104 protein-coding genes, 2 tRNA genes and 3 rRNA genes (2 of these 109 only partly in view) are annotated in these 115343 nt (G+C 51.9%); 37 read left to right on the top strand and 72 right to left on the bottom strand.

Annotated features, from left to right (window positions below):
• On the top strand, positions 1–453 hold the end of the coding sequence (locus tag PCI15_RS04170; protein WP_271273105.1) for a tRNA nucleotidyltransferase/poly(A) polymerase-related protein. 648 nt of this gene lie to the left of the window's left edge; only the last 453 of its 1101 coding nucleotides appear in the window; the start codon falls outside the window, past its left edge; its stop codon occupies positions 451–453.
• On the opposite strand, the gene PCI15_RS04165 is transcribed toward PCI15_RS04170, so the two are convergent.
• The 4 genes from PCI15_RS04165 to folB are packed head-to-tail and all read right to left on the bottom strand — an operon-like array spanning position 416 to position 3819.
• Positions 416–2311 (bottom strand): M48 family metallopeptidase, encoded by a 1896-nt coding sequence (locus PCI15_RS04165; RefSeq protein ID WP_271273104.1) that lies wholly within the window; start codon positions 2309–2311, stop codon positions 416–418. The two genes, PCI15_RS04170 and PCI15_RS04165, sit on opposite strands and share 38 nt — an antisense overlap.
• 12 nt (positions 2312–2323) lie before the next feature.
• The gene (locus PCI15_RS04160; RefSeq protein WP_271273103.1) at positions 2324–2920 is read right to left on the bottom strand and encodes a LemA family protein; all 597 of its coding nucleotides are present in this window, start codon (positions 2918–2920) and stop codon (positions 2324–2326) included.
• Positions 2921–2953: 33 nt separating this feature from the next.
• Positions 2954–3463, bottom strand: coding sequence for a 2-amino-4-hydroxy-6-hydroxymethyldihydropteridine diphosphokinase (gene folK / locus PCI15_RS04155; RefSeq protein WP_271273102.1), 510 nt, complete (start codon positions 3461–3463; stop codon positions 2954–2956).
• Positions 3463–3819 carry a dihydroneopterin aldolase gene (folB, locus tag PCI15_RS04150; protein WP_271273101.1) on the bottom strand — a complete coding sequence of 119 codons (357 nt, stop codon included), beginning with the start codon at positions 3817–3819 and terminating at the stop codon, positions 3463–3465. The genes folK (PCI15_RS04155) and folB overlap by 1 nt, the downstream gene beginning before the upstream one ends.
• A 292-nt stretch (positions 3820–4111) precedes the next feature.
• Here folB and plsY point away from each other — a divergent pair, with 292 nt between their 5' ends.
• Positions 4112–4702 carry a glycerol-3-phosphate 1-O-acyltransferase PlsY gene (gene plsY, locus PCI15_RS04145; RefSeq protein WP_271273100.1) on the top strand — a complete coding sequence of 197 codons (591 nt, stop codon included), beginning with the start codon at positions 4112–4114 and terminating at the stop codon, positions 4700–4702.
• A 4-nt stretch (positions 4703–4706) separates the two neighbouring features.
• On the opposite strand, the gene tsaD is transcribed toward plsY, so the two are convergent.
• Positions 4707–5732, bottom strand: coding sequence for a tRNA (adenosine(37)-N6)-threonylcarbamoyltransferase complex transferase subunit TsaD (gene tsaD, locus PCI15_RS04140; RefSeq protein WP_271273099.1), 1026 nt, complete (start codon positions 5730–5732; stop codon positions 4707–4709).
• Positions 5733–6010: 278 nt separating this feature from the next.
• Here tsaD and rpsU point away from each other — a divergent pair, with 278 nt between their 5' ends.
• The 6 genes from rpsU (at position 6011) to PCI15_RS04110 (ending at position 11965) form a co-directional block, all read left to right on the top strand.
• Positions 6011–6226, top strand: a complete 216-nt coding sequence (gene rpsU / locus PCI15_RS04135) for a 30S ribosomal protein S21 (RefSeq protein ID WP_124926012.1) — start codon at positions 6011–6013, stop codon at positions 6224–6226.
• Between the two features lie 111 nt (positions 6227–6337).
• On the top strand, positions 6338–6787 hold the full coding sequence (locus PCI15_RS04130; protein WP_271273098.1) for a GatB/YqeY domain-containing protein: 450 nt from the start codon (positions 6338–6340) through the stop codon (positions 6785–6787).
• 97 nt (positions 6788–6884) lie between these two features.
• Positions 6885–8873 (top strand): DNA primase, encoded by a 1989-nt coding sequence (gene dnaG / locus PCI15_RS04125; RefSeq protein WP_271273097.1) that lies wholly within the window; start codon positions 6885–6887, stop codon positions 8871–8873.
• Between the two features lie 214 nt (positions 8874–9087).
• Positions 9088–10911 (top strand): RNA polymerase sigma factor RpoD, encoded by a 1824-nt coding sequence (gene rpoD / locus PCI15_RS04120; protein WP_271273096.1) that lies wholly within the window; start codon positions 9088–9090, stop codon positions 10909–10911.
• A 63-nt stretch (positions 10912–10974) separates the two neighbouring features.
• Positions 10975–11051 (top strand) — tRNA-Ile (locus PCI15_RS04115).
• Positions 11052–11824: 773 nt separating this feature from the next.
• Positions 11825–11965: a hypothetical protein gene (locus PCI15_RS04110; protein ID WP_271273095.1), complete on the top strand. Its 141-nt coding sequence runs from the start codon at positions 11825–11827 to the stop codon at positions 11963–11965.
• 153 nt (positions 11966–12118) lie between these two features.
• On the opposite strand, the gene PCI15_RS04105 is transcribed toward PCI15_RS04110, so the two are convergent.
• The 4 genes from PCI15_RS04105 to PCI15_RS04090 all read right to left on the bottom strand — a co-directional run bounded on the left by PCI15_RS04105 (position 12119) and on the right by PCI15_RS04090 (position 15118).
• Positions 12119–13219 carry a 5-(carboxyamino)imidazole ribonucleotide synthase gene (locus tag PCI15_RS04105; protein WP_271273094.1) on the bottom strand — a complete coding sequence of 367 codons (1101 nt, stop codon included), beginning with the start codon at positions 13217–13219 and terminating at the stop codon, positions 12119–12121.
• Positions 13219–13701 (bottom strand): 5-(carboxyamino)imidazole ribonucleotide mutase, encoded by a 483-nt coding sequence (gene purE / locus PCI15_RS04100; protein WP_271273093.1) that lies wholly within the window; start codon positions 13699–13701, stop codon positions 13219–13221. The genes PCI15_RS04105 and purE overlap by 1 nt, the downstream gene beginning before the upstream one ends.
• A 347-nt stretch (positions 13702–14048) precedes the next feature.
• Positions 14049–14687, bottom strand: a complete 639-nt coding sequence (locus PCI15_RS04095) for a DsbA family protein (RefSeq protein ID WP_271273092.1) — start codon at positions 14685–14687, stop codon at positions 14049–14051.
• On the bottom strand, positions 14687–15118 hold the full coding sequence (locus PCI15_RS04090) for a disulfide bond formation protein B (RefSeq protein ID WP_271273091.1): 432 nt from the start codon (positions 15116–15118) through the stop codon (positions 14687–14689). Before PCI15_RS04090 ends, PCI15_RS04095 begins: the two co-directional genes overlap by 1 nt.
• Positions 15119–15352: 234 nt before the next feature.
• Here PCI15_RS04090 and PCI15_RS04085 point away from each other — a divergent pair, with 234 nt between their 5' ends.
• Positions 15353–16141 (top strand): substrate-binding periplasmic protein, encoded by a 789-nt coding sequence (locus PCI15_RS04085; RefSeq protein WP_271273090.1) that lies wholly within the window; start codon positions 15353–15355, stop codon positions 16139–16141.
• 2 nt (positions 16142–16143) lie between these two features.
• On the opposite strand, the gene PCI15_RS04080 is transcribed toward PCI15_RS04085, so the two are convergent.
• A complete protein-coding gene (locus tag PCI15_RS04080) occupies positions 16144–16686 on the bottom strand; it encodes a GNAT family N-acetyltransferase (RefSeq protein WP_271273089.1) in 543 nt (180 codons plus the stop codon).
• Positions 16687–16739: 53 nt separating this feature from the next.
• On the opposite strand from PCI15_RS04080, the gene PCI15_RS04075 reads away from it, so the two are divergent.
• Positions 16740–17015 carry a peptidylprolyl isomerase gene (locus PCI15_RS04075; protein WP_271273088.1) on the top strand — a complete coding sequence of 92 codons (276 nt, stop codon included), beginning with the start codon at positions 16740–16742 and terminating at the stop codon, positions 17013–17015.
• Positions 17016–17520: 505 nt separating this feature from the next.
• On the opposite strand, the gene rrf is transcribed toward PCI15_RS04075, so the two are convergent.
• The 5 genes from rrf to tyrS form a co-directional block, all read right to left on the bottom strand.
• A 5S ribosomal RNA gene (gene rrf, locus PCI15_RS04070) occupies positions 17521–17636 on the bottom strand.
• Between the two features lie 174 nt (positions 17637–17810).
• Positions 17811–20700: ribosomal RNA gene (locus PCI15_RS04065) — 23S ribosomal RNA — on the bottom strand.
• A gap of 267 nt (positions 20701–20967) precedes the next feature.
• Positions 20968–21043 (bottom strand) — tRNA-Ala (locus PCI15_RS04060).
• Between the two features lie 63 nt (positions 21044–21106).
• Positions 21107–22648 (bottom strand): 16S ribosomal RNA (locus PCI15_RS04055).
• The 16S, 23S and 5S rRNA genes sit together here with 1 tRNA gene alongside, the layout of an rRNA operon.
• 632 nt (positions 22649–23280) lie before the next feature.
• Positions 23281–24591, bottom strand: coding sequence for a tyrosine--tRNA ligase (gene tyrS, locus PCI15_RS04050; RefSeq protein ID WP_271273087.1), 1311 nt, complete (start codon positions 24589–24591; stop codon positions 23281–23283).
• Between the two features lie 218 nt (positions 24592–24809).
• Here tyrS and PCI15_RS04045 point away from each other — a divergent pair, with 218 nt between their 5' ends.
• Positions 24810–26249, top strand: a complete 1440-nt coding sequence (locus tag PCI15_RS04045; RefSeq protein WP_271273086.1) for an OapA family protein — start codon at positions 24810–24812, stop codon at positions 26247–26249.
• Positions 26250–26278: 29 nt separating this feature from the next.
• A complete protein-coding gene (locus tag PCI15_RS04040; RefSeq protein WP_271273085.1) occupies positions 26279–27385 on the top strand; it encodes an anhydro-N-acetylmuramic acid kinase in 1107 nt (368 codons plus the stop codon).
• 68 nt (positions 27386–27453) lie between these two features.
• Here PCI15_RS04040 and erpA read toward each other — a convergent pair whose 3' ends face one another.
• Entirely contained in the window at positions 27454–27804 is a 351-nt protein-coding gene (gene erpA, locus PCI15_RS04035) for an iron-sulfur cluster insertion protein ErpA (protein WP_205659439.1), read from the bottom strand.
• Positions 27805–27937: 133 nt separating this feature from the next.
• Positions 27938–28969, bottom strand: coding sequence for an N-acetyl-gamma-glutamyl-phosphate reductase (argC, locus tag PCI15_RS04030; RefSeq protein WP_271273084.1), 1032 nt, complete (start codon positions 28967–28969; stop codon positions 27938–27940).
• Positions 28970–29010: 41 nt separating this feature from the next.
• On the opposite strand from argC, the gene PCI15_RS04025 reads away from it, so the two are divergent.
• The 4 genes from PCI15_RS04025 (at position 29011) to PCI15_RS04010 (ending at position 33538) form a co-directional block, all read left to right on the top strand.
• Positions 29011–30771: a chloride channel protein gene (locus PCI15_RS04025; RefSeq protein WP_271273083.1), complete on the top strand. Its 1761-nt coding sequence runs from the start codon at positions 29011–29013 to the stop codon at positions 30769–30771.
• Positions 30772–30900: 129 nt separating this feature from the next.
• Positions 30901–31545 carry a thiamine phosphate synthase gene (gene thiE / locus PCI15_RS04020; protein WP_271273082.1) on the top strand — a complete coding sequence of 215 codons (645 nt, stop codon included), beginning with the start codon at positions 30901–30903 and terminating at the stop codon, positions 31543–31545.
• 122 nt (positions 31546–31667) lie between these two features.
• Positions 31668–32948 carry a glutamate-1-semialdehyde 2,1-aminomutase gene (hemL, locus tag PCI15_RS04015; protein ID WP_271273081.1) on the top strand — a complete coding sequence of 427 codons (1281 nt, stop codon included), beginning with the start codon at positions 31668–31670 and terminating at the stop codon, positions 32946–32948.
• Positions 32949–32950: 2 nt separating this feature from the next.
• On the top strand, positions 32951–33538 hold the full coding sequence (locus PCI15_RS04010; RefSeq protein WP_271273080.1) for a hypothetical protein: 588 nt from the start codon (positions 32951–32953) through the stop codon (positions 33536–33538).
• A gap of 53 nt (positions 33539–33591) precedes the next feature.
• Here PCI15_RS04010 and PCI15_RS04005 read toward each other — a convergent pair whose 3' ends face one another.
• From PCI15_RS04005 to bufB, 3 genes are read right to left on the bottom strand one after another with little or no spacing between them, the layout of a single operon-like run.
• A complete protein-coding gene (locus PCI15_RS04005; RefSeq protein WP_271273079.1) occupies positions 33592–33912 on the bottom strand; it encodes a BufA1 family periplasmic bufferin-type metallophore in 321 nt (106 codons plus the stop codon).
• Between the two features lie 42 nt (positions 33913–33954).
• Complete coding sequence (locus PCI15_RS04000) at positions 33955–34719, bottom strand: HvfC/BufC family peptide modification chaperone (RefSeq protein ID WP_271273078.1); 765 nt, start codon at positions 34717–34719, stop codon at positions 33955–33957.
• Positions 34709–35551, bottom strand: a complete 843-nt coding sequence (gene bufB / locus PCI15_RS03995) for an MNIO family bufferin maturase (RefSeq protein WP_271273077.1) — start codon at positions 35549–35551, stop codon at positions 34709–34711. The genes PCI15_RS04000 and bufB overlap by 11 nt, the downstream gene beginning before the upstream one ends.
• Before the next feature lie 267 nt (positions 35552–35818).
• Here bufB and PCI15_RS03990 point away from each other — a divergent pair, with 267 nt between their 5' ends.
• Positions 35819–37060 (top strand): alkaline phosphatase family protein, encoded by a 1242-nt coding sequence (locus tag PCI15_RS03990; protein WP_271273076.1) that lies wholly within the window; start codon positions 35819–35821, stop codon positions 37058–37060.
• A 74-nt stretch (positions 37061–37134) separates the two neighbouring features.
• Here the strand turns inward: PCI15_RS03990 and PCI15_RS03985 are convergent, their stop codons facing one another.
• Positions 37135–38067 (bottom strand): LysR substrate-binding domain-containing protein, encoded by a 933-nt coding sequence (locus tag PCI15_RS03985; RefSeq protein ID WP_271273075.1) that lies wholly within the window; start codon positions 38065–38067, stop codon positions 37135–37137.
• A gap of 599 nt (positions 38068–38666) precedes the next feature.
• On the opposite strand from PCI15_RS03985, the gene PCI15_RS03980 reads away from it, so the two are divergent.
• From PCI15_RS03980 to PCI15_RS03950, 7 genes are all read left to right on the top strand, one after another.
• Positions 38667–40256 carry an ABC transporter substrate-binding protein gene (locus tag PCI15_RS03980; RefSeq protein ID WP_271273074.1) on the top strand — a complete coding sequence of 530 codons (1590 nt, stop codon included), beginning with the start codon at positions 38667–38669 and terminating at the stop codon, positions 40254–40256.
• A gap of 3 nt (positions 40257–40259) precedes the next feature.
• Positions 40260–41228, top strand: coding sequence for an ABC transporter permease (locus tag PCI15_RS03975; RefSeq protein WP_271273073.1), 969 nt, complete (start codon positions 40260–40262; stop codon positions 41226–41228).
• Between the two features lie 19 nt (positions 41229–41247).
• The gene (locus PCI15_RS03970; RefSeq protein WP_271273072.1) at positions 41248–42144 is read left to right on the top strand and encodes an ABC transporter permease; all 897 of its coding nucleotides are present in this window, start codon (positions 41248–41250) and stop codon (positions 42142–42144) included.
• Positions 42141–43775, top strand: a complete 1635-nt coding sequence (locus PCI15_RS03965) for an ABC transporter ATP-binding protein (RefSeq protein WP_271273071.1) — start codon at positions 42141–42143, stop codon at positions 43773–43775. The genes PCI15_RS03970 and PCI15_RS03965 overlap by 4 nt, the downstream gene beginning before the upstream one ends.
• 123 nt (positions 43776–43898) lie before the next feature.
• The gene (locus tag PCI15_RS03960; RefSeq protein WP_271273070.1) at positions 43899–45635 is read left to right on the top strand and encodes a Na/Pi cotransporter family protein; all 1737 of its coding nucleotides are present in this window, start codon (positions 43899–43901) and stop codon (positions 45633–45635) included.
• A gap of 36 nt (positions 45636–45671) precedes the next feature.
• Positions 45672–46382 carry an HAD family hydrolase gene (locus PCI15_RS03955; protein ID WP_271273069.1) on the top strand — a complete coding sequence of 237 codons (711 nt, stop codon included), beginning with the start codon at positions 45672–45674 and terminating at the stop codon, positions 46380–46382.
• A gap of 48 nt (positions 46383–46430) precedes the next feature.
• Positions 46431–47363 (top strand): MBL fold metallo-hydrolase, encoded by a 933-nt coding sequence (locus tag PCI15_RS03950; protein ID WP_271273068.1) that lies wholly within the window; start codon positions 46431–46433, stop codon positions 47361–47363.
• Positions 47364–47438: 75 nt separating this feature from the next.
• Here PCI15_RS03950 and PCI15_RS03945 read toward each other — a convergent pair whose 3' ends face one another.
• The 20 genes from PCI15_RS03945 to PCI15_RS03850 all read right to left on the bottom strand — a co-directional run bounded on the left by PCI15_RS03945 (position 47439) and on the right by PCI15_RS03850 (position 68195).
• Complete coding sequence (locus PCI15_RS03945) at positions 47439–48074, bottom strand: tetratricopeptide repeat protein (RefSeq protein ID WP_271273067.1); 636 nt, start codon at positions 48072–48074, stop codon at positions 47439–47441.
• An 84-nt stretch (positions 48075–48158) separates the two neighbouring features.
• Positions 48159–48839, bottom strand: coding sequence for a Crp/Fnr family transcriptional regulator (locus PCI15_RS03940; RefSeq protein ID WP_271273066.1), 681 nt, complete (start codon positions 48837–48839; stop codon positions 48159–48161).
• Between the two features lie 215 nt (positions 48840–49054).
• A complete protein-coding gene (locus PCI15_RS03935; RefSeq protein ID WP_271273065.1) occupies positions 49055–50833 on the bottom strand; it encodes a NapC/NirT family cytochrome c in 1779 nt (592 codons plus the stop codon).
• 74 nt (positions 50834–50907) lie between these two features.
• Positions 50908–52536, bottom strand: coding sequence for a cytochrome D1 domain-containing protein (locus PCI15_RS03930; RefSeq protein WP_271273064.1), 1629 nt, complete (start codon positions 52534–52536; stop codon positions 50908–50910).
• 406 nt (positions 52537–52942) lie between these two features.
• Entirely contained in the window at positions 52943–54442 is a 1500-nt protein-coding gene (locus tag PCI15_RS03925; RefSeq protein ID WP_271273063.1) for a nitrite reductase, read from the bottom strand.
• Complete coding sequence (gene nirJ / locus PCI15_RS03920; RefSeq protein ID WP_271273062.1) at positions 54432–55643, bottom strand: heme d1 biosynthesis radical SAM protein NirJ; 1212 nt, start codon at positions 55641–55643, stop codon at positions 54432–54434. The genes PCI15_RS03925 and nirJ overlap by 11 nt, the downstream gene beginning before the upstream one ends.
• Before the next feature lie 3 nt (positions 55644–55646).
• Positions 55647–56138, bottom strand: a complete 492-nt coding sequence (gene ahbB, locus PCI15_RS03915) for a siroheme decarboxylase subunit beta (protein ID WP_271273061.1) — start codon at positions 56136–56138, stop codon at positions 55647–55649.
• On the bottom strand, positions 56128–56607 hold the full coding sequence (locus tag PCI15_RS03910) for an Lrp/AsnC family transcriptional regulator (protein WP_271273060.1): 480 nt from the start codon (positions 56605–56607) through the stop codon (positions 56128–56130). The genes ahbB (PCI15_RS03915) and PCI15_RS03910 overlap by 11 nt, the downstream gene beginning before the upstream one ends.
• Positions 56604–57611, bottom strand: coding sequence for a siroheme decarboxylase subunit beta (gene ahbB / locus PCI15_RS03905; protein WP_271273059.1), 1008 nt, complete (start codon positions 57609–57611; stop codon positions 56604–56606). Before ahbB (PCI15_RS03905) ends, PCI15_RS03910 begins: the two co-directional genes overlap by 4 nt.
• A 2-nt stretch (positions 57612–57613) precedes the next feature.
• The gene (locus tag PCI15_RS03900; protein ID WP_271273058.1) at positions 57614–58810 is read right to left on the bottom strand and encodes a cytochrome D1 domain-containing protein; all 1197 of its coding nucleotides are present in this window, start codon (positions 58808–58810) and stop codon (positions 57614–57616) included.
• The gene (locus PCI15_RS03895; protein ID WP_271273057.1) at positions 58807–59151 is read right to left on the bottom strand and encodes a c-type cytochrome; all 345 of its coding nucleotides are present in this window, start codon (positions 59149–59151) and stop codon (positions 58807–58809) included. The genes PCI15_RS03900 and PCI15_RS03895 overlap by 4 nt, the downstream gene beginning before the upstream one ends.
• Positions 59152–59183: 32 nt before the next feature.
• The gene (cobA, locus tag PCI15_RS03890) at positions 59184–60029 is read right to left on the bottom strand and encodes a uroporphyrinogen-III C-methyltransferase (protein ID WP_271273056.1); all 846 of its coding nucleotides are present in this window, start codon (positions 60027–60029) and stop codon (positions 59184–59186) included.
• 187 nt (positions 60030–60216) lie between these two features.
• Entirely contained in the window at positions 60217–61602 is a 1386-nt protein-coding gene (gene cysG, locus PCI15_RS03885) for a siroheme synthase CysG (RefSeq protein ID WP_271273055.1), read from the bottom strand.
• Positions 61603–61765: 163 nt separating this feature from the next.
• Complete coding sequence (locus tag PCI15_RS03880) at positions 61766–63637, bottom strand: nitric oxide reductase activation protein NorD (protein WP_271273054.1); 1872 nt, start codon at positions 63635–63637, stop codon at positions 61766–61768.
• A gap of 33 nt (positions 63638–63670) precedes the next feature.
• On the bottom strand, positions 63671–64489 hold the full coding sequence (locus PCI15_RS03875; RefSeq protein WP_271273053.1) for a CbbQ/NirQ/NorQ/GpvN family protein: 819 nt from the start codon (positions 64487–64489) through the stop codon (positions 63671–63673).
• Positions 64490–64548: 59 nt separating this feature from the next.
• Positions 64549–64803 carry a cytochrome C oxidase subunit IV family protein gene (locus PCI15_RS03870; RefSeq protein WP_271273052.1) on the bottom strand — a complete coding sequence of 85 codons (255 nt, stop codon included), beginning with the start codon at positions 64801–64803 and terminating at the stop codon, positions 64549–64551.
• Complete coding sequence (locus PCI15_RS03865) at positions 64800–65372, bottom strand: cytochrome c oxidase subunit 3 (RefSeq protein WP_271273051.1); 573 nt, start codon at positions 65370–65372, stop codon at positions 64800–64802. The genes PCI15_RS03870 and PCI15_RS03865 overlap by 4 nt, the downstream gene beginning before the upstream one ends.
• Positions 65369–66271 carry a 4Fe-4S binding protein gene (locus PCI15_RS03860; RefSeq protein WP_271273050.1) on the bottom strand — a complete coding sequence of 301 codons (903 nt, stop codon included), beginning with the start codon at positions 66269–66271 and terminating at the stop codon, positions 65369–65371. The genes PCI15_RS03865 and PCI15_RS03860 overlap by 4 nt, the downstream gene beginning before the upstream one ends.
• A 76-nt stretch (positions 66272–66347) precedes the next feature.
• Positions 66348–67751: a cbb3-type cytochrome c oxidase subunit I gene (locus PCI15_RS03855; RefSeq protein WP_271273049.1), complete on the bottom strand. Its 1404-nt coding sequence runs from the start codon at positions 67749–67751 to the stop codon at positions 66348–66350.
• 9 nt (positions 67752–67760) lie between these two features.
• Positions 67761–68195 carry a c-type cytochrome gene (locus PCI15_RS03850; RefSeq protein WP_271273048.1) on the bottom strand — a complete coding sequence of 145 codons (435 nt, stop codon included), beginning with the start codon at positions 68193–68195 and terminating at the stop codon, positions 67761–67763.
• Between the two features lie 194 nt (positions 68196–68389).
• Between PCI15_RS03850 and PCI15_RS03845 the strand changes: the two genes are divergently transcribed.
• Positions 68390–68752, top strand: coding sequence for a hypothetical protein (locus tag PCI15_RS03845; protein WP_271273047.1), 363 nt, complete (start codon positions 68390–68392; stop codon positions 68750–68752).
• 55 nt (positions 68753–68807) lie between these two features.
• On the opposite strand, the gene mrcB is transcribed toward PCI15_RS03845, so the two are convergent.
• Positions 68808–71150: a penicillin-binding protein 1B gene (gene mrcB, locus PCI15_RS03840; protein ID WP_271273046.1), complete on the bottom strand. Its 2343-nt coding sequence runs from the start codon at positions 71148–71150 to the stop codon at positions 68808–68810.
• A 205-nt stretch (positions 71151–71355) separates the two neighbouring features.
• On the opposite strand from mrcB, the gene PCI15_RS03835 reads away from it, so the two are divergent.
• Entirely contained in the window at positions 71356–71676 is a 321-nt protein-coding gene (locus PCI15_RS03835) for a Rieske (2Fe-2S) protein (RefSeq protein WP_271273045.1), read from the top strand.
• On the opposite strand, the gene PCI15_RS03830 is transcribed toward PCI15_RS03835, so the two are convergent.
• The 4 genes from PCI15_RS03830 to PCI15_RS03815 form a co-directional block, all read right to left on the bottom strand.
• Positions 71642–72112 (bottom strand): YeeE/YedE family protein, encoded by a 471-nt coding sequence (locus PCI15_RS03830; RefSeq protein WP_271273044.1) that lies wholly within the window; start codon positions 72110–72112, stop codon positions 71642–71644. The two genes, PCI15_RS03835 and PCI15_RS03830, sit on opposite strands and share 35 nt — an antisense overlap.
• Before the next feature lies 1 nt (position 72113).
• Positions 72114–72536, bottom strand: a complete 423-nt coding sequence (locus PCI15_RS03825) for a YeeE/YedE family protein (RefSeq protein ID WP_271273043.1) — start codon at positions 72534–72536, stop codon at positions 72114–72116.
• A 79-nt stretch (positions 72537–72615) separates the two neighbouring features.
• On the bottom strand, positions 72616–73320 hold the full coding sequence (gene sfsA / locus PCI15_RS03820; protein ID WP_271273042.1) for a DNA/RNA nuclease SfsA: 705 nt from the start codon (positions 73318–73320) through the stop codon (positions 72616–72618).
• Positions 73317–74477, bottom strand: coding sequence for a pyridoxal phosphate-dependent aminotransferase (locus tag PCI15_RS03815; protein ID WP_271273041.1), 1161 nt, complete (start codon positions 74475–74477; stop codon positions 73317–73319). Before PCI15_RS03815 ends, sfsA begins: the two co-directional genes overlap by 4 nt.
• A gap of 359 nt (positions 74478–74836) precedes the next feature.
• Between PCI15_RS03815 and dksA the strand changes: the two genes are divergently transcribed.
• The 10 genes from dksA (at position 74837) to PCI15_RS03765 (ending at position 86671) form a co-directional block, all read left to right on the top strand.
• Entirely contained in the window at positions 74837–75265 is a 429-nt protein-coding gene (gene dksA / locus PCI15_RS03810; protein WP_205659396.1) for an RNA polymerase-binding protein DksA, read from the top strand.
• Positions 75266–75303: 38 nt separating this feature from the next.
• Positions 75304–76191 (top strand): tRNA glutamyl-Q(34) synthetase GluQRS, encoded by an 888-nt coding sequence (gene gluQRS / locus PCI15_RS03805; RefSeq protein ID WP_271273040.1) that lies wholly within the window; start codon positions 75304–75306, stop codon positions 76189–76191.
• 41 nt (positions 76192–76232) lie between these two features.
• Entirely contained in the window at positions 76233–76409 is a 177-nt protein-coding gene (locus tag PCI15_RS03800; protein WP_271273039.1) for a hypothetical protein, read from the top strand.
• Positions 76399–79314 (top strand): sensor histidine kinase, encoded by a 2916-nt coding sequence (locus PCI15_RS03795; protein WP_271273038.1) that lies wholly within the window; start codon positions 76399–76401, stop codon positions 79312–79314. Before PCI15_RS03800 ends, PCI15_RS03795 begins: the two co-directional genes overlap by 11 nt.
• A 42-nt stretch (positions 79315–79356) precedes the next feature.
• Positions 79357–80769 carry a sigma-54-dependent transcriptional regulator gene (locus PCI15_RS03790; protein ID WP_271273037.1) on the top strand — a complete coding sequence of 471 codons (1413 nt, stop codon included), beginning with the start codon at positions 79357–79359 and terminating at the stop codon, positions 80767–80769.
• 623 nt (positions 80770–81392) lie between these two features.
• The gene (gene pcnB, locus PCI15_RS03785; RefSeq protein WP_271273036.1) at positions 81393–82889 is read left to right on the top strand and encodes a polynucleotide adenylyltransferase PcnB; all 1497 of its coding nucleotides are present in this window, start codon (positions 81393–81395) and stop codon (positions 82887–82889) included.
• On the top strand, positions 82882–83382 hold the full coding sequence (gene folK / locus PCI15_RS03780) for a 2-amino-4-hydroxy-6-hydroxymethyldihydropteridine diphosphokinase (RefSeq protein WP_271273035.1): 501 nt from the start codon (positions 82882–82884) through the stop codon (positions 83380–83382). The genes pcnB and folK (PCI15_RS03780) overlap by 8 nt, the downstream gene beginning before the upstream one ends.
• A gap of 120 nt (positions 83383–83502) precedes the next feature.
• Positions 83503–84297: a 3-methyl-2-oxobutanoate hydroxymethyltransferase gene (gene panB / locus PCI15_RS03775; protein ID WP_271273034.1), complete on the top strand. Its 795-nt coding sequence runs from the start codon at positions 83503–83505 to the stop codon at positions 84295–84297.
• Between the two features lie 54 nt (positions 84298–84351).
• A complete protein-coding gene (gene panC, locus PCI15_RS03770; RefSeq protein WP_271273033.1) occupies positions 84352–85200 on the top strand; it encodes a pantoate--beta-alanine ligase in 849 nt (282 codons plus the stop codon).
• 289 nt (positions 85201–85489) lie between these two features.
• Positions 85490–86671 (top strand): acetyl-CoA C-acetyltransferase, encoded by a 1182-nt coding sequence (locus PCI15_RS03765; RefSeq protein ID WP_271273032.1) that lies wholly within the window; start codon positions 85490–85492, stop codon positions 86669–86671.
• 129 nt (positions 86672–86800) lie between these two features.
• Here PCI15_RS03765 and rpoS read toward each other — a convergent pair whose 3' ends face one another.
• The 26 genes from rpoS to rpsB all read right to left on the bottom strand — a co-directional run bounded on the left by rpoS (position 86801) and on the right by rpsB (position 114687).
• Positions 86801–87766 carry an RNA polymerase sigma factor RpoS gene (rpoS, locus tag PCI15_RS03760; protein ID WP_271273031.1) on the bottom strand — a complete coding sequence of 322 codons (966 nt, stop codon included), beginning with the start codon at positions 87764–87766 and terminating at the stop codon, positions 86801–86803.
• A gap of 39 nt (positions 87767–87805) precedes the next feature.
• The gene (locus PCI15_RS03755; RefSeq protein ID WP_271273030.1) at positions 87806–88549 is read right to left on the bottom strand and encodes a peptidoglycan DD-metalloendopeptidase family protein; all 744 of its coding nucleotides are present in this window, start codon (positions 88547–88549) and stop codon (positions 87806–87808) included.
• Between the two features lie 159 nt (positions 88550–88708).
• Entirely contained in the window at positions 88709–89632 is a 924-nt protein-coding gene (locus tag PCI15_RS03750; protein ID WP_512699171.1) for a polyprenyl-phosphate transporter, read from the bottom strand.
• A gap of 48 nt (positions 89633–89680) precedes the next feature.
• Positions 89681–90316 (bottom strand): protein-L-isoaspartate(D-aspartate) O-methyltransferase, encoded by a 636-nt coding sequence (locus tag PCI15_RS03745; RefSeq protein WP_271274576.1) that lies wholly within the window; start codon positions 90314–90316, stop codon positions 89681–89683.
• Between the two features lie 65 nt (positions 90317–90381).
• Positions 90382–91134: a 5'/3'-nucleotidase SurE gene (gene surE, locus PCI15_RS03740; RefSeq protein WP_271273028.1), complete on the bottom strand. Its 753-nt coding sequence runs from the start codon at positions 91132–91134 to the stop codon at positions 90382–90384.
• On the bottom strand, positions 91134–92174 hold the full coding sequence (gene truD / locus PCI15_RS03735) for a tRNA pseudouridine(13) synthase TruD (protein WP_271273027.1): 1041 nt from the start codon (positions 92172–92174) through the stop codon (positions 91134–91136). The genes surE and truD overlap by 1 nt, the downstream gene beginning before the upstream one ends.
• A gap of 24 nt (positions 92175–92198) precedes the next feature.
• Positions 92199–92501: a cell division protein FtsB gene (gene ftsB / locus PCI15_RS03730; protein WP_271273026.1), complete on the bottom strand. Its 303-nt coding sequence runs from the start codon at positions 92499–92501 to the stop codon at positions 92199–92201.
• A 71-nt stretch (positions 92502–92572) separates the two neighbouring features.
• Positions 92573–93868: a phosphopyruvate hydratase gene (gene eno / locus PCI15_RS03725; RefSeq protein ID WP_271273025.1), complete on the bottom strand. Its 1296-nt coding sequence runs from the start codon at positions 93866–93868 to the stop codon at positions 92573–92575.
• Positions 93869–93895: 27 nt separating this feature from the next.
• Positions 93896–95527: a CTP synthase gene (gene pyrG / locus PCI15_RS03720; RefSeq protein WP_271273024.1), complete on the bottom strand. Its 1632-nt coding sequence runs from the start codon at positions 95525–95527 to the stop codon at positions 93896–93898.
• A gap of 151 nt (positions 95528–95678) precedes the next feature.
• Positions 95679–97055 carry a tRNA lysidine(34) synthetase TilS gene (gene tilS, locus PCI15_RS03715; RefSeq protein ID WP_271273023.1) on the bottom strand — a complete coding sequence of 459 codons (1377 nt, stop codon included), beginning with the start codon at positions 97053–97055 and terminating at the stop codon, positions 95679–95681.
• A gap of 45 nt (positions 97056–97100) precedes the next feature.
• Entirely contained in the window at positions 97101–98054 is a 954-nt protein-coding gene (gene accA / locus PCI15_RS03710; protein ID WP_271273022.1) for an acetyl-CoA carboxylase carboxyl transferase subunit alpha, read from the bottom strand.
• A gap of 123 nt (positions 98055–98177) precedes the next feature.
• A complete protein-coding gene (gene dnaE, locus PCI15_RS03705; RefSeq protein WP_271273021.1) occupies positions 98178–101666 on the bottom strand; it encodes a DNA polymerase III subunit alpha in 3489 nt (1162 codons plus the stop codon).
• 16 nt (positions 101667–101682) lie between these two features.
• Positions 101683–102291: a ribonuclease HII gene (gene rnhB / locus PCI15_RS03700; protein WP_271273020.1), complete on the bottom strand. Its 609-nt coding sequence runs from the start codon at positions 102289–102291 to the stop codon at positions 101683–101685.
• Entirely contained in the window at positions 102292–103440 is a 1149-nt protein-coding gene (gene lpxB, locus PCI15_RS03695) for a lipid-A-disaccharide synthase (RefSeq protein ID WP_271273019.1), read from the bottom strand.
• 20 nt (positions 103441–103460) lie between these two features.
• Positions 103461–104231: an acyl-ACP--UDP-N-acetylglucosamine O-acyltransferase gene (gene lpxA, locus PCI15_RS03690; protein ID WP_271273018.1), complete on the bottom strand. Its 771-nt coding sequence runs from the start codon at positions 104229–104231 to the stop codon at positions 103461–103463.
• 2 nt (positions 104232–104233) lie between these two features.
• Positions 104234–104671 (bottom strand): 3-hydroxyacyl-ACP dehydratase FabZ, encoded by a 438-nt coding sequence (fabZ, locus tag PCI15_RS03685; protein WP_271273017.1) that lies wholly within the window; start codon positions 104669–104671, stop codon positions 104234–104236.
• Positions 104658–105713 (bottom strand): UDP-3-O-(3-hydroxymyristoyl)glucosamine N-acyltransferase, encoded by a 1056-nt coding sequence (gene lpxD, locus PCI15_RS03680; RefSeq protein WP_271273016.1) that lies wholly within the window; start codon positions 105711–105713, stop codon positions 104658–104660. The genes fabZ and lpxD overlap by 14 nt, the downstream gene beginning before the upstream one ends.
• A gap of 16 nt (positions 105714–105729) precedes the next feature.
• On the bottom strand, positions 105730–106230 hold the full coding sequence (locus PCI15_RS03675) for an OmpH/Skp family outer membrane protein (protein WP_271273015.1): 501 nt from the start codon (positions 106228–106230) through the stop codon (positions 105730–105732).
• 10 nt (positions 106231–106240) lie between these two features.
• Entirely contained in the window at positions 106241–108550 is a 2310-nt protein-coding gene (bamA, locus tag PCI15_RS03670) for an outer membrane protein assembly factor BamA (RefSeq protein ID WP_271273014.1), read from the bottom strand.
• A gap of 31 nt (positions 108551–108581) precedes the next feature.
• Entirely contained in the window at positions 108582–109937 is a 1356-nt protein-coding gene (gene rseP, locus PCI15_RS03665) for a sigma E protease regulator RseP (RefSeq protein ID WP_271273013.1), read from the bottom strand.
• Between the two features lie 17 nt (positions 109938–109954).
• Positions 109955–110767, bottom strand: a complete 813-nt coding sequence (locus tag PCI15_RS03660; RefSeq protein ID WP_271273012.1) for a phosphatidate cytidylyltransferase — start codon at positions 110765–110767, stop codon at positions 109955–109957.
• Positions 110760–111521 carry an undecaprenyl pyrophosphate synthase gene (gene uppS, locus PCI15_RS03655; RefSeq protein ID WP_271273011.1) on the bottom strand — a complete coding sequence of 254 codons (762 nt, stop codon included), beginning with the start codon at positions 111519–111521 and terminating at the stop codon, positions 110760–110762. Before uppS ends, PCI15_RS03660 begins: the two co-directional genes overlap by 8 nt.
• A gap of 48 nt (positions 111522–111569) precedes the next feature.
• A complete protein-coding gene (gene frr / locus PCI15_RS03650) occupies positions 111570–112127 on the bottom strand; it encodes a ribosome recycling factor (protein ID WP_205659366.1) in 558 nt (185 codons plus the stop codon).
• On the bottom strand, positions 112117–112878 hold the full coding sequence (pyrH, locus tag PCI15_RS03645) for a UMP kinase (protein ID WP_205659365.1): 762 nt from the start codon (positions 112876–112878) through the stop codon (positions 112117–112119). Before pyrH ends, frr begins: the two co-directional genes overlap by 11 nt.
• Before the next feature lie 98 nt (positions 112879–112976).
• Positions 112977–113837 (bottom strand): translation elongation factor Ts, encoded by an 861-nt coding sequence (gene tsf, locus PCI15_RS03640; RefSeq protein ID WP_271273010.1) that lies wholly within the window; start codon positions 113835–113837, stop codon positions 112977–112979.
• 109 nt (positions 113838–113946) lie between these two features.
• Positions 113947–114687, bottom strand: a complete 741-nt coding sequence (gene rpsB, locus PCI15_RS03635; protein ID WP_271273009.1) for a 30S ribosomal protein S2 — start codon at positions 114685–114687, stop codon at positions 113947–113949.
• Between the two features lie 315 nt (positions 114688–115002).
• Here rpsB and map point away from each other — a divergent pair, with 315 nt between their 5' ends.
• Positions 115003–115343, top strand: partial view of a type I methionyl aminopeptidase gene (map, locus tag PCI15_RS03630; protein WP_271273008.1) — the 5' portion only. The gene runs 430 nt beyond the window's last position; the window shows 341 of its 771 coding nt (coding positions 1–341); it begins with the start codon at positions 115003–115005; the stop codon falls past the right edge of the window.

Here is a 115343-nt window from a genome sequence, read left to right as displayed (position 1 = left end):
CTGCTACTTCTGAATACATCGGCATCAGCTGAAGTCCGCTGCGCCCTGCTGTTACTTAAAACAGCTACTGACGCCTCAGTCATTAAGACCTTCAGTGAACGGCAGCGGTTACCGAACCTGTTTCGTGACCTGGCCCTGCAGCTGTTCCGCGGTGCCGACGATCTGCTTAACTTTCCCCACCTGACATCCGATGCCCGCCTGCAGTTAATTCTGGATTTAGATTTACTCCGCCGTCCGGAACGGTTACACAATCTGTTCACGGCCTGCAGAATACTCAATGATCAGCAAGCCCTGGCTGCTGAAGTTCAGCTTCCGGACCTCCTGACCCAACTGGGCAGCATAACGCCCCGGGAAATCATGGCAGAGGGTTTTAAAGGCAAGGCACTGGGAGAGGAAATCAGGCGGCGTCAGCTCACTATCTGCGAACAGGCCAGTCATCCTCAAGGCCAATAAGCGGACATTCCATTACGGCAGCCACGGCTGTCAGTAACTCACGTTCGACCACAGAGACTTTACCGTCCTGACGGGCACAGCGCACCAGCCCCTTAAGATAGCGGGATTTCAGTAACGGCCCCGCCGCCGCAAGAATGAATACCGCCTCACTGAATGCCTTAAGCTCAGTTTCAGCGCTGGGCTGCTGAGGTAACAACTCAATATTGTAAAAGCCGGCGGTATTGGCCGCCAGATTAAAGTGCCGTTCAAGATCAGCCCCACTGCTGTCTGACTGCCTTCCGTGCCAGACAAGCATGGATGCGACCCGTTCAAATGCCCCGGCCTGATCATCTTCAGACTGTTCCAGCATCCGCGCCCGGCGGCGTATACCGTAGTGACCATCACAGTAGTGGCCGGTTAACTGATACAGGCACCACTCAAACAGATCAATCTGTTTATCGGCCCTGATCAGCTTCATCAGCACACGCTTATAACCACGATACTGCTCTGCTGACTGCAGCTTGAGGGCTGGCATTGCCATCAGCACCCAGGGTAAATAAGCGCCGCGGGACACGTCTTTCAGCATTTCTGTGAGTGTTTCTGCCTGTTCAGCCAGCGCCGGATCAAACTCAGATAACAGATACATCTGCTGTTCACGCAAAGATATATCCGGCGCCAGCAGCAACACCGGGAGGATGGCCCGGGCAGCAAAAGCGTCGTGGGCAATGTCTGCCAGCGTATCCGGCAATTCGGTTTCAGACACCAGATCCAAATCCGAAACCCCGGCCACATCCAGCACCGCACTGCTGAGTATCATGGTGGTCACCGCCCCCAGCACCTGCTGTTTGCGGTCACCATCATGCTCTTTAACCTGCTCTCTGGCCTGCTGCCAGCGATCTTCAGAAAAACAGCCATCCCAGTTCGGTTCAATTGCCTGAATACGTTGCCGCAACGGCGGATGCGTCGCCAGCAAACTCATCGCCGCACCATTAATATTGGCAAAAAACAGATGACTGGCTTCATGACAGCGGTGATTCTCGACCCGGCTGCTGCTCTTTATACTGCCAATCGCCTTCAGGGCACCGGCAATACCCGCCGGGTTACGGGTTAACCGTACCGCTGCTGCATCCGCCAGAAACTCCCGTTGTCGCCCCACAGCGGCTTTAATGACTCTGGCGCCGGCAATGCCTGTCCAGCCGATGGCAAACAAGCCCAAACCAAAGGGTTTCGCCCGGACAGATGTCCGGCTGTAAAGCAGCTCACGGCCAATCTCACCGATCCACATCAACCCGTGCAGCAACACCAGCAAACGCATATTCAGGCGCATATCACCGTTAAAGATATGGCTGATTTCATGCGCCACCACCCCCTGCAACTCATCTCTGCTGAGGTGATCCAATGCTCCCTGGCTGACACACACGACAGCATCAGAAGGCCGCAGACCGGCAGCAAATGCATTGATCCCGGCTTCCTGGGTCAACAGATACACCGGAGGTACCGGAATACCCGCCGCAATAGACATTTCTTCGGTAACATTCAGCAAGCGCCGTTGCTCGGCATAGCGGGTGACGGGTAATACCTGGGTGGCCCCCATCGATTCGGCAATGGCTGCGCCCCCACGACAGACTTCGTGCCACTTCAGCCAGGCGGTAATGATCAGGCCACTGCAAACCGCAACCGCAACCCAGGCAAACCGCTGCACGGTAAAATACTCAAGCAGTTCTGCCTGCTGATTGTAATAACCGCCGTCATCAAACCACAGCCAGGTCACCACAAATAAAGTGGTCAGCCCGATAATCAGGAAGGTAATGCCGAGGAACAGTGCGACCAGCCAGTAACTTCGCTTACCGGCCAGCGCCTGTGCTTCATAGAAGTTCATCCGGCTTTAGCGTCAGAAGCTGACTTCAGGTGCTTTCTGGATCTGTTCCCGGTCGGCCATTTCCAGCAAACTGGCATCGGCTTTATGACCAAACAGGCCTGCCAGAATCACCGGTGGAAAACTCTGTTTATATTCGTTGTAATCGGTCACCGCATCGTTAAATCCCTGACGGGCAAACGCAACGCGGTTCTCGGTCGACGTAAGCTCTTCGCTTAACTGCTGCATCTGACCGTCGGCTTTCAGCTCTGGGTAATCTTCAACCACCAGATTAAAGCGTCCCAGCGCAGCCTGTAAACCGGACTCAGCCATGCCCAGCTGTTGCAGTGAGCCGGCGCTCTGAGCACTGGCCATAGCACTGTCCAGCCCTGCCCGGGCCTGATTCCGGGCACTGATAACCGCTTCCAGCGTTTCACGCTCGTGCTTGAGATACCCCTTAGCCGTTTCCACCAGATTTGGTATCAGGTCATAGCGGCGCTTTAACTGCACATCTATTTGCGAAAACGCATTCTGATGCCGGTTACGCAGGCTGACCAGACTGTTAAACACTGCAATCAGATAGCCAATAACAATCACTGCAACAACAATGCTGATAATGGTTGTCAGATCCATAACGCCACTCCCTAAGCCGAATTAACTGATTTTTTAAACCGCTGAAAGCTGTTTTTCCTGCCAGATAAAGTCCACCGCCGCTAACGGCTGCCTGTCCTTATCAGCGTCCCGCCATAAGTCCTGATAGGTTTCACCGGACTCAGGATGACGTGATTTTGGCGACAGTTCTGCCAAAGGCCGCAATACAAAGCTGTTCACCAGCACTTCGGCACGGGGCAACTGAACACCGTTAAAATCACCGATGAGATTATCATAAGTAAGGATATCAATATCCAGCGTCCTGCCCAGGCTGTCACTCTTGCGGCAACGGCCATGCTGATCTTCAATGTCTTTCAGCGTCGCATTCAGCGCCGCCAGTTCAAGGTCAGTCGTGAACTCAGCCACCAGATTATAAAAGGGTGCACCGTCAAAACCGACAGCATCACTTTCATAGACCGGCGACAAGCGCAACTCACTGAATGTTGCCTGCAAAGCATCCAGACCGCCGCTAATATTGTGCTCACGATCCTGATTGCTGCCGATACTGACGAATACTTTTGCCATTAAAAACGTTCTCCCCGCTCAATAATGATACCCACATCCTGAGCCGCCGGTACTGCCCCCGGTTTACCCAGCTGCAAACGCACCCAGCGCACGCCAAACTCGTTGGCAAGAATCCTGGTCACTTCCTCAGCCATGGTTTCGATCAACTGAAACTCACTGTTGGCAATAAAATCGATTAACCGTTCAGAGATAGTTTTGTAGTTAAGCGTGTTATCCACATCTTCGCTGGAAGCCGCTGACAGGATATCGGTCCCCATCTCAATATCCAGTACCACACGCTGGCGGATCTCCCGTTCCCAGTCGTAAATACCGATAATGGTTTCAATCTCCAGACCTTTAATATAAACAATATCCATTACAATTTTGTAACCTGTTGATAAATCAAATTAAAAAAATATGTGTCAATGCAGTGCATATCCGGATGACCTGATAGTCAACACAGGGCATCAGGATGTCAATACTGTTATACGGGCAGTGTATTACGTCTGGCGGTCAGAAGCTTGCTTATTTCCGCCCCGCATCATTGATACTAAACCGGAAAATACCAAACCGTCCGCATCCGGAATAATGCGCTAAATCCCGGCAAGCTGTTTGTATCTTTCCACAATTCACGGTATATAGGACAACATATGAATACCGGTTCTGACCATGAACAGCCCTGATATCGCTACCAATATTGCAATCTTGCTGGCCGCTTATCTGCTGGGTTCTGTCCCCACTGCAGTTATCGTCTGTCATTGCATGCAAATCAGCGATCCCCGCCAGAAAGGCTCAGGTAATCCCGGCGCCACCAATGTACTGAGAGTTGGCAACAAAGCAGCAGCAGTGATGACGCTGGCCGGCGACTTGCTTAAAGGCCTGATCGCTATCGGGGTGGCGCAATATCTGTTATCCGCGAATGCTGTAACAAGTGTCTGGATGGCGCTGGCAGTACTCGCCGTACTGGGCGGTCATATATGGTCAGTCTTCCTGCGGTTCCGCGGCGGCAAGGGTGTTGCCACGACAGTGGGTGCCTGCCTGGCATTAGACTGGCACCTGGGGCTGGCACAGGCAGTCTGCTGGCTCGCACTGATCGGACTGTTAAAAGTATCCGCACTGGCGGCGCTGGGCATGGCGCTGCTCACTCCCCTGTTTGCCTGGCTGCTTGCCCCTCAGTGGCTACTGCTCAGCCTGCTGATATCCTGCATCCTGTTTGCCAGTCATCATCAGAATATCAGCCAGTTACTGAAAAAAGCCTGAGAACTCAGATACCCGGCAGAGTGTCCAGCGGCCAGCGTGGCTGAGCCAGGATGGTCAGGTCACTTTGCTGGCCAGCCAGTAGGCGTTGCGCGCCGGCAAAGGCAATCATCGCACCATTATCGGTACAGAAACGGGGGCGAGCATAGAAAAGCTCAGCCTTTTCTTTGGCTACCATATCACCCAGCTTACGGCGTAAACGCTGGTTAGCACTTACTCCACCGGCAATCACCAACTGCTTAAAGCCTGTCTGCTGAAGGGCCCGGCGGCATTTGATTGCCAGGGTTTCTACTACGGCTTCTTCAAAGGCCGCGGCAATATCATACTGATCCTGCTCTGCCAGCTCTCCATCTACCCGCAGTTTGTTGCTGGTATTCAACGTAAAGGTTTTTAACCCGCTGAAACTCATATCCAGACCGGGACGATCGGTCATCGGCCGGGGAAAACGAAACCGGCTACGGTCGCCCAGCTCAGCCATACGGGCAACTTCCGGCCCGCCCGGATACGCCAGCCCCAACATCTTGGCAGCCTTATCAAAGGCTTCACCGGCGGCATCATCCAGTGACTCACCGAGTAAACTGTACTCACCGATAGCGTCTACCCGGACTAACTGGGTGTGGCCGCCGGAAACCAGCAACGCCACAAACGGAAACGCCGGCGGCGTCTCCTCCAGCATAGGCGCCAGCAGGTGTCCTTCCATATGATGTACACCCAGCGCAGGAATCCCCCAGCCCAGTGCCATCGCCCGGCCGGTTGCGGCACCGACCATCAGCGCCCCAATCAGCCCCGGGCCTGCGGTGTAAGCGACTGCATCCAGTTGCTCAGGCGTCGTGCCTGCCTGCTGCAAAGTTTCGCGAACCAGCGGTAACAGTTTGCGCACATGGTCCCGGGAGGCCAGTTCAGGCACAACACCGCCATATTCAGCATGCATTGCCACCTGGCTGTATAAAGCATCACCCAATAAACCTTTATCGGTGTCGTAGATCGCTACGCCGGTTTCATCACATGAAGTTTCAATACCCAATACACGCATGCTGGCTTCCACAGGTTAAAAAATGACTAAAAAATGCTTTTCAGGCCAAAAAAATCAAATTCAGCCTGCTCTTATCCGGACTTTACTGTAAGATGCCGCGGACTTTGCCCAAGCGGCATAAAAAGCGGCGCCATTATGCTTCAATTTAGAGAAGATTTCATCGCATTTAGCCTTTACAGTGCCATTGCATCAGAATAGAATGTTCGCCCTTATTGGCCAGCTGAGTCTAAACTCGGCCACATCAGATTAAATTTTTTAAGGAAGGTAAGGTATTTAATATGCCAGCAGTTAAAGTTAAAGAAAACGAGCCATTTGACGTAGCTCTGCGTCGTTTCAAGCGTTCTTGCGAAAAAGCAGGTGTACTGGCTGAAGTGCGTCGTCGTGAATTCTACGAGAAGCCAACCTCTGTTCGTAAGCGTAAAGCTGCTGCTGCTGTAAAGCGCCACCTGAAAAAAGTTCAGCGCGAAAACCAGCGTCGCGTACGTCTGTACTGATCATCGGCGGGTTCGTCGCATAGCGACAACGGATTAAGTCAGGTCCTGAGCAACTGCAAAAGACCTGACTTTACTATCGAAAAGTCACTTAAGAATTTCTACGGAGCAACGATGTCTGACCTGAAGCAACGCATCAGTGATGAGATGAAAGCTGCAATGCGCGCCAAGCAAAAAGATCGCCTGGCAACCATCCGTATGATTCTGGCTGAAATCAAGCGCATCGAAGTCGATGAGCGGATTACACCTGACGATGCCCGTATTGTCGCCACGCTGGATAAAATGCAAAAACAGCGTCGCGATTCGATCAGCCAGTTTGAAGCGGCTGACCGAAATGATTTGGCCGATATTGAGAAGCAGGAACTTGTTGTAATTAAAGAGTTCCTGCCTCAGGCACTTTCAGAAGCTGAGCTCATCAGCATCATTGATCAGGCTGTCACTGATTCCCAGGCACAAAGTATGCAGGACATGGGTAAAGTAATGGCACTGGTTAAACCGCAGGTACAGGGCCGTGCCGACATGGGTCCGATCAGCCAGCTGGTTAAAAGCCGCCTGACCTCCTGAGCCCTTTGCCAGCCCGTTTCTGGCAGACCAGTCTTACTGACAAGCATTCCCTTAACCGCTAACATACCCGGTAATTGGTTACCCAGGCGAATGTCCTATGGCAGGAAAAATCCCACAATCCTTCATTGATGATTTGCTCGCCCGCATTAATGTGCTGGACATTGTCGAGTCACGGGTAAAACTCAAGCGTACCGGCAAAAACTACTCAGGCCTTTGCCCGTTTCATAAAGAAAAATCCCCTTCGTTTACCGTCAACAACGAAAAACAGTTTTATTACTGCTTTGGCTGTGGCGCCGGCGGCAACGCTCTGGGCTTTATTATGGAACACGACCGGCTGAGCTTTCCCGAAGCAGTGGAAGAGCTTGCCAAACTGGCTGGCGTTGAAGTCCCCCGGGACGAATCCAGAGTTGATCATCAGCGGGAACTGCGGCGTAAAGATATCTTTGCCCTGCTGGAAGAAGCCGCTGATTTTTATCAGGAACAGCTTAAGCAACACAGCCAGAAAGCCAAAGCCGTCGACTATCTAAAAGGCCGGGGACTGACAGGTAAGATTGCCGCTCTTTTCGGCATTGGATACGCCCCGCCCGGCTGGGATAACCTGCTGAAAAAGCTGACCCAGACCGAGGCAGATAAGCCCCGGCTGGAGCAGGCCGGCATGCTGATCCACAAAGAAGAAAGCGATCGCTACTACGACCGTTTTCGCGACCGGATCATGTTTCCTATCCGCGATATGCGGGGCCGGGTTATTGCGTTCGGTGGCCGGGTACTTGGAGATGAAAAACCCAAATACCTGAACTCACCGGAAACCGAAACCTTCCATAAAAGCCGCGAGCTTTACGGCCTCTATGAAGCCCGCAAGTTTAATCAGCAGCTGACAAAACTGATCATTGTCGAAGGCTATATGGATGTCGTAGGTCTCGCTCAGTACGGCATCAGCTATGCGGTTGCCACTCTGGGTACCGCAACCACGGCCCAGCATCTGGAACGCATTTTCAAAATGGTCGATGAAGTCATCTTCTGTTTCGATGGCGATCAGGCCGGCCGCAAGGCAGCCAGCCGCGCGCTGGAAACTACGTTACCGGTCATTACCGATGGCAAACAGGCCCGCTTTCTGTTTTTACCGGACGGTGAAGATCCGGATAGCCTGGTTCGGCAGGAAGGCACTGAAAATTTTGAGCAACGCCTGCAGGAAGCACTGCCTCTGTCGGACTTTTTCTTCCGCACCCTAGGAGAAGATGCTGACCTGAACAGCCTCGACGGCCGCGCCAGCTTCAGTAATCAGGCACTGCCAATGATTCAACTGATGCAACCAAGCATTCTCCAACAAATGATGCAGGAAAAGATCAGCGAACTGACCGGGCTCAGCTTCGAGCAGCTGAACAGCATTACCAACCTGCAGGAAGCAACAAAAACGCCCCAGCAACCGGCCTCTCAAAGCTACGACTATGAACCCGCCATGCAATATGATGATTATCCGCAACCGGAATATGATCAGGGCGGCAGCTATTACGAAAACGATTACTCAGGTTATGACAATAACCATCAGGGTAACGGTGACTTTTCTGCAAAGAAAAAAGGCCGGGGCAACAAAGGAAAAGGCAAGTTCAAGAACAAGAATTTCCGTCAGGACAAACAGGAGTTCCGTCCCCCACAGGACCTGAACATCCGGATTACACCGGCGAGCAGCGCCATCTCTATACTGCTACATGCGCCCCATCTGGCAAACGGCTGCGAACTCGACTTTCTCGCCAAGAGCAACAGCCAGACCGAGCTGCTGCTTTACCGGTTAGTCGACTACCTGCGCGTGACACCTGATGCCACACTGGGAATGCTGTTTGTCGACTGGGAGTCGGACCCGGAACTGGCTGGCTACCTGCACACACTCAACGAAATTTCCCATCTGGAACCGATTCAGAATACGGACAGTGCACAAAATGTTCTCAGTGACTCTCTGCAACGCTTACAGGAGCGCAGCATTGATCAGCAGATTGATGAGCTGAAATCATTAAAACAGCGTTCAGCTGAAGATAATCAGCGTCTGAACCAGCTTTTAATGCAACAACATTCCAGCAGATCCGGGCGCTAACCCCTTGAACTATTGAGCATTACCCCCATCTATTTACTATGCTTAATCAGAGGCGCGGATAAAGTATTTCCGGCACCTGAATTAAACAGCAAAAATCGTAAACTTTTTAACCACTTTGATACGATCCAACCGAGTATATCGGTAGTAATCACAACGGTCTGTCGCTATAATATCGGGCTAATTTTTCACTCTGTCATCATCATGAAGGGCACTTATGTCAGACACCTCCCAGCAGCAGTCACGCCTCAAGGAACTGATCGCACGCGGTAAGGAGCAAGGCTACCTTACATACGCCGAGGTCAATGACCATCTGCCAGAAGATATTGCCGATCCGGATCAGGTCGAAGACATTATTCGCATGATCAACGACATGGGTATTTCTGTATCTCAGGAAGCACCTGATGCCGATACCCTGCTGATGACCGAAGGCGATACAGCTGAAGAAGCAGACGAAGAAGCAGTCGCAGCACTGGCTGCTGTAGAATCTGACGCCGGTCGCACCACTGACCCTGTCCGTATGTACATGCGTGAAATGGGCACAGTAGAACTGCTGACCCGCCAGGGCGAGATTGAGATCGCAAAACGCATCGAAGAAGGCCTTCGTGAAGTCATGTCCGGCCTGGCTGCGTTCCCAGGTTCAGTAGAAGCGATTCTGGGCGCATACGACGCTACCCTGGAAGAAGAAGGCCGCCTGAGTGATATCTTCAGTGGTTATATCGATCCGGATGAAGGTAACGAAATCCCGACGGCCGCGCCTCAGCCGGTTGCTGATGCAGACTCTGACGATGATGACTCCGACGATGATGACGAAGAAAAAGAACGTGGTCCTGATCCGGAAGAAGCAAAACGCCGTTTCGATCTGGTACGCAGTACTTACATCACCTATCTGAAAGCAGCTGAAAGCCAGGGCCGCGACAGCAAAGCTGCCGCTAAAGCATTCAACGAACTGACCAATGCGTTCTCTCCAATCAAGCTGGCTCCGCGTTACTACGACATGCTGGTTGATAACGTCCGCAGCGCGATTGACCGTATCCGCCGCCAGGAACGTATGATCATGCAGATTTGCACCCAGCGTGCAAAAATGCCACGTCGCCAGTTTATTAAAGAATTCCCGGGTAATGAAACCAACACTGAATGGCTTCAGAACCTGATCAATTCAGATGCAGCCTATGCGCCTGCACTGAAGCGCCATGAAATTGAACTCAAGCGCGCGCAGAAAAAACTGATCCAGATTGAAGGCGATATCCATCTGACACTGAACGAGATGAAAGACGTTAACCGTCGCATGTCAATCGGTGAAGCACGTGCCCGTCGCGCGAAAAAGGAAATGGTGGAAGCCAACCTGCGTCTGGTAATCTCGATCGCCAAAAAGTACACCAACCGGGGTCTGCAATTCCTGGATCTGATCCAGGAAGGTAACATCGGTCTGATGAAAGCAGTGGATAAATTTGAATACCGTCGCGGTTATAAATTCTCCACATACGCAACCTGGTGGATCCGTCAGGCAATCACCCGCTCGATTGCTGACCAGGCACGTACTATCCGTATTCCGGTACATATGATCGAAACCATCAACAAGCTGAACCGTATCTCACGTCAGATGCTGCAGGAAATGGGTCGCGAACCTACCCCTGAAGAACTGGCTGAACGTATGGATATGCCTGAAGATAAGATTCGCAAGGTTCTGAAGATCGCTAAAGAACCTATCTCAATGGAAACCCCAATCGGTGATGACGAAGACTCAAGCCTGGGTGACTTCATTGAAGACGTAACCATTGACTCACCTGTTGACTCTGCAACCGGCGAAGGCCTGCGCGAAGCAACCAAGGAAGTTCTGGCTGGCCTGACAGCCCGTGAAGCCAAAGTGTTACGTATGCGTTTCGGTATCAATATGAACACTGACCACACCCTTGAAGAGGTTGGTAAGCAGTTTGATGTAACCCGTGAACGTATCCGTCAGATCGAAGCGAAAGCCCTTCGCAAGCTTCGCCACCCAAGCCGTTCAGACCACCTGCGCGGCTTCCTGGACGATCATTAAAACTAGTTAAATCAAACTCTTGTGCCCATTTTACCTTGTGGTATTATGGGCACCCTCCTGTGGGGGCCTTTAGCTCAGTTGGTTAGAGCATCCGACTCATAATCGGCAGGTCCTGGGTTCGAGTCCCGGAAGGCCCACCATCTTATTTATCTTTCTTTAGAGCATCCGACTCACTCTTTATAGATCTCACAGGTCCTGGGTTCGAGTCTCGGAAGGCCCACCATCTTATTTATCTTTCTTTAGAGCATCCGACCCACTCTTTATAGATCTCACAGGTCCTGGGTTCGAGTCCCGGAAGACCCACCATCTTATTTATCTTTCTTTAGAACATCCAACTCACTCTTTACTCTTTATAAAAAGCTGACACACAGCTCCTGGGCTCGAGTCCCGGAAGGTCCACCATCTTATTTATCTTTCTTTAGAGCATCCGACTCACTCTTTATAGATCTCACAGGTCCTGGGTTCGAGTCCCGGAAGGCCCACCATCACTTTTCTCTCTTAGATTTTGAGCATCCAACTCACTCTTTACTCTTTATAAAAAGCTGGCAAACAGCTCCTGGGATCGAGTTCCGGAAGACCCACCATCACTTTTCTCTCTTAGATTTTGAGCATCCGACTCACGACTTACTCTTTACAATCACCACACAGGCGCTGATTTTAAGTACTCTAAGGCCCCCATCGTTTATTGCCGGTTGATCTGGATATTACACTCCAAACCGGTCTCCATAAGCTTCACGAACCATCATCCAGCACAGCAACAAAACAGGGGTTATCGCGCCTGTAAAATGACTGACTGATAAATTGATGGATATCAAATACTCTTAACCCGCAGCAGGATACATTCTTATTCACTGAATTTGCTTAACAAAACAGAGGTAGATTATGGGTTGCTGTGGTTCCTGCGATGGGCAAAATGACGAAAAACCAACCGAAAAAGAAACTGAGGGTAATAAAACTGAAACGGCTGATTCTGAGTAAGGCACTCAGAGCCGAAACCAATCGTATCGCCAGCTTCGCCAATCCCTCCCTGAAGCTGGCATTACCCTGCCTTTAAAAACACTTTCATTCCATTTCATCTATTCACGGTGATAGCACAGCTATCCGTTTTGTAAGCCTTCCCGTCACATTCCTGATACTCAGCGCAAAAAAAACCCGATCACTGATATCAGTAACCGGGCTCTTCGGTATAAGAAAGCAGAGAGGCTTTTTAGCCGTAGAGTGCTTGCTTAAACGTCTCAACCTGCTGCTGAAGCTCATCCAGACTATTATGACGCAGATTCAGATGACCAACCTTACGGTTCGGACGCAGAGACTTATTGTACTTATGCAGCTGTACGTTGCTCATATCCACCATTTCCGGGGTCGGATCACAGCCCAGCAGGTTAACCATGGCAGAATGACCTGTCGGCTCAGTAGTACCCAGACCAACAGACGTAATTGCGCGCATGTGGTTTTCAAACTGTGTACAGATGCCTGCAATCTGAGTCCAGTGACCGCTGTTATGCACCCGGGGCGCCAGCTCATTGACAATCAGCTTGCCGTCGCTGACAAATAACTCAATCGCCAGCACACCGACATAATTCAGCTTATTAAAGATTGCATCTGCGATCTCTTTAGCCTGCGCAGTCATCTCATCCGTCAGCGCCGGCGCCGGCGCAACTGAACTCAGCAGAATACCACCGCTGTGGTGATTCTCTGCCAGCGGGTAACAGCTGATATCGCCGTTCGGTGAACGCGCGGCCACCAGAGATACTTCCCGCTCAAACTTCACAAATCCTTCAACAACCACTTCCGGTAAAACCGTATCGCTATTCAGCAGGTCGGTCAGTTGCTGTGAAGTTTCGATCAGCCACTGCCCCCGGCCATCATAGCCTTCTTCACATGATTTAATCAGTACCGGAGTGCCCATCTCATCAATCGCAGCCTGCAACGCATCGTTGCTGTTCGCCACGCGGAAGTTCGCTGTTGGGATACCCAGACTATTCAGAAAGGTTTTCTCACGACCACGGTGCTGACATACTTCAATCGCTTCTGGCTGCGGATACACGGCACAGTGCGGCACCAGCGTCTTCAGCAATGCTGTATCAACATGCTCACGCTCCACCGTGACCACGTCAGGCTCACCCAGGGCAGTAAACAATGCATCACCTGTCATATCATCGGTCAGGTCAACGATGTCACCCAATCCCTTTACACAGGTGGTATTTTCACCGGCACCGGCCAGAAATGTAAAACGGTAACCCATTGGCCAGCCTGCCAGCGCCATCATTCGCGCCAGCTGCCCACAGCCTACAATTGCAATATGCATTAACACACCTCCAGTGGCACACTGTCAGTCTGATTCTTACGCCAGGCCTGCAGTCGGGTACTGAGAGCCTCGTCCTGCAGAGCAAGCATCTGCGCCGCCATCAGACCGGCATTATAGCCGCCAGCTTCACCGATTGCCTGACAGGCAACAGCAACACCTTTAGGCATCTGAACCATAGACATCAGGCTATCCATACCTTTCATGTATTTACTTGCGACCGGTACGGCAATAACCGGCAAATGCGTCATTGCAGCAGCCATACCCGCAAGGTGAGCAGCACCGCCTGCACCGGCAATGATTACCTGAATACCACGGGTGTGTGCTTCGCTGGCAAACTGATGCAGACGATCCGGTGTACGGTGAGCAGAAACCACCTGAGTTTCAAATTCCACCCCCAGTTCTTTCAGGGGTATAGTAGCCAGCTCCATGGTCGGCCAGTCGGACTGTGATCCCATAATGATGCTTACTGTCACATTGCTCATCAATAAATACCTGCGTTGTATTTGGCTTAAGCTGTAAGTTTACGTATTACTGCCTGAAAACAGGCTACGGCCCATGTTCACTGAACACAGGCGGCATTCAAAAGCGTAATAAAAATTCTGATTGGCGACGGGGAAGGCAGGCATACAAAGGCCGGAGCAGCATTTAAAATTCATTCGCATCCGGTATCCGGTACTGAAGAATATGCTCTGGATATGACGGCTAGCTGCCGTTCCGATCAGAGGCCGCTATGATACCAAAACTCGCTATAAAATAACCACATTCTTTCGGTACGGTCGTAATAATGACTGGCGCTGCCGGCGGCTTCGGCAGGCAGTGCCGTAAACACTTAACGGTTTACTTCAGCAGTTACTAAATCATAGAGCTGCTGTGCACCAAAGCTGGGCAGGGCTTTACCATTAACAAAGAAGGTCGGTGTTTTTTCGACTTTCATGGTTTTCACATCCGCTGCTTCCTGCTTCAGTAAGGACGTTACAGTAATTGCATTGGCATCTTTTTCTGCCTGAGCAAGGTTCAGACCGGTAAATCCAGCTGCCGCCCATGCCTTACTGATATCAGGCCTGCCGTGTACTGCCCATTCAGGCTGACGTTTAAGGATTTCCTCCAGGACCGGCTTAAACAGATTCTGTTTACGGGCAGCTTCCAGAATACGGACAACCTCATCGGAGCCCTGATGAAATGTTGTATACCGAAGTACCAGACGAACATCCTGAGGATATTCAGCCATTATCTGCTTCACAAAGGGATAAAAAGCCCGGCAGGCCTCACAGGCCGGATCAAAAAACTCTACGATTGTCACTTTCGCACTAGCAGGCCCGAACGACGGCGAATACGGTCGCTCTAACGCGGCGGTGTCTGCAACCGGTTGTGCGGAATTAATTTGATTTTGCTGCCACATATACCCAGCAACGACAAACGCCAATAAGGCCAGTGCTGAAACAAGTATGACGATCTTGGAACGACTCATTATTTATTCTTCCTGATAACCAGACAAAGCAAACAGGCAATGACCACAAAGCTGATCAGCGCCAGATAGGGTAACGGCAGCCAGCCAAATATTGTCATAGAAGTGCCACTGCAGGACGTTCCCGACCCGCAGGGTACAATCTCCCCAACAATAACACCGGCATACGTAAGAGAGTGGTAAAACGCAAAAACAGCCCCCAGCACCACCAAAGGCAGTGCATACACCACTGCATTAACGTCCGACCTGAAGCTGCCCAGCCCCAGAATCAGGACCAGCGGAAACATGGCTATACGCTGATACCAGCAAAGCGTACATGGCATCTGCCCCATCACTTCACCAATAAATACGGCACTGAGCGTTGCAATCAGCGCAATAAACCAGGCCAGCAGCAGACACCACCACCCGGGCATTTCAACAGATTTTTGAGACATTAAATTCCCCGTTCAACAAACGCAGATATCCGCTTTAAACACATAGCGGCCAGATATAAACGGGGCGATTTTAAAGCCTCTAGTGGCTTCAGAGTCAAAAGGAAATATCGACAATTAGGCATATTAAAAAATCTGTTATAGGATAGCTCTGGCACTGACAGCAGCAAACGTAACATAAATCTCACACCTCAGGGATAGAGTTTAAGTAAGTCCTCTCAACATTAAGAGGTTGTAATGCTTAAACAGACAGTCATCTTTCTGATCTGCTTACTGTGTCCGGTACTTGTCCCGGCACAGGAAAACCTGCGAATCGGCTTTAATAATGTCGACTCCTTCCCCTATTTTCTGGGTAAAGGTGAGGCACTGGCTTCCCCTCCGGGTATATCTGTCGATCTGATAAATTATGTCTCCGAACAGCTTGAACTGAATATCGACTATCAGCGCATGCCCGGGCAACGTGTATTACAGAGCCTGAAAAGAGGCGACCTGGACGCCGCTTTTATCTTTTCCTACAAAGAAGCACGACGGGAATTCGGCGTATTCCCCATGAAGGATGGCAAGGTTGATACCAGCAGACGCATGGATACCCTTTCATACGTTCTCTATCGCCCTGTAAACAGCAAACTTAACTGGAACGGATCAGACTTTGAGCACCTGAATGGCAGCCTCGCAGCAAAGCTCAATTACTCAATCGTTGCGGATATCAAGAAAAAAGGTATCGAAGTGGTTGAAGGGCGAAGCACTTCACAGCTCTTTTCAATGCTGGCGGCCAGGCGGGTTGAGGGCGTCGTCGATCAGGAAGCCATCGCCGATGCATACCTCCAGAAGCAACAGACCAGAAAGTTCGAAAAAGCACCGCTTCCTCTGGCAGAAAAGCATTATTACTTAATCTTCAGTCACCGGTTCGCTGAGAAAAACCCTCAACTGACCGAATCAATCTGGGATCTGGTCGCCGCAAACAGGGACAGAATATACCGTGCCCGCATGCCGGGATATTACGGCTATCTGGACGCACGAAAGTAACCCTAAACAAGCATCTTACGATAAACACTTAATGCCTGTACCTGATTGCTACCGGCAATTTCACACATTTCTGTTGCATGCAGGCTAGCCCCGAAACGCTCTGCAACACGGATACTCGAAAGATTTTCCGGAAGACACCGCCACTCCGCTTCCCTGACGCCAAAATCCCGTACCAGAACATCCGAAAAATACGTGATACAACGGTTAATAATGCCTTTCCCCTGGCTATTCTCCGCGATAAAACACCCCAACTCGGCTCTGCCATGAATGATAGACTTAGCCCCGAAAATACCGCACAACTGCCCCGAGACATACACTTTATACCAGGCAGACAACAACCCCGGCACTGCCACACGCTGGCGAATAAACACCGTAGTCGAAGATACATCGTTAACATCTTCTACCCAGGCTAAATACCTGCCCAGATACGAACGATTATCCCGTATCAGATCCCACAGTACTTGCGCATCACTTTCATGCAATGAAACCAGCACGATCTCATGATCAACAACCAGTTCAGAAGCATTCATAATCTTTACCTGCATACAATATTCCGCTTATAGTAACTGCTGACTGTCCTAAACCATAAAACAGAAACATGAAAGCATCCGCAATACATATCCTGGTAAAAACCAAACCCGAAGCAGAAAAAATCCTGAAACTACTCGATAAAGGCGAAGACTTTGCCAAACTGGCAAAAAAACACTCGATCTGCCCTTCAGCAAAACGCGGAGGTGATCTGGGCGAATTCAGAAAAGGCAAAATGGTAAAAGCCTTTGATGACGTGGTATTTAAAAAACCGGTTCTGAAAGTGCACGGACCGGTTAAAACGAAATTTGGCTACCACCTGATTAAAACCATCTACCGGGACTGATATCTTTTCATTCCGCTCATCCGTCTAAGCAACTTCTAACCAACCAACTCCTTTTGCTACAAACAAAAAACCGCTACAACATAGCGGCCTGTGTATTAATAAGAATCTTAAAGAGAGCCTTAATCAGGTGCCTGGCGGTGGAAGCATTTCCTGCAGATGCAGACGAAAAAAACCCTGCTACAAGGTAGCAACCTGTGCTTTATGAAGGGGCTTAATCAGGTGCCTGGCGATGAAAGCACTTTCTGCAGACGAAAAAAAACCTGCTACAGCGTAGCGGGTTTTCTTAATTAGATGCTTGGCGATGGAAGTCCCAGAGCCGGAGGCTCTGATCGTAAAACCGGGCCAACGCTGCGCGTCGTCTCATTCCGGTTTTACCCTACTCTACATGGGACATGAACGCGCAAGCGCGCCTCTTTATTTACTTCCCCATGCGAGCACTGGATTATCAAACTCGTAACATGAAAAAACCCCAGCCGCTTCGCGACTGGGGTTTCTCATATTAGGTGCTTGGCGATGACCTACTCTCACATGGGGAAGCCCCACACTACCATCGGCGCTAAGACGTTTCACTTCCGAGTTCGGTAAGGGATCGGGTGGTTCCATCTCGCTATGGTCGCCAAGCAAAAAAAGGTAACAATCTAAATCCTGTGTGCCTTATTCAGGCCGAGTCTTAAGCTTATGTTTCAAAACAATGTACAAACTCTAATCCGTCTCGCTTTTCAGCAAGCTCTTCAATGTATCTTCAGTTCTTGATCATGTTGCGTCTTCTCTGCAACCAAACGCTTTTGGCGTTATATGGTCAAGCCTCACGAGCAATTAGTACTGGTTAGCTCAACGCCTCACAACGCTTACACACCCAGCCTATCAACGTCCTGGTCTTGAACGGCTCTTCAGGGGACTCAAGGTCCCAGTGAGATCTCATCTTGAAGGGGGCTTCCCGCTTAGATGCTTTCAGCGGTTATCCTGTCCGAACATAGCTACCGGGCAATGCCATTGGCATGACAACCCGAACACCAGAGGTTCGTTCACTCCGGTCCTCTCGTACTAGGAGCAACTCTTCTCAAATCTCAAACGTCCACGGCAGATAGGGACCGAACTGTCTCACGACGTTCTAAACCCAGCTCGCGTACCACTTTAAATGGCGAACAGCCATACCCTTGGGACCGGCTTCAGCCCCAGGATGTGATGAGCCGACATCGAGGTGCCAAACACCGCCGTCGATGTGAACTCTTGGGCGGTATCAGCCTGTTATCCCCGGAGTACCTTTTATCCGTTGAGCGATGGCCCTTCCATACAGAACCACCGGATCACTAAGACCTACTTTCGTACCTGCTCGACGTGTCTGTCTCGCAGTCAAGCGCGCTTATGCCTTTATACTCGATGCATGATTTCCGACCATGCTGAGCGCACCTTCGTACTCCTCCGTTACTCTTTGGGAGGAGACCGCCCCAGTCAAACTACCCACCACACAATGTCCGCGATCCCGATAAGGGACCTGCGTTAGAACCTCAATAGTACCAGGCTGGTATTTCAAGATTGGCTCCACTCGAACTGGCGTCCAAGTTTCAAAGCCTCCCAGCTATCCTACACAAGTAATATCAAAGTCCACTGCGAAGCTATAGTAAAGGTTCACGGGGTCTTTCCGTCTAGCCGCGGATATACGGCATCTTAACCGCAATTTCAATTTCACTGAGTCTCGGGTGGAGACAGTGTGGCCATCGTTACGCCATTCGTGCAGGTCGGAACTTACCCGACAAGGAATTTCGCTACCTTAGGACCGTTATAGTTACGGCCGCCGTTTACTTGGGCTTCGATCAAGAGCTTCGCCGAAGCTAACCCCATCAATTAACCTTCAAGCACCGGGCAGGCGTCACACCCTATACGTCCACTTTCGTGTTTGCAGAGTGCTGTGTTTTTAATAAACAGTCGCAGCCACCTAGTATCTTCGACCCCCAACAGCTTAGAGAGCAAGTCTCATCACCGTCAGGGGCGTACCTTCTCCCGAAGTTACGGTACCATTTTGCCTAGTTCCTTCACCCGAGTTCTCTCAAGCGCCTTGGTATTCTCTACCTGACCACCTGTGTCGGTTTGGGGTACGATTTCTTGTTATCTGAAGCTTAGAAGTTTTTCCTGGAAGCATGGCATCAACCACTTCGTCCAAAAGAGGACTCGTCATCAACTCTCAGCCTTAGGGAACCGGATTTTCCTAATCCCCCAGCCTACAGCCTTAAACACGGACAACCAACGCCGTGATGGCCTAGCCTTCTCCGTCACTCCATCGCAATAACAAGAAGTACAGGAATATTAACCTGTTTCCCATCGACTACGCCTTTCGGCCTCGCCTTAGGGGTCGACTCACCCTACCCTGATTAGCATTGGATAGGAACCCTTGGTCTTCCGGCGGGGAGGTTTTTCACCCCCCTTATCGTTACTCATGTCAGCATTCGCACTTCTGATACCTCCAGGATGCCTTACAGCTTTCCCTTCAACGGCTTACAGAACGCTCCTCTACCACGCAGACAAGCTGCGTCCGTAGCTTCGGTGTATGGTTTGAGCCCCGTTATATCTTCCGCGCAGGCCGACTCGACTAGTGAGCTATTACGCTTTCTTTAAAGGGTGGCTGCTTCTAAGCCAACCTCCTAGCTGTCTAAGCCTTCCCACATCGTTTCCCACTTAACCATAACTTTGGGACCTTAGCTGACGGTCTGGGTTGTTTCCCTTTCCACGACGGACGTTAGCACCCGCCGTGTGTCTCCCATAATTGCACTCTACGGTATTCGGAGTTTGCATCGGGTTGGTAAGTCGGGATGACCCCCTAGCCGAAACAGTGCTCTACCCCCGTAGGTGAGATATGAGGCGCTACCTAAATAGCTTTCGAGGAGAACCAGCTATCTCCGAGCTTGATTAGCCTTTCACTCCGATCCACAAGTCATCCGCTGGCTTTTCAACGACAGTCGGTTCGGTCCTCCAGTTGATGTTACTCAACCTTCAACCTGCCCATGGATAGATCGCTCGGTTTCGGGTCTAATCCCAGCAACTATACGCCCTATTAAGACTCGGTTTCCCTACGGCTCCCCTAAACGGTTAACCTTGCTACTGAAATTAAGTCGCTGACCCATTATACAAAAGGTACGCAGTCACAGAACAAGTCTGCTCCCACTGCTTGTACGTACACGGTTTCAGGTTCTATTTCACTCCCCTCACAGGGGTTCTTTTCGCCTTTCCCTCACGGTACTGGTTCACTATCGGTCAGTCAGGAGTATTTAGCCTTGGAGGATGGTCCCCCCATATTCAAACAGGATATCACGTGTCCCGTCTTACTCGATTTCACTGCGTATAAGTTTTCGTATACGGGGCTATCACCCACTACGGCCGCACTTTCCAGAGCGTTCTACTAACTACAACACAGCTTAAGGGCTGGTCCCCGTTCGCTCGCCGCTACTAGGGGAATCTCGGTTGATTTCTTTTCCTCCGGGTACTTAGATGTTTCAGTTCCCCGGGTTCGCCTCTCTAAAGCTATGTATTCACTTAAGAGATACCCAGCTTATACTGGGTGGGTTTCCCCATTCGGAAATGTTTGGATCAAAGTCTGTTTACCGACTCCCCAAACCTTATCGCAGGTTACCACGTCCTTCATCGCCTCTGACTGCCAAGGCATCCACCGTGCACGCTTAGTCACTTGACCATATAACCCAAAAGGGTCTGATTCAAAGTAACTGATAAAACTTCATAGCCAACTGTTAAACAGTTAACGCTGAAGTAACGATACATTTACGCCGGATTAGCGCTTGTACATTTGTCTTACTTAATTCTCGTTTTTACAGGATTTAAATTGTTAAAGAGCGTTTTGTCTAAAAAGACAAAAGGTAATCAACAAACCCGAAGGGTTATTCATTAGCTTTTGTGTTCTCAACAAAGCATTTAAGTACTGACCGTTCTTCGGGGTGAAGAATGGTGGAGCTATGCGGGATCGAACCGCAGACCTCCTGCGTGCAAAGCAGGCGCTCTCCCAGCTGAGCTATAGCCCCAGTACTTACTCTACAACTGATCAGATAATTCGTGTGAACGCTTGCTAAGAATCCGCTATCGTTTAAGGAGGTGATCCAGCCCCAGGTTCCCCTAGGGCTACCTTGTTACGACTTCACCCCAGTCATGAACCACACCGTGGTAACCGCCCTCCCGAAGGTTAAGCTAGCTACTTCTGGTGCAATCCACTCCCATGGTGTGACGGGCGGTGTGTACAAGGCCCGGGAACGTATTCACCGTGACATTCTGATTCACGATTACTAGCGATTCCGACTTCATGGAGTCGAGTTGCAGACTCCAATCCGGACTACGACCGGTTTTGTGAGATTAGCTCCCCCTCGCAGGATTGCAGCCCTCTGTACCGGCCATTGTAGCACGTGTGTAGCCCTACTCGTAAGGGCCATGATGACTTGACGTCGTCCCCACCTTCCTCCGGTTTGTCACCGGCAGTCTCCTTAGAGTTCCCACCCGAAGTGCTGGCAAATAAGGACAAGGGTTGCGCTCGTTACGGGACTTAACCCAACATTTCACAACACGAGCTGACGACAGCCATGCAGCACCTGTCACTGCGTTCCCGAAGGCACATCAGAATCTCTTCCGACTTCGCAGGATTTCAAGAGTAGGTAAGGTTCTTCGCGTTGCGTCGAATTAAACCACATGCTCCACCGCTTGTGCGGGCCCCCGTCAATTCATTTGAGTTTTAACCTTGCGGCCGTACTCCCCAGGCGGTCTACTTAGTGCGTTAGCTGCGCCACTAAGACATCAAGTGTCCCAACGGCTAGTAGACATCGTTTACGGCGTGGACTACCAGGGTATCTAATCCTGTTTGCTCCCCACGCTTTCGCACCTCAGCGTCAGTATCAGACCAGGTGGTCGCCTTCGCCACTGGTGTTCCTTCCTATATCTACGCATTTCACCGCTACACAGGAAATTCCACCACCCTCTTCTGTACTCTAGTTATCCAGTATCAGGTGCAGTTCCCAGGTTGAGCCCGGGGCTTTCACATCTGACTTAAATAACCGCCTACGCGCGCTTTACGCCCAGTAATTCCGATTAACGCTCGGACCCTCCGTATTACCGCGGCTGCTGGCACGGAGTTAGCCGGTCCTTCTTCTGCAGTTAACGTCACAGTATGCACGTATTAAGTACACACCTTTCCTCACTGCTGAAAGTGCTTTACAACCCTAAGGCCTTCTTCACACACGCGGCATGGCTGCATCAGGCTTGCGCCCATTGTGCAATATTCCCCACTGCTGCCTCCCGTAGGAGTCTGGGCCGTGTCTCAGTCCCAGTGTGGCTGATCATCCTCTCAGACCAGCTACGGATCGTCGCCTTGGTAGGCCATTACCCCACCAACTAGCTAATCCGACGCAGACTCATCTGATAGCGCAAGGCCCGAAGGTCCCCTGCTTTCCCCCGTAGGGCGTATGCGGTATTAATCCAAATTTCTCTGGGCTATCCCCCACTACCAGGCAGATTTCTACGCGTTACTCACCCGTCCGCCGCTCGTCAGCAAAGTAGCAAGCTACTCTCTGTTACCGCTCGACTTGCATGTGTTAAGCCTGCCGCCAGCGTTCAATCTGAGCCATGATCAAACTCTTCAGTTTAATTTTTTCGACACCGGAATTTGGTGTCTTAAATCTAGCTCAAAGTTACACTAACTTTCATAAAAACATCTTAAATGAATTCACGTGTTTGTCCGAAGACAAAAGTTGCTTACTTTGATAAAGCTTTTGTGCTTCATCTCAACAAGCGCCCACACGAATTATCTGATCAAATTGTTAAAGAGCGTTGCTTAAAACCACTTTCGCAACCGGTGTAACCGTCGTTGCTGTCGTCTCAAGCGAGGTGCGTATTCTACTCAACACCCGGTGGAAGTCAACGGTTATTTTCAGAAGATTTTGATTAATTCCGAAGAACTTATCAAAACCGGAAAACACCTTTTTCGTTCCGGTCGAATCAGCTAACTCACACTTCAAAACAATTTGTTTTTCAGTGGCTTATTCTGACTCTCATTAAGTTTGCTTAGCTGCGTTGCCGCTGCCCTGCGTCTCAATGTGGGGGCGTATTATAGGGACGCAGCCAAAAGTGTCAACAGGCTTCTTGCAGAAAGCTGAAATTAGTTTTTGCGCTGCAACAAGTACCTGTTCCGGCACAACTTATATAGCTAAACAGCAGGCATAAAAAAACGCAGCCTTCGGCTGCGTTTTCTGTAGATCAGTTAATCACTGTAACTGTATCAGTAGTAAAACAGGTGATGCTTCTTCTTACCTACCTTCACCATGAAGAACTTACCGTGCATCGCATTGGCCTGACTGAAAATGCCTGCTGCATTCATATTCGCATCCATTCCCAGGCTTTCACCATTTACCAGTACAGCATTACGCTGCAGAGCATCTTTAATTTGCTTACCGTTCCCCATATCAGCCTGCGATAATAACTGAGTCAGCGGCTGCTCAAATACAGCACTGTCCGCAGCCATCATTTCTTCAAATGAACTGGATGGCATCCCGTCCTGCGCCAACTGACTTAAATCATCAGCACTCAGGTCAGACAGGTCACCACTGAACAGCGCACCGGTAATACGCTTGGCAGCTGTTAAACCGGCTTCGCCGTGTACCAGACGGGTAACTTCTTCCGCCAGAATGCCCTGCGCCTGAGGACGCCCCTGAGCCGCAGCGTCTTCCGCTTCGATACGCTCAATGTCTTCAATAGAGAGGAAAGTGAAGTATTTCAGGAAGCGGTACACATCTGCATCAGCAGTTTGCAGCCAGAACTGGTAGAAAGCATACGGCGATGTTTTGTTGGCCGATAACCAGATCGTGCCACTTTCAGTTTTACCGAACTTGGTTCCGTCAGACTTGGTGATCAGCGGCAGGGTCAGACCGTATGCTTTATTACCGTTCATCCGGCGTGTCAGTTCAGTACCCCCGGTGATATTACCCCACTGGTCTGAACCGCCAATCTGCAGCGTACAGTCATGCGACTTATTTAACTGCTGGAAGTCATAAGATTGCAGAATCATGTAGGTGAATTCAGTAAAGGAGATACCTTCACCTTCACGGTCAATCCGCTGCTTAACTGATTCTTTGGCAATCATCTGGTTTACGGAGAAATGCTTACCGACATCCCGCAGGAATGTCAGGATGTCCATATCTTTGGTCCAGTCCAGGTTATTGACAACTTCTGCCGGGTTTTCTGCAGCATCAAAATCAATAAACTGACTGACCTGAGCCTTCAGTTTTTCAACCCAGTTACCGACGGTCTGGTCATCATTAAGTTTACGCTCCTGAGCTTTAAAGCTCGGATCACCGATAAGACCGGTCGCTCCGCCTACCAGCGCTAACGGTTTATGACCTGCCTGCTGAAAACGCTTCAGCGCTAATAACGGTACCAGGCTGCCGATATGCAGGCTGTCTGCGGTCGGATCAAAGCCACAATAAAGCGTAACAGAACCTTCTGCCAGGTGTTTTTCCAGCTCTTCTTCGCTGGTCATCTGCGCGATTAAGCCACGCGCATTCAGGTCCTGTAACAACGTTTTTTCTGTCATTGCCGCTTTCTTCCGGTTGCATTAGATAAAATTAGGCCGGCTATTTTACCTCAGCTTTTGTTGCAGACAACTTAAATCCGGCTATTTATTCGCCAAACAGGCCATAAATCTCTCAAATAAAGAACTTTTTCACCAATATGGAATCCCAGGTTTAGCCAACGGGCATTTCATTGGATATACTACCGGCAGACTGCGTTATACAAGGGGAGCACAGGACTTTGGGTACAGTTCGGCACATTGCTAAGTTTTTTCCTACGACACATCTGGCTGCTGTTGCCATTTGTACTCTGGTTATCGGCACCACTCTGGTCTTTCTGCCAGAAAGCAATGCTCAACAGACACAGACTCTGCCAGTTACCATCAACGAAGATACTGCCAGCGCGGTGACCGGCATTCTCGAAGAGAATGATATTGCCGTCACTGCTGCACAGACTGAGTTACAACTGGCCCTTGCCGAGACCGCAGCCAAGCCGCCCGCAGCAGGCTCAGCCACACCGGCAACAGAAACCGATGCGCCTCAGCCAGAACGCATGGTCGTGGAAGCCGTCCCCCTTGAAGACGAATGGCAGGACTTCAAGGTCAGCAACGGTGACAGCCTTTCCGGAATATTCATTAAAGCCGGCCTGACCGCCACGGATGTTTACCGTGTTACCAACGCAGTCAAAGAGAGCAAGGCGCTTTCACGAATTTACCCGGGCCAGACCCTGAGCTTTCTGATTAAAGATGATCAGCTTGTACAGTTACGCCATGTTAAAAGCCAGCTGGATACAGCGGTTATTACTAAGACCAAAGACAGCTATATTCTTGAAGAAGTAACCCGCAAGCCTGAAACCCTGCAACGCTTTGTTACCGGCACGATTAACAATTCACTGTTCCTGGATGCACAACAGGCCGGTTTATCTAGCCGCATGATCATGGAACTGGCCGCCATTTTCGGTTGGGATATCGACTTTGCGCTGGATATCCGCAAAGGTGATTCATTCAGCCTTGTATATGAAGAAAAGTTTCTCGACGGCAAAATGATCGGTGAAGGCAATATTCTTTCCGCCCAGTTCACTAACCGTGGCGATATGTTTACCGCATTACGCTTTACCGACAGTAAGGGCAAAAGCAGCTATTACACGCCGGACGGCAAGAGCATGCGCAAAGCCTTTTTACGTACGCCTATCGATTTTGCCCGCATCAGCTCCCGCTTTAACCTGAAGCGTAAGCACCCGGTCCTGAAAACTACCCGCCCACACAGAGGCACCGATTACGCAGCCCGTACCGGCACACCGATCAAAACATCCGGTGACGGCAAAATCATCTGGCGCGGTAAAAAAGGCGGTTACGGTAATGCGGTTATCGTTCAGCACGGCGGCAATATCACAACGCTGTATGCACACATGTCTAAATTCAAAAAAGGCCAGAAAGTGGGCAGCCGGGTTAAGCAGGGACAGGTTATTGGCTACGTAGGCTCAACCGGCCTGTCTTCCGGTCCGCACCTGCATTATGAGTTCCGCGTTAATGGCGTTCACAAAAACTCTCAGACGGTGAAGTTACCGCAGGCTAACCCGGTACCGAAATCTGAGCGTAAGCTGTTTGACGAAGTTGCTTCGGACGTAATTGCTAAACTTGAGACTTACAAAGCGACTCAGTTAGCCTCGACTGCCAACTAAACGCAGACACACACTTTCAGGGACTAAAGATGCCGGCATCCGTTTATATTGGTTTAATGTCCGGCACCAGCCTGGATGGAATTGATGCTGTTGCAGTGAGCTTCGAACCTCACTTCAGACTTCTGGGCACCCACAGCGAAACCCTCCCCGAATCCCTCAACCAGAACATTCGCAGTTTGCTGGCGCCGGGGGACAATGAAATTGATCGCCTTGGTATGCTTGATCTTGATCTGGGTAAAGCCTTCGCCGGTGCCAGCAATAACCTGTTGGCCAAACACAAATTAGCCCATGCTGACATTCGCGCGATTGGCAGCCACGGCCAGACAATCCGCCACCGCCCTGAACACCACTTCACCCTGCAAAGCGGCGACCCGAATACGATTGCCGAACACACAGGCATTATGACAATTGCCGATTTCCGCCGCCGGGATATGGCCGCAGGCGGTCAGGGCGCACCACTGGTACCGGCTTTTCATAATGCCCTGTTTCACAGTCCTGAGACCAACCGGGTCATTGTCAATATTGGCGGTATGGCCAACCTGACGGTATTACCTGCCTGCCCTGATGCTGAGGTTCTTGGCTACGACACAGGTCCGGGCAACGTGTTAATGGACAGCTGGATTCATGAACATCAGCAACTGAGTTACGACAGGAACGGAAACTGGGCCGCTCAGGGAAATGTTATTCCGCAGTTACTTGAACAGATGCTGTCACTGCCGTTTTTCCATGAGCCCGCCCCCAAGAGTACCGGCCGCGAGCAATTTAACCTGATCTGGATCCAGCGAATGCTGACACTGCTTGATCAGGCACCCAACAACACCGATGTACAGGCAACCCTCGCCGAACTGACCGCCACCAGCATTGCGATGGCAATCCGTTCCCACGGGCTTGAAACAGCAGAGGTCTATCTGTGTGGCGGGGGGAGTCATAACCGGCATTTACAGCAACGGATTCAGGCCCTCCTGCCCGGTTACACGGTGGCAACGACTGCCGCACTGAATCTGCACCCTGACTGGGTTGAAGCCGTGGCATTCGCCTGGCTTGCCAAACAGACTCTGGAGAATCTGCCGGGGAACATGCCAACCGTGACCGGCGCATCCGGCTACCGGATACTCGGGGCAATTTATCCTGCTTAATCCGTGCTTTTATTCAGACATAAAAAAACCGCGACCAAGTCGCGGTTTTTTTTACGGTAAATTGCGGATCAGATAGAGAAAGATGATCCACAGCCGCAGGTAGTCGTTGCGTTTGGATTGTTAATCACAAACTGAGATCCGGCCAACCCTTCTTTATAATCCACTTCTGCGCCCGCCAGATACTGAAAGCTCATCGGATCCACAACCATGGTTACACCATCGTTTTCGATCGCAGTGTCATCTTCAGCCATTGCATCATCAAAGGTAAAACCATAAGAGAACCCGGCACAGCCGCCACCGGTAATATACACACGCAGTTTCAGGTCGTCGTTCTGCTCTTCCTGAATAAGGCTCTTCACCTTAGCTGCAGCCGAATCAGTGAAAGCCATCGTTGGCTCCTGATACGTTGATTCTGACATAGCTACCTCACTCACATTCTTTCACAGGCCTGGCTCAAGGCCCTGTTAATCTGGACGGCATTATCCGCTTAACCCAGTAAAGAGGTCAAGTATTTTCCCGACCCCGTCACCGCTGGCACAGTTCTGTCTTTTATTATGGCATCATACCGACAGCACGCAGACCTTCATTTTCCGCGATACCGCACATAATGTTCATATTCTGGATGGCCTGACCCGCCGCACCTTTTACCAGGTTGTCGATAGCAGACAGAACCACCACAGTGTCATCGTTTTGCGGACGGAAAACACTGATCCGGCAGATATTGGCACCTTTCACACTGCGGGTTTCCGGGTGGCTTCCTGCAGGCATCACATCCACAAACGGCTCATTGGCATACCGCGCTTCAAACAGTTCCTGCAAACCATCCACCGGATCTTTCAGCGTAGCATACAGGGTTGCGTGGATACCGCGAATCATTGGCGTCAGGTGCGGCACAAACGTCAGACCAACGGGCCGGCCGGCGGCTTCACTCAGCCCCTGCTTGATTTCCGGCAGGTGACGGTGTCCGGAAACCCCGTAGGCTTTCATACTTTCACTGGTTTCACATAACAGCGCACCGACATTTGCACCACGGCCAGCACCACTGACACCTGACTTGCAGTCAGCAATCAAACGACGGTGATCAATCAGATTATTCTCGATCAGCGGCAGGAAACCCAGCTGAGCGGCTGTCGGGTAACACCCCGGGCAGGCGATCAGCTGTGCGGATTTAATCGCTTCACGGTTCACTTCCGGCAGGCCGTAAACAGCCATCGCCGCCGCCTCAGGGGAGGTATGTTCCATACCGTACCACTGTGACCACAACTCCAGATCCTTAATCCGGAAATCTGCCCCCAGATCAATCACCTTAACGCCGTTTGCCACCAGCTCCGGTGCCATTTTCATTGCCACACCATGAGGGGTGGCAAAAAATACCACATCGCACTGACTCAGTGTCGATACATCAGGCACGGTGAAACGCAAATCGTAGTGTCCGCGCAGGTTTGGGTACATATCGTCAACGCGCACGCCTTCTTCAGATCGGGAGGTAATTACCTCAACCTTCGCCTGAGAATGATTCGCCAATAACCTGAGTAACTCCACACCGGTGTAACCGGTGCCGCCGACAATACCTACTTTTACCACTTTAGCCTCACAATACACGTCACGGTTTGATACAGTGGTACATGATACAAATCCTCGCTGACCTTTACTATCGCAGAATGCTGAAAAACATTTTTTCCTTCGAACATTTTCGTCACCGTCTGGCTCATGCTGAAGCCCTCCCTCAACTTGTGCTTCTGGGGATCTTCTCCGGGCTGGTCACCGGCATGCTGATTCTGGCCTTTCGACTGGTTATAGAACTCCCCCTGTCTGAATGGCTGCCGGGGGGCGACACTGAAAACTTTGAAGACCTGCCCCGCTGGCTGCACTTCGCGCTGCCCATTTTTGGCGCCATCGTACTCGCCGCTATTTTTTACAGACTGGCTCCGGCGACCCGCAAGGTCGGCATCGTCCATGTAATGGAACGTCTGACCTATCATCAGGGGCATCTGCCAGCCAGGAATATGTGGTTACAGTTTGTTTCAGCAGCGGTTGCCATTCTCAGCGGACACTCCGTTGGCCGTGAAGGGCCGGCGGCACATCTGGGTGCCGCCTGCAGCAGTCTGCTGGGTCAGGTACTACATCTGCCGAATAATTCATTACGCTTACTGGTTGGCTGCGGTGTGGCCGCAGCTATTTCCGCCGCATTTAATACCCCTCTGGCCGGGGTTATTTTTGCGATGGAAGTGATCCTGCTTGAATACACCGTCATCGGTTTCACGCCGGTACTGGTGGCATCAGTCACGGCGGCCCTGCTGGTAAAGTCGGTTTACGGCCACGATGCTGACTTCGACATTCCGGCCCTGCAAATCCAGTCGCTGAATGAAATACCGCTGGTGATTTTGCTGGGCTTCGTCATTGCACTTATTGCTGCAGGCTTTATGCGGCTGATGCTATACAGCCAGAAGAGCGCAGCATGGCCGATGACTTACCGGTTACTGCTGGCCGGTCTGCTCACAGGCATTGCAGCACTGTTTTATCCACAGGTGATGGGCATCGGCTATGACACCATCAGCGAAGCATTACAGGGTAACTTCACCTTATCACTCCTGATAGGCATGCTGATTGCCAAATGTTTACTGACCCCGGTTGTACTGGGGCTGGGCATCCCCGGCGGCCTGATCGGTCCGACCTTTTACATTGGCGCGCTAACCGGCGCAGCTTTCGCGTTGCTCACCGCCGGCATGGCCGGACCGGAACATTCAGAGGTAGGGCTCTATGCAATGCTGGGGATGGGGGCCATGATGGGGGCCGTACTGAACGCCCCGCTCGCCGCCCTGATTGCATTACTGGAACTGACCGCCAACCCGAATATCATATTCCCCGGCATGCTGGCCATTGTCGTGGCCAGCACCACTGTCCGCTATGTGTTCAAACTGCCATCTATTTTTCTCGCCACGCTGCAAAATCAGGGGCTGGATTACCGGCACGAACCTCTGAGCCAGGCACTCTCCCGCATAGGTGTAGCCAGTATGTTGCAAAGCACGGTCCAGTTATCATTCAACTGCAACCTCACGGCAGCTAAGCATGCATTACAGCAAGAATCACAATGGCTGCTGCTCAGCAATAAAGAACCGGACAGCATTCTCCTGCCCGCCGACCTTGAAGCCTATATCAGCGAACACCCGGAGGACGCAGACCAGGATATCGATCTGATGGAAATCCCGGCGCTTCGCAGGGATGTTGCACCACTGAGTATCAAGGCAAGCCTGAAAGATGCGCTGGACAAAATGAATCACGATCAGTTGGATGCCCTTTACGTCTGCCACCTGAATCAGCAGATCGCCGGTATCATTACCCGTGATCAGATCGAACATATGTACACTCAAAAGCTGCACAACTGACCCCCCGGTAACGATGGCCATCAGCCCTTATAGTGATATTTAGCCGCGTCGGCGGCTGAACATCCGTGCTGAACTGAAGTATGATTTACCCCCGTTCCTCCCAAGCATCACCCACTGACAGGACACGATATGAATACCCGCTCCCCAGATTCCCGCCTGCACGGACTTTATGGCATCACCGACAGCAAACTGATGCCTGATCTGGAAAGTATGCTTTCGCAGGTTGAAGCCGCATTACAGGGGGGCTGCGGCATTATTCAGTACCGGGATAAATCCGCCGATACTGAATTGCGACACCGGCAGGCAGCTGCGCTTCTGGCGCTGTGTCACAGGTACAACGGCCTGTTACTGATCAACGATGATATCGCGCTGGCTAAAGCTGTTTCAGCGGATGGCGTGCATCTTGGCCAGGGAGACGGCAATCACCAAAGTGCCCGTCATGAACTGGGGCCTGACGCGATTATCGGCATTACCTGCCATGACAGTCTGGAACTGGCCGAACAGGCCTGTGCCTGCGATGCGGATTACGTTGCCTTCGGTGCATTCTTTGCTTCCCAGACAAAACCGGACGCCAAACCGGCCCCAATGCACCTGCTTCATGACGCAAAGCAAAACCTGCCTGTTCCGGTAGTAGCGATAGGCGGTATTACTGTGGATAATGCACATCAGATTATTGACGCCGGAGCGGATATGCTGGCTGTGGTAAACAGTTTATTCAGCGCAGAAGACATCACCGCCCGGGCAGAAAGCTTTCAGCAGCTGTTTCGCGAATAACACAGCTGCCGGCTTTTCCGTCACGAAATATACCGGATCTGCTCTGTGACCATGTCACAGCGCAAAATAAGATTTCAATTTTAACAGGCCTTACCTTAAGGCATCTGCATAGAGAAACCGACATGTCACGTTCAGAATCGCTGTTTCAGGCTGCCCAGACCCACATCCCCGGCGGTGTAAACTCGCCGGTACGCGCCTTTAAAGGCGTCGGTGGCACACCGATTTTCTTCAAACGCGGTGAAGGCGCTTACCTGTTTGATGAAGACGATAAACAATATATCGACTACGTAGGCTCCTGGGGACCAATGATCCTCGGCCACGCCAACCCGGACGTGCTGAATGCCGTGCGCGGCATGATCGACAGCGGGCTGGGCTTCGGTGCACCTACCGCCATCGAAATTGACATGGCCGATAAAGTCTGCGAAATGATGCCAGGCATGGATCTGGTTCGGATGGTGAACTCCGGCACAGAAGCCACTATGAGCGCAATCCGACTGGCACGGGGTTACACCGGCCGGGATAAAATCGTTAAATTCGAAGGCTGCTACCATGGCCACTCTGACTCGCTGCTGGTTAAAGCCGGTTCCGGCGCCCTGACACTGGGGGAGCCTAACTCTCCGGGTGTACCGGCCGCACTGGCTGAACACACCATCACCCTGACGTACAACGATCTGGATAACGTGCGTGAAGCGTTCGCCGCTGCCGGCGATCAGATCGCCTGCATCATCGTAGAACCGGTTGCCGGTAACATGAACTGCATCCCGCCTGTTGAAGGTTTCCTGCAAGGGCTTCGCGACATCTGTGACGAATACGGCACCGTCCTGATTCTGGATGAAGTGATGACCGGCTTCCGGGTTTCCCTGACCGGTGCTCAGGGTTACTACGGTGTCATCCCTGACCTGACCACCATGGGCAAGGTCATCGGCGGCGGCCTGCCAGTCGGTGCATTCGGCGGTAAGCGGGAGATTATGGAACACATTGCGCCACTGGGCCCGGTATACCAGGCAGGCACTCTGTCCGGTAACCCGATCGCCATGGCTGCCGGCCTGACCATGCTGAACGCCCTTGAAGAAGAAGGCTTCCACGAACGCCTGAGCGCCAAAACAGAATTGCTGGCTGAAGGCCTGGAAAGCATGGCACTGCGCCACAACGTACCTTTCACCACTAACTACGTGGGCGGCATGTTCGGCCTGTTCTTCACCGATCAGGAGAGCGTTACCTGCTTTGCCGATGTGATGAAGTGCGACACCGATAAGTTCAACCGTTTCTTCCACGGCATGCTGGAGGAAGGTATTTATCTTGCACCGTCTGCGTTCGAAGCAGGCTTCCTGTCTGCGGCGCACAGCGAAGCCGATATTGAAGCGACAATTGAAGCGGCCGGCCGCGTATTTGCCAAGCTGTAACAATGACCTCTGTGACACTGTTACTGCTGACCCTCAGCAGTGGTTACTCCGCAGTCTGGCAACATCGCCAGACCGCTGACCCGACTGCAGGCATTAATCAGCAGGTGCTGGCGCTCAGCAGCCTGTTTATTGCCCTGTCTGCAGCGGCTCAGCTGTTAATTGGCACGCAAAGCGAAGACCTCTTCACACTGCGGCAAATGCTGGAAAATCTGGCCTACTTTGCCGGTATTCCGCTCATCGCCACCGCCGCGGTGGCCCTGAGCCTGGAGAAAGTCTGGACAAAGCCTGCCTGGGGACGCTGGCTGATCGGCCTGTTTGCCTTCTTCGAACTGCTCCGGCAAATGCAGTACGGTACACAGTACGCACAACTGATCGCTCTGGCCGCTTCCGCTGCATTGCTATACGCAGCAGTCCGGCAACCACAGGCTCACAACCGGCAGCTACTGCTGGCAGGAAGCGCACTGGTTGCAGCAGGCTTAACGGCTTTCAGTCAGGGTGCGCTGCTGACACACTGGCAGGACCCGGCACTGTTCAGCGCCTGTTTGGCGATGGGTATTCCGATGCTGTTTATGGGCAACCGGCGCCGCTGACAACACCTGTTAAAAAAGGGGATCACTGATCCCCTTTTTTATTTGCCCGGCCCTTATGAACGGCCACCGGCAATCTTATCGCATAACCCCTTAGGCACCAGAATCCAGGCATTCGCCTGACGATCACTGGTTGAATGGCCGGAACAGCTCAGACCATTTGAACGGCAACCGTTTTCACCGGCCTTGGCAATGCCGTAACATTTCTCATACTTCGTTTTCCCACTGCTACTCACCGCTTTCTGGGTCTCTTTGCTGGCCGAAGACGCAGGCTGGGCGGCAGCGGCCTGGCTACCCGACTGCGCTTCTACCGTTGCACAGCCCTGCAAAGCAACGGCAGAGAGTAATGCCAAGGCAAGTTTATTTTTATCTTTCATTTTCCTGACTCCTGTTGAATATCCAGTCCTGACTTAATCATTTCAGCCCGACTGATTAGAAAACACATCTGCAGTGATGCAGTACTGATAAGCCTCCTGTACGGAGAAATCGGCGAAGTGCTGTAACACCTCTTCATACGTACTCATAAAATCATTACCCGCCGCCAGCAGCTGTATAAACAGAAAGAGAGCCGGATCAAGCCCGGTCACGCCTATTTCACCACTGGGCAAACGCTGAATCAGCAACTGAGCCTGCCGGCCCGGTAACACATGCTGTTTCGTTAATCCTCCATTCTGTGCTAACTGCCAGTACCCCAGCGCCTGGGCATCCACTGCCAGCAACTGCACACCGGGCAGCAGATAAAACCGCACCTTACACAATGCTTCTGCATCCATCCCCGCCAGCGCATCGGCGGCCAGCGGCGTCTGATCAGCGGCATAAAAACACTGCTGCGCAGCCCGCTCAATCCGCGCCAGATCAATTAATGGCTGCTGATCAGCAAGGGCCTCATCCTGCGCCATCACCTCGGCAAAACCTTCACCAAATGTCCAGGCCTCCGGCTTCGCCATGGGCCGCTGCTGGCAATAACTGACACACACCCGGGTAAATTCATCTTCCTCCAGTTGCGCTGCCAGTATCGGATAAGCAGCCGTCAGCAACTCTCTCAGCGTCAGCCCCAGATGATTGGCATAGATATTCATACGGTCGGTGGCCGACACTTCAGAGGACACCAGCGACGGAGCAAAGTCCGTTAACTGCCGCTGCTTGAGGGTAGCTATAAAACTGTTTTGTAATTCAGCCAGCATGAACACAGCCTCCCTGAATCTGCGCGGCAATTGCTGCCTGATCCAGCAGCACCTGAAGGTCAGGCATCTGACTGTCCCACTCAATCAGACTGGGAAGCACACCAAAACGCTCGGTTGCCTGGCGATACAGTGCCCATACGCCGTCTGCCACTTCGGCATCATGACTGTCGATAATAAAAGGCTGCTGATTGATCATTTTATGGGTGGCACCTGACAAATGAATTTCCGCCACACTGCCTGCCCGGATCCCGGCAATAAAATCTTCCGCCCCGAAACCATGATTACAACTGTTCACCGCAACGTTATTCACATCCAGTAACAACTGACAACCGCTTCTCGCAGTCACTTCATTCAGGAAATCCCACTCGGTCATTTCTGACCCGGTAAACGTGACATAGCTGGAAACATTTTCCAGTATCAGTGCCCGGCCCAGATACTCCTGTACCTGCTGAATACGGGAAACCAGATGCTCAATCACCCCGGCCGTGAAAGGTAACGGGTAAAGATCCGGAAAATACTCGCCGTTATGCCGGCTCCAGGACACATGATCCGATACAAGGAAAGGCTCATACTGTTCGATCAGCTGTTTCAGGGATGCCAGATATTCCATATCCAGCGGGTCCGTTGAGCCCACCGACAGACCCACACCGTGCAGCGACAACGGGTAATGGTCACGGACACGCTGCAAAAAATAATGATTCGGGCCACCGGGGTTAAAATAATTTTCACTGTGAACTTCAAACCATCCGACGGAGGGCGCCCGGTCAATAACAGCCTGATAATGAGCCTGCCGTAACCCAAGGCCTACTGAAGCTGTTTCATTCACCTGCATAAAAACTCCTCTGCACTGCAACTGCGTCCTCAGCACAAAAGCAGAGATGCTTTCATGCAGCACATTTTTTACTGCTAACCATGCTAAATATGCAGTCTGAAACAAAACTGAATACTTTTACGGCTAGACTGCCCATACTGCGCATCCGGTAACATTATTATCTCTAATGATAAAGATTCACTTTTCTGACTTTATTCCCAAACCGTTTTGCTGGATGCTTAGCGAAAATAAGACAAGTGCAACCCTTGAGACCCCAGAAGCACAATTATGAACAAACTCATTCTCATCATGATCGATGGCATCAGTGCCGGTAAATTTGAACAGATGCGTGATCAGCTTCCCCATCTGGATGCGCTGGCCAGACAGGGCTGTCAGGTAAAAGAACTGACACCGGAAATCTGCGGGACGTCTTTCCCGGGCCGGACGTCAATGATCATCGGCCGCCCGCCGGCAGAACATGGCGTGTACGGCAATAAAATCTGGGACGGTGATGTTTTCCGCTGGTCGAATCCCTATGATGTGCGCGGCGAAACCCTGGCAGGCTTCGCCCGTAAAGCCGGTGGTGACGTTGTGAATGTCGGCTACGGCATGGTTCGCCCGGAAGACTGCAACCTGTTCATCAAACCCTGGTGGGTTAATGATGTCATGAGCCGGGGCCGTGATAACGAGCCGCATCCGGCCAATGAACAGTGGCGTCTCACCGGAAAAAACCTCGATCCGGATAACCGGCTGTCACAACTGGGCCTGAACATTGACGAGATGGTTGATCCTATTGCAGACCGGGAACAGACGCTGAGCCTGGGTATGCTGGCGGATTACCAACTGATGCAGGTAGCCGCCACGCTGGCTGGCGCCGATGCGCCGGACCTGATCATGCTGGAAGTGGGTATCACTGACTATTACCTGCACCAGTACGGCACTGAACATCCGCAAACGGAACTCTCCCTGCGCACCGCTGATGCCCAGGTAGGTGCGCTGATGACCCAGTTACGCAGCAATGGCACGCTGGACACATACAACTTCGCCATCATGAGTGACCACGGCCACGCGGCTATGCCTGACGCAGTACGCTGCGACCTGCTGTTGCCGGAAGGCTGCCGCTGGTCCAGCGAAGGCAGCGTACTGATGGTTGCACCGCGCTCTGACGAAGAAGCAACAACCGTCACCGAACAGCTGCTGGCACAGGGCATGGAAATTATGCCGAAAGATTTTATCCCGGCAGACCTGCATGACACGCTGATCGCCTTTACCTGCCCGGCCGGAGAATATGTCAGCTTCGAAGCCGACGTCATGGGCACAGGCACCATTCGCGGGGCATCCAAGTACAAATCCAATCACGGTATGCGCCCGGGCACACCTGAAGACAACCGCTTCTGTATTTTTGCCGGCCCGAATGTACCGCAAATGGAAGTTGATTTTGCAACGGCTGTTCAGGTCGCACCGACCATGGCTGCGATTATGGGTGTGGAAACTGACTGGACGGTTGAGCCCATTCTCAAGGCAGTCTGATCACGGCATACTGCGCGATAACAGACAAAAAATCCCGGCACAGGCCGGGATTTTTATGAGTAACCTTCAGTCATTTAAAGACTCAGATTCCAGTCCAGATTATCTTTACACGGATGCTGCTCTAACTCTTCCAGCATCCAACGGCAGAAGTTATCCACCTTAGCTGTCATCGGCCGGTTTGGCAGCACCAGATAATGGCCACACTCCGCTTCCATTTCATATTCATGCGCCTTGATCAGGCGGCCATTTTGTAACGGTTCATATAAATGACCACTCAGCCCCAATAACGCCCCCACACCGGCTTCGGCCATATCAATCGCCATCGTGGTATTATCACTCTCAAAACTGGTCATCGGCTGAAGCTCTACCAACCCCTGCTCACCAAACCAGCTATGCCACCCCTCCCGATAGCCCATAATGCTGATCAGTGGCATTTCGATCAGCCGGTCTAACTGATGGCTCCCCGGATACTTTTCCATAAACTCCGGGCTGGCCACCACTTGCCAGTGTTCTTTGATAATCCGCTGCACCAGCGAACCGGAGAAATCCCCGTAGCCATGACAGATTTCAAGGTCAACACCATCAACGCTCTCACCGTTAGGCCAGACTGATGTCTTTAACCGCACCCGGTATTCCGGATACTTCGCCATAAATTTGGGTAAACGTTCAACCAGCCAGCGCTGCGCAAAGGTTGTACCGGACTTAATCTGCAACACCGGCTGATGCGAGGTATCGAACAACTCCTGGGTACTGGCCCGCATATTACTGAACGCCTGCGTCAGTACCGGAAGATAGGAACGCCCCAGATCCGTCAGCTGCAGTTTCCGTGATTTACGGGTGAACAGGGGCGCACCGAGATATTCTTCCAGCAGCTTTACCTGCTGGCTCACCGCTCCCTGGGTCACAAACAACTCCTCAGAAGCCTTTGTCAGACTCTGCAACCGCGCTGCGGCTTCAAAGGCCCGCAAAGCATTCAGAGGTGGCATCGGTTTTTTCGGTCGCTGCATGCGAAGTAATCTCCCATGTATGAATCTGTAAAACGGGCATCCGGTTTACATCACCAGAAGCTATCCGGACGGAAAAAACCGTATATGTGACGGAAACAGACAAACCCTTATTTGCCTAGAATGTAACTCAGGCGTCTCTTCGCGACAATGAAAGCACAACAATTTTATTAGATTTTCTGGAAAATTATTTTTTATTAATTTGACAGAAATCAAATACTCATATTTTTGTAATATTTCATTAATAATACTAACATATTGATAGTAAAGTATTTTAAGCTAAAAAATCACTTTCGTTTAACACCGTATTATTACATTAAAATGACAGCTTTCTTTAGTAAAACTAAAGTTTTTGTTCCGAAATTCTCGCTTTTTAGGCTATCGTTAATTTGCCACTATTGAGGACACCTGAAATGACAGCAAGTACGTCGCTGTTCAGGATAAGAATAATTACTTTAGCTAAACAGGTTCAGCAACCGTCCGCCCCTTCCGTAAACGCCAGCAACATCCGGTGATTCGGAACAGGAAAAGACAGGGGGCCGGGCCTGATTATGCATACCGGTGACCACCGGCTACTTAACTGAATAAAAAAAGAGGTAGACATGTCACACGATTTAAATAAGTTGGCAATTGAAGCGGCGAAAGGCCGTCTGAGCCGCCGCGAGTTCATGCGCCATGCAGCAGCCGTAGGTGTTGCCGCTCCATTGGCTTCCACACTGCTGAGCCAGGGTGTTCTGGCAGCAGAAACACCGAAGAAAGGCGGCCACCTGATTGCCGGCCTGAAAGGCGGCAGTTCAACTGACGTACTTGACCCTGCACTGAACGCTTCAAAAGTGCCATACAGCTTCCTGCGTACCTGGGGTGAAACCCTGGTAGACATTACCCCTACCGGTGAGCCGGTTCCTTACCTGGCCACCTCCTGGGAGCCATCCAACGGTGCCAAAACCTGGACCTTCAACCTGCGCAAAGGTGTGCTGTTCCACAACGGCAAAGAAATGGACTCCGACGATGTGGTTAAAACCCTGCAACGTCACTCCGGTGAAGACACCAAGTCCGGCGCGCTGGGCATCATGCGTGACATCGTAGACATCAAAGCCAATGGCAAGTACCAGGTTGTTCTGGAACTGAAAGAAGGTAACGCTGACCTGCCATACCTGATGTCTGATTACCACCTGACCATTCAGCCAGGCGGTGGTTTTGACGATCCTAACGCAGGTATCGGTACCGGCCCTTACGTTGTGACTGTTAACGAGCCGGGAATCCGTCACGTTGGCGAAAAGTTCAAAGACTACTGGAACGACAACGTGGGTCACGCTGACACCGTTGAAATCCGTGTCATGAATGACCAGACCGCCCGTATGTCTGCCCTGCAGTCCGGCAGCGTTCATATGGCTAACCAGGTTGCCGCGAAGACCGCCAAGCTGATGACCCGCCTGCCGAACATCACCATTGAGAACACTCAGGGTAAGGGTCACTACCCATTCCTGATGCACGCTGATACTGCACCTTTCGACAACCTGGACCTGCGTCTGGCACTGAAATATGCCATTAACCGTGAAGATATGGTTTCCCGTATTCTGCAGGGTTACGGTACTGTCGGTAACGACTTCCCGATCAACTCAGCTTACGACCTGTTTGATGAATCTATTGAACAGCGTACTCAGGATCTGGATAAAGCGGCCTACCACTACAAGAAGTCCGGCCACAGCGGCCCGGTTGTTCTGCGTACTTCGGACGCGGCCTTCTCCGGCGCGGTTGATGCGGCAATCCTGTTCAGCCAGCAAGCTGCCAAAGCCGGCATCAAGGTTGAAGTTAAGCGTGAACCGGCTGACGGTTACTGGTCGAACGTCTGGAATGCACAGCCATTCTGCCTGTCTTACTGGAGTGGCCGTAACACCCAGGACGAAATGTACTCCGTTGCCTACAAGTCTGACGCTGACTGGAACGACACTAACTGGCGCCGTCCTGAGTTCGACAAACTGTTGTCTCAGGCACGTGTAGAAGTGAACCGTGACACCCGTAAGCAGATCTACAGCGACATGGGCCGTATGGTACGTGACGACGGTGGTGCGATGATTCCGTTCTTCAACGACTTCATCGACGGCGTTTCCAAGAAGGTTCACGGTTACGTGAAAGACCCTTCTGCAGAAATGTCTAACGGTTACGCACTGATCCGCTGCTGGTTGGCATAAACCATGGTTCTTGCGTCTAACTCACTGACCGCCCTTGTGGCCAAGCGCATTGCGCTTGGCCTCGGGCTCTTACTGGCGATCTCCGCACTGATCTTTGCCGGCACAGAAATGCTGCCTGGCGACGTTGCGCAGAGTATTCTTGGCCAGAGCGCCACCCCTGAAGCCCTGGCAAACCTGCGGGCCGACATGGGCCTTAATAAACCGGCACTGGAACGCTATCTGTCCTGGCTGGGTGGTATTTTACAGGGTGACCTGGGTAATTCCCTGAGCAGTGGTCGCGACATCGGCGATATGATCGGCGGACGTCTTGGCAACACACTGTTCCTGGCGATGTGCACAGCAATTATTGCCGTCCCGCTGGCCGTCATTCTTGGTATGATTGCGGTTCACTTCCGCAACGGTATGGTTGATAAGCTGATCTCCATTACGACGATCACCGCTATTTCACTGCCTGAATTCTTTATCGGTTACCTGCTGATCCTGGTATTTGCAGTTAATCTTGGCTGGCTACCGTCCAGCTCAATCATCTACGACGGCATGTCGTGGGGTGAAAAACTGACCGCCATCGCTCTGCCCTGCGCAACCCTGACTCTGGTTGTACTGGCCCACATGATGCGGATGACCCGTGCAGCGATTCTTAATGTTATGTCCAGCGCGTACATTGAAACAGCTGAACTGAAAGGCCTTAGCCCCTTCAAGATTATTTTCCGCCATGCATTTCCGAATGCCATTTCGCCGATCATTACCGTTGTGGTACTGAACCTGGCGTATCTGGTTGTCGGTGTAGTGGTGGTTGAAATTATCTTCGTATACCCGGGCATGGGACAACTGCTGGTTGACCACGTGACCAAACGGGATGTACCTGTGGTACAAGCCACCGGTCTGATATTCGCAGCGATCTATATCCTGCTGAATATGTTTGCCGACATTATGTCGATCGTTGCAAACCCGCGTCTGCGTCACCCGAAATAAGAGGCCAGGAAGAAAAATAATGAACTCAACTGCTTCTGACTTAACCGGCACCGGCGCAGCTAAAGCTGCACCACACAAGCCAAACTGGCTGGCGCAATTCCTCAGCCACCTGTCGTGGGGGGCCCGTATTGGCCTGCTGTGCCTCGTTATATTTGCGCTGGCGGCAATCTTTGCGCCATGGGTAGCCCCTTATACACAGGAAGAAATTGTCGGTGACGTATGGTTACCGATGTCCGGTGAATTCCTGCTGGGTACCGACCAGCTCGGCCGGGACATTCTGTCCCGCCTGATCTACGGCGCCCGTAACACCTTCTTTATAGCCGGTGCAGCCACCCTGCTGTCATTCTTCATGGGCACCTTTCTGGGTTTCCTGGCAGCGGTTACCGGTGGCCACACCGATCAGGTACTGAGCCGTCTGAATGACCTGATGATGTCGATCCCAACACTGATTTTTGCCTTAGTGGTACTGTCCGTACTGCCAGCAAACATGCTGTTCCTGATCCTCATCATGGGGGTACTGGATTCAACCCGGGTATTCCGTCTGTCCCGTGCCGTTGCCGTCGATATCGTGGTAATGGATTACGTGGAAGCGGCCCGCCTGCGGGGTGAAGGTACCCTGTGGATTATTTTCCGCGAAATCCTGCCAAACGCCCTTTCACCGCTGTTTGCTGAATTCGGTCTGCGGTTTGCCTTTGCGGTACTCTTCCTGAGTACCCTGAGCTTCCTGGGATTAGGCGTTCAGCCACCTGAAGCCGACTGGGGCAGCATGGTTAAGGAAAACAAAGACGGTATTGTCTTCGGCATTCCTGCGGCACTGATTCCGGCCGCGGCCATCGCTACCCTGACGATCAGTATTAACCTTGTTGTGGATTCAATTCTCAGCCGTACCAGCAGTCTGAAAGGAGGCCGGGAATGAGCACCTTACTCGACGTAAAAAACCTGCAAATATCGGTCACCAGCCATGTGCCGGGAAAACCCGCCAAGACATTTACCATTGTTGAGGGCGTCTCATTCACCCTTGAAAAAGGTAAGGTGCTGGGCCTGATCGGTGAATCCGGTGCCGGTAAATCAACCATCGGCCTGTCCAGCATGGCCTATGGCCGTGGTGGTTGTCATATCAGCGGCGGCGAAGTCTGGCTGAACGGCGAGAACATTCTCGCCCACAACCACAGCCAGATCCGTCAGGTACGCGGTGCCCGGGTCGCTTATGTTGCCCAGTCTGCCGCAGCAGCCTTCAACCCGGCTCACCGTCTGGGCGATCAGATCATCGAATCAGCGATGGAACATAAGCTGATGAGCCGCAGTGAAGCGGAAAGCTATGCCAACACGCTGTATCACAAGTTAGGCCTGCCTAACCCTGACAACTTTGGTGACCGCTATCCTCACCAGGTATCCGGCGGCCAGCTTCAGCGCGCCATGACAGTAATGGCGCTGTGTTCCAAACCGGACCTGATCGTATTTGATGAACCAACCACCGCACTGGATGTAACCACCCAGATTGACGTGCTGGCGACCATCAAACATGCGATTGCGGATACCGGTACGGCAGCCCTGTATATTACTCACGACCTTGCCGTTGTTGCTCAGATCTCTGATGACATCATGGTACTGCGACACGGTAAAACCGTTGAGTACGGCAGCGCTGATCAGATCATTAATAACCCGCAGGAAACCTATACCCGTGATCTGGTAACCGTCCGGGGTATTGAAAAAGAACAGGCCGCCCCCTGTGACCAGGAACCGATTCTGAAAATTAATCAGATCGATGCGGCATACGACGGCAAGAATAAAATTCTGCACGACGTCAGCATGTTCCTGAAGCCGGGTCAGACCCTCTCTATTGTTGGTGAATCCGGCTCCGGTAAATCGACACTGGCGCGAGTGATTACCGGCCTGTTACCACCGATGTCCGGCAGCATTGAGTTTGCCGGAGAAACCTTACCAGCCGCACTTAAAGCCCGGAATAAAGAACAGCTGCGTGAACTGCAAATGATCTACCAGATGGCTGACGTGGCAATGAACCCGCGGCACACCATCGGTCAGATTATAGGCCGTCCACTGGGCTTCTACTTCGGTGTCAGTGGCGCAGAACAGCGTAAGCAGACTATCGAATTACTTGAGCAGATTGAGCTTGGTGAAGAATTTATCGACCGTTATCCGGCCGAACTTTCCGGCGGTCAGAAGCAGCGGGTGTGTATTGCCCGGGCACTGGCAGCCCGGCCAAAAATGATCATCTGTGACGAAGTAACCTCGGCACTCGACCCTCTGGTCGCCGATGACATCCTCCGTCTGCTGCTACGCTTACAGAAGAAGCACAATATTGCCTATCTGTTCATCACGCACGATATCGCCACTGTCCGGGCAATCTCTGACGCCATCGCTGTGATGTATCAGGGCAAGCTGATGCGGTTCGGCGACAAAGACAGCGTGCTGTCACCACCTTTTGATGACTACACCGACCTGCTGCTCTCTTCCGTACCGGAAATGGAGCTGGGCTGGCTGGAAAAAGTCCTCAGTACACGCCGGATGGAATCGGCAGGAAACTGATCTTCCCAGCGGGAATTATCAGGCTACTGACCCGGCTTCTCTCGGAGAGGCCGGGCCCATCCATATTTATCTGACTACCGGCAAACCGGCAGGAGACACTCGACTCAACATGGTACAGGCATAATGCATTCAGCGGTCGGCACAACAGTTCTGATCAATCTTCTCGGTGGCGTCGCCCTGCTTCTCTGGGGCCTGACCATGGTCAAGACCAGCATCATCAGCGCCTACGGTGGCAAGCTGCGACGGCACCTCGGCCGCAGCATGAATAACCGTTTTAAGGCCTTTGGCGTTGGCATCGGTGTCACCTGTATGCTGCAAAGCAGTACAGCAACCGCACTGCTGGCAAGCTCATTTGCCGCTCAGGGGCTGTCAGCGGCACCGGCACTGGCGTTACTGCTCGGCGCAGACATCGGTACCACTCTGGTAGCACAGGCCCTGTCGATGGACCTCAGCCTGCTCAAACCGGTACTGATCTTTGCTGGCGTCTGCCTGTACTTTAATGCCCGCAGTGAGCGGCAAAAACACCTGGGCCAGATCATTCTTGGCCTTGGCCTGATGCTGCTGGCGCTGCAGCTGATTGTCACGGCCTCTTCCCCAATGCGGGACTCTTCTACCATTCAGTTCCTGTTGTCTTCACTGGCAGATGAACCGGTGCTGGCGGTACTGATCGGCGCACTGATCAGCTTTCTGGCACATTCAAGCCTGGCAACGGTGCTGCTGGTTGTGGCACTGGGGGCATCCGGCTCACTGCCGCTGCACGTAGGTTTCGTTCTGATACTCGGGGCAAACCTGGGCGGCGCACTGCCGGCCATTCTTTCCACTATGCGTGCGGAACCTGCCATTCGCCGGCCACCACTGGGCAACCTTATATTCCGTGCTGTCGGCGTCCTTCTGATGCTCCCCATGCTGAGCATTGTGACGGCCTGGTTACCGGAGTTAGGTGCGTCTCCGGCCCGCCAACTGGTTAACTTCCATATGCTGTTTAACGTCGGCCTTGCGGTGCTGTTCCTGCCTCTGGTGAATCCGGCGGCAAGGCTGGTGACCCGGATCCTGCCGGAACGGGAAGAAGACGCCAACAGCATTAAACCCCGTTATCTGGACCGCTCTGCACTGAACAATCCGGCCATTGCCCTGTCTAACGCCATGCGTGAAGTACTGCGTATGGGAGACTTGCTGGACAACATGGTGAATAAAAGCATTGAAGCCCTGCAACAGCGGGACAGCACTGCCCTGAAGAAAATCACCCAGTCCGACGATCTGGTCGACGAATATCACGAAAAGATCAAGCTCTATCTGACTGAGCTGAGCCGCCGGGACCTGGGTAAAAAGAATCGCCGCCGCTGTAATCAGTACATGTCATTTACCACCAACCTTGAACACCTGGGCGACATTGTCGAAAGCAGCCTGGCGGATCTGATATCCCGCAGTCTGAGTCAGAATATTCAGTTCGCCAGCGCCGATATGCGCGCCATTGAAGACCTGCATAAAGCAACTCAGAACAACATGAAGCTGGCCTTTACGGTGTTAATGAATGGTCGGGTCAGTAACGCCCGGGAGCTGCTGGAACAGAAAACCGCCATTCGCGAGATGGAAAATAAGGCCATCAACACCCATCAGCGCCGGCTGCGGGAACAGGTGAATTCTCCAGCCACAGACAGCGCGCTGTTTCTGGATATTCTCCGCGACATCAAACGTATTAATTCACACCTGGCATCCGTTGCTTATCCGATCCTTGACCGGGCCGGAGAATTACGTGCCAGCCGGTTACGCCGTCAGCAGACGCCGGAACCGGAACAGAGCAGCGTTCAGGAAGAAAAAAAAATAGCCACTGCCACGCCCGACACAAAACCGTCGCAGTGATCCGAAATCCACACTCAGTTCTATAAGACAATAATTATGACCCAGTACAAAGGCTTACTTTTCGATAAAGACGGCACACTCATCGACTTCATGGCTTCATGGTTACCGCTGATTCATGAAGCATCTAAAAAAATGGCCGGTGGCGATGAGCAGACAGCTGCTGAAATGCTGGCAGCTACCGGCTATGACGCAGAACAGGATATTATTCTGGGAGGCTCTGTACTGGCCGCCGCCAGTAACCGGGAAATAGCAGAACACTGGGCACCGTTCATCAAACGTCCGCTGGATGATGCACTGGTCGATGAACTGAACACTATTTTCCAGCAAGGCAGTACCGAGCACAGCGTACCGGTGACGGACCTGGGTGCACTGTTTGACCTGTTCCGTGCCAGAGGCCTGAAACTGGGCATTGCCACCAGCGACAGCGAACAGGGGATTCACAGCTCACTGGGCCGGTTTAACGTGCTGGATAAACTGGACTTCATCTGCGGCTACGATACCGGCCACGGCATTAAACCCGGCGCAGGCATGGTGAACGGCTTCTGTGCAGAAACCGGACTGAAGCCCGAAGAAGTGATTGTTGTGGGTGATAACCTGCACGATATTGAAATGGCCCGAAACGCCGAAGCAGGCATGGCCATTGGCGTCCTGACCGGAACCAGCTCCGCTCAGCTGCTCGGCGAACACGCCGACCACGTGCTGAATAACATTAACGAAATCCCTGCCCTGCTCGACCGCTTGCAATAAGCAACTGCTTACGGCATCTTGGCCCTTTTTCACGGAAGAGGGCCAACCATGTTTACCTCAGTACAACATCTGTTTATTGCTTCAACCCTTCTGACAACAGCCAGCCTTGTGCAAGCCAGTCATCAGTGCGCCGCCGATCGCGTCAGCTTACAAGTGCTGGGCTCCGGTGGCCCGGAATTTACTGATAACCGCGCATCCAGCAGTTACCTGATCAGCCTGGATAACCGCGCCCGAATTCTGATCGATGCCGGTGCCGGCAGTGGCATTAACTTCGAAAAGAGCGGCGCTAAAATTCAGGATCTGGATGCGATTCTGTTTACCCACCTGCATGTTGACCACAGCGCGGATTTGCCAGCATTCATCAAGGCATCATTTTTTACGCCGCGGCGCAGTGATCTGCAGGTATTCGGCCCGGCGGGCAACCGGGTGATGCCGTCCACTACCGCATTCATCCGTAAAAACTTTGGCCCTGAAGGCAGCTATTCATACCTGCAAAACTTTGTTGAACCGGATCAGCGCAGTGCCTATAAAATCCAGGCAACGGACGTCCCCCTGACGCCTCATGAAGTCAGCGATTACACGCTGAATGATGACATCAGCCTGCAGGCGATTCCTGTCAATCACGGACCCATTGCCGCGACTGCCTGGCGGGTAAACATTGCTGGCTGCAGCATCAGTTTCACTGGCGACATGAGCAATCAGTACAAAACTTTCAGCACACTGGCAGAAAACAGCGACATCATCGTCGCCCACAATGCGATTCCTCAGGGCGCAGGCGGGGTTGCAGCCCGCTTACATATGCAGCCCAGTGATATCGGTATCATTGCCGCAGAAGCCAATCCGGGAAAACTGGTGCTGTCGCACCGTATGAACCGCAGCCTGGGTAAGGAAACTGAAACAGAGGCAGAGATTCGTAAGCACTATGATGGCGACATCCTCTTTGCGAACGATCTGGATATTATTCAGCCGGCAAGCCACTGATTCATCCGAATTAACCAAATATCCGGAATAAAAAAAGGCGCTATATGCGCCTTTTCTTTGTGAAAACCTGATCTGTTAAAGCTGTCCCGCCCTTTCCCGGGCCTGCTTAGCCCCGCTGCTGTCACCGCCTTCCCGGCGAATATCCGCAATCAGTAACCATAAGCGGCGCTCCACCTTTGGCTGACCACCGGCCACGGCCACACCTTTCAGTGCCAACTGTTCCGCCTGCAGAAACTGCCCCTGACGCCAGCGAACATCCGCCAGTTGGTAATACACCTGAGGGTCCCGCGGTGCGATCCGCTGGGCACGTTCAAGGCTGGACTGAGCAGAACTCAAAGATCCCTGCTGCTGTTGCTGTGCAGCCGTATTCAGCAGCGCAATCACCGCCGGATTACGCGGCGGTGCCGGTGTCAGCGATGCAGACGTTTTGATCGGTTTAGTGGTCTGGGTAGGTAACACATCAGGCTTCAGCGGCTGACTGTCCAGTGAACGGGACTGGATTTGCCCGCCGTTTTCCACCGGCGTGACAGTACCGATCGGCTGGCTCGGATGAACCGGTGTCACAATCACCCCCTGACGGGAATCTGCCGCCGGACGGGTTTCGCCAACCGTGCTCTGGCCACGCTCTTCAACAACCGGAATGAAATTTGAAGTGGCACAACCGGTCAGCAATACGCTGAATGCCAGAGCGGAGAGTCGAATCAGTGACATGATAAATCCTTATCTGCTGCGAAAAACTGAGCCGGGCTAAAAGCCCTGTATATGTGACCATTATACCGGCCGCAGTTTATACAGCTAGTGCCCGAAAGCTCTCAGGCGGGATAAGTCATGTACATTTATTTCAGCACCGTGCACCGAAATAATGCCGGCACTCTTCATTTCCTTGATCAGCCGGGAAAAGGTTTCCGGCTGCATGCCCAATTGAGAAGCAATCAGTTGCTTCGCCATTGGCAAATCAAAACAGCAGCTCTGGGCGGTCTGATCCGGTGCCAGATTGGACAGATAATGCCCCAGCCGGTGACGGGTATTCTGCAGCGTCAGAGTTTCTATTTCATTAATACGGCGGTGTAATTTCAACGCCATGCTGCCCAGCAAACGTACCGCACACTCCGGCTCGGCCATCAACAGCTTCATATAGTACTGGCGGGGGATCAGCAACACATCTCCCGGTTCCATCCCTTCGGCATTCAACGGATACTTATGCTGGTCAAGAAACATCAGCGCTTCGGCAAATGCCTGGCCTGGGCTGACAACTTCAATGACCTTTGTCTGGCCATCAGGGGAAACCCGGAATAACTTTACCCTGCCACTGAGGACAATATAAAAACTATGCGCTTCGCTTCCCTGATGAAACAGACTCTCGTTGTGCCCCAGGTGCACAATCCGGCAATGGCTGATTAACTCAGCAAATGCCTGATCAGACATCGATGAAAGTAACAGATGCTGTCTCACCTCTGCAGCAATTTCTTCAATCATGATTTACGGGCTCTCGGACTGATTATTTATTAAACGAAAGTCTCCTCATAATAGCAGGCAGTAGGCAGTGCTTATTTAGACACATGTCAAAACCTGTTCAGTTGATGGTAAAAAACCGGGCACAAAAATGAACTTTTTCGCCCTCATTCATATATTCAGTGCCCCGGGCAGAAAAAAGGCCCTTCAGAGAAGAGCCTTTTTAACACTGCAGCGTGTTATTGTTTAACTGCGTTTATCTCAGCCTGATCATCATCCAGTGCTAACTTGTAGCCCAGAGATACATGGTGATAACGGCCGTTAGTGAAGTCATCGTGGATGGCAAAACCGAAGTTATACAGTTTACCCGGTTCGATACTGACATCTCCCGGCTGATCAGACTTCAGCTTACGCTTCACAACAACCGACCAGGTGCCCGCTTTCAGAGACGCTTCCACTTCAGCGCCCTGACCACCGTGCATGGTCCGCTCTGCCAGAATCTGGCCGTCTTCCACTTCATCTGCACCGGACTTGTAGCGCACCAAATCCATATACTGGTTGGCTGCCATTGCCGCGGTGATATCCCCTTCTGATTTCAGCTTATCCCAGCCGCCCAGCGCTTTGCCGCGACGTCCTTTAAGCTCAATCTCGGTACGGGACTCAGTCAGATACTTGGTTACACCGGCATTCAGATCCAGACGGGCTGCCAGCTCAGAGTCTTTCAGCGCCTGATCTTCAGGGGCGAAAGGCATCTCGTCAGCATCTGCGTGACAGGTTCCCCAGCAACCGGCACGGTCAGCGTATTCAGCCTCATCGGTGGCGACCATGAAGGCCAGCTTCATTGGGTTCGCAGGGTCCATCTTACCGCCTTCAACGAACGGCACCGGTGCGTGATCCCCGTCTGCCCAGTTAAAGCGCAGGTACAGGTATTCATCATCATGAGTGGCATTGATTGTGACCGGAATGCTGCCCCGCTTACCCGGGATCAGATTCGGCTCCAGTTCTTTTTCACTCTCACCGCTGACGATCAACTGGCCAATGGTCTCTGTTTCTTCACCGTGACATTCAACACAACGGTCACCTTTGGTAAAGGCACGCTTACCACCGTGTTTACGGCCCAGGATCCATTCCATTGACGCGGTACCCGGATAGAACACAGTAATATCGGACGCGCTGGCTTTACCCCAGTCAACATTAATATTACTGGCTGCCGCCGGTACGGCGCCCACAGAGGCTACATTATTTTGCGCATCAGCAATCAGCCGTTCATTCTCAGCTTTCAGGGCAGCAACCGCACGGTTGATGGCCGCTTCGCTGTCTGCTTTGGCTTCTGCCGCCAGTGCCGCTTCCTTCGCTTCAACACGTGCCAGACCTTCCAGATATTCTTTTGGAATTTCACGGACGTATTTCGGATTCGGCGCTTCAATGGCTTCCAGCTCTTCGTCAGTCAGTTGGTCTCTGACGTTATGGTGCGCAATGCCTTTATGGCAGTCGATACAGGTTTGTCCTGTTTCAAAGGAATTCATGTGCTGCTTACGGGCACGGGGTTTCTGGAATTCCGGATTCATCGATTCAAAGTTGTGACAGTTACGGCACTCTCTGGAATCGGTAGTTTTCATCGCCGACCAGACATTTTTCGCAAGGTCCAGACGGTGTTCTTCAAATTTTTCAGGAGTATCAATTTTGCCTGTCGCCCAGTAGAACAGCTCTCTGGAGGCTTTAATCTTACGCACCACCTTGTGAATCCACGGACGGGGTACGTGACAGTCAGGACAGCCGGCTCTTACACCGGTACGGTTTGAATAATGGATGGTTGGCTTGTATTCCTGAAATACATTATTTTCCATCTCATGACAGCCAATGCAGAACTCAGTGCTATTGGTTGCTTCCATAGCAGTGTTGAAACCGCCCCAGAAAATAATACCAACAACAAAAAATACCAATGCACCGGCAGCGGTTACGCCCAGCACACGGCGGCGGGACCAGAAACCAGAATTGCTTGATGTATTTATATCCATAATCAACTCTAACCAAAGCGAGGTGAGCGGGCATGACTTACGCCATGCCCGCATTCAGGGTTTACAGGGAGTGACTAGGTTTTATGGTTCATACGGTTGTAAACGTTGAACTTACCGGTAGGAGTTGTCAGGCCTTTAATACGGGACTTCTCTTCAAGAGTCTTCGCATCATAAACCACGATTTCACCGGTAGGGTTCTTGCTGTCTGTACGGTTCCAGACAGATACCCATACTTCAGAACCATCTTCGTTAAACTCCATGTGCAGTGCCGCTTTACCCGGCTCTTCAGTTACACGGATTGTCTTAACGATCTCACGGGTATCTTTATCAAATACCTGTACTGACTGCTGAATTTCCGGCTCAGGGTGCTTGATCTGGTCAGCCCAAACGTACTGTGATGTCGGATGGGTACGGATGAATGCACCGGCACCATCAGTCTCAACTTCGTAGCACAGCTTCCAGGCTTTATCAGCGTTGCTGGCAGGATCGTTACCCCAAACAGATACCAGACCGGTACCTAAGTGAGTGGTGCCGCCAACAGGGCCACACTCTTTGTCGTTCCAGTTAGCACCAGGACCAGGGTGTGGCAGTGAATCAACATCAATCTGAGCTTCTAACTTACCGGTTTCAGTATCAACGATGACCATCTTGTTTGAAGCGTTAGCCGCAATCTGGAAGTAACGACCGGTTGGATCGTAGAAACCGTCATGCAGGAATTCAGAAGATGCAATTGAAGTAATGGTTAAGTTATCCAGATCGCTGTAATCAACCTGCAACATCTGGCCGGTTTCTTTAACAGCAACGGTGAACTCAGACTTGTTAGGAGAAGTGTAAACAGCCGCGACACGCGCTTCGTTAACAAACTCACCCTTAGTGTTATAGCCACGGGTTGTGATCACTTTCAGCGGATTCAGTGTCACCGCATCCATGATGACGAAATGCGCAGGCCAGTAACCACCGGCAACAACGTATTTGCCATCGCCTGAAACAGCGATGTCACGGGCGTCATAAGCCATCTTGGTTTCAGCAACCAGCATCTTGTCAGGGGTCTGCCACAGGTCGATCTTGTTCACCTTACCGTCACGGCCAATGGTGTACCAGAAACGGCCGATGTCTTCCGCGTGATCAATCTTGTGATGCTCAGTACCCTTGATTACGTGTACTGCGTAACCGGTGTTGATGTGGGTAATAATTTCTTTGGTATCACCATCAATGATTGCCGCTTTACCGGCATCACGTTCGATAACCACGAAGAAGTTCTTCCAGTTACGGCCGTGCAGCGGTTTAGTTGGGTAATCTTTTGGCGCAACGTACTCTTTGGTATGAGAACGCATTTGCTCCAGTGACATTTCAGGTGGCACCGGTGGCTCCATCTGAATGAAGGTTGCCAGGTTAGCAATCTCTTCTTTAGAGAAGATGTCATCGAAGTTGTTCATACCGCCTTCTGTACCGTAGGCAATAATCTTCTCCAGACGTTCCTGACCTTTCTTCAGGGTTTCTTTTGGCTCAAGGTTCTTACCGGTAGCGCCTTTACGCAAAACACCGTGACAACCAGCGCAACGCTGGAAGTACTGCAACTGTGCTTTAGCAAAATCTGCTTCAGATAAGGTAGGCTCAGCAGCAACAGCAGACATGCTCAGTGCTCCTGATGCCATACCGATAGCCAGGCCAATGGTGGATAATCCATACTTGAGTGTTTTCATCGAACAGCTCTCCAGCGGTTATTTACGTTTTTCGTTTGGCTAAATAACTTCTACTGGATGCACTATTAATCAAACTGGCAACAAAAAAACTGACTATGGTCAAGTTTAAAAACTTTTTATCATTTTTTTGCTATTTAAACGGAACTCTGTCTTTTTATTTAATAAGAACTCTGCTATTAGTTTTTATTATTCCAAAATACCAAACCTGCTATAAAACGGTTATCAAAAACCGGCATTAATCATTAATATCAACAAGTTAGATAGATCACGAAAGACGCCAGAGCTTACTCAGGCAGGGGAAACTCTGTGTAATTAAACAGAGTATTCTAAAGCGATGCATGCGAATAAAAACAGTCCATTCATGCCAGTATTACAATAAGTGCACTGGATTTATTCGCAAATTTTTCTAATGACTGGTACCCGCAGAACGGGTTATTTTATTGTGCACATTATATTTACCGACCGGCTTTTTCATCGGTAAACGTTTTACTTCCTCCAGTGTCTCGGCATCGTAGACAATAATTGCACCGTCCATTTCCCAGATACTGAGCAGCGCAAAGCGGCCGTCTTTGGTGAATTCTATATGTCCGGAGGTTTTGCCCGGCTCAGGCTTCAGGGTTTTAACGATCTCCAGAGTTTCCTTATCGATCACGTGCATGACGTCTTTATCCGGCCCGACAAAAACATCCACCCAGGCGTAACGGGAATTTTCATGGCTGCGCATAAAGAATCCCGGCCCTTTGGTATCGATCTTCTTAATCGTCTTCCAGTTTTGCGTATCAATAAAGGTAACCGTGTGTTCCTTCAGATTGGGCGTGGCCAGTACAGTCGTATCCTGATATGGCCAGGTAATCCCGGATCCCAGATGAGGCATGCCGGTCAGATCAAGATCCGCCGCTTTTTGCTGGCTGTTCAGATCAATCACCTGACCATTCTTCGCGTTTCGGGCAGCCCCCATGATGTGGTTATATGCCTGATCGAAGAAGAAGTCGTCCAGATAGTCATCCATTTTAATGCGGGTCACCTGTAACGGTGTTTCCGGGGCATAACTGATTTCCCAGACTTCTTTAAAGTCTTTCAGGGCAGCGATAAAACTCTGCCGGGGAGCAGCAGCATATACCGCACTGACCCGGGAACTTTCTCCCTGTTCATCCGCCACCGGAATAGTCTTTACAAAGCTCAGGTCAGTGGCATCCAGCACCACCAGCGTATGGGGCAGATAATTCCCTACCAGCACATAGCGGTCATCCCCGGACACGGCCACATTACGGGCATTGATACCTGCACGGACTTCCGCCACCACTTCCAGGTTATACATATCATATTTCGTCACCCAGCCATCCCGGGATGCAAAATAGACAAAACGGCCATCCGACGTATACTTCGGCCCGCCGTGTAAAGCGTAGCGGGACTTAAAGCGGTGAATGGGTTCAAAGGTATCACCGTCCAGTACCGAGACATGGTGATCGCCTGCTTCCACCACCAGAAACACGTTCAGCGGATCTGCGGTATACACCGGCGTTGCAGTGCTGGCATCACCGGTTACCAGATCCGGCTTATAGATCACATGGCTATCTTTAATCGCCTGTTCACTCCACTGCGGCACTTCTGCCAGTGGGGTATAGATATAGTCCGCCAGACTGGCAATTTCCGCTTCACTGAGCACATTGCCAAACGCCGGCATTTGTGTGGCGGGCAAGCCGTTGGTGACCGAGTTCACCGCCGCCTTTTTTCTCACCCGCTTTAAGTTTTCCGGCAACAGTGCCGGGCCAATCAGACCAAGCCGGTCTGCGCCATGACAGGCGGCACAGTTTTGCTGATACAGCTGTGCCGGATCCGGTTCAGCTGCGGCAACCGCCCCGCTGAGCAATAACGGCAGCAAGACAGAAAGATGTTTAGCTGGCAAAGCGAATCCTCCGCACATTCAGATCCATTTTTACGGGTTTTTCTGCTTCATAGTCCGCCAGATTAACCCCCAGCTCCTGATCATCCAGATAGCAGGCAGGATCTTCCCACCATGGATCACCGGTTGTCTGGAACGCCCGGACACGGGTATTTCCGCCACAGACATCCTTATAAGTACACACGCCGCAGCGGCCGCCCAGGCAACGTTCTTCAGCTTTAAAACCGGCCATCAGCGGATCACTGGTATCCTGCCAGATTTCTGAAAACGGCCGTTCCAGCACATTGCCCAGGTTGTAATTCCACCAGAAGGTATCCGGATGTACATTGCCCAGATTATCGATATTGGCCACATTGACACCGGAAGAGTTACCGCCCCACTGGGACAGTTTGGCCCGCATATGTTCGTAGCGGTCCGGAAAATGGCGCTGCACCCAGTGCAGGAAATACACACCGTCAGCATCGTTATTGCCGGTCACAAACTCCCGGTGACGGCCTGCCTGAACATCTTCCCAGCAGCGTTCGAACAGCAGATCCAGCGCTTCGCGGGTAATCTGATGAACCGCATCATGCCCCCGGTGACGGTTACCCCGGCCGCCGTAATTGAGGTGAGACAAGTAGAACTTGTCGACCTTTTCCTCATCCATCACATCCAGCAGGTAGGGTAATTCATGGGAGTTATCCTGAGTGATGGAGAAGCGCATACCGACTTTAATACCCGCTTCCCGGCACAGTTGCAACCCTTTGAAAGACGCGTCAAACGCCCCCTGTTTCTGGCGAAACTCATCATGGGTTTCCCGCACACCGTCAATGCTTATCCCCAGGTAGTCGTATCCCACTGCGGCCAGCGCTTCGATGTTGGATTCATCGATCAGGGTGCCGTTGGTAGACAGCGCCACATAGAAGCCCATGGCTTTAGCCTGATGAGAGATATCCAGAATATCCGGACGCAATAACGGTTCACCGCCGGATAAAATCAGCACCGGCACTTTAAAGCTGCGCAGATCTTTCATGACATCCACAACCTGAGTGGTCGTAAGTTCGCCGGGAAAATCTACGTCGGCAGAAATTGAATAACAGTGTTTACAGGCAAGGTTGCAGCGGCGCACCAGATTCCAGATAACCACCGGGCCCGGCGGGTTACGCTTAGGGCCTATCGGAGTTGGATTGACAAGCTCCTGCATATACTGAGAGATACGAAACATGGTTCAGCCTCCAATGCGGATTCCGGTTTTCTTTAAGATTCGGCTACTGAACAGAACATCTCTGCGACGGCAGTGCTCTCCCAGTAAATCCGCTATTTTTTGTGCTTTTTCAATGACTTCTTCGCGGCTGCGACCGTGCACCATGGCAAACAGGTTGTACGGCCAGTCAGGCAAAAACCGCGGGCGGTGATAACAGTGGCTGACATAATCCAGCGCCCCGATCATTTCCCCCAGTTCATGCACCTTCTCATCGGGTACATCCCAGACGGACATACCATTGCCGGTATAGCCCAGCCGGTAATGATTCGGCACCGCGCCGATACGTCGGATGCGGCCGTCATCCTGCATAATTCTGATCCGCTGCATCAGCAGTTCGGCATCAATATCCAGTTCAGCAGCGATCTGCTTATACGGCTCGGCTATCAGGGGCAATCCGGCCTGGGTTTTAAGAATAATGTCCCGGTCCAGCACCTGTAATTCTGCGTCAGATTTCAAAATACAGCCCCACATAAAACTCGTGTAATTTAGGCATATTCCGGACTATCAGGCCGGTTTCAGCTTCTATAGCCGCCAGAGTGTCTTCCAGTTCCTGCCAGCTCTCAGTGGCGGCCACAAACCACATATTCAGTTCATGATCCCGCTCATAATTGTGTGCCACCTGGGGAAAGGCATTCACCTGCTCAGCCACTTCATCGAACCGCGCCTGAGGCACCGCGATAGCACACAGGCTGACAGCACCGTCAAAGCGGTCAGCGTTATACAGAGGGCCAAAACGGCTGAGGATTTTATCTTCGCGTAACCGCTGTAACCGGCTGATCAGCTCACCTTCTGTCGTACCGAGCTGTTCAGCCACCACCGCAAAGGGATGATCACACACCGGAAAACTGCGTTGCAGCGTATTGATAATGCGCTTATCCAGCGCATCCAGCGCGTCAGCCGGAGCGACGGTATTCAGGTCGTTCATCGCAACACCGCCTGTTGATGTGTATCTTCCTGAACGATGTATTTCGCACCGCACTGCTTAAACCGTTGCAGTGAAAACAACACTTCGTAAGGGGTATCTTTCAGCGCCAGTTTATCCACCAGATCATCCACGTAAGCCATCACTTCATCACGGCTTTTGCCATGAATCATGCTGAACAGGTTATACGGCCAGCGCGGCTTGATTCTGGGGCGCTGATAACAAAGGGTTACCTTCTGCTCGGCACTCAGTTGCTGTCCCAGTTCATCTACCTGATCATCCGGCACGTCCCACACCAACATCGCATTGGCCCGGTAGCCCAGCTCATGATGGCGGACAATCACGCCAAAACGGCGAATAATGCCCGCAGACTGCATTTCTGAAAGTGTCTCAATGACGGTGTCTTCCGAGAGTCCGAGCTGTTCGCCGACCGTCAGGTAAGGCCGTTCTGTGAGTGGCAGCCCGGTCTGAATTGCTGCAATCAGTGAACCGTGTAAGGCAGGATCAAAGCTGCAGTCGGTATTTTTCTGCGCCGGACTGGTGGCAACTTTTTGTTTGTCGCCGGCATCCATCCGGAAGCCCAGATCAATGTGATATTCCTTCAGCAGAGGCAGGCTCATCACCTCATAGCCGCTGCGGGATTCAATACCGCCAAGCACCTGCTGCAGCTTTTCCTGATCCGCTGCGACAGCGACAAACCACAGATTCAGCCGGTGCTCACGCTCATAGTTATGGTTCACTTCCGGGTAGCCATTCACCAGCGTGGCCACCTCGGTCAGCATCTCCTGCGGCACGCTCATCGCAGCCAGAGTACTGCTGCCGAGCATACGGGGCTTGAAAACCGGACCGACCCGGCTGACCTTACCCCGCATCAGTAATTCAGCGAGCAGGTCCCGGACAGTCTGGCTGTCAGACCCCAGCTCGCTGGCCAACTGGTCATAAGGTTCAGGCACCAGCGGAAAGTTACGCTGATAGTTATTCAGTAATCGTTGTTCCAGGCTACTCATGATCATAACCCTATGGTGTGAGCACGGTTGGTAAAGAAGATGCCGGACGGTTTTTCCACCGGTAACTGATCAAGTTTTTCAAAACTTTTGGTGTCGTAAATCTGTACCTGATCATCATCCCGGACAGACGCCCAGACTTTGTCTCCCTTCGGCGTAAATTCCATATGCAATACGGCTTTACCCGGCTTCAGTGTTTGGATGATTTCCTGACTTTCGGTATCAATTACCTGCAGGGTATCGTTATTGGGGTAAGCAAAATTCACCCACATATGCCGTCCGCCCGGCCGGGCCATGACAAAAATTGGCTGGCCATGGACCGGGATCTTGCCGACCTGCTGCCAGCTTTTACGGTCCACCACGATCACCTGGTTATGGCCCACTGCAGGTACAAAGGCGTAATCCCCTGCAATCGCCCAGCCTTCCAGATGGGGCATCTTATACACCGGCAGTTTCTCTTCGCCGCGGCCATAGCCATCCAGAATCCGGCGGGCACCTTTTTCCGGATACCACAGATCCACCAGCGCCATGCCATCTTCGCCAAACAGACCGGCGATGTAATAGCGACCGTCCGGGGTAATCAGCGCGTCGTAAGGCTGACGGCCGATGTCTGTAAATTTGGTAATTTGAGGGGTTGCCGGCTCAGAAACATCAGCAATCCAGATCTCATCGGATTCATAGAGGCTGAACACAAAGCGGTTATCCGGCGCATCCACCAGCCCGACCACTTTAGATTGCACACCGTTCGCCCCGACCGCCGGGATATCAGCCACCAGCGCCAGTGTCCGGGCATTGAAGATTTTCACGCCGCCGGGCTCATAGTTTGAAACCGCGACCAGCGTGCCGTCTTCAGAGATTGCCCCACCAATGCTGTTACCGCCCTGTAACACCCGCTTATCAATTTTGCCGCTGAGGATATCCACCTTGGTTAATCCACCGTCCCTGCCGAACACATAGGCGAAACGTTCATCACGGGAAAACACGATAGAGGCATGGGATAAATCCCCCAGCCCTTCAACCTGATAAAGCTGCGAGCCACCGGTATGTTCCACCACCTGCACACTGCCGGTAGCACGTTCAATAATGACACCCAGATCCCCGGTACCACGGGCTTCGGCAGCATGGCTGACAGAAGCAAAGCTGATTAACAGCGGTACCACACAGCAGCTAAGCGCATGCCGGCGCCAGTTCTTAATATTCATGAATCAACACCTTCCTTAAGTGCGTCTACCAGCCAGCGGATATCATCATCACTGAGAATGCCCTGCCAGGGAGGCATTGGCGTTCCCTGACGGCCATAGCTGATGACATGAAAAAGATATTCTTCCGGTTTGTTACTCAGAACATCCGGGGTTAATGCCGGCCCCAGCCCTCCTTTGAGGGTCATCCCGTGGCAGGAGCCACAGTCATGTCTGAGTAAGTGGGACAGCTCTGCCTGCCGCTCTGCGCTTAGGGCTGCTGGCTGTACACCGTCAGCGGACGAGCCGGCCTGCGCCAGGCTCAGAGTGGAAAAGCAGATAGTCAGAACAGCTAAATACTTCATATTCTTCACATCTCCCTTTTACAGCGGATAAATTACATCTGACTCAGGGACTGTTGCTCTATCGGCTCAGCAGCCGGCTCAAACCAGTCCAGTGTTGCCGCCAGATTCACCACATCCCCAATCACGACCATGGCCGGGGGTGCAATGCCGGCTGCAGCCGTATCTACCACCAGATGGGCAAGATCAGTTACAACCCTGCGCTGTTGTGGCGTAGTGCCTTTTTCGATGACCGCCACCGGTGTGGATGCGGGACGGCCTGCCGCCAGAACTGCATTCACAATCGGCGTCAGATTCGCCAGCCCCATATACACCGCCAGGGTGCAGCGGCTGTCGCTGAATGCGCCAAGATCCAGTTCAAGTCCTTCGTCATTCTGGCGATGGCCGGTCACAATGTGCACGCCGTCGGCCACACCACGGTGAGTCAGCGGAATACCGGCATAAGCCGCACAGGCCATTGCTGATGTAATGCCGGGCACAATTTCAAAACGGACATTGTTCTGAGTCAGCACCGCCGCCTCTTCGCTGCCACGGCCAAAAATAAACGGATCGCCGCCCTTCAGACGCACAATATGGCGGTAGCCTTTTGCCAGTTTGACCAGCAGCTGATTGATTTCATCCTGCGGCAGGGAATGACGGCCAGTGGCCTTACCCACATAAATACGGGCGACACCTGCCGGAATCTGGGCAATGATTTCTTCAGACACCAGGCGGTCATACACCACCGCATCAGCCTCGCGGATCAGGCGCTGTGCTTTCACAGTCAGTAACTCAGGATCGCCGGGACCGGCACCCACCAGATATACACAGGCATTGCTCTTAAGGCTGCGTGTTTTATTCTCCTTAGCAGACGGAGAATTATCAGTTTCAGGCAAGCTCATATCACATTCCTTCTGACTGTGATTGGAAGACAAATCCAGTGTACGCAGCAGCCCTGTCAGCCACATTGACAAAAATCAAAAGATTATAAATTAGCTGAAAGCGTGTCCGACCCGCCAAATAAATACTTGCAAAACAACAAGTAACAAGCCGGACAGCGATTTAAGGAAACAACAAAAGAAATGCGTATCAGCTCTGGCTGTACCAGTCCAGCCGGTCACGCAGGGCAACTACCTTACCGATGATAATCAGCGCCGGCGGCTGAAAATCAGTCACCGCTGCCTGATCAGCAATATCCGCAAGGGTACCGGTCAGAATACGCTGCTCGGGCAAGGTACCGTTTTCCACCAGCGCAATTGGCATTCGCGGAGACATACCATGACGCATCAGCTGTTCACAGATCTGTGTCAGGCTCAGCAGCCCCATATAGATCACCAGCGTCTGGTGTTCACGCACCAGCTCCGGCCAGGGTAAATCGCAGTGACCATCCTTCAAATGCCCGGTCACGAAACGGACAGACTGGGCATAGTTCTGATGGGTCAGCGGGATGCCGGCGTATGCCGCACAGCCGGACGCCGAGGTAATGCCCGGCACCACCTGAAAGGGAATATCTTCCGCCATCAGCTCACCGATTTCTTCGCCACCCCGGCCAAAAATAAACGGATCACCGCCCTTCAGCCGCAATACCCGCTTGCCCTCTTTCGCCAGCTTAACCAACAAGGCATTAATGTCTTCCTGAGAAATCACGTGCTGGTTGCAGTTTTTCCCGACGAACACCCGGTCAGCGTCCCGGCGACACAGGTCCAGCACCCGGTGGGATACCAGACGGTCATACACAACCACATCTGCCTGCTGCATCAGCCGCAGGGCTTTAAACGTCAGCAAATCAGGGTCACCCGGCCCGCCGCCGACCAGATAAACCTCGCCGTCAGAATGGCCCGTACTGCCCTCTTCCAGAGCTTGCTCCAGCAAACGCTCAGCCTGACGGTCCTTGCCGGCAAATATCATTTCAGCCACCGGCCCCTGCAGGACAGACTCCCAGAATACCCGGCGCTGATTCAGGGTTTCAAAACGGGCTTTCACCTGCTCACGGAAACGCCCGGCCAGCTGCCCCAACCGCCCGTAACTGGCTGGAATCATGGACTCCAGCTTGCCCCGCAGCAGACGGGCCAGAACCGGTGACTGTCCACCACTGGACACCGCCATAACAATGGGTGAACGGTCAATGACCGCAGGAATGATAAAGTTACTCAGGGCTGGCTTATCCACAACATTCACCGGCAGCCCCTGCTGTTTGGCATCAGCAGAAACCTGTTCATCCACAGCCTGATCCTCGATGGCCGAGATAACCAGCACCACCCCTTCCAGATGGGCGGCCGTGTAGTCGGTCGGGTAATACTCGCCGCCGTGTTCATGAATCAGGGTTTCAAGATCCGGACACAGTTGCGGTGCAACGACACAGAGTTTAGCGCCCGCGCTGACCAGTAAACTGGCTTTACGCAGTGCGACATCCCCACCGCCAACCAACAGGCAGCGTTGTTGCTGAAGATTATAAAAAATTGGCAGAAAATCCATTGACCGGCCCCCTGGCAAAGATCAGACATGCAAAGCTCGTAAGAAATGCCCGTAAACCGATGTCCGTAAACGGCAGCAATTTAAAGGCACTGTTTGCACATCAGCCTAAACAGACAGGGGGATTTGCGCCTTGATGCATATCAATCAGCAGTTGGCAGCTGACTCAGTGTTCCAGCAGCTTGCCAGTAAGTTTCAGATACAGTTGCGGCAGCTTTTTCGGTAACTGGGTTGCCCGGTGAATAAAGGTGTATCCCTGACGGCCAAACAGATATGGCAGATACTGATTAGCCTGCTCATCAATGGTGATACAGAATGGTACCAGCCCCATGCTGCGGGCTTCCTGAATCGCCTTACGGGTATCTTCAATACCGTGCCGGCCTTCATAGCGGTCAAGGTCGTTAGGCTTACCATCAGTCACCAGCAAGAGCAGTTTTTTCTCCGCCGGCTGCTTCGCCAACAGTGCCGACGCATGACGGATAGCGGCCCCCATGCGGGTATAAAAGCCCGGTGAAATATCAGCGATACGGCCACGTACCGTGTCGTTATAAGTTTCGCCGAAATCCTTCAGACAGTTAAAGCGGACATGCTCCCGCCGACGGGAGGAAAAACCGTGAATGGCGAACTGATCCTCGCTGGCATGCAGGCTTTCTGAAAACAGATAGAGGCTGTCACGGATCACATCTATCACCTGACAGTCATCTTCCGCATTCTGAGTGCCCACCCAGGCATCTGTGGATAACGACAGATCCGCCAGCAACAGGCAGGACATGTCCCGCTGTAACCGCCGTTTCTGGCTGTATAAGCGGCCATCATCGCCCTTTCCGGTCGCCAGTGCAGTGCGGTGCTGAAGGTAGGCATCAATGTCCAGTTCATCGCCGTCATACTGACTGCGTAACCGCACGGAACGGTTAGTCAGCATTTCAAACTGACGGCGCAGACGCCGGGCTGTTGTCTGTAAGTGAGCCGGTAAATCACTGGCCTGCGCATTTCGGCTTTGCATCGGAATGATACAGCTGTAATCCGGCAGCAATACCTGCCGTTTATAGTCCCACTCCGGATAGCGGATACCTTCGCCGAGGGGAATATCGTCTTCCTGAGCGGATGGCAGATCCAGATCAAACTTAATCCGGCTTGCCACCGGTGTACTGTCCTGGGTGACGGACATTTTGTCGATATCATTGGCAATGGATTCGGCCTGATCCAGGTCATCCTCGTCTTCAGAGCCCCGGTCCATCTGACAAAACTCAGCATAGGAAAACAGATCAGCCTCGTGCCGTACCCCCAGTGTGGTACCGTTCTCCTCGGGCTTTTCCACCCGCTCCGCCTGACGGCGGCGCTGTTCACCCTGTTTACTCTGCCCCTGCGAAGAATCCCGGTCTTTGCCGTTATCTTCACTGTGCAACCCTTCCGCCCGGGGCGGATTCGGGTGCAACCACAAAGGTACCGGATCCGGTGCAAAATCATCCGCCGGCAATTCTGTTACCGAGCCCGGCTCACGTAACGCCTGATACACCGCCGACAACACCGCTGCCTGACCGCTGTGCTTCAGTTCAGCAGGATCACGCAGCCGGAGAAACGCATCCACCAGCCGCTGATAACGGGGCTTCAGCCCGGGATACAATGACAGGGTTTGCAGGCAGCGCTGCTGGTTATCCACCAGCCAGTTCATCCCCAGATGCACTTCAGCCGTTGCCGGCGTACCCGCCAGTGCTGCCAGCCAGAAATACAGTTCGCGGTTCAGTTCTGCCTGTGGAAAAACATCCAGACGCTGTGGCAAATAAAGACAACGTTCGTCATACCAGGCCAGCTCAACCTTACTGCCGGTACCGGCCACCCGGTGCAGCCAGTTACGGCGGGCACGGTGCAGAGTCGGTGTGGTGGCACTGATCGTCAGGCCACTGTCTCCGCCCAGCCCGCGGTAGAAAACCCCCAGAGCAGCTTTGACATCATCCAGCTGAACCGCCGCCTCAGGATATCCCTGATACGCCAGTTTAGTGATCCACTTATCCCATATCTGACCGACCCGCTCTTCCATTACTGCCTCTTCGCTAACCGCCTGATTTGAATATTACGCTGCGCCAAAGGTTGCCTGCGCCAGCTCCATTAAGCCGACAACGGTCTGGGCATCGTCGGTCAGCGGTTCGATCATACCTGCCCGGCACGCCTGTAACGGATCAAAGCCTGCTGCAATCAGCGTGGCTGTGTAGACCAGCAAGCGGGTACTGGCGCCTTCTTCCAGATCCTGATCTTTCAGTTCCCGGAGGCTGTTCGCCAGCGCTACTAAACGGGTCGCGATGGCCTCATCAACACCGGTTTCATGCACGATGACGGCCGTTTCTTCAGCCGCTGGCAGGTAATCAAAGCTCATCGACAGAAAACGCTGCCGGGTACTCGGCTTCATCCCCTTGAGTACATTCTGATAGCCCGGGTTATAAGACACGATCAGCATAAAATTATCCGGGGCTTCCAGCACCTCACCGGTCCGGTCGATCGGCAGAATACGCCGGTCATCTGTCAGCGGGTGAATAACCACGGTGGTATCTTTACGGGCTTCCACGACTTCATCCAGATAACAGATGCCCCCTTCACGTACCGCGCGGGTCAGGGGACCGTCGCTCCAGACGGTGCAGCCATCGCCGATCAGATGGCGGCCAACCAGATCCGAGGCACTGAGGTCATCATGACAGGCGACCGTGTGCAGCGGCAGGCCAAGCTTTTCAGCCATATAACTGATAAAACGGGTTTTACCGCAACCGGTCGGCCCTTTCAGCAATACCGGCAACTGGTGTTCATAAGCGTGCATAAACAGCGCTTCTTCATTGCCCTGTGGCTGATAAAAAGCAGCAGAGCCTGCCGCGGAAGTATCGATGGTTGTCAGATTATTCATCACATATTTCTCCATACGGCAAACGCCGCTGTTCGCCGCGAAGCGATCTGAGCGGTTGCTCAAAACAGATAAGTCACACTCACAATCACCCCGATCACCGGAGCGTATGCCAGTAACATAAAACGCCATACCCGCGGAGCTTTTCTGAGCCCCATAAAATAATCCACAACACAGAATGCTTTCACTGCACTGGCAGACAGAATAAGCACAACTGCTGCGAAGGTAATGGCACCATTCTCGCCGAAATATGCCATGGCGACCGTGACCAATATCAATAATATCCAGATACTGTCTGTTAAACGTGCTTCGCTCATAAGAGATATACCAAAGGAAAGAGTACTAACCAGAGAAGGTCTACCATGTGCCAGTAACTGGCTCCGCTTTCAAATTCATTCATACAGCCGTCGCGGTACCTTCCGCGCCCGTTCTGCACCATCAGCCATACCAGCACCAGCATGCCCAGAATGACGTGAAACATATGAAAGGCTGTCAGGCCGTAATAAAAGAAGTAAAAGTCGTTGGTTCCCAGATCAAACCCCAGCGCTGCCGAATGCTGATATTCTGAGCCTTTTATCCACAGATACACGCAGGCAGAGACCAGTGCCAGCAACAGAAAAACATTACCACCGGCCTGCCCCCGGTGTACCTTCAGCTGGGCACGGGCCACAAACCAGCTACTTGTCAGTAATGCCAGCGTATTGCCCACGCCGGCCAGCACACTCAATTGTGCCTGCCCTTCAGCAAACATATCCGGAAAGCGCAGCCGGGTAATGGCATAGAGAATAAAGAACAGTGCAAAAACACTCAGTTCAGCAAGGATAAACAGCCAGACGGCGAAGTCCCCGGGCAACTGTCTGATATTAATGTCGGCCTGCGCGGTCATTTCTGGGCTCCTATATCAACACTGGGAATAATTTTATCCGCATCAGAACTGCGTCGCGGATCGCCGTTACCCCAGTGCAGCAGGCTGCCGTCAGGGTTATCTTTCTGCACCTGGTTACAGGCCTGAATACATTCGCTGCACTGGGTGCAGGTAAACTTCTTCCGCTTGATACTGCGGGCAGGCAAACGCATCGGACAGGCTTTATCACAGGCTTTATCGCAGTCTTTACACAGCGCGGCACGGCCGGCATCGAAGCTCACCATCAGCGCTTTAGGATTCATCATCCAGACCAGGCTCTGAAACACACCCAGTGCACAGCCAAATTTACAGAACAGATGACGGGCAAACAGAAAATCAATGGTAAACAGGGCGGTGGCCACACCTAAAAACAGCCAGCTGGTAAACCCCAGCTCACCGGTTAATAAATCCTGATAAAGCTCCAGCGGCGGCAACAGATACCCCAGCAAACCGACCGCCCAGGTAAAGGCGATAAGCACCGCGACGATGACAAGAATCAGCCAGGAAGACACACTGTGAGGCTTTGAACCGGCTTCCCAGATAGTCGGCCGTCCCAGCAGCTTTTCCATCCGGCCGTTAATCAGTTCAACCACTGAGAAATGCGGACACAGCCAACCGCAATAGAGCCGCCCGAAGCGGTAAGCAATCCAGATACCCGCTGCAATCAGTATTACCGCAGGTAACAGCACCCGCAGCAAAATCTGCAGTGCGGCGTCATTCCCCTGAATCGATTCCAGCCCCAGACTCAGCGGATAGGTAAAAATTACGAAATGGCCGGCGGTCAGATCGTAACGGAAAATATCCAGAACCGGCGCAACGAGAAACAGCGCAAAGAATGCGCTGCGGGTCAGAGTTCTTAAGCGTTGGTTTGGCTGCTTCATGACGACACTCCGACAAACAAACCCTCCCCGCGAAGGGGAGGGATACTGCTTACTTAACTTACTTAACTTGCTCTGCTTACTCTACTAATGTCTGCTCGGCAGGCTTCAGACGGGCTTCTTCACCCTTCACAAAGAAGCTTACGATGTAGACGATCAGGCCAAGCAGGAAGATCACACCGGCAACCTCACGCAGCCAGTAGAACAGCTCGATCTTATCCTGCACTATCATGAACGGCAGCGGTGTATCGCTGAAGCGTTGCAGGTAAACCTGCAGGATACCTGCGCCGGTCAGGAACAGAGTGATGAAGACCATGGAAACAGTCATCAGCCAGAAGCCCCACATTTCTGTGACCTGAGACTTGTTGCTGTTCGCCGCTTCACGTCCGTTCAGCATTGGCATCGCATAAGAGATCATAGTCAGTACGATCATTACGTATGCACCGTAGAAGGCCATGTGACCGTGTGCAGCAGTAATCTGCGAACCGTGGGTGTAGTAGTTAACCGGCGCCAGCGTGTGCAGGAAGCCCCATACACCGGCACCCAGGAAGGCCATTACACCGGTACCCAGCGCCCACAGAACCGCCACACGGTTCGGGTGCTGACGACGACGCTTGTTCACCATGTTGAAAGCAAACAGAGTCATCATGAAGAACGGAATCGGTTCCAGTGCAGAGAACACTGAGCCTACCCACAACCAGTACTCAGGTGTACCGATGAAGAAGTAGTGGTGACCGGTACCCAGCAGACCTGTAATCAGAGCCATTGCGATGATCACGTACAGCCACTTCTCGATCACTTCACGGTCAACACCGGTTACCTTGATAAGTGTGAAGGCCAGGATTGCACCCAGGATCAGTTCCCATACACCTTCAACCCACAGGTGAACAACCCACCACCAGAACATCTTATCCAGCACAGGGTTATGCGGGTTATAGAAAGAGAACAGGAAGAATACCGCCAGTCCTACCAGACCCAGGAACAGCACCATGGTGATAACAGTCTTACGGCCACGTAACAGTGTCATACCCACGTTGAACAGGAAGCCCAGCGCCACAATCACAATACCGATTTTGGTAATGGTTGGCTGTTCAAGGAACTCCCGCCCCATGGTTGGCAACAGATCATTGCCGGTCAGCTCTGCCAGACGTGCATAAGGCACCGCCAGATAACCTACAATGGTCAGCGCACCGGCCACCAGGAAGACCCAGAACAGGAGCATTGCCAGCTTCGGCGAATACAGTTCGGTTTTAGACTCTTCAGGCACCATGTAATAGGTGGACCCCATAAAGCCGAACAGCAACCAAACGATCAGTAAGTTGGTGTGTACCATACGGGCCACGTTGAACGGAATTTCCGGGAACAGGAAATCACCGATCACATACTGAAGCCCCATAATCAGGCCGAACAGGATCTGTCCGACGAACAGGCCAATTGCCGCAATAAAATACGGTTTGGCTACACTTTGAGATTGATACTTCATAATCGTCCCTTACCCTTGAACATTAGGTGGCCAGTCATTGGTGTCTATCTCAGACATGTACTTGAGGAACTCAGCAATTGCGTCGAGTTCTTCTTCGGACATGTTGAACTGAGGCATACTGCGACGCCCAGGAATACCATCGACAGGACGGCTTGTAATAAAGCCCTTGATCGCTTCTTTGCTGTTACCGTAGCGGACATACACGTTGCCCAGCTCTGGTGCAAAATAAGCGCCCTCGCCTAACAGGGTATGACAGCCCAGGCAGTTATTGTCTTCCCAGACTTTTTTGCCCAGTGCCACCTGCGCCGTCAGGTTTTCGCGGTTATCCCTTTCGGGTAGCCGTTGCACGGTATCCGCAGATAAACCGACCAACAGCAAAAAGAAGAACATACTTCCGCCAAAGAAGATGTTCCTCGCCATTGATTTTGTAAATGTTTCATTCATAAAGGTATCTCCACCCTTTGCACCTTTAACTAACGCACTGAAAACAGTGAATTAGCCCCAGTAACCACTACGAGTCCGCATTCTCCTATTGCACCACTTCGGCCACCTTGACCTTTATCAAGTGTTGAAAAAAACTTATGCGTTACAAACAGTACTAACGGCTAATAGGTATACTGAAAAGGGGAGGGAGACCGATGCAAAAAGCTCAAAATAACGGACATCAGTTGGCCAGCATTGCCGCAATGATGTATCTGGTGAACCTGCTGTTACTGCCGGGCATCGCGCTGGGAGCACTTATCTGGATGCGCAGCCGCTATGCCGCGAGCAGTCCGCCACTGGCGGTCTATCACCTGCGTCTGGCCATTAACGCCAGTCTGATTGCGATTCTGGTCATCGCCGGCGGCAGCGCTGCACTCTGGCTGCTGTTTTCTCACAGCGCAACGGGGATCAGCATGGTGCTGCTCTATGCCATCACCAGCCATACGTTTTGTGTTCTGTGGGGGATATTTTGTCTGGCCAGAGCCATGAGCGGGAAATACGTGGGGAAACACGGATAAAGGCCGGGCGGACATTGCGTCCGGCCCGGCCACTGAAGCCGTTAAACTGACAGGATTAGCGGAACCACTTTTTCAGCCAGTCCAGCGGTTCATCTTCCACATAGCCCGGCGCGTACGCTGCAGCACATGGAATATACTCCTGAGGTTCGTTTTCCAGCAGGAAAGGCAACTGTACCCCGCCACACTCTTCGGCTGACCCCAGGCCGGTCAGCTCATCTACCCACAAGTACTCAACTTCTGCGGGCTGATCCAGAATCAGAGGCTGCGGGCGTTCCCGCTTCATCAGTTCAATCCAGGTTTTCAGCGCACCGCTGCTGCCGGTTAACGGCAAGGTGCTGTTATCGTCAGCTCCCAGCCAGACAACCGCCAGCCGGTCACCGGTAAAGCCTGCAAACCAGCTGTCACGCTGATCGTTGGTGGTGCCTGTTTTGCCGGCCAGATTCAGACTTTGAGGCAGGCTGGCATAGGCTGAACGGGCAGTGCCGATATGCCCTACCTGCTGCAGGGCAAACTGCAACTGATACATCGGCCCGGCATTCACCGTTTGCTGTACCACCAGCGGATAACGGGACAGCTCCTGATTTTCCGCATCAGCCACCATACGGATCGCCCGCAGCGGCAGCTGGAAACCATTACCGGCAATGGTCTGATAGATCTGCGCCACTTCAATAGGTGACATCGCCACGGCCCCCAGGAACAATGACGGATAGGCGGGTATATCCCGGTTAAACCCTAAGCGGCGCAGAGTATCCAGCACCTCATCCACGCCAACATCCATCCCCAGCCGCACCGTGGACTGGTTATAGGATTTAGCCAGTGAATAATACAGTGGCACCGGCCCGTGGCTCTTACGGTCATAGTTTTTCGGCGACCAGGGGCCATCGGGTAATTCAATCGTCAACGGCTCGTCTTCCAGCAGGGACGCCAGGGTGTAGCCTTTTTCCAGCGCTGTCAGATACACCGCCGGCTTGATCAGAGACCCCACCGGGCGGATCGCATCGATGGCACGGTTAAATCCCTGATAGCGGGTATTCTTACCGCCGACCACCGCCAGCACCTCACCGCTGTAAGGATTACTGACCACCATACCGCCCTGCAGCTTGGCCACTTTTTTTCCGTAACGCTTGGTCAGCCCCTTCACACTGGATACCAGACTTTGCTCAGCATTGGCCTGAACCACAGGGTCCAGCGCGGTAAAAATCCGCAGCCCGTCACTGCTGAGCACTTCATCTGGATATTCTTCCCGTAACTGGCGTTTCACCAGATCCAGATACGCCGGATAAGCCCCGCGGTGCAGGCTTTTCTGCTTCACCACAGTCAGCGGCTGCTGCTGCGCCTGATGACGTTGCTTGGCGGTAATGGTGCCCTGATCCTGCAGCACCTTTAACACCAGATCCCGGCGCTTTTTCGCCCGGGCAGGATTGCGCCGCGGATCATAATAAGATGGCCCTTTCACCATCGCGGCCAGCAATGCAACCTGATGTAACTTCAGTTCCTGAATCGGCTGCGCAAAGAAATACTGACTGGCCAGTCCGAACCCGTGAATCGCACGGTTCCCCTTCTGTCCCAGATACACTTCATTCAGATATGCTTCCAGAATTTCATCTTTGCTGTAGTGGCGGTCCAGCAAAAATGCCATCGGAATTTCCAACAGTTTCCGGACAAAGGAACGGTCGGATGTCAGATAAAAGTTTTTAATCAGCTGCTGGGTGAGCGTACTGCCCCCCTGAACAATCCGACCGGCTTTAACATTCACCCACATGGCCCGGGCGATCCCCTTCGGCGAAACCCCGTAGTGGGAGTAATAATCCCGGTCTTCGATGGCCACCAGCGCGTCTATCAGATAAGGCGGTGCCTGCTCGATCTGCAACAGATCCCGGTCTTCATTAGACTTCGGATAAATACCGCCAATCTGAATTGGCTCCAGACGTGCCAGATTAATATTCCGCCCGGCATCGTCCCGAATCCGGCTGACCGTATCACCGGAAAAATCCACCAGCAAACGCCGGCTTGGCTCCAGACCGTCAACGAAATCAAAGCCCCGGGAATAAATCCGTGCCCGACGGCTGGCCCACTCTACCGTGCCAGGCTGACTGGCCCGGGCCTGAAACTTATAACCCAGCCCCTTAAGTTCCAGCTTAAGGCTTTCACGGCTCAGTACCTGCCCCGGATACAGCTCCAGCGGGCGGGCATACACCTTGGCCGGCAGCGCCCAGCGTTTGCCCTCAAACTTAGCCCGAATCTGAATATCCAGATACACCAGACCGATTGCAGCAAATACACTGAATAACAATCCCAGTTTAAAGAACAGCCAAAAAAGCCGCCGTAACCACGAAGGTTTAGCCGCTTTAGACTTTGAGTTTCGCGACTTACGCTTAGTCGCTGCTTTTTTGGCCATAGATACTTAAGAATCCTGAAATAAGAACAAAGAGCCTGCAACGGTAAACACGTGAAAAACACTGCAGGTTAAGAATGAAACGCGAGTTTATCAGACCCCGGTATTGTGTAAATTGTTGCCTGAATATGTTCTGAGCAAATAATAACTTTTGTTCAGCACGTCACTGACGGATAAGATAGACACAATTTTTAACGGAGAATTCCCTATGCTGCCCCTCTGTCCCGCCAGTGAGATAACCGAACAGCAAAGCAAAGGCTTTGAAATTGATGGCAGGGGCATTTTCGCAGTCCGTAAAAACGATCAGCTCTACGTTTATGAGAACCGTTGCCCCCACCGGGGTGTCCCGCTGGAATGGATGCCCGATACCTTTCTGGACCCTGAAAAACAGTTTATTCAGTGCGCCACCCATGGTGCATTATTTACCATAGATGCGGGTCTGTGCATTGCCGGCCCCTGTAACGGGACGTCCCTTGAGCCGGTAAACTTCAAAGTTATCGACGGTCAGCTGTGCATTGCTCCGAACTGACGCCGGCGGCGCTTTTCTGGCCGGTGAACAGCTGACAAATCGCCATACCTGCCAGCATAGACACCACAAAGATAACTGTCTGACTTTGTCCGTATACCAGCGCTGCCAGCGCTGGTCCCGGACAGTACCCATACAGCCCCCAGCCAACACCAAAGAGCACTGCGCCGCTTAACAACCGAATATCAATTCCGGACGCTTCCGGCCAGCGGAAACGCAAAGCAAACACCGGTCGGGAGCGCTTTCCCAACCAGAAAAAACCCGCAACAGAAGTGCCAACGGCTGCTGCCAGCACAAACACAAGCTGGGGGTTCCAGGCGCCGGTCACATCCAGAAAGCCGATAATGTTTGCCGGGTCAGTCATACCTGACAGCGCCAGCCCCATACCGAACAATCCGCCACAAAACAGTGCCAGCGAACATTCCGTTAACCTGCTCATGTCAGCCTCCCTGCTTCATGACAAAGACGGTCAGCATCGCCACCAGAACAAATACACAGGTGGCCACCAGTGAGCGCAGTGACAAGCGACCAATCCCGCAGACACCGTGCCCGCTGGTACAGCCTGATCCTAAACGGGCACCGAAGCCCACCAGCAACCCCGCCAGAATAATCTGCCAGCCAACCACCTCAGGCAGTACCGGCAGTGCCAGCCCGCTTACCCGGTGCACAGCCCAGGCGCCAGTTAGCAAACCGATCAGAAAGAAAAGGCGCCACGCGCCTCCGGAAAAAAGAGCAGGCCGGCTAACAGCCTGCCAGAAGATACCGCTGATACCTGCAACGCGGCCCAGCCAGGCCATCATAAGTACCGCGCATAAACCTATCAGTAACCCACCGGCCAGCGCCGGTATCGCCATACTGGTCATTTATTGCCCCTTTGCCATCATATACATATAAAGACGCAACAATATTAGCAATTACTAATTTAATCAAGGCTAATACAAGTCAGAGCATCACCGGTAACTGCCGCACCAGTGTTACCTCCTCCGGCGTGATGCGCGCACCATAGGCAATAACCTCTACACCGGCATTCACCGCTTCACGCAATAACTGGCCGTATTCAGGGTCGATATGATCCGCCGGCATTACCCGTTCAATACCGGTATGGGGGACACAGAAAAACAATACCGCCCGGTGACCTTCAGCCACCATGGCCATTAATTCCCGTAAATGCTTGGCACCGCGGGTGGTGACGGCATCCGGGAATGTCCCTAAACCCTCTCCCTCGAACAGGGTGACGTTTTTTACTTCCACATAGCAATCAGCCTGGCCTTCCTGCTGAAGCAACAGATCAATCCGGCTGTTTTCCGCGCCGTATTTCACTTCGGTACGCAAGGTTTCATACCCCTGCAACTGATCAGCCACGCCGGTTTCAATTGCTTCACGTACCAGATGATTTGCCCGGCCCGTGTTGATACAGGCCAGATAACGGCCTTCAACTTCAACCAGCTCCCAGCCATACACATATTTACGTTTCAGGTTGCCGGAATCCTGAATCCAGGCCCGGCTGCCGGGGTCCGCACAGTTTTTCATAGAACCGGTATTCGGGCAGTGCACGGTCAGCTCACGGCTATTGTCCAGTTCAATGTCTGCCAGAAAACGCTTATAACGTTTGATTAACCGCCCTTCGAGCATGTTTTCCAGTTTCATACCTGTAACCGCCTTGCCAGTCGCTCCAGCGCTGTTTCGATCTGCTCAACACTGGTGGTATAAGAGAAGCGGATAAACTCATTCGCCCGGTGGGAACCAAAATCCACCCCCGGGGTAACGGCAACATGTTCCTCTTCCAGTAAATCCCAGCAGAATGAGAAGGTATCATCGGTAAACCGTGATGCATCTGCATATACATAGAAAGCCCCTTCCGGCATCAGCGGAATGACAAAGCCCAGATTACGCAACCCGTCCACCAGCACATCCCGGCGTTCTTTAAAGGCATGCCGGCGCTGTTCAAGAATGCTCAGGGTTTCCGGCTTAAACGCGGCCAGTGCAGCGTGCTGCGCGATGGTCGACGGCGAGATAAACAGGTTCTGCGCCAGTTTTTCCATATCCGCCACGGCATTCTCCGGCACCACCGTCCAGCCCAAACGCCAGCCGGTCATACCGAAATACTTGGAAAAGCTGTTCAGCACAAAGGCGTCTGCATCCACTTCCAGCACGGAAGGCGCGTTACAGCCATAAGTCAGTCCATGGTACAACTCGTCAACCACCCGGTGACCGCCCAGAGTTTTCACCGTCTGGGAGATCAGCTCCATATCATCGCGGTGAACTACACTGCCGGTAGGGTTCGCCGGAGAGGCCAGCAAGATACCCGCTGTATTCGCTTGCCAGTGCTGCTCAATCAGTTCCGGTGTCAGCTGAAAGTTGTCTGCTGCAGTCACCGGTACCAGTTGCCCGCGGGCTTCCACCAAACGCAGAAACTGTCGGTTACAGGGATACCCTGGATCAGCCATCATAAAGGTCTGACCGGGGTTAGCCAGCAGTGAAAACACCATCAGCAGTGCACCGGATGCACCGGCGGTCACCAGCACCCGTTCAGGTGAGATGTCTAGCCCGTACATATTAGCGTAGTGTTCTGCGATCAACTGGCGCAGCTCAGGAATGCCTCCGGACGGCGTATACTGAGTATGACCGTTCTGAATCGCGGCAATGCCGGCCTCGGCGATCGGCCCTGCCGTTGCGAAGTCCGGCTCCCCCGCTTCCATGTGGACTACATTATGCCCCAGCGCATCCAGCTGTTTGGCACGCTTCAGCAGTTCCATTACTTTAAAAGACTCAATATCGCGGACCCGGTCCGACCACTCGTTCATCAGAAATTTCCCGATTTAAAAACAGGCTGAAAATATTGCTGCGCAGTATACCTTAGTGGGATCAGAAAGCAGGGGAATTCTCGCGGCCTGCGTCAAGCTTTTTCACGTAACCCACAGCTATCGTGGGCTACAGAGTGCCCAGTCTGGGAAATCAGCAAGGCGTTGATATCAATATGAAACTACAATTATATGTCGTTAAGATGATTTTTCGTCGTAAGGGCTGGCCTAAGCCGAAAGGTTCTGGTAACGTCAGCTCCCTTCTGATTCTTGTGTTTACATTTAGTAAGCGCATTAATAAGTGCCGGTAAGAGATCAGGATAATTACCGCCGGCGTAGGTAGCGAGAAGCGAGGCAGAGATATGCCCAATCAAGACACACAATTTACACACTTCGAGCCTTACCCGATTGTGGAAGGCGAAGAATACATGAATGACGCTCAAAAGGATCACTTCAGGAAGATCCTTCTTGCCTGGAAGCAAGAGCTTATGGAAGAGGTAGACCGTACGGTTAACCATCTGCAGGAAGATGCAACCAACTTCGCCGACCCGAGTGACCGCGCCAGCCAGGAAGAAGAATTCAGTCTGGAATTACGTACCCGTGACCGTGAGCGCAAGCTGATCAACAAGATCGGTAAGGCCATGGATACCATCGATGAAGATGACTACGGCTACTGCAATGCCTGCGGTGTTGAGATTGGCATCCGCCGTCTGGAAGCCCGTCCAACAGCGACCCTTTGCATCGACTGCAAAACCCTTGCAGAGATCAAAGAAAAACAGCTGGGCATCTGATTCCCTCTGTGGCCGGCTCCCGCCGGCCACACGCGTTTATGACCTATACCGGACGTTTTGCGCCCTCACCCACCGGCCCGCTGCACTTCGGCTCTCTGCTTGCGGCACTGGCCAGTTACCTTGATGCCCGACACCATAACGGTCAGTGGCTAGTCCGTATTGAAGACCTTGATCCTCCCCGTGAAGTGGCCGGTGCCAGTGATGCCATTCTGCGCTGTCTGGAAAATTTTGGTTTTCAGTGGGACGGCGACATCATTTACCAGAGCCAGCGGCATGCATTTTACCGGGAACATTTACAACAGCTGATAGCCAACCGCAACGCTTACTACTGTGACTGCTCACGACAACAACTGCGCCAGCGCAGCGGCAGCCATCTGTATGATGGCCACTGCCTGACTCATCCCCCGGAAGATTCCCACGGCTGCGCGATTCGCTGTCGGGTTCCTGCGATTGCTAATCCGCAAAGCGCCACGTTTTCAGACCGGGTTCAGGGCCGGCAACCGGCATACTGCAGCGAAGATTTTGTCCTGTTTCGCCGGGATGGTTTTTTTGCTTATCAACTGGCGGTGGTGCTGGATGACGCCGTGCAGGAGATCACCCACGTGGTACGCGGTTCCGATTTGCTGGACTCGACCCCTAAACAGTTACAGCTGCAGCAACGCCTGAATCTGCCGGCTCCGGCCTATGCACACATACCGGTTGCAGCTAACGACCAGGGGCAAAAGCTCAGCAAACAAACCTTTGCCCGGGCCCTGGATGATGAGCCCGTACCACAATTACTGACAGCACTGGAATTCCTTGGCCAGCAGCCCCCTGCGACACTGGCCGGCTGTTGCAAAGAAGATATTCTTGCCTGGGCCATTCAACACTGGCAGATTAACAGGGTGCCCGCGCAGGCCAGTATTATCTGGCACCCGGCCCCCTAGCCCGCCAGACCGGATAATCCGGCCGGCAAAGAGAGATTGATATGCAGCTATACCGATTAATGCTGGTATTCGTCGTTGGCGTGTACTTACTTTCTCCTGCCCTGATGGAGTGGTGGCATGAACACGACACCCCCTGGTACCGGCCTTTTCTCCTTTGGGGCGGGTTAATCATCATTGCCGTCCTGCTGGAAAGGAGCTACCGCCGCAATGAGTTTTAACTTTAACGACCTGTTACTGGCGGGCATAACGTTTCTGACCCTGCTCTTCGGGGCTGCCTATATAACCGAACGGGGCTGGATTCCACGGCACATTATCCGTCACCCGCTGATCTATGTTTTATCATTGGGCATATATGCCAGCGCCTGGACCTTCTACGGCACCTTTGGTCTGGCACAACAGTCTGGCTACAGTTTCCTGGCTTCTTATCTGGGGGCCAGCGCCGCCTTCTTCCTGGCGCCGCTGGTACTGATTCCGATTCTGCGTATCACCCGGAAAAACCAGCTCAGCTCACTGGCGGATTTATTTGCCTTCCGGTTCCGCTCAGCCGGCGCAGGTACCATGACGGCCCTGATGACAGTGGTCGCCACCCTGCCATTAATCTCCATTCAGATTCAGGCGGTTGCCGATTCGCTGCATATCCTCAGCAGTAACTTTTCATCCAACCGCATCGCGCTGGGCTTCTGCAGTATTATCGCCCTTTTCTCGATCCTCTTCGGCGCCCGTTATCCGTCACTCAAGCACCGCCATGCAGGATTGGTGGTCGCTATGGCGACCAGCTCACTGTTTAAGCTGATTGCACTGGGCGGCATTGGCCTTTATGCCTTTTTTGACATTCTCGGCGGGCCTTCAGGTCTGAACCAGTGGTTCGAACAGCAACCGATTGTACTGGAAACCTTTTATACCCCGCTGGACAGTGATACCTGGCGCACCATGCTGGTGAGCTTTTTTGCCGCGGCAATCGTCATGCCCCACATGTTCCACATGATCTTTACCGAAAACACCTCCTCGGAAAGTCTCTATAAAGCCAGTTGGGGAGTGCCTTTATATCTGCTACTGATGGCACTGGCGATTCCGCCGATTCTCTGGGCTGGTATGAAACTGCAGCTTGCCAATGACCCGGAGTTTTTAATCCTCCATCTGGGCATTGGTATTCAGTCTGAATTTCTCACCATGCTGGCATTTATCGGTGGACTGGCCGCCTCCAGCGGGATCATCATTGTGGCGACGGTTTCCATGGCTTCCATGCTGCAGAACCACCTGATTCTACCCCTGTTACCGGCGCCGAAAACCCAGCGTTTTTATTCATGGTTACTGTGGTTACGCCGCAGCCTGATCATTGCCCTGATGCTCGGCAGCTACTTTTTCTATATCAACATCGGTAAACAGCACGACCTGCACTTACTGGGCACCATCGCGTTTATTGCCTTCCTGCAGTTCCTGCCCGGTGTTATTGCTACTCTGTTCTGGGCATCCGCCAACCGGATCGGCTTTATCTGTGGCGTCATTGCCGGTATGAGCATCTGGCTGGTGACCATGCTGGCCCCTCTGTTTAACGGCTTTGACAGCAGCAGCTTCCTGCTGTCTTATCCGGAAATCCGTGAGTGGCACCAGGCAGCCATGTATTCACTGGTAGCAAATATATTCGTTTTTGTGCTTCTTTCCGTACTGCTGGATAACTCACCGGAAGAATTTCAGGCAGCCAGTGCCTGTCTGGTATCGGCACCTCAGCAACTGTCCGCACCGCAACTGACCATTAAAGACAGCAACCAGTACATCAGCCTGCTGACCCCCCGGCTCGGCCGTTCCGCAGCGTACCGGGAAGTCAATGCAGCACTGCATGAACTGGACCTGGCAAACAGTCGGCTCTCCCCTGTCAACCTGCTGCGCTTACACGTTCAGATTGAAAACAACCTCAGCGGTCTGCTTGGCCCGATAGAGGCTGCTTCCCTGCTGAGACCTGCCAGCAGCCAGATGCCGGACGCCTTCAAAACCCGGGACGTAAACCTGCTGGAAAACCAGCTGGAAACTTACCACGCTAAGCTCACTGGCCTGGCAGCAGAACTGGATAATCTCCGCCGTCACCATCGCAGCACCCTGCAAAAGTTACCTATCGGTGCCTGCTCACTGGATGATCAGGGCAAGATCATTTTGTGGAACGCAGAGATGGAGTTGCTGACCGAACTGCCTCACGCACAGGTATTAGGTAAAACGCTGGATGAACTGCCGGCCCCCTGGGCAGACCTGCTGCATAACTTCGCACTGGAAGAAGGCGCACACCTGCTATCCCAGCGCATAAAGTTTGATAACCATGAGCACTGGTTCAGCCTGCACAAAGCCAGCCTGGCCCACGATACCGACGCCGCCGTTATTCTGGTGGAAGATGAGACCGAACATCAGACGCTGGTGAACAAGCTGTCCCACAGTGAGCGTCTGGCATCCATCGGCAGGTTTGCTGCCGGAGTAGCCCATGAAGTGGGTAACCCCGTTACCGGAATAGCCTGTCTGGCACAGAATCTGAAGCTGGAAACCGACAGTGAACCGGTACTGGAAACCGGCGAACAGATCCTGACCCAGACCAAGCGAATTACCCGTATCGTTCAGTCACTGGTCCGCTTTGCCCACACCGGGCAGGGTGAAGAGCAGGAAGATCATCTGCCTCTTAACCTGCATGAACTGATCAGCGAAGCCATTCATCTGGTCTCGCTGGATACCCGCAGCAAACAAATCAGTTTCATCAATGAAACACCTGCAGGCATGCAGATCAGCGGTGATCCGCAGCGATTACTTCAGGTCTTCGTCAATCTTCTGAACAATGCCAGCGACGCTTCAGAGGAACAGGATGAGATCTGTATCGAGGCGGCGTACGAGGAAGGTTCGATTGTTATCCGGGTGACTGATCAGGGCAGCGGCATCTCCGCTGAGCATCAGGCAAAAATATTTGAACCGTTTTTTACCACCAAAGATCCTGATAAAGGCACCGGTCTTGGACTATCTTTGGTCTATAACATCATCATTGAGCATTATGGTAGTATTAATATCGTTAGCCCCGCCAACAACAAGCAGAATAAAGGCACACAGGTGGTTATCACCTTACCTATTCCTGCCACAGACAGCAGTACATAGCGTCATGCAGGAACTCAAGAGACAGGCAAAAAGGTAAACCAGATGAGCCGCATTCTGATAGTTGAAGATGAGAGCATTATCCGCTCTGCATTACGACGACTGCTCGAAAAAAATGACTACGATGTCGCCGACGCGGCATCAGTTGATCAGGCAACCCGCGATAATAACCTTGAATCATTTGATCTGATCATCAGTGACCTGCGCTTACCGGGCGCACCGGGCACCGACCTGATTACACTTGCCGCCAATGTGCCGGTACTGATCATGACCAGCTATGCCAGCTTACGCTCCGCAGTGGATGCCATGAAGCTGGGCGCTGTCGATTACATCGCCAAACCCTTCGATCACGAAGAAATGCTGGCAACGGTGGCAAGTATTCTGCAACGCTCGGGTAAAGCCCTGAGCACTGATGAAAGCACTGAACCTGATTCGCAGCCCTCGCAGAACACCATTACCGGTAACAGCACACCGATGCTGGAACTTTTCAAACGCTTAAGTAAAGTTGCCAAAACTCAGGCAACCGTACTGATACAGGGCGAATCCGGTACCGGTAAAGAACTGACCGCCCGGGAAATCCATCAGCAAAGCCCACGGGCAAACGCCCCGATGATCTCGGTAAACTGCGCCTCTATTCCTGACACTCTTATTGAGTCTGAGCTGTTCGGCCATGAAAAAGGCGCCTTTACCGGCGCAGACTCCCGCCGCAGCGGTTTAATTGAAGCAGCCGATGGCGGCACCCTGTTTCTGGATGAAATTGGTGAACTGCCCCTTGAAGCTCAGGCACGCTTACTGCGTTTCCTGCAGGAGGGTGAAATCCGCCCTGTCGGCTCGGTTAATTCCAAGCAGGTCGATGTACGTCTGGTTGCGGCTACCCACCGAAACCTTAAAGCAATGGCAAAGCAAGGCCAGTTCCGGGAAGACTTATATTATCGCCTTTATGTCATGGAATTGCAGATGCCTCCCCTGCGGGAACGCGGCCAGGACATTCTCGATATTGCCCAGCAGTTTTTACGTAACAGCGGCAGCAAAAACGGTAAAACGAATCTGCAGTTTTCCCACCACGCCAGCCAAACCATGCTGCAGTATCGCTGGCCGGGTAACGTACGAGAGCTTCAGAATGCCGTTGAACGGGCAGTCATTCTGGCAGACGGCGACTTTATTGATACTGACCTTCTCGGTCTGGACCTTGAAGTGGATTCACTGGCGTCTCTGGAAACCAACTTTGTTGCCACCCATAAAAACAGTGTGCCGGCAGCAGCCAACTCTGCCGCCAATGACAGCGGCCGCCAGGATCAGCCAAACTTGTCGCTTGATGATTATTTTCATCGCTTTGTCCTCGACAATCAGGACGGTATGAGCGAAACCGCGCTGGCAAAAAAACTGGGAATCAGCCGTAAATGCTTATGGGAACGCCGTCAGAAGCTCGGCATTCCCCGTAAACCCAAAAAAGCCTAGGCCCGGGTAACAAAGCTGTTACCTGGCACGGTTACAAAAGTGTTACCTTTCGCCCCGCGGCGCGGTTACAAAGTGTGTAGAGAGGTAACACTTTTTCAGGTAACAATGTTACAAAACAGTAACAAACAAGTGTTCTAAAAATATATTTTCCTTTAAGAACAACAAGTTAATAAAAGTGGCACGCCATCTGCAATAATTAGATCAACAAGAAAAAGAACACTTAACACACATAATCACAATAAAAATAAAACCCAGATTGTGAGTGACTAAGTAACCGCCTCGAATAAAAATAATAATGAGGCTTAAAGCTGATCGCTGAAATTGACGCCTTTTACAACGGTCCCGAAATCAGTGCTTAGAAATAAAAACAACAAGCTAACACTAGCGTTGTTGTCTAACTAAGCGGTCAGCTTTACCCATCTCCTCCTCTTCGCAAAGATTATTTTTTCCTTCTGATACCACGATTAAATACGTTGCAAAGCCCCCTTTGTCATGCAGCAATACCCCTCGCTGAGCTCTTAAATATTCCGCATCGGCCGCTTTCAAAAGCACGCTTAGTGCTTAGTGACAATTTCATGATAAGATGCGCGTTTTAATCAGGCCTGCATAAGTAACACTACAGCATGGAAATAAGCGTACTCGTTCTACTTGTCATCAGCATCGCTGCAATTTTCTTTTTATTGCGCAATGCTGTCGGTAAACGTCAGCACAATGATCAGCCAGCTGCGGCCTCCCAATCTGCCTCAACGACTGACGCTGTGAATAACCAATATACTCCTGCTCACTCATCCGATCATGAGCAACTTATTATTCATCAGGATGAACACAATATTCCCCGCCGCCATCTGAATGATGCCGCCATGAAGGTCGTCTATCACCTTCAGGATGAAGGCTATGAAGGCTATCTGGTTGGTGGCTGTATTCGTGACCTGCTGCTGAATAAACGTCCGAAAGATTTTGACGTCGCAACCAACGCCCATCCTGAAAAAGCCCATGAGCTGTTCCGCCGCTCACGCCTGATCGGACGTCGCTTCAAACTGCTGCATGTCCGCTTTGGCCGTGACCTGATTGAAGTGGCTACGTTCCGCGCCAGCCACGACAGCAAGCAGGATAACAACGACGGTGAACATGGCCGCCAGAACGACAGCGGCATGATTGTCCGGGACAACGTTTACGGCACAATCGAAGACGACGCCCTGCGCCGGGACTTTACCGTTAACGCCCTGTATTACTGCCCCCGTGATCACAGCATCCATGATTTTGCCGGCGGTTACACAGACCTTAAAAACAAAGTCCTGCGGATGATCGGCGAACCGGATGACCGATACCGTGAAGACCCGGTACGTATGCTGCGCGCAGCCCGTTTTGCCGCTAAGCTGGATTTCAGCATTGAACCGGCTACTGCAGAGCCGATTAAACGCCTGGCCCCGTTACTGAAAGACATTGCTCCTGCCCGGATGTTTGATGAAGCTCTGAAAATCTTTCAGTCCGGACACGGCGCTGCGTCATTTGAGCAGACCCGTCATTATGGATTGTTTGAACAGCTTTTCCGGCAGACAGATGCGTCACTGAATAACCCACAGGGAATGCCGGTTGAAACCCTGATTCAGAATGCCCTGAGTAATACGGACCGCCGCTTACAGCAAGGTAAAAGTGTTACCCCTGCATTTCTGTTTGCAGCCTTTCTCTGGTACCCGATGACACAGCGGATGCAGAAGCTGCAGGACGAAGACGGTATGCATCCGTTACCGGCCCTGCACGAAGCCGCCAATCAGGTGATCGCTGCACAGGTTCGGCAGACTGCTATTCCACGGCGTTTTTCAACCCCGATCCGGGAAATCTGGGAACTGCAGTTACGCCTTTCCCGCCGACAGGGCAAACGCGCTGACCGCCTGATGGAGCACCCGCGTTTCCGGGCTGCTTATGATCTTCTGGTGTTACGTGAAAACAGCGGTGAAAGCCTCGATGGGCTGGGTGAATGGTGGACCCGCTATCAGGACAGCAATCCGGGCAACCGTATGGAAATGAATAAAGAAGCCGGTAGCGATGATGCGCCAAAGCGCCGTCGTCGCCGTCGCCGTCCTTCGAAGCCAAAGCAGCAGCAACCACAGAATGACTGATATGATTAACTGGCAACTGTGCTACATCGGTCTGGGGAGTAATCTGGAAGATCCCTACCGGCAAGTCAGCAGCGCACTTGAAGAACTGACCGCCCTGCCGGACTGCAGAGCACACGCCCATTCACGCCTGTACCGCAGTGACCCGGTAGGACCACCGGGTCAGCCGGACTACGTGAATGCTGTCGCCTGCTTTGAAACCACACTGGAACCTCTGGCGTTACTGGATGCCCTGCAAGCCATTGAACAGGCGCATCAGCGGGTCAGAATCCAGCACTGGGGACCACGCACACTGGATCTGGACCTGCTGCTGTACGGCAATCAGGTAATAGAGAATGAACGCCTGACGGTGCCTCATGCCTTCATGAAGGAGCGCAGCTTTGTGCTGTATCCACTTGCAGACCTGGCGCCTGATACACGACTACCGGACGGCACCGGACTCGCAGAACTGCTGGCAAATTGCCCGCAAGGCACGCTGGAACCGATAAACCGGTAAGCTTCTGGCTTATACTTATTTGCTAGGTTTTTATTCCGCAGTTGCAACATAAGGAATAGTTAATCCCCCGGTGCATAGGTATAATCCCCGCCTGAGAGCCATATAAATCAGGTTAGACTTATGAGCAAGGTTACCCTACACACACTATTTACCCGAAAGCAGGCCGGAGAAAAGTTCGCTGTTCTGACAGCCTACGATGCCTGCTTCGCCAAGCAGATCAGCGATGCGGGTGTTGAAGTGTTACTGGTAGGTGATTCCTTAGGAATGGTCCTCCAGGGCAACGACAGCACACTGCCGGTCAGTGTCGAACAGGTGGCATACCATACCGCCGCAGTTCGCGCCGGCAGCCAGAATGCAATGATCATGGCTGATATGCCATTCATGAGCTACGGCACCCCCGCACAGGCAATGGAAAGCGCAGCGGCACTGATGCAGGCCGGCGCACATATCATCAAGCTTGAAGGCGCAGCCTGGCTGGATGAAACCATTGAACTGCTGGTACAGCGTGGCGTTCCTGTTTGCGCACACCTCGGCTTAACCCCCCAGACGGTTAATGTACTGGGTGGCTATAAAGTCCAGGGCCGCAACGATGATGCAGCGCAACAAATCCTCAGCGACGCACGCCGCCTGGAACAGGCCGGTGCCAGCCTGCTGTTACTGGAATGCGTACCAAGCGATCTGGCACGGGCGGTAACCCAGGCCGTCAGCATCCCGGTTATTGGCATCGGCGCAGGTGCCGATACCGATGCTCAGGTGCTGGTCATGCACGACATGCTGGGCATCACACCGGGCAAAAAAGCCCGTTTCGTTAAGAACTTCATGCAGGAAGCCGACAGCATCTCTGAGGCATTTAAAGCCTATGCTGATGCAGTTAAACAGGGTAGCTTCCCGGGGCCGGAACACGGCTTCGAATAACGGCACTGATGCCAGAGCCGGCGATATTCCGGCTCATACTTCGGATTTCAGATTATGCAAACAATACACAGCATTACCGAGCTGCAGGCAGTTCTGGGTAATGAACGTGCTGCTAACAAGCGCATTGCTTTTGTACCGACCATGGGCAACCTCCATGAAGGTCATATTCAACTGATTCATCAGGCAAACCGTAATGCAGACATTACCGTTGCGAGCATCTTTGTAAACCCGCTGCAATTTGGTGAAAACGAAGATCTGGATGCATACCCCCGCACCCTGCAGAGCGATCAGGAGAAACTCAGCGCTGCCGACTGTGACTACCTGTTCGCACCAAAGATGGAAGACATGTATCCCAATGGCCAGGTAATCCAGACCCTGGTGGAAGTACCCGGTATTTCTCAGCTGCACTGCGGTATTTCACGGCCAATTCACTTCCGCGGTGTCGCGACCGTCGTCTGCAAACTGTTTGGTATCGTCCGCCCGGATGTGGCCATTTTTGGCGAAAAAGACTTTCAGCAGCTGATGGTTATTCGCCGCATGACTGAAGATCTGTTTCTGCCTGTCGAGATTCAGGGTGCCCCAATTGCCCGCGCCGAAAACGGTCTGGCCCTCAGCTCCCGTAACGGCTACCTCAGCGCACAGGAAATGGAGATTGCTCCCACCCTGAACCGTACCATCCGTGAAACGGTTGCTCAGGTGGTCTCCGGTAATCATGATTACAGCCAGCTGGAAGAAACCGCCCAGCAACGACTGGAAGACGCCGGCTTTAAGCGTGATTATTTCAATATTTGCCGCCGGCATGACCTGCAACCTGCCCAGCCAGCAGATAAAGAACTGGTACTGGTTGCAGCGGCGTATCTTGGTAAGGCACGGCTGATCGATAACATGGTGATTGACCTGTAAGACATACACCGGCGGGAGCCACTCCCGCCTCCCATCTCCTCTGGGTTGCCGCCCTCTCTCCCGCAGATTCATCACCCACTAAGCCCTTGATAATCCTTAAAAGCTAAAAGCCCTTCGGATTACTGCGTTGCAGATAAAAACTGACTATGTTTTACTGCAGTGCACAAAAACAAAATACTTGCTGCCGGATAACCTCTGAATCAACGTCGTTTTCTGCCCTGAACGCAATAAAACAGTCATCAGAATCCCTTATCCTACAGCCAAGTTTTGATCAGCAAGAGGGAATATTATGCGTGACGTAGTAGTTGTAGCTGCAAGCCGTACGGCAATCGGTAGTTTTAACGGAACCCTTGCCTCGGTTGCAGCCAGCGACCTTGGTGCAACTGTTATCAAAAACCTGCTGGAAAAGTCAGGGGTTGATGGCAGCCAGGTAGAAGAAGTCATCATGGGTCAGGTACTGACCGCTGGCTGTGGACAAAACACCGCTCGCCAGGCCAGCGTCAATGCAGGCCTGCCGGTTGAAGTGTCTGCAATGACCATCAACAAAGTATGCGGTTCCGGCCTGAAAGCAGTCCAACTGGCGACTCAGGCGATTCGCTGTGGCGATGCTGAGATCATCATTGCCGGCGGCCAGGAAAATATGAGCGCCTCTGCCCACGTACTGCCAAATTCCCGCAACGGTGCCCGTATGGGTGACTGGAAAATGGTCGACACTATGATCAAAGACGGTCTGTGGGACGCATTCAATGATTACCACATGGGTATCACCACCGAGAATATCGTTGAAAAATACGGTTTCACACGTGAAGAGCAGGATGCTTTTGCTGCCCTTTCCCAGAATAAAGCTGAAGCCGCTCAGGCAGCCGGTAAGTTTACTGATGAAATCGTGCCTGTGGTTATCCCTCAGCGCCGTGGCGATGACATCGTATTTGATACCGATGAGCAACCCCGTGCAGGTGTAACCGCTGAAGCGCTGGGCAAGCTGCGCCCGGCGTTTAAGAAAGACGGTTCCGTGACTGCCGGCAACTCTTCCACCATTAACGACGGCGCTGCCGCTGTAATGCTGTGTTCCGCAGAAAAAGCCACCGAACTGGGCCTTCCTGTACTGGCCCGTATCAAGGCATATGCAAGCGCAGGTGTTGATCCCTCCGTCATGGGTACCGGCCCGATTTGCGCTACTCAGAAAGCGCTGGAGAAAGCAGGCTGGGCCATTGATGATCTGGAACTGGTTGAAGCCAATGAAGCCTTTGCTGCTCAGGCTATGTCGGTTAACAAAGACCTTGGATGGAATACCGATATCGTGAACGTAAACGGCGGCGCAATCGCGCTGGGCCATCCGATCGGCGCATCTGGCTGCCGGGTGTTTGTCAGCCTGCTCCATGAAATGCAGCGCCGCGATGCGAAGAAAGGCCTTGCTACTCTGTGTATCGGCGGCGGTATGGGTACTGCACTGGCGGTTGAACGGGACTAAGCCGTTCTCCCAGACACTGAAAACGGGACTGATGTCCCGTTTTTTTATATACACTAATCCGTTCACCGGGGAACTAAAGTACAGCTAAGATAGCGAGACTCACCTGCACTTCGGGCGACGGATTAATGGTTAACGCAGCAGATCTTCCCCACTGAGCCCGTTACGCTCAACGATCTCACGTAACTTACGCAGGGCTTCTACCTGGATCTGCCTTACCCGTTCCCGGGTGAGGCCGATTTCCCGGCCAACTTCTTCCAGCGTGCTCATCTCAAAGCCACGCAGGCCAAAACGGCGGGACAGTACTTCAGAGTGTTTCTCAGGCAACATATCCAGCCACTGATTGAGGTTTCCGCTGATATTAGAGTTCTGCAGCAAGGTTTCCGGATCAGAACTTTCTTCATCCGGGATCGTCTCCAGCAACATCTTGTCTGAATCTTTGCCGACCGGCGTATCGACGGATGTTACCCGCTCATTAAGCCCGAACATTCGCTCCACGTTTTCCACCGGCTTATCTACCGCCTGGGCGATCTCTTCCACAGAAGGCTCGTGATCCAGCTTTTGTGCCAGTTCACGGGCGGCCCGCAAATACACATTCAGCTCTTTAACCACATGAATAGGCAACCGGATGGTGCGGGTCTGATTCATAATCGCCCGCTCAATGGTCTGCCGAATCCACCAGGTGGCATAAGTTGAAAAACGGAACCCCCGCTCAGGGTCAAACTTTTCAACCGCACGGATCAGCCCGAGGTTACCCTCTTCGATCAGATCCAGCAGGGTCAGCCCCCGGTTGATATAACGTCTGGCAATCTTCACAACCAGTCTCAGGTTGCTTTCGATCATACGCTTGCGCGCGGCCTCGTCGCCCTTCAGAGAACGCCGGGAGAAATAGACTTCTTCTTCAGCAGAAAGCAACGGCGAAAAGCCAATCTCATTGAGATAAAGCTGCGTTGCATCCAGGGTTTTGGCGTTTAATAAATCATTATGCGCCATACTGCCTTTACCACGCCCGCTATTCATGAATTTAGGCTTCGCGGCCTCATCACGTTTAGGGGTTACTGTGGCTGTATCTTGCTCGCTATTTTCAATATTTTCCATCGACCCACCTCAAATAGTTCCATTAACTGTGTGTCCAGGCTATCTTCTCTTGGGCAAGTACTTCTTAGGATCAACCGGACTCCCATTCCGGCGTATCTCAAAATGCAGCATGTTACGGGTGGCACCACTACTGCCAATTTCGGCAATCTTATCACCGATCTTTACAACATCATTTTCCTTTACAAGAATTTTGCTATTGTGCCCGTAAGCGCTCAAATAGGTTTGATTGTGGTTAATGATCACCAGGTTTCCATAACCCAGCAGCCCACTACCGACATATACAACTTTGCCGGATTCAGCCGCATAAACGGACTCACCCCGCTCACCCAAAAAGTTGATACCTTTATTTACCTTACCACTGCTGCTATAGCCCTGTACAATCCGACCCTTGGCTGGCCAGCGCCATTGCAGCTTGCGATTTGCTGCTAAAGCAACGCTCTTGCCCGCAGTAGCAGGCTTTGCTGGCGTTTTTTTAACTTTAGTCTCATTTTGGGTATTTTTGGGTTTTTTAACTGTTTTTTGTGTCGTCCGGGGCTTTGCTTTAGCAGGTTTGGCTGTGCTTTGAGATTTAGGTTCGGTCCGGTCAGCCAGAGGGGCAGCATCTGAATCACGGGCAACGGCTGAAGTATTAAGGGATAATTTCTGCCCCGGATAAATCGCATAAGAACGGTTGATCTTATTTGCCCGGGCAAGCTGCCGGTAATCCAGTCCATATTTGAAGGCGATGCCATACAGGGTATCACCCCGGCGAACGGTATATTCTGTCAGACTGCCACTGCGCACAGCACTGGTATTGACCCGGCGCTGATCACTGCCTGAAAGGTCGCTGATAGGTGCGTAGGCACTGTTGCTCGCACAACCTGTCATTACCAGCAAAGATGCAAGCATCAGTACCAATAACAGTCGGTTGAGCATTCCAGCCATACACATTACTCCCAAGCGTTACCTGTCTGAGGACAAACCACGCTCCATTAACAATACAATTGCCCCACCCAGTACCATCAGGGCAAGACTCGCATATAAGTATGATGGTTCACCGGTCAGCGCCTGATAACTCAGTGGTAAGACATTATCCTGAGCCAGAGGGATTTGTTCACCGTGTCGGTTAATCGTATAGGCAGTGGTATATTTCCAGGGCCAGATTTTATTCAGCGAGCCCAGCATAAAGCCTGCCAACATCGCCAGCGTCGCCATTTTATAATGGGTAAACATCCAGCTAAGCACCCGGGAAAAGCCACTGATCCCCACTACACACCCCGCAAGAAACAGGCCCAGCAACTGAATATCAAACGCCTTCACAGCCCCCAGGACCGGGGTATACATACCAATAATCAACAGGATAAAACTGCCGGATATTCCCGGCAGGATCATGGCACAGATAGCCACCATTCCTGACAGAAACACCGCAAGAGCTGTCGGTTCTATTTCAGTGGGTGTTATTGATGTAACCAGATAGGCGAGCATTGCACCGACCACAAAGGTTAATGTCAGCGTGGTATTCCAGTGATCGATCTGGCTCATTACCAGCCAGCAGGAAGCCAGTATCAGGCCAAAGAAAAACGCCCATAACATCACCGGATAGGTATCAAGTAAGAACAATACACTGCTGGCGACTGTCGCAATGCTCGTCACAATCCCCAGAACAAGCACTAGCAAAAAGCTGCCATTTATATGGGCCCATGCTTTTCGGAACTGCCCGGAAAACAGCAAACCAAGCGCGGCAGTATCCACCGATTTAATACTGTTAATCAGTTCTTCATAAATCCCGGTAATAAATGCAATTGTACCTCCGGATACGCCGGGAACAGCATCTGCGGCTCCCATAAGCATACCTTTTAAGAACAACTTAATCCGTGCTGATCCCATTCGTTTCCCACTACTGCTAATACACGCTAAGCGTATGAACTTTATACTCTATCGTACTGTACCACTTAACAAAGGAACAAATTTAACCGCTTCAAGTACTTCAGTGGTAAATTCCGTTTCAGACTGGCGCACAACCAGCTTCAGTTCCTGCTGTCGTCCACCAACCGGAATCACCAGACGACCGCCAATTGCCAGCTGCTGAAGTAATTCAGGCGGTACCTGCTCAGGTGCCGCGGTAACCAGAATACCTTCAAAAGGCCCCCGGTCAGCCCAGCCCATTCCGCCATCTGTGTGCCGTAAATGGACATTACGTAAAGACAACAGCTGTAAACGTTTGCGGGCTTTTTCCTGTAACGGACGGATCCGTTCAACGCTGTATACCTGATCGGTTAACTGCGCCAGCACGGTGGTCTGATAACCCGACCCTGTTCCGACCTCAAGTACTTTCTTCATCGGGCCTTCAGCTAACAGGAGTTCTGTCATTTTAGCGACGATGTAAGGCTGCGAAATTGTCTGGTTAAACCCGATCGGCAGGGCAGTGTCTTCATAAGCCCGGTGTGACAACGCCTCATCGATAAAAATATGTCGCGGAGTGCTCGCCATCACATCCAGCACCTGCGGATCAGTAATACCCTGATCCTGCAACCGCTGCACTAAACGGCTGCGGGTGCGTTGCGAGGTCATACCAATCCCCTGCAACTGTAATTTATTCACAACAACTCCTTAAACACTTAATTCTCTGACAGCAATCAGTCACTCAGGTTTTCCAGCCACTGGCTTAAATTATCCATCCCTGAGTATTGTGTCATATCCACATTGAGCGGAGTAATTGCCACATAACCTTCCTGAACAGCATAAAAATCGGTTCCGGGGCCGCAGTCAGCTGCAGCGCCCGCACCTGCAATCCAGTAACGTTTAGCACCACGGGGATCAATTGATTCAACCGGTGTATCTGCCAGTACCCGGTGGCCCAGTCTGACCAGCTGCATACCTTTAATGTCCGCTAAAGGACGGTCCGGTACATTAATATTTAATACTGTACGGGGGGCCAGATTCAAGCGCCGGACATCCACCAGCAGCTGCTGAATAATAACCGCTGCTGTCTGATAGTTATCAGGATGACTGCCCAGCATAGAGACAGCGATTGGCGGTAGCTTCAGATACCGGCCTTCGATGGCTGCTGCAACGGTGCCTGAGTAGATAACATCATCTCCCAGATTAGCCCCCGCATTGATGCCTGAAATCACAATATCAGGCTTTTCACACAGCACTCCGGAAATGCCCAGATGGACACAGTCAGTTGGCGTGCCATTCAGGCTGTAAAAGCCGTTATGATGCTGATGCGCTTCCAAAGGGCGATCCAGCGTCAGCGCATTACTGGCACCGCTGCGGTTGCGGTCCGGGGCAACAACATCAACACTGAAGTTTTCGGACAGCGTTGTCGCCAGCGTTTCTAACCCCGGTGCGTACACACCGTCATCATTTGATAACAAGATTCGCATTAAAATTCTCCACGCTGAGCGTTTTCTACCTGACAGATTTCCCGCAGGACACTGGTGGCAAAAGAACCGACAGTCAGATCAAAACTCAGTAGCAACTGGTCATCGGCTTCCTGAACCACACTGAGCCCCTGAGGCAATAAACGCAGGGCACGGCGCTCCTGATTCAGTCCCAGTTTTTCCAGGCCCGTCTGCAGCTCTTCGTAACCTTCGAGCTGTGCGGTTTCCCATTCAAAGGCCTGACCGGTGCAGATAGAACGCCCGCGCCCCCACATTGGCGCGGTCAGATGAATGTCCAGATTATTTAAACGTTCTGCGATGGTCTCATCTTCAGCGTCATACACAAAACAGCTTTGGCTGCCCTGGTGCATCAGTACGTCGCCGGCCATGGGTCCGGTTTCTCCGGCATACCGTGCTGACACTACCTGATTAAACAGAAAAGAACGCACCGCAGAAATATACATGCCCTTTTTATGCTTCTGCCGTTCTTTATATTCGCCTTTAATCAGCGCAGCGCCCTTCACCAGATTCCCCCCATGATGGCCGAACCGCTGCTCACCAAAATAATTGGGAACCCCCTGACGGACCAGCTCACAACGGCGCATAACATCAGCCACATCGGTAACATTACGCAAACGAATTGCAAAACGGTTTCCGGTTAAACTCCCCAGACGCAATTTACGCCCATGTTTAGTCGCCTTTAATACCTGAATCGTATCCCGTTCAAATAACGACCATGTCAGCGGGGCGCGACCCGGCAGATGTACGCTGAACCACTGTTCAGTCACCGCATGACGGTCTTTTTTTCCGGCATAGCCGACTTCCCGGGGACTGACCTGACAAAAGTGTGCCAGTTGCCGGGCAACCCAGTCGGTGTTTTCACCGGTTTTGCGGATATACAGATACACATGATCACCGCTGCCTTCCGGCTCAAATGCCAGATTTTCAGTCACCTGAAAATCATCCGGTTGCTGGCGGATCATGGCAGTCGCGCCGGGCTCGCCATAGACATAATTAAGTTCAGTGGGAAATGCTGTGGTCATGAAAATATCCAGCTAATAGAGCAATCAGGGAGTATCATCAGATACGGGAGGTTTTCCGGGAATTAACTGAAAGAAGGTCTCGTCTTCGCGCACCATACCCAGGTCATTACGGGCACGTTCTTCAAGGGCCGCCAGTCCCTTTTTCAGGTCCTTAACTTCTGCCTGCAAACGATGATTGCGTTCAACAAGCAAATCATTCTCAGCCTGCTGGCTCTGGATTTTATCCTGTAACGCCCACACTTCACGCAGGTTCGCCTCGCCAAACCAGAGACGATACTGCAGAGCTGCCACAGCAATGATCAATATCCAAACAAACCAGCGAAACATAGAATACCGACACCGGTCTCCAGTTAAAAAAGGGGGCTTCCGCCCCCTTATATTCAGTATTTAGCCAGTAATTAGGCCTGGCCTTTGATCTCTTTCAGACCATTATAAACAGCTTTATCACCTAACTGATCAGCAATCCGCAGTAAGCGGTTGTACTTAGCAACACGGTCAGAACGGCACAGAGAACCGGTCTTGATCTGTCCTGCAGCAGTACCCACCGCCAGGTCCGCAATGGTGGTATCTTCAGTTTCACCGGAACGGTGAGAGATAACCACGGTGAAACCGGCATCTTTAGCCATTGTAATGGCATCCAGCGTTTCAGACAGTGAACCGATCTGGTTGAACTTGATCAGGATAGAGTTACCGATGTTCTCTTCAATACCACGGGACAGGATCTTGGTGTTGGTAACAAACAGGTCATCGCCAACCAGCTGTACTTTTTCACCGATCTTACGGGTCAGGCTTGCCCAGCCATCCCAGTCAGACTCATCCAGACCGTCTTCGATAGAAACAATCGGGTAGTTCTCAGTCAGGTTAGCCAGGTAGTCACCGAAACCTTCGGAATCAAATACCTTGCCTTCGCCAGACAGATCGTACTTACCGTCTTTGTAGAATTCAGATGCTGCACAGTCCAGCGCCAGAGTAACGTCTTTACCCAGCTCATAACCGGCATTGGCAACCGCATCACGGATCACAACCAGCGCTTCTTCGTTAGAGCCCAGGTTAGGCGCAAAACCACCTTCGTCACCCACAGCAGTACTCAGACCTTTAGCCTTCAGAACCGCCTTCAGCGCATGGAAGATCTCTGCGCCGCAACGCAGTGCATCAGCAAAGTTATCCGTTGCAACCGGCTGAACCATGAACTCCTGGATATCAACATTATTATCCGCGTGCTCACCACCGTTCAGGATGTTCATCATTGGCACAGGCATAGAGAACTGGCCGGCAGTGCCGTTCAGGTCAGCAATGTGCTCATACAGCTCAACGCCTTTGCTGATCGCGGCGGCTTTAGCTGCTGCAAGCGACACAGCCAGAATAGCATTTGCACCCAGGTTGGCTTTGTTTTCAGTGCCATCCAGCGCCAGCATTTTGTTGTCCAGCGCACGCTGATCAGCAACGTCCATGCCAACCAGACTGTCACGGATTTCACCGTTAATAGCAGCAACCGCTTTCAGAACACCTTTACCCAGGTAACGTGATTTATCGCCGTCACGCAGTTCCAGCGCTTCACGTGAGCCTGTAGAGGCACCGGAAGGCGCACAGGCAGATGCCTGCTGGCCAGTGCTTAGAATCACATCCGCTTCAACGGTTGGGTTACCACGGGAATCAAGCACTTCGCGAGCTTTGATATCAGCAATTGTTGCCATTAATAGAACTCCAATATTACTTAGATATTACTTTTCCAGATCTGCCTGGATTAAGGCAGCTTCGATAAACCCACGGAACAGGCCATGGCCGTCACGCGGAGTCGATGTAAATTCAGGGTGGAACTGACAAGCGACAAACCATGGATGATCCGGCACTTCCACAACTTCAACAAGCTCGCCGTCAACAGAACGGCCGGCAATGACCAGGCCAGCCTCTTCCAGCTGCGCAACGTAGTTGTTGTTCACTTCATAACGGTGACGGTGACGTTCTTTAATTTCTGTCGCACCGTATGCAGCGGCAGATGTAGTACCGTCTTTCAGGTGACAAACCTGCGCACCCAGACGCATCGTACCGCCCAGGTCATCGGCATTACCCCGTAATTCAGTGACACCTTCTTCAGTCATCCACTCGGTAATCAGACCGATCAGCGGGTTCTTCGCATCCGCATCAAATTCTGTACTGCTGGCATCTTCAATACCGGCAACATGGCGTGCATATTCAATCACAGCTACCTGCATACCCAGACAGATACCCAGGTATGGCACCTTGTTCTCACGGGCATACTTAACCGCAGCGATCTTACCTTCCACACCGCGCTCACCGAAGCCACCCGGTACCAGGATTGCAGATACGTCCGACAACAGGTCAACGCCATCACGCTCAACCTGCTCAGAATCGATATACTTAATGTTTACCTTGGTACGCAGCTCGATACCCGCATGGGAAATCGCTTCAATCAGCGACTTGTAGGCATCCAGCAACTCCATGTACTTACCCACCATCGCAATGGTCACTTCACGGTGCGGGTTCAGCTTGGCATCAGCTACACGGTCCCATTCGCTCAGGTCAGCAGCCGGGCAATCCAGGTTAAAGCGCTCGATAACGATCTGATCCAGGCGCTGTTCGCTCAGCAAACGCGGGATCTTATAGATGGAATCAGCATCCGGCAGAGAAATCACTGCACGCTCTTCAACGTTGGTAAACAGAGACAGCTTACGGCGGGAACTGGCAGGAATAGCAAAATCAGAACGGCATACCAGAATATCTGGCTGAATGCCGATTGAGCGCAGTTCTTTAACCGAGTGCTGCGAAGGCTTAGTCTTAATTTCACCGGCAGTCGCAATGTAAGGCACCAGTGTCAGGTGCATGAACATTGCGCGATTAAAGCCCAGTTCAACCTTTAACTGACGCACCGCTTCCATGAACGGCAGTGATTCGATATCACCAACCGTGCCACCGATTTCCACCAATGCAATATCGGCATCACCGGCCCCGTCAATCACACGGCGCTTAATTTCATCAGTGATATGCGGAATAACCTGAACAGTACCGCCCAGATAATCACCACGGCGCTCTTTACGCAGTACGTGCTGATACACCCGGCCGGCGGTAAAGTTATTACGCTTACCCATAGTGGTGCGGATAAAACGCTCATAGTGGCCCAGATCCAGATCCGTCTCAGCGCCATCTTCGGTGACAAAGACTTCACCGTGCTGAATCGGGCTCATCGTGCCCGGATCGACGTTAATATAAGGGTCCAGCTTAAGCATGGTGACTTTAAGCCCCCGCGCTTCAAGAATTGCAGCCAGTGAAGCGGATGCGATGCCTTTCCCCAACGAAGAAACAACACCGCCAGTGACGAAGATATAACGCGTCATGTGGAACCTGTATATGGTCGTAAACTTGGATAACGCTGTTTAATCAGCCATTCCGTTAAGGAATATTTTTTTCACGCAATAAAAAATACCGGCCGGAACAGGTATTAATGAGTGGCTAGCAGTCTGATTAAAACAGCAACATAAGATGGGGCTACAGGGTACCAGAATCACTGCCGGCAAACAATGCAGCGGGCTGCCAATCTAGCCAGAAAGGCGGCTTATTTTCAGCTTCACACCAGCTCTGACAGATACAGATTCCCGGGACCGCTACAATTTCGTCCCCACGGACACACACCGGCCAGTGATCCCGCTGCCACGGCGGCACACCGGCTTCCTGAAACAAATGCTTTAACGACTTCCCCGGCCGGCCTGACGGATGACACCTGTCGCCCTCCCGACGATTGCGAACTGACACTCCGGCCAGCCACAGGTCCGGACTGGCGGCCGATTCAGTCTTTAACAGCAGACGACCACCCGGATACCGCTCAGGTGCCGCCAACACATCCACCAGCAGAGCACTCCATGGCGGACAGCTCATCATCGCTTCGATAAATAAACGGTTGCGGTAGCGGCGGATAATCCGGTCACCCAGTATCAGTTCCGGCTGCCGGTCGCCGGCCACAGTCATTAACGTTCTGAGACTGTCCAGCTGTGCGGCAGTGAGCTGAACGCCTGCGCACCGGCACCAGTAACGTAACAGATTTGCCTGACGCCGCTCCGACAACAACTGCAGCTTATCAACCTGCAAGCTGTTTTCGGCTAAGCAATTCTGAAGATCCGACTGAGCAAATTCTTCCAGCAGCGCTTCGGCATCTGCCAGATGACCGGCCGCTGTCTGAAGGCGCGCACTGACTCCGGACCAGCGCCCGGCCAGCAGAGGCAACACCTGCTGGCGCAGAAAATTTCGGTCATACTGAAGATCCCTGTTACTGGGATCTTCTACCCAGCACAAACCTTCTTCCTGCGCCCACTCTGCCAATTCATTGCGGCTGATATCCAGCAGCGGCCTGAATAACAGGCCTTCACCAAGCGCACGTTGCCGCGGCATTGCAGCCATCCCCCGCACCCCTGCGCCCCGGAATAAACGGAACAGCAGCGTTTCAGCCTGATCATCACGGTGATGCGCCAGCAATACACAGGTATTCCGGGACGACACCTGCTCAAATACCTCATAGCGGGCATTTCTGGCAGCCGTTTCAACACTGCCCGGTTGCAAACACACCCTTTCAGCATGAAACGCCAGCCCACGCAGTTCAGCCTGACGGGCACAAAAGAGCTGCCACTCACCGGCTTCCCGCTGGAGCTGATGGTTAATATGCAATACCGTTAACTGCTCCGCGGGCAAACAGCGGCTGGCAAGCTCCAGCAACACCATTGAATCCAGACCGCCACTGAGGGCAATGATCCAGTGATGAATACCGGACTGATGTGCCAGTTGCTGCTCAAAGCGTTGCATGAAGGTATCGCCGGTCATCTTGCCCATATACAGGTCTCTGTCTGTGTTGCTGGTAATTGTAACCTGAAACAAAAAAACCGCCGGGGATACCGACGGTTTTTTTATAGCAGACAGAGCTTACTGATCAATACCGTAAGACATCAGGCGCTGATAACGACGCTCCAATAGCTCTTCGGTGTTGAATTCATCATGACGGGCCAGCGTTTCCATCAGGTGTTTCTTCAGGTTAGCAGCCATCAGACCGTGATCACGGTGCGCACCGCCCAGAGGCTCATCAACGATCTGATCAACCAGCCCCAGTTCAGACAGACGGTCAGATGTCAGGCCCATTGCTTTAGCAGCATCCGGAGCACGTTCCGCACTCTTCCACAGGATTGATGCACAGCCTTCCGGCGAAATAACTGAATAAGTGGAATAACGCAGCATCAGCAACTCATCACAGACACCGATCGCCAGTGCGCCACCGGAACCGCCTTCACCGATAACGGTAGAAATAATAGGCGTTTTCAGACGGGACATAACCGCAAGGTTGTAAGCAATCGCTTCACTCTGACCACGCTCTTCTGCACCGATCCCCGGATACGCACCCGGTGTATCAATGAAGGTCAGTACCGGCATATTGAAACGTTCTGCCATTTCCATCAGACGCAGGGCCTTACGATACCCTTCCGGACGTGGCATACCGAAATTACGGCGTACTTTTTCTTTAACCTCACGGCCTTTCTGATGACCGACCAGCATAACAGGGCGCCCTTCCAGACGGGCAATACCACCGACCAGCGCCTGATCATCTGCATAGTGACGGTCACCGTGCAGCTCTTCAAAGTCATCAAAGATGTGCTTAACATAATCAAGCGTATACGGACGCTGAGGATGCCGCGCCAGCTGCGAAACCTGCCACTCACTCAGGTCAGAAAATAAAGACTCAGTCAGGCTGCTGCTTTTTGCCTGCAACTTGCTGATCTCTTCTTCAATATTCAGTTCGTTGTCATTACCAACCAGACGCAACTCTTCGATCTTCGCTTCAAGGTCAGCAATTGGCTGTTCAAAATCCAGATAATTGGGATTCATGCGTAACGTATTCCGTTTGTTTCTATATCGCTGCCGGGCGTGTCCCGGTAACGGAAAAAAATTCTGCTAAGTGTACCCGTACATGGAATTAAGAACCAGTATCAGGCGTCACTTAGCGGCGATTTAATAACAAACAGACACAGCATCACCACCAAACTGATCCTTCAGCTTCAGTAACACCTCATCTGTCGGTTCCACTTTCCAGTCATCCCCCAGATACACCCGTGCAGATGCATCTTCCCGGCTGTACTGCAAAGCGACACTCACGGCAGAAGCGCCTTTCGCCCCTTCGAGTAACTGCTCAAGAACCTTAAGCTGACGTTCTTTCAGCTGATCTGCCTGACAGTTCACCTGTATATGCGATGCATACCGGGCTCTGGCCTGAGTGATATCAATGACTTTACTGGCCCGAACTTTAGTCCGGCCTGAATAATCATCGTGTGCAATTTCACCTTCGACCAGCAGGATCGCATCTTTGTTCAGCAGATGGCGATGCTCATCAAAACTGTCACCGAAAAGCGTAATTTCTATCCGGGACGTCCGGTCATCCAGTGTAATAAAGCACAGCGGATCACCCTTCTTGGTTTTCTTCATCCGGATATCTACCACCAGCCCCAGCATTTTCTGTTGCTGGCCCCGGGCCGGCTGTAACTCAACGATTCGCTTGGAAATAATATTCGGCAATTCTGACTCGTATTCGTCAATCGGATGACCGGTTACATACAAGCCGAGGGTATCTTTCTCACCCTGCAGACGCTCTTTATCCGTCCAGCAACGCAGCTTCATGTAGTCTGCATAAGGGTCACGGGGATCTTCGGCTTCCATATCACCGAACAGATCAAACATACCGGCACTCTGATTGCGCTCACTCTGATCAGCTGCTTTCAGCGCTTCAGGAATGGCAGCCCACAGCTGGGCACGGTCCGGACCGAGTTTATCCAGTGCGCCACAGCGAACCAGGGCTTCCATAACACGTTTGTTGATCTTCTTACTGCCAACCCGTTTACAGAAGTCAAAAATATCCTTAAACGGGCCCTCCTGACGGGCTTCAACAATCGACTCAATCGGGCCTTCACCCACGCCCTTTACCGCCCCCAAACCGTAAACAATTTCACCGTCATCATTCACGGTAAACATATATTCGCCACAGTTCACGTCCGGCAGTACCAGTGGCAACTCCATGGTCCGGCACTCTTCAATGAAGATCACCACCTTTTCGGTGTTCTGCATATCAGAGGACAATACCGCTGCCATGAAAGGCGCAGGATAATGCGCTTTCAGCCAGGCCGTCTGATAGGACACCAGTGCATAAGCGGCGGAGTGAGACTTGTTAAAACCATAACCGGCGAACTTTTCCACCAGATCGAAAATATTACCGGCCAGATCCCGGTCAATATTGTTATTTTCCGATCCTTCAAGAAACGAAACCCGCTGCTTGGCCATTTCTTCGGGTTTCTTCTTACCCATCGCCCGGCGCAGCATGTCCGCACCACCCAGGGTATAGCCTGCCATCACCTGAGCAATCTGCATTACCTGCTCCTGATACAGGATGATGCCGTAGGTAGGCTCCAATACAGGCTGCAGGCTCTCTAACTGGTAATCCGCATGGGGGTAGGCAAGCTCAGCTAAACCGTGCTTTCGGTTAATGAAGTCATCTACCATGCCGGACTGCAGCGGCCCCGGACGGAACAGCGCTACCAGTGCGACAATATCTTCAAAGCGGCTTGGTTTCAGCCGGTTTACCAGATCTTTCATACCGCTGGACTCAAGCTGGAAAACCGCCGTGGTCTCAGCGGACTGCAGCAAATCAAAAGTAACTGGGTCTTCCAGGTCAATCAGCGCGATATCCAGCGGCTCTTCGCCGCTTTTCGCCCGAATCCGGTCAATGGTCTTTACCGCCCAGTCGATAATGGTCAGGGTCCGCAAACCCAGGAAGTCGAACTTAACCAGTCCGGCCTCCTCAACATCACCTTTATCAAACTGAGTAACCAGCCCCTGCCCATGCTCATCACAATAGGTGGCGGCAAAGTCTGTCAGCTTGGTCGGGGCAATTACCACACCACCGGCGTGTTTACCGACGTTACGGGTAACCCCCTCCAGCTTATAGGCCATGTCCATGATTTCCTGCGCTTCTTCGCTGGACTCCACAAACTCACGCATCATCGGCTCTTCTTCCATCGCCTTGCTGAGCGTCATGCCTATTTCAAAAGGGATCAGTTTGGACAGTTTATCCGCCAGACCAAATGCCTTGCCCTGCACCCGGGCAACGTCCCGCACCACCGCCTTTGCCGCCATGGTACCGAAAGTAACAATCTGAGATACCGCATCACGGCCATAGGTTTCTGCGACGTAATCGATAACCTTATCGCGGTTATCCATACAGAAATCGATATCGAAGTCAGGCATCGATACCCGCTCTGGGTTCAGGAATCGCTCAAAAAGCAGATCGTATTCCAGAGGATCAAGGTCGGTAATTTTCTGTGCATAGGCCACTAATGAACCCGCACCGGAACCCCGGCCAGGGCCTACAGGCACGCCGTTATCCTTACCCCACTGAATAAAGTCCATTACGATCAGGAAGTAACCGGGGAAACCCATCTGGGTGATAATATCCAGCTCAAAATTCATCCGGTCTTCGTAGGGCTTACGCTTTTCTGCGTAATCTTCAGCATCTTTATCCAGCAGGATATCAAGACGCTCTTCCAGACCTTTCCATGACACATCGGCAAAAAACTCGTCCATGGTCATGCCTTCCGGAATCGGATATTTCGGCAGGTAATAGGTACCAAGATCAAGTTGCAGATTACAGCGTTTAGCTATCTGTACGGTATTGGCAACCGCGGAAGGGATATCCGCAAACAGCGCCTGCATTTCTTCCGCAGATTTCAGATACTGGGTTTCACTGTAATCCTTTGGCCGGGTAGGATCTTCAAGTGTACGGCTCTGGTTAATACAGACCCGGGCCTCATGCGCCTCGAAGTCATCCGGTGAGATAAACATAACTTCGTTAGTTGCCACCAGCGGACAACCGCTGCGCTGCGCCAGCTGAACCGAAGCATGTACACACTCTTCATCATTGGTGCGGTCGGTTCGCTGAATCTCCAGATAAAAGCGCTGCGGGAACATAGTCTGCCACTGCGCCAGGATGGCATCGGCCTCATCACTGCCAGCAAGCAAGGCTTTACCGATTTCACCTTCTTTAGCACCGGACAGGGCAATCATCCCCTCCGGCTGCGCAGCGATCCAGTCTTTAAGGATAACTGCACGGTCATGCAATACATTCTGGCCTTGTTCATACGCCAGTGAGATCAGTTCAGTCAGGTTACGGTAACCGGTCTCGTTCATCGCCAGCAGGGTAAGCCGGTGCGCCTCGTCATCCTCAAGGCTGTTTACCACCCAGACATCCGACCCGAAAATCGGCTTCACACCGGTACCGGTGGCCGCCTTAAAAAATTTAATCAGGCCAAACAGGTTCGTCTGGTCTGTCAGCGCTATTGCCGGTATCTGCTGTTGTTTAACAGCCCCCATCAGCTCTTTGATACGAACCAGACCATCAACCAGTGAGAATTCACTGTGCAGACGAAGATGGACAAAACCGGGGGTGTTATTCATAAATAAACCAACTCAGTTAAACAGTATGTTGTTCGAGTAATCGGGCCACGGGCTTAAAGCTGCGCCGGTGCTCAGAAATAGGACCATATTTTTCAAGTTGCGCCAGATGCAGGGCTGTCGGATACCCTTTATGTTTGGCGAAACCATACTGTGGATAGATTTTATCCAGCGCTTTCATTTCCCGGTCCCGGTAGACCTTTGCCAGGATAGACGCGGCACTGATTGCCGGCTCCTTCAGGTCCCCTTTGACGATGGCTTCTGACGGACAAACCAGCCCCTGCGGACAACGGTTGCCATCGATCAGTGCGTACTCAGGCACCGGTGATAGCTGATTAACGGCCCGGCTCATGGCTAGCATAGATGCATGTAAGATATTCAGCGCATCTATCTCAGCAACATCAGCCCAGGCAATCGCCCAGGCAAGTGCCTTTTCCTGAATTTCAGGGTACAGCAGTTCACGTTTTTTTTCGGTGAGTTTTTTTGAATCGGTCAGGCCGGCAACAGGGTTATCCGGATCAAGAATCACTGCTGCGGCAACCACTTTCCCGACCAGCGGCCCACGGCCAACTTCATCCACACCGGCGACAAGCTGATGGCTGCGGAAATCAACCCCCTGTATTTGCATTCAGGCGCCTCCCCGCTTATCAGCAACCAGCTGTAAAACCGCCTCTGCTGCACGCTCATCGGCATTCTGACGAAGCTCAAGGTGCAAATCATGGAATCGCTGAGTCACCGGTCCCTGCTGTCTGCTGTCCTGCAGCGCTTGCTCGACCAGCGGCCCTAAGACCTCAGGACGAACATCATCTTGTAACACTTCAGGCACTAACTTCTCCCCTGCCAGCAGATTTGGCAACGAGATATAGGGGGTTTTCACCAGACGGGACAAAATCCGATACGTCAGTGACGCCATCTTATAAGCCACCACCATCGGCTTCTTAAGTAACATCGCCTCAAGGGTAACCGTGCCAGACGCCATCAGTATGGCATCACTTGCCTGCATCACTAAACGGGATTCTTTCAGATGCAGCCTGACAGGTAAGTCCTTGTATTCTGACTGCAACAGTTCCTGAAGGGTGTCGTAACGGGTCTGATTTGCTGCCGGAAGAATGAAATGTAAATCAGGATTTCTGTCCAGCAACCAGCGAACCGTGTCCAGAAATGGACGGGCCAGGTACTTCAGCTCCCCGCCCCGGCTGCCCGGCATAACCGCAATCAGCTGCTCATTTTCAGAAATGCCAAGTTGGCGGCGCGCGTCAGGCTGATCCGGCTGAAGATCAATCATGTTTGCCAGCGGGTGGCCCACAAATCTGACTGGCATATTATGCTGTTCATAAAAACGTGCTTCAAAAGGCAACAGCGTTAACATCAGATCGGTTGTGTTAAGAATCTTAAATACCCGCTTACTGCGCCAGGCCCACACTGACGGGCTGACATAATGTACGGTAGGAATACCTGCAGAACGCAATTTTCCTTCCAGATTCAGGGTAAAGTCCGGTGCATCTATGCCAATAAAGACGTCAGGCTGCCAGTCGGTCAGTTGCTGCGTCAGTTGCTTACGGATGTTAAGAAGCTCTCTGAGCCGGCCCAGCACTTCAACCAGCCCCATGACTGACAGCCGCTCCATCGGATACAGCGAATGACAGCCTTCATCCTGCATCAGTTCACCACCGATACCACGGACTTCAAGATCTGGATAAGATTTGCGTAACGCTCTGATAAGACCAGCGCCAAGGATATCCCCTGACGCCTCACCGGCTACGACAGCAACTTTCATACGTCCGGCCATAGAAATGATTAGCGGATGATGCCCCGCTCAGAAGATTTAAGTGAATCAATAATCAGCTGTACTTCCACACAGTCAACGACCAACTCCTGCAGTTCAGCCAGCGCTTCATCCAGTTTTAAGCCACTGCGGTAGATTAACCGGTAGGCCCGTTTAATCGTACGGATAGCATCATCACTATAACCTTTACGGCGCAATCCAACCGAGTTAATACCATGGGGCTTAGCTGAATTACCATTACACATAACAAAAGCGGGAATATCCTGCAGCACGACAGTACCAGCACCACACATACTGTATGAGCCGATATGGCAAAACTGATGCACCGCCGTAAAGCCCCCCAGGATAATATAATCCCCCAGGTGAACATGACCGGCCAGCGCGGCATTATTCGCAATAATATTATGGCTGCCCACGACACAGTCATGCGCGACATGCGCATTGGCCATAAACAGATTATCACTGCCAATTATCGTAATACTGTTATCCTGAACCGTCCCCCGGTGAATTGTACAACCTTCACGGAATACGTTGTCGTCACCAATTACCAGTTCAGTAGGTTCACCCTGATACTTCTTATCCTGACAGTCTTCACCAATGCTGGAGAACTGAAACACACGGTTATTTTTGCCCATCTTAGTCGGGCCTTTTATCACCGCATGGGGACCAATACGGCACCCGGCACCAATCTCAACATCCGCACCGATGTAGCTCCAGGGACCTACTTCAACATCGTCAGCCAGCTTAGCGCCGGACTCAACTATCGCTTGTGGATGAATCAATCTTAAACCTTTCTGTCAGCACAAAGAATTGTTGCGGAGCTCGCAAGCTCGCCATTCACGGTCGCTTTAACATCAAACTTCCAGATCCCACGTTTCTCGGAAACGATACTGGCTTCAAGTTGCAACTGATCACCAGGCACCACAGGGCGCTTAAAACGCAGCTTATCGGAACCGACAAAATAATAAATAGAGCCGTCCTGAGGAGTTTTATCCATGGTTTTAAAACCAAGAATACCTGCCGCCTGCGCCATGGCTTCAACAATCAGCACACCCGGCATTACCGGATGGTCAGGAAAATGTCCGTTAAAAAATGGCTCGTTAATCGTAACGTTCTTATAAGCAACGATGGATTCCCCGGGGATCAGCTCAACCACCCTGTCGACTAATAAAAAAGGATAACGGTGGGGTAAATATTTGCGGATCTCATTAACATCCATCATTCGGATCAACCTTTGCTTTGTATTGCTTAAATTCTGCTTCTAACGTTTTCAGCTTACGGGACATCTCGTCCAGCTGACGAAAACGGACAACATTCCGTTTCCATTGTGAATGTGGTTCTGCAACCGTACCGGAGGAATAAGCCCCGGCGGAATCAATATTCTTACTGACTAACGACATCGCCGTGATGTGTGTACCTGCGGCAATTTCAAGATGCCCGGTAATACCGCAGGCACCAGCCACTGTACAGGCCTCACCTATATGGGTACTGCCGGCAATGGCAGTACAGCCGGCAATGGCGGTATTATCACCGATGACAACATTGTGCGCTATCTGCACCTGATTATCGATAATAACACCGTTACCAATAAAAGTATGATCCAGCGCACCACGATCAACCGTCGTACCTGCACCGATCTCTACGCAGTCTCCGATCCGGACACCGCCTAACTGATATATCTTAAGCCACTGACCATTGTCCTGTGCAAACCCAAAACCGTCTGCACCGATCACCGCGCCGCTGTGAATACGGCAATTTTCACCAACTGTTACGTCGCTATAAAACGTCACATTGGGCTGAATAACCGAACCGGCACCGATCTCACAGTCATTGCCCAGTACAGTATTCGCACCCACTGAAACGCCAGCGCCAATTTTACAGTTTGCACCCACAACCACATTCGGCCCGAGAATAACATCTGTAGCCAGCGTTGCCGTCGGCGCGACTACCGCACTACCCGCGACACCTCCCACCTGCATATCATCAGCTCCGCTGAATAAGCGGCTCACTCTGGCATAGGCGATGTAAGGATCGTCAACAATCAGGCAAGCGGTTGGTACCAGTGCTTTATGCACTTCGCTGACTAAAACGGCACCCGCACGGCACTTTTTCAACTGCTGCAAATAACGGGGTTTGGCACTGTGAAAAAACGTCAGTTGCCCGGCATCCGCCTGCTCAAGAGTGGCAAGCCCGTTAATATCCGCCTCACCGCCTTCAAGCGTCGCATCCAGATATTTCGCTAACTCTTGTAATGAATACTGCAAACCCGACGCTGCCAACTTATTGCTTATTCAGTAATTCAACAACCTTCGCTGTGATATCCAGCTCAGGCTTGGCATAAATAGTGGATTGTTTATTGATTACAACGTCGTAACCGCCTTTTTCAATCATATCGCGGATAACAGCATCCAGCCGCGGACGCATTTTCTTTAAGAATGCCTGCTCACGCTCACGCTGCTGCAACTGCATCTCCTGGCCCTGACGCTGATATTCAGTTACCAGTTTTTGAAACTGCAGATTCTTTTGCTGCAAATCCGCCTGGCTGGCACCGGCTGCCTGCGCACTCTGCAGATCACCCTGCATCTGCTTGACCTGCTTTTCCAGTTCAGCTAACTGTGCTGCCTGTGGCTTAAACTCTTCCGTCATTGTCTGGCGAAATACTTCTGCAGCCTGGCTACTTAAAAGTGCCTGCTGGACACTCAGGGTCGCCACTTTGTCAGCCATCGCAGATGAACTCAGACCAAGCGCTACAACCAAACCTATTGATTTAAAAACATTCATCACTTTCTCCTTAGAAAGTCCGGCCCAGCGCAAATTCAAATGTTTGTTCGTCATCCCCGGACTTGGAGTTCAGAGGTTTTGCCAGCGCAAATGACAACGGACCTACCGGTGTCAGCCAGCTAAAGCCGATACCCGCCGAGTAACGTAATTCATCAAACTTAATCCCCGAGTCGCAGTTCGTGCTACCGGCCAGACATTCGGTCTGGAATACATTACCGACATCAAAGAACACCAGTGTACGAATAGAAGATGAGTCTTTGATAAACGGCGCCGGTACGATCAGTTCTACACTGCCGTCAATCTGCACATTACCGCCAAATGCGTCATTCTGACTGTCCCTTGGACCCAGAGTATTGGTCTTAAAACCCCGTACAGAAGACAGACCACCGCTGAAGTAGTTCCGGTAGAACGGATAATCATTATCTCCCAATGAGCCTGCATACCCTAAACGACCTCTGGCAGAGATAACCCAATCTTCAACACTGTCCAGCGGTTTGTACCACTTATATTCATAACGCTCGGAATGATACGTCAGATCACTGCCCGGAATCGCCACCGTTAATTCAGCGCTCTGATACGTACCGCGGGTTGGGAAGACCCGGCGGTTAAGTTTATTTTCTGTCCAGCGCAATGCAGTCGTGAAGTTCAGATAGCTATCGCCTTCTTTTTCGATGAAGTTGAATACTTCCTGAGCAGTATTGGTACCATTAGTCTTCAGATCAACCTGTTCAACCCCAAGACTGAAATTGATACGCTGAAAATCGTCAATCGGATAGCCGAAGTTTACCCGCGCGCCGATTTCATCGGTCAGATAGTCACTGACATTACTGTTGGTAAAGTTTCGTTCACGAAAATAGAAATCAAACCCACGGCTCACACCGTCAACTGTATAGTATGGATCTAAATAACTGAAAGACAATTGCTTACGGGTATCCGATTTTTCAATATTAATGCCAACCTGCTTACCGGATCCCAGAAAATTTTCTTGCCTTAACCCCAGATTCAGGATCAGACCCGCCGTACGGGAAAAACCGATACCTGCCGTTAAGCTACCAGAGTTCTGTTCTTCGAGCACATAATTCAGATCTACCTGATCATCAGTACCAGGCACAGGTACTGTATCAACATCGACCGACTGAAAATAACCGGTCTGTTCGATGCGACCTTTCGAGGTTTCGATCTTTTCTGAAGAGGCAATTGCCCCTTCCATCTGTGTAATCGTCCGACGAGCTGCTTCATCCGCAGTCCCGGTATTACCGGTAATATTAATCCGGCGTACGTAGGTACGTTTACCAGGCGCGACAAAGTAACGCAAAGTGACTGTCTTATCCTCTTCATTCAATTCAGGCACAGGGCTTACATTGGCAAACAGATACCCCTGATCTCCCAGCTTGCGCTCCACAGCCGTCTGCGAAGTCGTGACTTTTTCACGGGAGAAAATTTCACCGTCACTGATCGTCAGGGCCTCCATCAGCTCTTCTTTAGGCACTACCAGATCACCGGTAACATCAACACTGCTGACGCTGTACTGCTCACCTTCGGTAATATTAATGCTGATAAAAATGTGTTTTTTATCCGGTGAAACCGAGACCTGGGTAGAATCAATATTAAAGTTTACGTAACCGCGGTCCAGGTAATATGAACGTAGCCGTTCAAGATCACCTGAGAGCTTTTCACGGGCATAACGGCCACTCTTGGTGAAGAACGACCAGAAACCCGGCAGCTTCAGGCTAAACAGGTCAGTCAGCTCTTCTTCTTCAAAGACGGTATTACCAACAATATTAATATGCTGGATGGTCGCGACCTTACCTTCGGTCACATTGATGTTCAGTGCAACCCGGTTACCGGACAGCGGTTCAACCTCAGTTTGAATATCGGCACCGTAACGCCCGCGGCCGACATAGAGACGCAATAAATCCTGACGGATCTGATCCAGCGTTGCCCGTTTAAATACATCACCTTCTTTCAGGCCGGTCTGCTCCAGACCTGCAAGCAGCGCCTCATCATCGACAACACTGTTACCTTCAAGGCGAATTAAACTGACCGCAGGACGTTCTTTAACCCGCAACACCAGCACATCACCATCACGCTCCAGCTGGATATCTTCGAAATATCCGGTTTTAAATAAACGCCGTGTCGCACTGGCCAGTTCAGCACTGTCTACCTGCTCACCTGAATCAATTGCAAAATAACGCAAAGCCACACCCGGCTCTACCCTTTGAATCCCCTCAAGACGAATATCTTCTACTGTGAATGTTTCTGCCTGCGTACCAAATGCAAACAAAGCCAGGGAAAACAGAACTCCGAATCTGCGTTTCATGAACCACTTCTTTTCGTCGTTATTTTGGTTATTAAAGCCGCATAAGATCATTGAAGATCGCGACCCCCATCAAGGTAAACAGTACAGCCATACCCAGCCTTAATCCGACTGCCTGCACTTTTTCCGACACCGGCCTGCCCCGAATTATTTCAATGCAGTAATACACCAGATGTCCGCCATCCAGCATTGGGATCGGCAATAAATTTAAAATACCCAGGCTAATACTCAGATATGCCAGAAAGCTGGCAAAGGTTTCAAGACCTGATGCTGCTGAGGCAGCTGCCACTTTAGCAATGGTTATCGGTCCACTCAAGTTTTTTACCGATAAGATGCCTTCGAGCATTTTCCAAATAGAATCAAGGGTAAGGGTTATCATCTGCCAGGTTTTACGCACCGCATGTTCAGCTGATTCGAACACACCATACTGAACAACCCGCCGCATGTCCTCCGGCCACTCAACCGGCTGAACACCCGCACCGATATACCCGGTAACGTCACCGCTTTCCCAGCGTTTTTCCGCCGGAATAATGGACAACAGGATTGCTTCGTCGTTCCGCACAACCTCCAGCCGCAACTCTTGACCAGCATTCGCCTGTATCAGCGCTACAAAATCTTCCCACTTGCCGGCAGGCGCGCCGTTCACACGCACAATTTCATCACCAACCTGCAACCCACTCAGCTCCGCCTGGCCGGACGGCTCGACCCGTCCGATCACAACAGGAACCACAGGCCTGTATACGACAAGTCCCACGGAACTCAACGGACTTTCTGTCTCCAGGTCCAAAGTCCATTGCTGCAAGTCCAGAACATAGGTTTGACTGCTTTGCTGGGATTTATAACGCACCTCAAGCGGCACCATCGCCTGATCACCGATACGCGCAGCTAAGCGTAAATTAATATCATCCCAGGTCGGTGTTATATGACCGTCTACTGCAATAATTTCACCACCGGGAATAACGCCGGACACTTCAGCAATGCTTTGTGGCTTAACAGAACCTATAACAGGTACCAATGCACTGGTGCCGGAAAGAAACAGCGCCCAATAAACAAAAATCGGAAAGATAAGATTGACTAACGGCCCGGCCGCAACAACAGCAAAGCGCTGGTACACCGTCTTACGGTTGAAAGCCTGCGACCTGAGAGATTCCGGGACATCAGCCTCACGCTCATCAAGCATCGAAACATAGCCACCCAGCGGAATAGCTGCAATAACGTATTCAGTATCCTGCTTATCCCGCCAGCGCACCAACGGCTTACCAAAGCCAACAGAAAAACGAAGCACTTTAATGCCACAGCGTCTTGCTACCCAGAAATGCCCGTATTCATGAATTGTCACCAGGATACCCAGAGTAACAATCATCGCCAAAATAGTGGTAAGAAAATCCATAGATCTGACTCCCTGAATTACACAGTAGTCAGCACGTGCACACCCAGCACAAACATCGGCGCCGCGGCAGTAATACTGTCGATACGATCCAGCACACCGCCATGTCCGGGTAATAACTTACTGCTGTCTTTAATGCCCCGCTGGCGTTTCAGCATACTTTCAAAGAGATCGCCTAATACCGATGCCAAACCCGCGACCACAGAGAGCACTATCAGATAAAAACCGTCCAGTACGGAAAAGTCCAGATAAACAACAAAACCAACAGCAATCAGCACACAGCTACCGATACCGCCCCAGAATCCGGCCATCGTTTTTCCCGGGCTGACTTTAGGCGCCAGCTTTTTCCGCCCCCAGGTTTTTCCGGCAAAGTACGCGCCGATATCCGCGCCCCAGACCAGCAACAGAAGCATAAGCAGGAACACGCTGCCATCAGGATGCTGACGGATACTCACCAGCGCCATCCAACTGGGCACCAGAACAAGTAAGCCGATAATCATACGCTGCCAGCTGGACTGCCACCCTCTGACCACCGGAAACCTGAGCACCCAGAACAGCGCCATTACCCAGAACAAAACGGTTGGCAGCATAAAGTCTTTAAAATATTCAACCGGCAGGCTGTAATCCACCAGCGCTATACAAGCAGCTACGAAAGAAGAATAAGCCACCCGCGCACTGGCAGACGGCACTCCCGAAAGGTCTGCCCATTCCCAGGCAGCAAATAAAACAATCACACAGGTAAACAGTTTGAAAAGATCGAACGAAAGGAAAAACAGCCCAGCTAATGCACACGGAGCTAAAATCAGGGCGGTAATCAATCGTTGTTTAAGCATTCTCAGACTCTAATTGTTCGCTTGTTTTGCCGAAGCGTCGCTCCCGGCCCAAGTAACTTTCAATGGCATGAACCAATGCATACTTATCAAAATCCGGCCACAGCAAGTCACTGAAGTAATACTCACTGTAAGCCATCTGCCATATCAGAAAATTACTGACCCGCTGCTCACCCGCCGTTCTGATACACAAATCAGGGGCTGCAACATCAGCCAGATTAATATACTCACCCAGCATTGACTCAGTAATCTCTGCTGGATTCAGCTGTCCGTCAGCACATGCCTGCGCGAGTTGCTGACAGGCCTGCGTAATATCCCAGCGGCCTCCGTAATTGGCAGCAATATTCAGTGCCAACCCGGTATTCCCGGCTGTCTGCATTTCTGCTTTGGTAATTTTTTCCTGCAGGCTCTGACTGAAACGGGACTTATCACCAATAACCCGCAACCGGATATTATGCTTATTAAGCTTGCTGACTTCACGATCCAGCGCCCATGCAAACAGCTCCATCAGGCCCTTTACCTCAAGTGCCGGCCGCTGCCAGTTCTCGCTACTGAAAGCGAACAGCGTAAGTGCTTCCACACCCAGCTCCACACAACCTTCAATAACACTGCGTACACTGGCCACACCTGCTTTATGGCCGGAAAGACTGACGCGCTTGTGTTTTTTTGCCCAGCGATTATTGCCATCCATAATAATTGCAATATGCCGTGGCACAGCCTTCCCTTCAGGAAGGTTAAGATGAAGTTTTTCAGCCATCAAAAAAGCGCCCGGCACCATCAAACAATGAAACCGGGCATATCCTTATCAGATTTCCATCAGATCGGCTTCTTTCTCTTCAAGAAGCTTATCCACATCGGCAATGAACTTATCCGTTAATTTCTGAATCTGATCTTCACCGCGACGTAAATCGTCTTCAGTGATTTCTTTTTCCTTCAGAAGGTCTTTCAGGTCACCGTTAGCATCACGGCGAACATTACGCACAGATACACGGCCTTTTTCCGCTTCCTGACGGGCCTGACGGATGTAACCTTTACGGGTTTCTTCTGTCAGCATAGGCATTGGCACGCGAATCACCGCACCTGCCGAAGAAGGGTTCAGACCCAGATCAGACTTCATGATTGCTTTTTCAATTTCCGGGGCCAGATTGTTTTCCCACGGAGAGATAGACAAGGTACGGCCATCCTCAACAGAAATGTTAGCCACCTGGCTCAGCGGCACATCAGAACCATAATAAGACACAGTCACAGTGTCCAGAATGCTTGGGTGCGCACGGCCGGTACGAATTTTCTTCAGGTTATTCGCCAGTACTTCCAGGCTCTTTTGCATCCGCTCTTGAGCATCCTGAGCAATCTCATTCAGCATACTTATCTCCTACCGTCTCATTATTATCGATCACGGTGCCTTCATCGCCGCCAACAATCAGGTTTGCCAGGGCACCAGGCTTATTCATATTAAACACACGCAGTGGCATATCGTGGTCACGGCTCAGACAAATCGCCGTCAGATCCATTACACCCAACTGCTTTTCAATTGCTTCATCAAAGCTCAGATGACGGTAACGCCGTGCAGTCGGATCTTTCACCGGATCAGACGTATAAACACCATCAACCTTGGTTGCTTTAATTACGACATCTGCGCCAATTTCTATTCCCCGCAGACAGGCAGCAGAATCCGTTGTAAAGAAAGGATTACCGGTACCGGCAGAGAAAATTACCACATCGCCCTGATTCAGGTAACGCACTGCGTTACGGAAATCATAATCATCAACCACACCGGTCATCGGAATCGCCGACATAACCCGGGTTTTGATATTTGAACGCTCCAGCGCATCACGCATTGCCAAAGCATTCATTACGGTAGCCAGCATACCCATGTGGTCACCGGTTACCCGGTCCAGACCGGCAGCGCTCAGTGCAGCACCGCGAAACAGGTTACCACCACCGATAACCATACCAACCTGAACACCAATACCTACCAACTGGCCAATTTCCAGCGCCATACGATTCAGAACTTGCGGATCAATACCGAAGTTTTCATCGCCCATAAGGGCTTCGCCGCTGAGTTTTAATAGAATACGTTTAAATTTTTTGGAAGGCTGACTCGAGGCCGACATTGATTGCGTCTCCACCAGGACTGAAGTTAGAAGCAGTGTAACAAGAAAAAAATAGATTGCGCACCTGAAAAGATGCGCAATCCATTAGCAGGCAGGTATTAGCCTTTCAGTTGCTCAGCAACTTCATCAGCGAAGTCTTTCTTCTCGACTTCAATACCTTCACCTACTTCGATACGCACGAAAGAAGCAACGCTTGCGCCTGCATCTTTAACCAACTGACCTACTTTGACGTCAGGGTTTTTAACGAACGGCTGTTCAGTCAGGCTGTTTTCAGACAGGTACTTGTTGATACGACCAACAACCATCTTCTCAGCGATTTCAGCCGGCTTGCTTGCCATGTCAGGCTGCGCCAGAATAATTTCTTTTTCCTTAGCAACAACATCAGCAGGCATGTCTTCTTTGTTAACAACCTGTGGGTTAACAGCAGTTACGTGCATAGCTACGTCTTTAGCCAGCTCAGCGTTACCGCCGGTCAGAGACACGACAGCAGCCAGGTTACCGGTACCGTGCACGTATGCAGATACTACGTCACCCTCAACCAGCATGATGCGGCGAACACCGATGTTTTCACCGATTTTCTGCACCAGCGCGTCACGTGCTTCGCTCAGTTCACCGGCCATCAGCGCTTCAACGTCAGTTTGCTTTTCAGCGAACGCTTTAGCCAGAACGGTCTGACAGAAAGCCGCAAAGTTATCATCACGGGCAGCGAAGTCAGTTTCAGAGTTAACTTCTACAGCTACCGCATAGCTGTTATCTTCAGCAACCTGAACAACAACAACACCCTCAGCAGCAGTACGGCCAGCTTTTTTAGCCGCCTTCATGCCTGAAGCCTTACGCAGTTCTTCGATAGCCTTGTCAACATCACCATCGGCAGCAGCCAATGCTTTCTTACACTCCATCATACCCAGACCGGTACGATCGCGCAGTTCTTTTACCTGCTTAGCGGAGAAGTTTGCCATTTAATTGTACCCCGTTCACAAACTTTTAAATTCACATTGAAAAAAGGGGAGCTTACCGCTCCCCTCTCGCGAGCCCGGATATTAAAAACCCCGGCCGCTTACAGCCTGATTACTCAGCAGCTTCGTTCTGCTCTTCGACTTCGACGAATTCGCCTTTGTCAGCAGCAGTCGCTTCGCCACCTTCAGAGCACGCATCAGCAACCGCTTTAACGTAGATCTGAATAGCGCGCAGAGCATCATCGTTACCTGGGATAACGTAGTCAACGCCGTCCGGGTTGCTGTTAGTATCAACGATACCGATAACAGGAATACCCAGCTTGTTAGCTTCGTTGATAGCGATACGCTCGTGGTCAACGTCAACAACAAACAGTGCGTCTGGCAGACCACCCATGTCCTTGATACCGCCGATAGAACGTTCCAGCTTTTCCATTTCGCGCTGACGCATCAACGCTTCTTTCTTGGTCAGCTGAGCAAAAGTACCGTCCTGGCTCTGTGCTTCCAGATCACGGAAACGACGGATAGACTGACGGATAGTCTTGTAGTTAGTCAGCATACCACCTAACCAGCGGTGGTTTACGTACGGCATACCAGAGCGGGTCGCTTCTTCTTTGATGCACTTGCTTGCAGCACGCTTAGTACCAACGAACAGGATCTTGTTCTTGTTACCAGCCATACCTTTAACAACATCCAGCGCACCGTTCAGAGCAGGCAGAGTGTGCTCCAGGTTGATGATATGGATCTTGTTGCGAGCACCAAAGATGTACTTACCCATTTTAGGGTTCCAGTAACGGGTCTGGTGACCGAAGTGAACACCTGCTTTAAGCAGGTCACGCATTGTAACTTGTGCCATTTTAAAAATTCCTAATATTAGGGTTAGACCTCCATGCACCCCATCCCCCAACCGCAAGCGGCACCCAAGGCAATGTGTCGGTACATGTGTGGATTATTTATAATTTACGGGCAGTACCGGGATTACCGGCAACAGCTACGCAAATTTGCGGGCGGATTTATACCATAAACAGAGCATATTTTGAAGTGCTTGTTTTGTTCTTAAGCGCTTAATTCGCTACAATGCGACGCTCAGACTATATAAGAGAGTGCGCCGTACAAATTCACGGGCATACAACTCTCAACACCGTCCAGCCAATACAGTTTAAGGGTATATATGAGCATAGTAATTAAGTCAGCCGACGCCATCGAAAAAATGCGGGTGGCCGGACGCCTGGCGGCGGAAGTACTGGAAATGATTGAACCCCATGTTAAACCGGGCGTAACCACCAATGAAATCAATCAGATCTGTCATGATTACATTGTCAACGAACAACAGGCCATTCCTGCACCGCTGGACTATCACGGTTTTCCGAAATCTATCTGCACATCGGTTAACCATGTGGTTTGCCACGGCATTCCTAATGACAAGGCGCTGAAAAACGGCGACATGATCAACATCGATATCACCGTCATCAAAGATGGCTACCACGGTGACACCAGTAAAATGTTTTTTGT

The organism is Aliamphritea hakodatensis, from assembly GCF_024347195.1.
GTDB lineage: Bacteria > Pseudomonadota > Gammaproteobacteria > Pseudomonadales > Balneatricaceae > Amphritea > Amphritea hakodatensis.
This window is presented reverse-complemented; position numbering and strand designations above follow the sequence as displayed.

Excerpts from the sequence above, each read along its gene's own strand:
- sfsA (WP_271273042.1), bottom strand. The coding sequence starts at position 73,320 with ATGAAACTGGAAAACATGCTCGAAGGGCGGTTAATCAAACGTTATAAG.
- PCI15_RS04025 (WP_271273083.1), top strand. The coding sequence starts at position 29,011 with ATGATACAAATCCTCGCTGACCTTTACTATCGCAGAATGCTGAAAAAC.
- PCI15_RS04075 (WP_271273088.1), top strand. The coding sequence starts at position 16,740 with ATGAAAGCATCCGCAATACATATCCTGGTAAAAACCAAACCCGAAGCA.
- PCI15_RS04110 (WP_271273095.1), top strand. The coding sequence starts at position 11,825 with ATGACGAAAAACCAACCGAAAAAGAAACTGAGGGTAATAAAACTGAAA.
- PCI15_RS03935 (WP_271273065.1), bottom strand. The coding sequence starts at position 50,833 with ATGGATATAAATACATCAAGCAATTCTGGTTTCTGGTCCCGCCGCCGT.
- PCI15_RS03835 (WP_271273045.1), top strand. The coding sequence starts at position 71,356 with ATGCTGCCCCTCTGTCCCGCCAGTGAGATAACCGAACAGCAAAGCAAA.
- PCI15_RS03800 (WP_271273039.1), top strand. The coding sequence starts at position 76,233 with ATGCAGCTATACCGATTAATGCTGGTATTCGTCGTTGGCGTGTACTTA.
- plsY (WP_271273100.1), top strand. The coding sequence starts at position 4,112 with ATGAACAGCCCTGATATCGCTACCAATATTGCAATCTTGCTGGCCGCT.
- PCI15_RS03940 (WP_271273066.1), bottom strand. The coding sequence starts at position 48,839 with ATGATTGAAGAAATTGCTGCAGAGGTGAGACAGCATCTGTTACTTTCA.
- pyrH (WP_205659365.1), bottom strand. The coding sequence starts at position 112,878 with ATGTCGGCCTCGAGTCAGCCTTCCAAAAAATTTAAACGTATTCTATTA.
- PCI15_RS03855 (WP_271273049.1), bottom strand. The coding sequence starts at position 67,751 with ATGAAGTATCAATCTCAAAGTGTAGCCAAACCGTATTTTATTGCGGCA.
- PCI15_RS03930 (WP_271273064.1), bottom strand. The coding sequence starts at position 52,536 with ATGAAAACACTCAAGTATGGATTATCCACCATTGGCCTGGCTATCGGT.
- pcnB (WP_271273036.1), top strand. The coding sequence starts at position 81,393 with ATGGAAATAAGCGTACTCGTTCTACTTGTCATCAGCATCGCTGCAATT.
- PCI15_RS03790 (WP_271273037.1), top strand. The coding sequence starts at position 79,357 with ATGAGCCGCATTCTGATAGTTGAAGATGAGAGCATTATCCGCTCTGCA.
- dksA (WP_205659396.1), top strand. The coding sequence starts at position 74,837 with ATGCCCAATCAAGACACACAATTTACACACTTCGAGCCTTACCCGATT.
- accA (WP_271273022.1), bottom strand. The coding sequence starts at position 98,054 with ATGAATCCCAATTATCTGGATTTTGAACAGCCAATTGCTGACCTTGAA.
- PCI15_RS03870 (WP_271273052.1), bottom strand. The coding sequence starts at position 64,803 with ATGAGCGAAGCACGTTTAACAGACAGTATCTGGATATTATTGATATTG.
- PCI15_RS03875 (WP_271273053.1), bottom strand. The coding sequence starts at position 64,489 with ATGAATAATCTGACAACCATCGATACTTCCGCGGCAGGCTCTGCTGCT.
- mrcB (WP_271273046.1), bottom strand. The coding sequence starts at position 71,150 with ATGGCCAAAAAAGCAGCGACTAAGCGTAAGTCGCGAAACTCAAAGTCT.
- PCI15_RS03765 (WP_271273032.1), top strand. The coding sequence starts at position 85,490 with ATGCGTGACGTAGTAGTTGTAGCTGCAAGCCGTACGGCAATCGGTAGT.
- lpxB (WP_271273019.1), bottom strand. The coding sequence starts at position 103,440 with ATGAAAGTTGCTGTCGTAGCCGGTGAGGCGTCAGGGGATATCCTTGGC.
- PCI15_RS03955 (WP_271273069.1), top strand. The coding sequence starts at position 45,672 with ATGACCCAGTACAAAGGCTTACTTTTCGATAAAGACGGCACACTCATC.
- dnaG (WP_271273097.1), top strand. The coding sequence starts at position 6,885 with ATGGCAGGAAAAATCCCACAATCCTTCATTGATGATTTGCTCGCCCGC.
- cobA (WP_271273056.1), bottom strand. The coding sequence starts at position 60,029 with ATGAGCTTGCCTGAAACTGATAATTCTCCGTCTGCTAAGGAGAATAAA.
- uppS (WP_271273011.1), bottom strand. The coding sequence starts at position 111,521 with ATGGCTGAAAAACTTCATCTTAACCTTCCTGAAGGGAAGGCTGTGCCA.
- PCI15_RS04040 (WP_271273085.1), top strand. The coding sequence starts at position 26,279 with ATGCCGGCATCCGTTTATATTGGTTTAATGTCCGGCACCAGCCTGGAT.
- PCI15_RS03950 (WP_271273068.1), top strand. The coding sequence starts at position 46,431 with ATGTTTACCTCAGTACAACATCTGTTTATTGCTTCAACCCTTCTGACA.
- ftsB (WP_271273026.1), bottom strand. The coding sequence starts at position 92,501 with ATGTTTCGCTGGTTTGTTTGGATATTGATCATTGCTGTGGCAGCTCTG.
- PCI15_RS04010 (WP_271273080.1), top strand. The coding sequence starts at position 32,951 with ATGACCTCTGTGACACTGTTACTGCTGACCCTCAGCAGTGGTTACTCC.
- panB (WP_271273034.1), top strand. The coding sequence starts at position 83,503 with ATGAGCAAGGTTACCCTACACACACTATTTACCCGAAAGCAGGCCGGA.
- PCI15_RS03660 (WP_271273012.1), bottom strand. The coding sequence starts at position 110,767 with ATGCTTAAACAACGATTGATTACCGCCCTGATTTTAGCTCCGTGTGCA.
- gluQRS (WP_271273040.1), top strand. The coding sequence starts at position 75,304 with ATGACCTATACCGGACGTTTTGCGCCCTCACCCACCGGCCCGCTGCAC.
- tsf (WP_271273010.1), bottom strand. The coding sequence starts at position 113,837 with ATGGCAAACTTCTCCGCTAAGCAGGTAAAAGAACTGCGCGATCGTACC.
- bamA (WP_271273014.1), bottom strand. The coding sequence starts at position 108,550 with ATGAAACGCAGATTCGGAGTTCTGTTTTCCCTGGCTTTGTTTGCATTT.
- PCI15_RS04005 (WP_271273079.1), bottom strand. The coding sequence starts at position 33,912 with ATGAAAGATAAAAATAAACTTGCCTTGGCATTACTCTCTGCCGTTGCT.
- rseP (WP_271273013.1), bottom strand. The coding sequence starts at position 109,937 with ATGGATTTTCTTACCACTATTTTGGCGATGATTGTTACTCTGGGTATC.
- truD (WP_271273027.1), bottom strand. The coding sequence starts at position 92,174 with ATGACCACAGCATTTCCCACTGAACTTAATTATGTCTATGGCGAGCCC.
- nirJ (WP_271273062.1), bottom strand. The coding sequence starts at position 55,643 with ATGTTTCGTATCTCTCAGTATATGCAGGAGCTTGTCAATCCAACTCCG.
- PCI15_RS03825 (WP_271273043.1), bottom strand. The coding sequence starts at position 72,536 with ATGACCAGTATGGCGATACCGGCGCTGGCCGGTGGGTTACTGATAGGT.
- PCI15_RS03965 (WP_271273071.1), top strand. The coding sequence starts at position 42,141 with ATGAGCACCTTACTCGACGTAAAAAACCTGCAAATATCGGTCACCAGC.
- PCI15_RS04105 (WP_271273094.1), bottom strand. The coding sequence starts at position 13,219 with ATGCATATTGCAATTGTAGGCTGTGGGCAGCTGGCGCGAATGATGGCG.
- PCI15_RS03880 (WP_271273054.1), bottom strand. The coding sequence starts at position 63,637 with ATGGAAGAGCGGGTCGGTCAGATATGGGATAAGTGGATCACTAAACTG.
- PCI15_RS03830 (WP_271273044.1), bottom strand. The coding sequence starts at position 72,112 with ATGAGCAGGTTAACGGAATGTTCGCTGGCACTGTTTTGTGGCGGATTG.
- thiE (WP_271273082.1), top strand. The coding sequence starts at position 30,901 with ATGAATACCCGCTCCCCAGATTCCCGCCTGCACGGACTTTATGGCATC.
- PCI15_RS03900 (WP_271273058.1), bottom strand. The coding sequence starts at position 58,810 with ATGAATATTAAGAACTGGCGCCGGCATGCGCTTAGCTGCTGTGTGGTA.
- rpsU (WP_124926012.1), top strand. The coding sequence starts at position 6,011 with ATGCCAGCAGTTAAAGTTAAAGAAAACGAGCCATTTGACGTAGCTCTG.
- PCI15_RS03980 (WP_271273074.1), top strand. The coding sequence starts at position 38,667 with ATGTCACACGATTTAAATAAGTTGGCAATTGAAGCGGCGAAAGGCCGT.
- PCI15_RS03895 (WP_271273057.1), bottom strand. The coding sequence starts at position 59,151 with ATGAAGTATTTAGCTGTTCTGACTATCTGCTTTTCCACTCTGAGCCTG.
- PCI15_RS03945 (WP_271273067.1), bottom strand. The coding sequence starts at position 48,074 with ATGTCACTGATTCGACTCTCCGCTCTGGCATTCAGCGTATTGCTGACC.
- dnaE (WP_271273021.1), bottom strand. The coding sequence starts at position 101,666 with ATGAATAACACCCCCGGTTTTGTCCATCTTCGTCTGCACAGTGAATTC.
- frr (WP_205659366.1), bottom strand. The coding sequence starts at position 112,127 with ATGCTGAATGAGATTGCTCAGGATGCTCAAGAGCGGATGCAAAAGAGC.
- cysG (WP_271273055.1), bottom strand. The coding sequence starts at position 61,602 with ATGGATTTTCTGCCAATTTTTTATAATCTTCAGCAACAACGCTGCCTG.
- PCI15_RS03745 (WP_271274576.1), bottom strand. The coding sequence starts at position 90,316 with ATGACCTCGCAACGCACCCGCAGCCGTTTAGTGCAGCGGTTGCAGGAT.
- PCI15_RS04090 (WP_271273091.1), bottom strand. The coding sequence starts at position 15,118 with ATGTCTCAAAAATCTGTTGAAATGCCCGGGTGGTGGTGTCTGCTGCTG.
- surE (WP_271273028.1), bottom strand. The coding sequence starts at position 91,134 with ATGCGAATCTTGTTATCAAATGATGACGGTGTGTACGCACCGGGGTTA.
- PCI15_RS03910 (WP_271273060.1), bottom strand. The coding sequence starts at position 56,607 with ATGAACGACCTGAATACCGTCGCTCCGGCTGACGCGCTGGATGCGCTG.
- tyrS (WP_271273087.1), bottom strand. The coding sequence starts at position 24,591 with ATGACAGAAAAAACGTTGTTACAGGACCTGAATGCGCGTGGCTTAATC.
- PCI15_RS03795 (WP_271273038.1), top strand. The coding sequence starts at position 76,399 with ATGAGTTTTAACTTTAACGACCTGTTACTGGCGGGCATAACGTTTCTG.
- pyrG (WP_271273024.1), bottom strand. The coding sequence starts at position 95,527 with ATGACGCGTTATATCTTCGTCACTGGCGGTGTTGTTTCTTCGTTGGGG.
- hemL (WP_271273081.1), top strand. The coding sequence starts at position 31,668 with ATGTCACGTTCAGAATCGCTGTTTCAGGCTGCCCAGACCCACATCCCC.
- PCI15_RS03860 (WP_271273050.1), bottom strand. The coding sequence starts at position 66,271 with ATGAAGCAGCCAAACCAACGCTTAAGAACTCTGACCCGCAGCGCATTC.
- bufB (WP_271273077.1), bottom strand. The coding sequence starts at position 35,551 with ATGCAGGTGAATGAAACAGCTTCAGTAGGCCTTGGGTTACGGCAGGCT.
- ahbB (WP_271273059.1), bottom strand. The coding sequence starts at position 57,611 with ATGAGTAGCCTGGAACAACGATTACTGAATAACTATCAGCGTAACTTT.
- rnhB (WP_271273020.1), bottom strand. The coding sequence starts at position 102,291 with ATGCAAATACAGGGGGTTGATTTCCGCAGCCATCAGCTTGTCGCCGGT.
- PCI15_RS03985 (WP_271273075.1), bottom strand. The coding sequence starts at position 38,067 with ATGCAGCGACCGAAAAAACCGATGCCACCTCTGAATGCTTTGCGGGCC.
- PCI15_RS04085 (WP_271273090.1), top strand. The coding sequence starts at position 15,353 with ATGCTTAAACAGACAGTCATCTTTCTGATCTGCTTACTGTGTCCGGTA.
- PCI15_RS03675 (WP_271273015.1), bottom strand. The coding sequence starts at position 106,230 with ATGAATGTTTTTAAATCAATAGGTTTGGTTGTAGCGCTTGGTCTGAGT.
- PCI15_RS03865 (WP_271273051.1), bottom strand. The coding sequence starts at position 65,372 with ATGACCGCGCAGGCCGACATTAATATCAGACAGTTGCCCGGGGACTTC.
- fabZ (WP_271273017.1), bottom strand. The coding sequence starts at position 104,671 with ATGATGGATGTTAATGAGATCCGCAAATATTTACCCCACCGTTATCCT.
- PCI15_RS04080 (WP_271273089.1), bottom strand. The coding sequence starts at position 16,686 with ATGCAGGTAAAGATTATGAATGCTTCTGAACTGGTTGTTGATCATGAG.
- rpoS (WP_271273031.1), bottom strand. The coding sequence starts at position 87,766 with ATGGAAAATATTGAAAATAGCGAGCAAGATACAGCCACAGTAACCCCT.
- PCI15_RS03960 (WP_271273070.1), top strand. The coding sequence starts at position 43,899 with ATGCATTCAGCGGTCGGCACAACAGTTCTGATCAATCTTCTCGGTGGC.
- eno (WP_271273025.1), bottom strand. The coding sequence starts at position 93,868 with ATGGCAACAATTGCTGATATCAAAGCTCGCGAAGTGCTTGATTCCCGT.
- purE (WP_271273093.1), bottom strand. The coding sequence starts at position 13,701 with ATGAGCAATGTGACAGTAAGCATCATTATGGGATCACAGTCCGACTGG.
- PCI15_RS04160 (WP_271273103.1), bottom strand. The coding sequence starts at position 2,920 with ATGGATCTGACAACCATTATCAGCATTGTTGTTGCAGTGATTGTTATT.
- folK (WP_271273035.1), top strand. The coding sequence starts at position 82,882 with ATGACTGATATGATTAACTGGCAACTGTGCTACATCGGTCTGGGGAGT.
- PCI15_RS04130 (WP_271273098.1), top strand. The coding sequence starts at position 6,338 with ATGTCTGACCTGAAGCAACGCATCAGTGATGAGATGAAAGCTGCAATG.
- rpsB (WP_271273009.1), bottom strand. The coding sequence starts at position 114,687 with ATGGCACAAGTTACAATGCGTGACCTGCTTAAAGCAGGTGTTCACTTC.
- PCI15_RS03975 (WP_271273073.1), top strand. The coding sequence starts at position 40,260 with ATGGTTCTTGCGTCTAACTCACTGACCGCCCTTGTGGCCAAGCGCATT.
- erpA (WP_205659439.1), bottom strand. The coding sequence starts at position 27,804 with ATGTCAGAATCAACGTATCAGGAGCCAACGATGGCTTTCACTGATTCG.
- PCI15_RS03750 (WP_512699171.1), bottom strand. The coding sequence starts at position 89,632 with ATGGGATCAGCACGGATTAAGTTGTTCTTAAAAGGTATGCTTATGGGA.
- PCI15_RS04095 (WP_271273092.1), bottom strand. The coding sequence starts at position 14,687 with ATGAGTCGTTCCAAGATCGTCATACTTGTTTCAGCACTGGCCTTATTG.
- PCI15_RS03815 (WP_271273041.1), bottom strand. The coding sequence starts at position 74,477 with ATGAACGAGTGGTCGGACCGGGTCCGCGATATTGAGTCTTTTAAAGTA.
- folB (WP_271273101.1), bottom strand. The coding sequence starts at position 3,819 with ATGGATATTGTTTATATTAAAGGTCTGGAGATTGAAACCATTATCGGT.
- tsaD (WP_271273099.1), bottom strand. The coding sequence starts at position 5,732 with ATGCGTGTATTGGGTATTGAAACTTCATGTGATGAAACCGGCGTAGCG.
- rpoD (WP_271273096.1), top strand. The coding sequence starts at position 9,088 with ATGTCAGACACCTCCCAGCAGCAGTCACGCCTCAAGGAACTGATCGCA.
- PCI15_RS03850 (WP_271273048.1), bottom strand. The coding sequence starts at position 68,195 with ATGAATGAAACATTTACAAAATCAATGGCGAGGAACATCTTCTTTGGC.
- PCI15_RS03845 (WP_271273047.1), top strand. The coding sequence starts at position 68,390 with ATGCAAAAAGCTCAAAATAACGGACATCAGTTGGCCAGCATTGCCGCA.
- panC (WP_271273033.1), top strand. The coding sequence starts at position 84,352 with ATGCAAACAATACACAGCATTACCGAGCTGCAGGCAGTTCTGGGTAAT.
- PCI15_RS04000 (WP_271273078.1), bottom strand. The coding sequence starts at position 34,719 with ATGCTGGCTGAATTACAAAACAGTTTTATAGCTACCCTCAAGCAGCGG.
- PCI15_RS04165 (WP_271273104.1), bottom strand. The coding sequence starts at position 2,311 with ATGAACTTCTATGAAGCACAGGCGCTGGCCGGTAAGCGAAGTTACTGG.
- folK (WP_271273102.1), bottom strand. The coding sequence starts at position 3,463 with ATGGCAAAAGTATTCGTCAGTATCGGCAGCAATCAGGATCGTGAGCAC.
- PCI15_RS03970 (WP_271273072.1), top strand. The coding sequence starts at position 41,248 with ATGAACTCAACTGCTTCTGACTTAACCGGCACCGGCGCAGCTAAAGCT.
- PCI15_RS03990 (WP_271273076.1), top strand. The coding sequence starts at position 35,819 with ATGAACAAACTCATTCTCATCATGATCGATGGCATCAGTGCCGGTAAA.